Annotated in this window: 112 protein-coding genes; 58 read left to right on the forward strand and 54 right to left on the reverse strand. The window is 74.3% G+C overall.

The window, feature by feature from the left end; all coding sequences use genetic code 11:
- Positions 1–209 precede the first annotated feature (209 nt).
- Positions 210–4205, reverse strand: a complete 3996-nt coding sequence (gene hrpA, locus AB0D28_RS17825; RefSeq protein ID WP_357386954.1) for an ATP-dependent RNA helicase HrpA — start codon at positions 4203–4205, stop codon at positions 210–212.
- Positions 4206–4351: 146 nt separating this feature from the next.
- Between hrpA and AB0D28_RS17830 the strand changes: the two genes are divergently transcribed.
- Positions 4352–4819, forward strand: coding sequence for a cytidine deaminase (locus AB0D28_RS17830; RefSeq protein WP_357386956.1), 468 nt, complete (start codon positions 4352–4354; stop codon positions 4817–4819).
- A gap of 6 nt (positions 4820–4825) precedes the next feature.
- On the opposite strand, the gene AB0D28_RS17835 is transcribed toward AB0D28_RS17830, so the two are convergent.
- Positions 4826–5185: a YciI family protein gene (locus tag AB0D28_RS17835; protein WP_357386958.1), complete on the reverse strand. Its 360-nt coding sequence runs from the start codon at positions 5183–5185 to the stop codon at positions 4826–4828.
- A gap of 4 nt (positions 5186–5189) precedes the next feature.
- Positions 5190–6134 carry a MerR family transcriptional regulator gene (locus AB0D28_RS17840; protein ID WP_357386960.1) on the reverse strand — a complete coding sequence of 315 codons (945 nt, stop codon included), beginning with the start codon at positions 6132–6134 and terminating at the stop codon, positions 5190–5192.
- Between the two features lie 108 nt (positions 6135–6242).
- Here AB0D28_RS17840 and AB0D28_RS17845 point away from each other — a divergent pair, with 108 nt between their 5' ends.
- The 4 genes from AB0D28_RS17845 (at position 6243) to AB0D28_RS17860 (ending at position 10301) form a co-directional block, all read left to right on the forward strand.
- Positions 6243–7289: an iron ABC transporter permease gene (locus AB0D28_RS17845; RefSeq protein WP_357386962.1), complete on the forward strand. Its 1047-nt coding sequence runs from the start codon at positions 6243–6245 to the stop codon at positions 7287–7289.
- Positions 7290–7429: 140 nt separating this feature from the next.
- Positions 7430–8440: an iron ABC transporter permease gene (locus tag AB0D28_RS17850; RefSeq protein WP_357386964.1), complete on the forward strand. Its 1011-nt coding sequence runs from the start codon at positions 7430–7432 to the stop codon at positions 8438–8440.
- A complete protein-coding gene (locus AB0D28_RS17855) occupies positions 8437–9324 on the forward strand; it encodes an ABC transporter ATP-binding protein (RefSeq protein ID WP_357386966.1) in 888 nt (295 codons plus the stop codon). Before AB0D28_RS17850 ends, AB0D28_RS17855 begins: the two co-directional genes overlap by 4 nt.
- 32 nt (positions 9325–9356) lie before the next feature.
- Positions 9357–10301: an iron-siderophore ABC transporter substrate-binding protein gene (locus tag AB0D28_RS17860; protein ID WP_357386968.1), complete on the forward strand. Its 945-nt coding sequence runs from the start codon at positions 9357–9359 to the stop codon at positions 10299–10301.
- A 55-nt stretch (positions 10302–10356) separates the two neighbouring features.
- Here the strand turns inward: AB0D28_RS17860 and AB0D28_RS17865 are convergent, their stop codons facing one another.
- The 5 genes from AB0D28_RS17865 to trmB all read right to left on the reverse strand — a co-directional run bounded on the left by AB0D28_RS17865 (position 10357) and on the right by trmB (position 16012).
- On the reverse strand, positions 10357–11616 hold the full coding sequence (locus AB0D28_RS17865) for an Nramp family divalent metal transporter (RefSeq protein WP_357386969.1): 1260 nt from the start codon (positions 11614–11616) through the stop codon (positions 10357–10359).
- Between the two features lie 83 nt (positions 11617–11699).
- On the reverse strand, positions 11700–11936 hold the full coding sequence (locus AB0D28_RS17870) for a hypothetical protein (protein WP_357386971.1): 237 nt from the start codon (positions 11934–11936) through the stop codon (positions 11700–11702).
- Between the two features lie 130 nt (positions 11937–12066).
- Positions 12067–12714, reverse strand: coding sequence for a hypothetical protein (locus AB0D28_RS17875; RefSeq protein WP_357386973.1), 648 nt, complete (start codon positions 12712–12714; stop codon positions 12067–12069).
- A gap of 119 nt (positions 12715–12833) precedes the next feature.
- Positions 12834–15338 carry a DUF3516 domain-containing protein gene (locus AB0D28_RS17880; protein ID WP_357386975.1) on the reverse strand — a complete coding sequence of 835 codons (2505 nt, stop codon included), beginning with the start codon at positions 15336–15338 and terminating at the stop codon, positions 12834–12836.
- Between the two features lie 47 nt (positions 15339–15385).
- Positions 15386–16012 (reverse strand): tRNA (guanosine(46)-N7)-methyltransferase TrmB, encoded by a 627-nt coding sequence (gene trmB / locus AB0D28_RS17885; RefSeq protein ID WP_221489093.1) that lies wholly within the window; start codon positions 16010–16012, stop codon positions 15386–15388.
- Positions 16013–16155: 143 nt separating this feature from the next.
- Here trmB and AB0D28_RS17890 point away from each other — a divergent pair, with 143 nt between their 5' ends.
- Together AB0D28_RS17890 and AB0D28_RS17895 are read left to right on the forward strand one after the other, a co-directional pair.
- A complete protein-coding gene (locus tag AB0D28_RS17890) occupies positions 16156–16734 on the forward strand; it encodes a hypothetical protein (RefSeq protein WP_357386977.1) in 579 nt (192 codons plus the stop codon).
- 419 nt (positions 16735–17153) lie between these two features.
- Positions 17154–17852, forward strand: a complete 699-nt coding sequence (locus AB0D28_RS17895) for a class F sortase (RefSeq protein WP_357387138.1) — start codon at positions 17154–17156, stop codon at positions 17850–17852.
- A 195-nt stretch (positions 17853–18047) separates the two neighbouring features.
- Here the strand turns inward: AB0D28_RS17895 and AB0D28_RS17900 are convergent, their stop codons facing one another.
- From AB0D28_RS17900 to AB0D28_RS17910, 3 genes are all read right to left on the reverse strand, one after another.
- Positions 18048–18362 (reverse strand): antibiotic biosynthesis monooxygenase, encoded by a 315-nt coding sequence (locus AB0D28_RS17900; RefSeq protein WP_302906002.1) that lies wholly within the window; start codon positions 18360–18362, stop codon positions 18048–18050.
- Positions 18363–18387: 25 nt separating this feature from the next.
- Positions 18388–19185, reverse strand: coding sequence for an exodeoxyribonuclease III (locus tag AB0D28_RS17905; RefSeq protein WP_357386979.1), 798 nt, complete (start codon positions 19183–19185; stop codon positions 18388–18390).
- Positions 19186–19263: 78 nt separating this feature from the next.
- On the reverse strand, positions 19264–20184 hold the full coding sequence (locus AB0D28_RS17910) for a PAC2 family protein (RefSeq protein ID WP_357386981.1): 921 nt from the start codon (positions 20182–20184) through the stop codon (positions 19264–19266).
- Positions 20185–20576: 392 nt separating this feature from the next.
- Between AB0D28_RS17910 and AB0D28_RS17915 the strand changes: the two genes are divergently transcribed.
- The 3 genes from AB0D28_RS17915 to AB0D28_RS17925 all read left to right on the forward strand — a co-directional run bounded on the left by AB0D28_RS17915 (position 20577) and on the right by AB0D28_RS17925 (position 22448).
- Positions 20577–21422 (forward strand): peptidase M23, encoded by an 846-nt coding sequence (locus tag AB0D28_RS17915; RefSeq protein ID WP_357386983.1) that lies wholly within the window; start codon positions 20577–20579, stop codon positions 21420–21422.
- 94 nt (positions 21423–21516) lie between these two features.
- Complete coding sequence (locus AB0D28_RS17920) at positions 21517–21663, forward strand: hypothetical protein (protein ID WP_357386985.1); 147 nt, start codon at positions 21517–21519, stop codon at positions 21661–21663.
- A 41-nt stretch (positions 21664–21704) separates the two neighbouring features.
- On the forward strand, positions 21705–22448 hold the full coding sequence (locus AB0D28_RS17925; protein ID WP_357386987.1) for an EcsC family protein: 744 nt from the start codon (positions 21705–21707) through the stop codon (positions 22446–22448).
- 47 nt (positions 22449–22495) lie between these two features.
- Here AB0D28_RS17925 and AB0D28_RS17930 read toward each other — a convergent pair whose 3' ends face one another.
- Together AB0D28_RS17930 and AB0D28_RS17935 are read right to left on the reverse strand one after the other, a co-directional pair.
- Positions 22496–23335: a GDSL-type esterase/lipase family protein gene (locus AB0D28_RS17930; RefSeq protein ID WP_357386989.1), complete on the reverse strand. Its 840-nt coding sequence runs from the start codon at positions 23333–23335 to the stop codon at positions 22496–22498.
- Between the two features lie 99 nt (positions 23336–23434).
- A complete protein-coding gene (locus AB0D28_RS17935; protein ID WP_357386991.1) occupies positions 23435–24028 on the reverse strand; it encodes an antibiotic biosynthesis monooxygenase in 594 nt (197 codons plus the stop codon).
- Positions 24029–24191: 163 nt separating this feature from the next.
- On the opposite strand from AB0D28_RS17935, the gene AB0D28_RS17940 reads away from it, so the two are divergent.
- From AB0D28_RS17940 to AB0D28_RS17960, 5 genes are all read left to right on the forward strand, one after another.
- Positions 24192–24455, forward strand: coding sequence for a DUF6343 family protein (locus AB0D28_RS17940; protein ID WP_013285356.1), 264 nt, complete (start codon positions 24192–24194; stop codon positions 24453–24455).
- A gap of 12 nt (positions 24456–24467) precedes the next feature.
- Complete coding sequence (locus AB0D28_RS17945) at positions 24468–25880, forward strand: NADP-dependent succinic semialdehyde dehydrogenase (RefSeq protein WP_357386994.1); 1413 nt, start codon at positions 24468–24470, stop codon at positions 25878–25880.
- An 88-nt stretch (positions 25881–25968) separates the two neighbouring features.
- Positions 25969–26934 carry a TIGR03885 family FMN-dependent LLM class oxidoreductase gene (locus AB0D28_RS17950; RefSeq protein ID WP_357387140.1) on the forward strand — a complete coding sequence of 322 codons (966 nt, stop codon included), beginning with the start codon at positions 25969–25971 and terminating at the stop codon, positions 26932–26934.
- A gap of 37 nt (positions 26935–26971) precedes the next feature.
- Positions 26972–28552 (forward strand): Na+/H+ antiporter, encoded by a 1581-nt coding sequence (locus AB0D28_RS17955; RefSeq protein WP_357386995.1) that lies wholly within the window; start codon positions 26972–26974, stop codon positions 28550–28552.
- Complete coding sequence (locus tag AB0D28_RS17960; RefSeq protein WP_357386997.1) at positions 28549–28806, forward strand: UBP-type zinc finger domain-containing protein; 258 nt, start codon at positions 28549–28551, stop codon at positions 28804–28806. Before AB0D28_RS17955 ends, AB0D28_RS17960 begins: the two co-directional genes overlap by 4 nt.
- A 1-nt stretch (position 28807) precedes the next feature.
- Here AB0D28_RS17960 and AB0D28_RS17965 read toward each other — a convergent pair whose 3' ends face one another.
- Both AB0D28_RS17965 and AB0D28_RS17970 read right to left on the reverse strand, forming a co-directional pair.
- Entirely contained in the window at positions 28808–29341 is a 534-nt protein-coding gene (locus tag AB0D28_RS17965) for a GNAT family N-acetyltransferase (RefSeq protein ID WP_357386999.1), read from the reverse strand.
- A gap of 23 nt (positions 29342–29364) precedes the next feature.
- Positions 29365–30630 (reverse strand): MFS transporter, encoded by a 1266-nt coding sequence (locus tag AB0D28_RS17970; RefSeq protein WP_357387001.1) that lies wholly within the window; start codon positions 30628–30630, stop codon positions 29365–29367.
- Positions 30631–30823: 193 nt separating this feature from the next.
- On the opposite strand from AB0D28_RS17970, the gene AB0D28_RS17975 reads away from it, so the two are divergent.
- Entirely contained in the window at positions 30824–31927 is a 1104-nt protein-coding gene (locus AB0D28_RS17975) for a GNAT family N-acetyltransferase (RefSeq protein ID WP_357387003.1), read from the forward strand.
- A gap of 12 nt (positions 31928–31939) precedes the next feature.
- On the opposite strand, the gene AB0D28_RS17980 is transcribed toward AB0D28_RS17975, so the two are convergent.
- Positions 31940–32260 (reverse strand): multidrug efflux SMR transporter, encoded by a 321-nt coding sequence (locus AB0D28_RS17980; protein WP_069089914.1) that lies wholly within the window; start codon positions 32258–32260, stop codon positions 31940–31942.
- A 44-nt stretch (positions 32261–32304) separates the two neighbouring features.
- Entirely contained in the window at positions 32305–34911 is a 2607-nt protein-coding gene (locus AB0D28_RS17985) for a glycoside hydrolase family 9 protein (RefSeq protein WP_357387005.1), read from the reverse strand.
- A gap of 214 nt (positions 34912–35125) precedes the next feature.
- On the opposite strand from AB0D28_RS17985, the gene AB0D28_RS17990 reads away from it, so the two are divergent.
- On the forward strand, positions 35126–35851 hold the full coding sequence (locus tag AB0D28_RS17990) for a protein phosphatase 2C domain-containing protein (RefSeq protein WP_357387007.1): 726 nt from the start codon (positions 35126–35128) through the stop codon (positions 35849–35851).
- 6 nt (positions 35852–35857) lie between these two features.
- Here the strand turns inward: AB0D28_RS17990 and hrpB are convergent, their stop codons facing one another.
- The 3 genes from hrpB to AB0D28_RS18005 form a co-directional block, all read right to left on the reverse strand.
- Complete coding sequence (gene hrpB / locus AB0D28_RS17995) at positions 35858–38428, reverse strand: ATP-dependent helicase HrpB (RefSeq protein ID WP_357387009.1); 2571 nt, start codon at positions 38426–38428, stop codon at positions 35858–35860.
- Between the two features lie 133 nt (positions 38429–38561).
- Complete coding sequence (locus AB0D28_RS18000) at positions 38562–39383, reverse strand: SigB/SigF/SigG family RNA polymerase sigma factor (RefSeq protein WP_357387011.1); 822 nt, start codon at positions 39381–39383, stop codon at positions 38562–38564.
- 177 nt (positions 39384–39560) lie between these two features.
- A complete protein-coding gene (locus tag AB0D28_RS18005) occupies positions 39561–41150 on the reverse strand; it encodes a phospholipase D-like domain-containing protein (RefSeq protein WP_357387013.1) in 1590 nt (529 codons plus the stop codon).
- Between the two features lie 140 nt (positions 41151–41290).
- Between AB0D28_RS18005 and AB0D28_RS18010 the strand changes: the two genes are divergently transcribed.
- Positions 41291–41416 (forward strand): hypothetical protein, encoded by a 126-nt coding sequence (locus AB0D28_RS18010; RefSeq protein WP_013285371.1) that lies wholly within the window; start codon positions 41291–41293, stop codon positions 41414–41416.
- A 45-nt stretch (positions 41417–41461) separates the two neighbouring features.
- Here the strand turns inward: AB0D28_RS18010 and AB0D28_RS18015 are convergent, their stop codons facing one another.
- Both AB0D28_RS18015 and AB0D28_RS18020 read right to left on the reverse strand, forming a co-directional pair.
- Positions 41462–42448, reverse strand: coding sequence for a pirin family protein (locus tag AB0D28_RS18015; RefSeq protein WP_357387015.1), 987 nt, complete (start codon positions 42446–42448; stop codon positions 41462–41464).
- A gap of 11 nt (positions 42449–42459) precedes the next feature.
- Positions 42460–42942, reverse strand: a complete 483-nt coding sequence (locus AB0D28_RS18020; protein WP_357387017.1) for a MarR family transcriptional regulator — start codon at positions 42940–42942, stop codon at positions 42460–42462.
- A 103-nt stretch (positions 42943–43045) separates the two neighbouring features.
- On the opposite strand from AB0D28_RS18020, the gene AB0D28_RS18025 reads away from it, so the two are divergent.
- Positions 43046–43630, forward strand: a complete 585-nt coding sequence (locus AB0D28_RS18025) for a DUF1684 domain-containing protein (RefSeq protein WP_357387019.1) — start codon at positions 43046–43048, stop codon at positions 43628–43630.
- A gap of 52 nt (positions 43631–43682) precedes the next feature.
- Here AB0D28_RS18025 and AB0D28_RS18030 read toward each other — a convergent pair whose 3' ends face one another.
- The gene (locus tag AB0D28_RS18030) at positions 43683–44270 is read right to left on the reverse strand and encodes a general stress protein (RefSeq protein WP_184684403.1); all 588 of its coding nucleotides are present in this window, start codon (positions 44268–44270) and stop codon (positions 43683–43685) included.
- A 112-nt stretch (positions 44271–44382) separates the two neighbouring features.
- Between AB0D28_RS18030 and AB0D28_RS18035 the strand changes: the two genes are divergently transcribed.
- Both AB0D28_RS18035 and AB0D28_RS18040 read left to right on the forward strand, forming a co-directional pair.
- The gene (locus tag AB0D28_RS18035) at positions 44383–46200 is read left to right on the forward strand and encodes a glycoside hydrolase family 15 protein (RefSeq protein WP_357387142.1); all 1818 of its coding nucleotides are present in this window, start codon (positions 44383–44385) and stop codon (positions 46198–46200) included.
- 84 nt (positions 46201–46284) lie between these two features.
- Positions 46285–46785 carry a YfcE family phosphodiesterase gene (locus AB0D28_RS18040; protein ID WP_357387022.1) on the forward strand — a complete coding sequence of 167 codons (501 nt, stop codon included), beginning with the start codon at positions 46285–46287 and terminating at the stop codon, positions 46783–46785.
- A 2-nt stretch (positions 46786–46787) separates the two neighbouring features.
- Here AB0D28_RS18040 and AB0D28_RS18045 read toward each other — a convergent pair whose 3' ends face one another.
- Complete coding sequence (locus tag AB0D28_RS18045) at positions 46788–47012, reverse strand: DUF3072 domain-containing protein (protein ID WP_357387024.1); 225 nt, start codon at positions 47010–47012, stop codon at positions 46788–46790.
- A 100-nt stretch (positions 47013–47112) separates the two neighbouring features.
- On the opposite strand from AB0D28_RS18045, the gene AB0D28_RS18050 reads away from it, so the two are divergent.
- Positions 47113–48051 (forward strand): FAD-dependent oxidoreductase, encoded by a 939-nt coding sequence (locus tag AB0D28_RS18050; protein WP_357387144.1) that lies wholly within the window; start codon positions 47113–47115, stop codon positions 48049–48051.
- Between the two features lie 24 nt (positions 48052–48075).
- Here AB0D28_RS18050 and AB0D28_RS18055 read toward each other — a convergent pair whose 3' ends face one another.
- The 3 genes from AB0D28_RS18055 to AB0D28_RS18065 form a co-directional block, all read right to left on the reverse strand.
- A complete protein-coding gene (locus AB0D28_RS18055) occupies positions 48076–49365 on the reverse strand; it encodes a cation:proton antiporter (RefSeq protein WP_357387026.1) in 1290 nt (429 codons plus the stop codon).
- Positions 49366–49466: 101 nt separating this feature from the next.
- Positions 49467–50144, reverse strand: coding sequence for an HAD family hydrolase (locus AB0D28_RS18060; protein WP_357387028.1), 678 nt, complete (start codon positions 50142–50144; stop codon positions 49467–49469).
- A gap of 9 nt (positions 50145–50153) precedes the next feature.
- Positions 50154–52307 (reverse strand): SpoIIE family protein phosphatase, encoded by a 2154-nt coding sequence (locus tag AB0D28_RS18065; protein ID WP_357387030.1) that lies wholly within the window; start codon positions 52305–52307, stop codon positions 50154–50156.
- Between the two features lie 200 nt (positions 52308–52507).
- Here AB0D28_RS18065 and AB0D28_RS18070 point away from each other — a divergent pair, with 200 nt between their 5' ends.
- Positions 52508–53368: a hypothetical protein gene (locus AB0D28_RS18070; protein ID WP_013285384.1), complete on the forward strand. Its 861-nt coding sequence runs from the start codon at positions 52508–52510 to the stop codon at positions 53366–53368.
- A gap of 60 nt (positions 53369–53428) precedes the next feature.
- Here the strand turns inward: AB0D28_RS18070 and AB0D28_RS18075 are convergent, their stop codons facing one another.
- Positions 53429–53797, reverse strand: a complete 369-nt coding sequence (locus tag AB0D28_RS18075; RefSeq protein ID WP_357387032.1) for a DUF6401 family natural product biosynthesis protein — start codon at positions 53795–53797, stop codon at positions 53429–53431.
- Positions 53798–53959: 162 nt separating this feature from the next.
- Here AB0D28_RS18075 and AB0D28_RS18080 point away from each other — a divergent pair, with 162 nt between their 5' ends.
- Positions 53960–54406, forward strand: a complete 447-nt coding sequence (locus AB0D28_RS18080) for a hypothetical protein (protein ID WP_357387034.1) — start codon at positions 53960–53962, stop codon at positions 54404–54406.
- Between the two features lies 1 nt (position 54407).
- Here AB0D28_RS18080 and AB0D28_RS18085 read toward each other — a convergent pair whose 3' ends face one another.
- The 5 genes from AB0D28_RS18085 to AB0D28_RS18105 form a co-directional block, all read right to left on the reverse strand.
- Positions 54408–54620 carry a hypothetical protein gene (locus AB0D28_RS18085; protein ID WP_357387036.1) on the reverse strand — a complete coding sequence of 71 codons (213 nt, stop codon included), beginning with the start codon at positions 54618–54620 and terminating at the stop codon, positions 54408–54410.
- Positions 54621–54785: 165 nt separating this feature from the next.
- A complete protein-coding gene (locus AB0D28_RS18090) occupies positions 54786–55049 on the reverse strand; it encodes a hypothetical protein (RefSeq protein ID WP_030270328.1) in 264 nt (87 codons plus the stop codon).
- Positions 55050–55150: 101 nt separating this feature from the next.
- Positions 55151–55612: an SRPBCC family protein gene (locus AB0D28_RS18095; protein ID WP_357387038.1), complete on the reverse strand. Its 462-nt coding sequence runs from the start codon at positions 55610–55612 to the stop codon at positions 55151–55153.
- Positions 55613–55667: 55 nt separating this feature from the next.
- Positions 55668–56084 (reverse strand): DUF2795 domain-containing protein, encoded by a 417-nt coding sequence (locus tag AB0D28_RS18100; RefSeq protein ID WP_357387040.1) that lies wholly within the window; start codon positions 56082–56084, stop codon positions 55668–55670.
- A 57-nt stretch (positions 56085–56141) separates the two neighbouring features.
- A complete protein-coding gene (locus AB0D28_RS18105; protein ID WP_357387042.1) occupies positions 56142–57170 on the reverse strand; it encodes a YihY/virulence factor BrkB family protein in 1029 nt (342 codons plus the stop codon).
- A gap of 138 nt (positions 57171–57308) precedes the next feature.
- Between AB0D28_RS18105 and AB0D28_RS18110 the strand changes: the two genes are divergently transcribed.
- On the forward strand, positions 57309–57713 hold the full coding sequence (locus AB0D28_RS18110; RefSeq protein WP_357387044.1) for a ChaB family protein: 405 nt from the start codon (positions 57309–57311) through the stop codon (positions 57711–57713).
- A 59-nt stretch (positions 57714–57772) separates the two neighbouring features.
- On the opposite strand, the gene AB0D28_RS18115 is transcribed toward AB0D28_RS18110, so the two are convergent.
- Positions 57773–59206: an aldehyde dehydrogenase family protein gene (locus AB0D28_RS18115; protein ID WP_357387046.1), complete on the reverse strand. Its 1434-nt coding sequence runs from the start codon at positions 59204–59206 to the stop codon at positions 57773–57775.
- 72 nt (positions 59207–59278) lie between these two features.
- On the opposite strand from AB0D28_RS18115, the gene AB0D28_RS18120 reads away from it, so the two are divergent.
- Positions 59279–60871: an NAD(P)/FAD-dependent oxidoreductase gene (locus AB0D28_RS18120; protein ID WP_357387048.1), complete on the forward strand. Its 1593-nt coding sequence runs from the start codon at positions 59279–59281 to the stop codon at positions 60869–60871.
- A gap of 446 nt (positions 60872–61317) precedes the next feature.
- Here AB0D28_RS18120 and AB0D28_RS18125 read toward each other — a convergent pair whose 3' ends face one another.
- Positions 61318–62085, reverse strand: coding sequence for a polyprenol monophosphomannose synthase (locus AB0D28_RS18125; protein WP_013285395.1), 768 nt, complete (start codon positions 62083–62085; stop codon positions 61318–61320).
- Positions 62086–62176: 91 nt separating this feature from the next.
- Positions 62177–62623 carry an SRPBCC family protein gene (locus tag AB0D28_RS18130; RefSeq protein WP_357387146.1) on the reverse strand — a complete coding sequence of 149 codons (447 nt, stop codon included), beginning with the start codon at positions 62621–62623 and terminating at the stop codon, positions 62177–62179.
- A gap of 258 nt (positions 62624–62881) precedes the next feature.
- On the opposite strand from AB0D28_RS18130, the gene AB0D28_RS18135 reads away from it, so the two are divergent.
- Genes AB0D28_RS18135 through AB0D28_RS18170 form a run of 8 tightly spaced genes read left to right on the forward strand, consistent with a single transcriptional unit; the run spans position 62882 to position 71500 of the window.
- Positions 62882–64471: an HAD-IIIA family hydrolase gene (locus AB0D28_RS18135; RefSeq protein ID WP_357387148.1), complete on the forward strand. Its 1590-nt coding sequence runs from the start codon at positions 62882–62884 to the stop codon at positions 64469–64471.
- Positions 64468–65442 carry a glycosyltransferase gene (locus tag AB0D28_RS18140; protein ID WP_357387050.1) on the forward strand — a complete coding sequence of 325 codons (975 nt, stop codon included), beginning with the start codon at positions 64468–64470 and terminating at the stop codon, positions 65440–65442. The genes AB0D28_RS18135 and AB0D28_RS18140 overlap by 4 nt, the downstream gene beginning before the upstream one ends.
- Positions 65427–66644 carry a glycosyltransferase gene (locus AB0D28_RS18145; protein WP_357387052.1) on the forward strand — a complete coding sequence of 406 codons (1218 nt, stop codon included), beginning with the start codon at positions 65427–65429 and terminating at the stop codon, positions 66642–66644. The genes AB0D28_RS18140 and AB0D28_RS18145 overlap by 16 nt, the downstream gene beginning before the upstream one ends.
- Positions 66644–67336, forward strand: coding sequence for an SIS domain-containing protein (locus AB0D28_RS18150; RefSeq protein ID WP_357387054.1), 693 nt, complete (start codon positions 66644–66646; stop codon positions 67334–67336). The genes AB0D28_RS18145 and AB0D28_RS18150 overlap by 1 nt, the downstream gene beginning before the upstream one ends.
- Positions 67333–68814, forward strand: coding sequence for a PfkB family carbohydrate kinase (locus tag AB0D28_RS18155; protein ID WP_357387056.1), 1482 nt, complete (start codon positions 67333–67335; stop codon positions 68812–68814). Before AB0D28_RS18150 ends, AB0D28_RS18155 begins: the two co-directional genes overlap by 4 nt.
- A gap of 55 nt (positions 68815–68869) precedes the next feature.
- Complete coding sequence (locus AB0D28_RS18160; RefSeq protein ID WP_357387058.1) at positions 68870–69571, forward strand: SDR family oxidoreductase; 702 nt, start codon at positions 68870–68872, stop codon at positions 69569–69571.
- A complete protein-coding gene (locus AB0D28_RS18165) occupies positions 69568–70527 on the forward strand; it encodes a glycosyltransferase family 9 protein (protein WP_357387060.1) in 960 nt (319 codons plus the stop codon). Before AB0D28_RS18160 ends, AB0D28_RS18165 begins: the two co-directional genes overlap by 4 nt.
- Positions 70511–71500 carry a DNA topoisomerase IB gene (locus tag AB0D28_RS18170; RefSeq protein WP_357387062.1) on the forward strand — a complete coding sequence of 330 codons (990 nt, stop codon included), beginning with the start codon at positions 70511–70513 and terminating at the stop codon, positions 71498–71500. The genes AB0D28_RS18165 and AB0D28_RS18170 overlap by 17 nt, the downstream gene beginning before the upstream one ends.
- 173 nt (positions 71501–71673) lie before the next feature.
- On the opposite strand, the gene AB0D28_RS18175 is transcribed toward AB0D28_RS18170, so the two are convergent.
- From AB0D28_RS18175 to AB0D28_RS18190, 4 genes are all read right to left on the reverse strand, one after another.
- Positions 71674–72717, reverse strand: coding sequence for a helix-turn-helix domain-containing protein (locus AB0D28_RS18175; RefSeq protein WP_357387064.1), 1044 nt, complete (start codon positions 72715–72717; stop codon positions 71674–71676).
- 123 nt (positions 72718–72840) lie between these two features.
- Entirely contained in the window at positions 72841–73344 is a 504-nt protein-coding gene (locus AB0D28_RS18180) for a hypothetical protein (protein ID WP_357387066.1), read from the reverse strand.
- 63 nt (positions 73345–73407) lie between these two features.
- Positions 73408–75039 (reverse strand): RecQ family ATP-dependent DNA helicase, encoded by a 1632-nt coding sequence (locus AB0D28_RS18185; protein ID WP_357387067.1) that lies wholly within the window; start codon positions 75037–75039, stop codon positions 73408–73410.
- A gap of 68 nt (positions 75040–75107) precedes the next feature.
- Positions 75108–75230 carry a hypothetical protein gene (locus AB0D28_RS18190; protein ID WP_013285408.1) on the reverse strand — a complete coding sequence of 41 codons (123 nt, stop codon included), beginning with the start codon at positions 75228–75230 and terminating at the stop codon, positions 75108–75110.
- A gap of 139 nt (positions 75231–75369) precedes the next feature.
- Here AB0D28_RS18190 and AB0D28_RS18195 point away from each other — a divergent pair, with 139 nt between their 5' ends.
- Positions 75370–76869 (forward strand): glycoside hydrolase family 3 protein, encoded by a 1500-nt coding sequence (locus tag AB0D28_RS18195; protein ID WP_357387070.1) that lies wholly within the window; start codon positions 75370–75372, stop codon positions 76867–76869.
- A gap of 45 nt (positions 76870–76914) precedes the next feature.
- Here AB0D28_RS18195 and AB0D28_RS18200 read toward each other — a convergent pair whose 3' ends face one another.
- Positions 76915–77202: a GNAT family N-acetyltransferase gene (locus tag AB0D28_RS18200; RefSeq protein ID WP_357387072.1), complete on the reverse strand. Its 288-nt coding sequence runs from the start codon at positions 77200–77202 to the stop codon at positions 76915–76917.
- Entirely contained in the window at positions 77199–78425 is a 1227-nt protein-coding gene (locus AB0D28_RS18205; RefSeq protein WP_357387074.1) for a cysteine desulfurase-like protein, read from the reverse strand. Before AB0D28_RS18205 ends, AB0D28_RS18200 begins: the two co-directional genes overlap by 4 nt.
- 99 nt (positions 78426–78524) lie before the next feature.
- Here AB0D28_RS18205 and AB0D28_RS18210 point away from each other — a divergent pair, with 99 nt between their 5' ends.
- The 7 genes from AB0D28_RS18210 (at position 78525) to AB0D28_RS18240 (ending at position 82819) form a co-directional block, all read left to right on the forward strand.
- Positions 78525–78884, forward strand: a complete 360-nt coding sequence (locus AB0D28_RS18210) for a hypothetical protein (RefSeq protein ID WP_354867092.1) — start codon at positions 78525–78527, stop codon at positions 78882–78884.
- 65 nt (positions 78885–78949) lie between these two features.
- The gene (locus AB0D28_RS18215) at positions 78950–79771 is read left to right on the forward strand and encodes a DUF1206 domain-containing protein (protein WP_357387076.1); all 822 of its coding nucleotides are present in this window, start codon (positions 78950–78952) and stop codon (positions 79769–79771) included.
- A gap of 76 nt (positions 79772–79847) precedes the next feature.
- Positions 79848–81044, forward strand: coding sequence for a mechanosensitive ion channel family protein (locus AB0D28_RS18220; protein WP_357387078.1), 1197 nt, complete (start codon positions 79848–79850; stop codon positions 81042–81044).
- Positions 81045–81284: 240 nt separating this feature from the next.
- Positions 81285–81719 (forward strand): phage holin family protein, encoded by a 435-nt coding sequence (locus AB0D28_RS18225; RefSeq protein WP_357387080.1) that lies wholly within the window; start codon positions 81285–81287, stop codon positions 81717–81719.
- Positions 81716–82057 carry a DUF3618 domain-containing protein gene (locus AB0D28_RS18230; protein WP_357387082.1) on the forward strand — a complete coding sequence of 114 codons (342 nt, stop codon included), beginning with the start codon at positions 81716–81718 and terminating at the stop codon, positions 82055–82057. Before AB0D28_RS18225 ends, AB0D28_RS18230 begins: the two co-directional genes overlap by 4 nt.
- Positions 82054–82326, forward strand: a complete 273-nt coding sequence (locus tag AB0D28_RS18235) for a DUF4235 domain-containing protein (protein WP_357387084.1) — start codon at positions 82054–82056, stop codon at positions 82324–82326. Before AB0D28_RS18230 ends, AB0D28_RS18235 begins: the two co-directional genes overlap by 4 nt.
- 289 nt (positions 82327–82615) lie before the next feature.
- On the forward strand, positions 82616–82819 hold the full coding sequence (locus AB0D28_RS18240) for a cold-shock protein (RefSeq protein ID WP_007075740.1): 204 nt from the start codon (positions 82616–82618) through the stop codon (positions 82817–82819).
- A gap of 81 nt (positions 82820–82900) precedes the next feature.
- Here the strand turns inward: AB0D28_RS18240 and AB0D28_RS18245 are convergent, their stop codons facing one another.
- The gene (locus AB0D28_RS18245; RefSeq protein ID WP_357387086.1) at positions 82901–83092 is read right to left on the reverse strand and encodes a hypothetical protein; all 192 of its coding nucleotides are present in this window, start codon (positions 83090–83092) and stop codon (positions 82901–82903) included.
- An 82-nt stretch (positions 83093–83174) separates the two neighbouring features.
- Positions 83175–84158, reverse strand: coding sequence for an aldo/keto reductase (locus AB0D28_RS18250; protein ID WP_357387088.1), 984 nt, complete (start codon positions 84156–84158; stop codon positions 83175–83177).
- Positions 84159–84242: 84 nt separating this feature from the next.
- Between AB0D28_RS18250 and AB0D28_RS18255 the strand changes: the two genes are divergently transcribed.
- Together AB0D28_RS18255 and AB0D28_RS18260 are read left to right on the forward strand one after the other, a co-directional pair.
- Positions 84243–85034: a trans-aconitate 2-methyltransferase gene (locus AB0D28_RS18255; protein WP_357387090.1), complete on the forward strand. Its 792-nt coding sequence runs from the start codon at positions 84243–84245 to the stop codon at positions 85032–85034.
- Positions 85031–86056 (forward strand): adenosine deaminase, encoded by a 1026-nt coding sequence (locus tag AB0D28_RS18260; protein WP_357387092.1) that lies wholly within the window; start codon positions 85031–85033, stop codon positions 86054–86056. Before AB0D28_RS18255 ends, AB0D28_RS18260 begins: the two co-directional genes overlap by 4 nt.
- On the opposite strand, the gene AB0D28_RS18265 is transcribed toward AB0D28_RS18260, so the two are convergent.
- From AB0D28_RS18265 to AB0D28_RS18275, 3 genes are all read right to left on the reverse strand, one after another.
- Positions 86013–86288, reverse strand: coding sequence for a hypothetical protein (locus AB0D28_RS18265; RefSeq protein WP_357387094.1), 276 nt, complete (start codon positions 86286–86288; stop codon positions 86013–86015). The two genes, AB0D28_RS18260 and AB0D28_RS18265, sit on opposite strands and share 44 nt — an antisense overlap.
- A gap of 228 nt (positions 86289–86516) precedes the next feature.
- Positions 86517–87908 carry a HAMP domain-containing sensor histidine kinase gene (locus AB0D28_RS18270; protein WP_357387150.1) on the reverse strand — a complete coding sequence of 464 codons (1392 nt, stop codon included), beginning with the start codon at positions 87906–87908 and terminating at the stop codon, positions 86517–86519.
- Between the two features lie 29 nt (positions 87909–87937).
- Positions 87938–88627, reverse strand: a complete 690-nt coding sequence (locus tag AB0D28_RS18275; RefSeq protein ID WP_357387096.1) for a response regulator transcription factor — start codon at positions 88625–88627, stop codon at positions 87938–87940.
- Positions 88628–88700: 73 nt separating this feature from the next.
- Here AB0D28_RS18275 and AB0D28_RS18280 point away from each other — a divergent pair, with 73 nt between their 5' ends.
- Positions 88701–89630: an ADP-ribosylglycohydrolase family protein gene (locus AB0D28_RS18280; RefSeq protein ID WP_357387098.1), complete on the forward strand. Its 930-nt coding sequence runs from the start codon at positions 88701–88703 to the stop codon at positions 89628–89630.
- Between the two features lie 20 nt (positions 89631–89650).
- On the opposite strand, the gene AB0D28_RS18285 is transcribed toward AB0D28_RS18280, so the two are convergent.
- Positions 89651–90583, reverse strand: a complete 933-nt coding sequence (locus tag AB0D28_RS18285; protein WP_357387100.1) for a DUF1775 domain-containing protein — start codon at positions 90581–90583, stop codon at positions 89651–89653.
- Positions 90584–90787: 204 nt separating this feature from the next.
- Between AB0D28_RS18285 and thrS the strand changes: the two genes are divergently transcribed.
- The 4 genes from thrS (at position 90788) to AB0D28_RS18305 (ending at position 95288) form a co-directional block, all read left to right on the forward strand.
- Complete coding sequence (thrS, locus tag AB0D28_RS18290; protein WP_357387102.1) at positions 90788–92806, forward strand: threonine--tRNA ligase; 2019 nt, start codon at positions 90788–90790, stop codon at positions 92804–92806.
- Between the two features lie 109 nt (positions 92807–92915).
- Positions 92916–93431 (forward strand): HIT domain-containing protein, encoded by a 516-nt coding sequence (locus tag AB0D28_RS18295; RefSeq protein ID WP_357387152.1) that lies wholly within the window; start codon positions 92916–92918, stop codon positions 93429–93431.
- Between the two features lie 32 nt (positions 93432–93463).
- Positions 93464–94117: a hypothetical protein gene (locus AB0D28_RS18300; RefSeq protein ID WP_357387104.1), complete on the forward strand. Its 654-nt coding sequence runs from the start codon at positions 93464–93466 to the stop codon at positions 94115–94117.
- Positions 94118–94229: 112 nt separating this feature from the next.
- Positions 94230–95288 carry an aldo/keto reductase gene (locus tag AB0D28_RS18305; protein ID WP_357387106.1) on the forward strand — a complete coding sequence of 353 codons (1059 nt, stop codon included), beginning with the start codon at positions 94230–94232 and terminating at the stop codon, positions 95286–95288.
- A 370-nt stretch (positions 95289–95658) separates the two neighbouring features.
- On the opposite strand, the gene AB0D28_RS18310 is transcribed toward AB0D28_RS18305, so the two are convergent.
- Positions 95659–97815: an elongation factor G-like protein EF-G2 gene (locus AB0D28_RS18310; RefSeq protein WP_357387108.1), complete on the reverse strand. Its 2157-nt coding sequence runs from the start codon at positions 97813–97815 to the stop codon at positions 95659–95661.
- A gap of 251 nt (positions 97816–98066) precedes the next feature.
- Between AB0D28_RS18310 and pgsA the strand changes: the two genes are divergently transcribed.
- The 7 genes from pgsA (at position 98067) to AB0D28_RS18345 (ending at position 104072) form a co-directional block, all read left to right on the forward strand.
- Positions 98067–98687: a phosphatidylinositol phosphate synthase gene (gene pgsA / locus AB0D28_RS18315; RefSeq protein WP_357387110.1), complete on the forward strand. Its 621-nt coding sequence runs from the start codon at positions 98067–98069 to the stop codon at positions 98685–98687.
- The gene (locus tag AB0D28_RS18320) at positions 98684–99616 is read left to right on the forward strand and encodes a phosphatidylinositol mannoside acyltransferase (RefSeq protein ID WP_357387112.1); all 933 of its coding nucleotides are present in this window, start codon (positions 98684–98686) and stop codon (positions 99614–99616) included. The genes pgsA and AB0D28_RS18320 overlap by 4 nt, the downstream gene beginning before the upstream one ends.
- A gap of 9 nt (positions 99617–99625) precedes the next feature.
- Positions 99626–100786, forward strand: a complete 1161-nt coding sequence (locus AB0D28_RS18325; protein ID WP_357387114.1) for a glycosyltransferase family 4 protein — start codon at positions 99626–99628, stop codon at positions 100784–100786.
- An 82-nt stretch (positions 100787–100868) separates the two neighbouring features.
- A complete protein-coding gene (locus tag AB0D28_RS18330) occupies positions 100869–101372 on the forward strand; it encodes a hypothetical protein (RefSeq protein WP_357387116.1) in 504 nt (167 codons plus the stop codon).
- Positions 101373–101498: 126 nt separating this feature from the next.
- Positions 101499–102410 (forward strand): pyridoxal 5'-phosphate synthase lyase subunit PdxS, encoded by a 912-nt coding sequence (gene pdxS / locus AB0D28_RS18335; RefSeq protein WP_357387118.1) that lies wholly within the window; start codon positions 101499–101501, stop codon positions 102408–102410.
- 73 nt (positions 102411–102483) lie between these two features.
- Positions 102484–103089: a pyridoxal 5'-phosphate synthase glutaminase subunit PdxT gene (pdxT, locus tag AB0D28_RS18340; RefSeq protein ID WP_357387120.1), complete on the forward strand. Its 606-nt coding sequence runs from the start codon at positions 102484–102486 to the stop codon at positions 103087–103089.
- Between the two features lie 233 nt (positions 103090–103322).
- Positions 103323–104072 (forward strand): YebC/PmpR family DNA-binding transcriptional regulator, encoded by a 750-nt coding sequence (locus AB0D28_RS18345; protein WP_357387122.1) that lies wholly within the window; start codon positions 103323–103325, stop codon positions 104070–104072.
- Positions 104073–104160: 88 nt separating this feature from the next.
- Here AB0D28_RS18345 and AB0D28_RS18350 read toward each other — a convergent pair whose 3' ends face one another.
- The 4 genes from AB0D28_RS18350 to AB0D28_RS18365 form a co-directional block, all read right to left on the reverse strand.
- On the reverse strand, positions 104161–105222 hold the full coding sequence (locus AB0D28_RS18350; protein ID WP_357387124.1) for an ABC transporter permease: 1062 nt from the start codon (positions 105220–105222) through the stop codon (positions 104161–104163).
- Positions 105219–106112 (reverse strand): ATP-binding cassette domain-containing protein, encoded by an 894-nt coding sequence (locus AB0D28_RS18355; RefSeq protein ID WP_357387126.1) that lies wholly within the window; start codon positions 106110–106112, stop codon positions 105219–105221. Before AB0D28_RS18355 ends, AB0D28_RS18350 begins: the two co-directional genes overlap by 4 nt.
- A gap of 81 nt (positions 106113–106193) precedes the next feature.
- Positions 106194–106871, reverse strand: coding sequence for a response regulator transcription factor (locus AB0D28_RS18360; protein WP_357387128.1), 678 nt, complete (start codon positions 106869–106871; stop codon positions 106194–106196).
- Positions 106868–108148: a sensor histidine kinase gene (locus AB0D28_RS18365; RefSeq protein ID WP_357387130.1), complete on the reverse strand. Its 1281-nt coding sequence runs from the start codon at positions 108146–108148 to the stop codon at positions 106868–106870. Before AB0D28_RS18365 ends, AB0D28_RS18360 begins: the two co-directional genes overlap by 4 nt.
- A gap of 87 nt (positions 108149–108235) precedes the next feature.
- Between AB0D28_RS18365 and AB0D28_RS18370 the strand changes: the two genes are divergently transcribed.
- On the forward strand, positions 108236–108796 hold the full coding sequence (locus AB0D28_RS18370) for a GNAT family protein (RefSeq protein WP_357387132.1): 561 nt from the start codon (positions 108236–108238) through the stop codon (positions 108794–108796).
- Positions 108797–108842: 46 nt separating this feature from the next.
- On the opposite strand, the gene AB0D28_RS18375 is transcribed toward AB0D28_RS18370, so the two are convergent.
- Positions 108843–109439 (reverse strand): hypothetical protein, encoded by a 597-nt coding sequence (locus tag AB0D28_RS18375; protein ID WP_357387134.1) that lies wholly within the window; start codon positions 109437–109439, stop codon positions 108843–108845.
- 118 nt (positions 109440–109557) lie between these two features.
- Here AB0D28_RS18375 and AB0D28_RS18380 point away from each other — a divergent pair.
- Positions 109558–110411, forward strand: an 854-nt coding sequence (locus tag AB0D28_RS18380) for a serine/threonine-protein kinase (protein ID WP_357387136.1), incomplete at its 3' end; no start/stop codon positions are given.

Below are 110411 nucleotides of genomic sequence, written 5' to 3' on the forward strand. Positions count from 1 at the left end.
CACCCGCTTCGACAAACTCGCCGTGCGCTACGCGGCCACCGTGCACGTCGCCGCCATCAACGAATGGCTGTGACCGACTTCGACACAGGCCCTAGGGCCCCCTCTCCCGCGCGATCTTGCACTTTCGGCCCCGGCGAAAGGCGTGAATGCCCCAGCGCGGGGGCACCAAGTGCAAGATCGACGAGCGCGGCGGCGCGCGGCGGGTGGCGTCAGCGGGACTCGGCGTCGTCCATGGCTCGGTAGATGCGTTGCTCGGAGACCGGGTAGGGGGTGCCCAGGGCCTGGGCGAAGACGTTCACCCGCAGCTCCTCGATCATCCAGCGGATCTGGCGGACCGCCGCCTCCTGGCGCCGGGCCGGAGACAGCGCGGCCAGCATGTCCTGGTACTCCTTCTGCACCACGGCGACCCGGTCCTGCTGCTGCTTGTCGCGCTGCGGGTTGCCGGGAAGCCGGTCCAGCCGGCGCTCGATCGCGGTCAGGTAGCGCAGCAGGTCGGGCAGGCGCGCGTACCCCGTCTCGGTGATGAAACCCTTGTGCACCAGGCCGGTGAGCTGGTTGCGGATGTCCGCCAGCGCGGCCACCACCGTGAGGTTGCGGGTGGCGCCGAGCCGCTGCTCCACCGCGTACGCGGAAGCGAGCACCCGGCGTACCCGATCCATCACCTCGACCACGGTGTCCACCAGGTCCGCGCGCACCCTGTCGCGCAGCGCGGCGAAACCCTCGGCGTCCCAGGCCGGGCCGCCCGCGTCGCCGATCAGCTTGTCGATCGCCGCCCCGGCCGCGTCCTCGATCAGCTCCGGCACGCTGCCGTGCGGGTTGCGGGACAGCGCCAGCTTCGCCTCGTTGCTCAGCCGCCCCTGGAGGAACTTCGCCGGTGACGGCGTCGTCAGCCGCAGCAGCCGCCGGGTGCCCGCCCAGTGCGCCGCCTCCTGCTCGGCGGCCGAGTCGAACACCTTCACCCCGACCGTCGCGCCCTCGTCCACCAGCGCCGGGTACGCGGTCACAGCGAAACCGGCGCGTACCTGCTCGATGGTGCGCGGCAGGGTGCCGATCGACCACCCGGTCAGCCCGGAACGGGCCACGTCCGGCGCGGCGGCGGCCACCACCTGGCGTACCTCCTGGCGCAGCTCGCGTTGCAGCGCCGGCAGGTCCTTGCCCTCGGCGACCGGCTTGTCGTCGTCGCCGAGCACCCGGAACGTGACCCGCAGGTGCGGCGGCAGCCGGCCCAGGTCCCACGCGTCCGCCGGTACGGTCACGCCGGTCATCCGGCGCAACTGCCGGGTCAGCGCGGCGAGCAGCGGCTCCTCGCCCGGGGTGATCGCGGCGAGCGCGGCGCGGGCGTAGTCGGGCACCGGCACGAAGTTGCGCCGCACCGGCTTGGGCAGCGACCGGATCAGCGCGATCACCAGCTCCTCGCGCAGCCCCGGCACCTGCCAGTCGAAGCTCTCCGCCGGCACCTGGTTGAGCAGCGGCAGCGGGATGTCCACTGTGACGCCGTCGGTGGGCACTGTCGGGTCGAACGTGTACGTCAGCGGCAGCGTCACGCCGTCGGCCCGCCACTCGTCGGGGAAGTCCTCCTCGTCCACCCCGCCCCGGCCGTCGTTGACGAGCAGTTCACGGGTGAACGTGAGCAGGTCGGGCCGCTCCCGGCGGGTCTTCTTCCACCACGAGTCGAAGTGCCGGCCGGAGACCACGTCGGCGGGGATGCGCTGGTCGTAGAAGGCGAAGATGGTCTCGTCGTCGACCAGGATGTCGCGGCGCCGGGCCCGGTTCTCCAGCTCCTCGATCTCGGTCAGCAGCTTCTGGTTGTCCCGCCAGAACTGGTGGTGGGTCTGCCAGTCGCCCTCGACCAGGGCGTGCCTGATGAACAGCTCCCGGCTCAGACCTGCGTCGATCCGCCCGAAGTTCACCTTGCGGGAGGTGACGATCGGGATGCCGTACAGCGTGACCTTCTCGTAGGCCATCACCGCGGCCTGCTTCTTCTCCCAGTGCGGCTCGCTGTAGCTGCGCTTGACCAGGTGCTGCGCCAGCGGCTCGACCCATTCCGGCTCGACCCGGCCGGCCACCCGGCCCCAGAGCCGGGACGTCTCCACCAGCTCGGCGGCCATCACCCAGCGCGGCGGCTTCTTGAACAGCGCCGAGCCGGGGAAGATCACGAACTTCGCGCCGCGCGCGCCGAGGTACTCGTGCTTCTGCGCGTCCTTGAGCCCGAGGTGGGACAGCAGGCCGGGCAGCAGCGACTGGTGCACCTTCGGGGTGTCGATCTCCTCCGGCAGGTCCGCGCCGGCGCCGCGCCGGCCCTCACCCTTGTCGGCGGTACGCAACACCTGGCGCAACTGGCTGACGATGTCCTGCCACTCGCGTACCCGAAGGTAGTTGAGGTATTCGGCCTTGCACATCCGGCGGAACGCGCCCGACGACAGCTCCCGCTGCTTCTCCCGCAGGTAGCGCCACAGGTTCAGGTACGCGACGAAGTCGGACTCCTTGTCGGCGAACCGGGCGTGCGCCTGGTCGGCCTGGGCCTGCTTGTCGGCCGGGCGTTCGCGCGGATCCTGGATGGACAGCGCGGCGGCGATCACCACCACCTCGGTGGCGCAGCCGTTGCGCTCGCCTTCGAGGACCATCCGGGCCAGCCGGGGGTCGACCGGGAGCTGCGCCAGCCGCCGCCCCAGCGCGGTGAGCCGCTTCGCCGGGTCGGACTCGGCCGGGTCGAGCGCGCCCAGCTCGTGCAGCAGGTTGACGCCGTCGGTGACGTTGCGCCGGTCCGGCGGGTCGATGAACGGGAACGCCGCCACGTCGCCGAGCCCGATCGACGTCATCTGGAGGATGACCGAGGCCAGGTTGGTGCGCAGGATCTCCGGGTCGGTGAACTCGGGGCGGGAGGTGAAGTCCTGCTCGTCGTAGAGGCGGATGCAGATGCCGTCCGAGGTACGCCCGCAGCGGCCCTTGCGCTGGTTGGCGCTGGCCTGAGAGACCGGCTCGATCGGCAGCCGCTGCACCTTGAGCCGGCTGGAGTAGCGGGAGATCCGCGCGGTGCCCGGATCCACCACGTACTTGATGCCGGGCACCGTCAGCGAGGTCTCCGCGACGTTCGTGGCCAGCACCACCCGGCGGTTGGAGTGCGCGGCGAAGACCCGGTGCTGCTCGGCGGTGGAGAGCCGGGCGTACAGCGGCAGGATCTCGGTGCCGAGCAGCGACCGCTTGGACTGCACCAGCTTGCCCAGCGCGTCGGCGGTGTCCCGGATCTCCCGCTCGCCGCTGAGGAACACCAGGATGTCGCCCGGCCCCTCGGCGGCCAGCTCCTCGACCGCGTCGCCGATGGCCTGGATCTGGTCCCGGACGTTCTCCTCGTCGGCCTCGTCCTCCTCGTCGGCCTCGGTGACCTCGACCAGCGGCCGGTAGCGGACCTCCACCGGGTACGTACGCCCGGACACCTCGACCACCGGCGCCGGCTCGCCCGCGGCGTCGGCGAAGTGCTTCGCGAACCGGTCCGTCTCGATGGTCGCCGAGGTGATGACGACCTTGAGGTCGGGCCGGCGGGGCAGGAGCTGCCTGAGGTAGCCGAGGATGAAGTCGATGTTGAGGCTGCGTTCGTGCGCCTCGTCGATGATCAGCGTGTCGTACTGCCGCAGCATCCGGTCGGTCTGCAACTCGGCCAGCAGGATGCCGTCGGTCATCAGCTTGACCAGGCTGTTGTCGCCCACCTGGTCGGTGAAGCGCACCTTGTAGCCGACCACGTCGCCCAGCTCGGTGCCGAGCTCGTCGGCGATCCGGTCGGCGACGGTGCGGGCCGCCAGCCGGCGGGGCTGGGTGTGCCCGATCAGGCCGGTGATCCCGCGCCCCAGCTCCAGGCAGATCTTGGGCAGCTGGGTGGTCTTCCCGGAACCGGTCTCACCGGCCACGATCACCACCTGGTGGTCGCGGATCGCGGCGGCGATGTCGTCCTTGCGCTCGCTGACCGGCAACTGCGGCGGATAGGTGATCGCCGGCACTGCCGCGCGGCGGGCCTGGAGCCGCGCCTCGGCCCGGGCCACGTCGGCCGCGATCTCGGCCAGCGCCGCCTCCCGCCGCTGCGGGTCGCGCAGCTTGCGCACGCCGTCGAGCCGCCGCTGGAGCCGCCGCTGGTCGCGGAACATCAGGGGGGCGAGGCGGCGGTGCAGGTCGCGGGCGGTCTCAGGGGCGGCGGGTACGGCTGGATTCTGCATGTCGTCGCCAAGGATAGGCAGCCGCGCGGCGGACCGCTCCCGGGTTACCGGCGCTGGGCGTGCCCTCCCCGGCCGGGCCGTCCCCGCCGGATAAGGTTGCCGCCGACGAGGCCGACGGACGAGGCCGACGAGGGGCGGGGATGATCATGCGGGACACCGACCGGGCGCTCGTGCAGGCCGCCACCGCCGTCGCGAAGCTGCGCTGCCGCAGCGACAACCACACAGTCGCCGCCGCCGTACGCAGCACCGACGGCCGGGTGTTCAGCGGCGTGAACGTCTACCACTTCACCGGCGGCCCGTGCGCCGAGGTGGTGGCCCTCGGCGCCGCCGCGACCCAGGGCGCGGGCGAGCTGGAGGCGATCGTCGCGGTGGGGGACCGGGGGCGGGGCGTCATTCCGCCGTGCGGGCGCTGCCGTCAGGTGCTGCTCGACTACTTCCCGTCGATAAAGGTGATCCTCGGCCCGCCCGACGGGCTCCGCGCCATCCCGATCGCCGACCTGCTGCCCGAGACGTACGTCTGGTCCGACCACCAGGTCGAGGTGCCGGTGGCCGCCCGCGCCGGGGTGTGGCCGACGCCCGTGGTGCCGGGAAGCCGGCAGGCAACGGAGGACTGACCCGCCTCAGTCGCCGGCCGCGGCCTCCAGCATCGAGCGGGGGACCGGCACCTGCTCGAAGCGGACCTGACCCTCCGGCACCATCCAGCTGCTCACCCGCGCGACCAGCCGTCCCGCCCGGACGGCCGGGTCGTTCGCGTACAGCTCACGGGCCGTCTGCGGGTCGACGGACAGCACCGCGAAACCGCGGATCCGCCCGTCGTCGCCGTCCAGGAACGGTCCGGCCGCGAGCACCGCGCCCTGCTCCACCAGCCCGGCCTGGTGCGCCAGGTGGGCGTCCTGAATCCGGTCGAGGGCGTCCTGTGGCAGCTCGGGTGCGTCGTCCGGGCGGACCAGGAGCACCACAGTGTGCCTGTCGAATCGCATGCCCTCAGGCTAGGGGCTGCCGGGCGCGCAGTGCCCGGATCGACCAGTCCAGCACCGGCGCCAGGCTCTCGGGCGGTGGCCAGCCGTTGACCACGCAGAGCAGTTCCAGGTACCGCTCCTGGCGGGGATCGCGCGCGGTCCGCAACCGGTCCAGCATCCGGAGGCGCAGGTCGGCGTCGTCCGGCACGTCGCAGAGCCGTGCGTACCGGCTCGCCGCCCGGGCCAGGACCGGGCCGGCCCCGGGCGAGGCCGGTTCGACGCCGTCGGCGAGCGCCGGGGCCACCTCCTCCCGGATCACTGTGACCACGTCCCGGCGTACGCCCTCGACGCCGGCCCGATCTGCCGCGTGCTGCTCGGCCAGCCGGCGCAGCCCGGCCCGGAAGGACGGGTCCAGGGCCAGCTCGGCCAGCTCCGCCCACGCCTCGATCTGGCCGTCGTCCGGATCGTCCGGCAGCTCCGGCGTGAGCGACCGGCGGATGCCCCCGAACGCCGGCTCGCTCAGGCCCCCGAACGCCGCGTCGAGGAACTCGTCGACCAGCCGCCGTCGCTCCCGTGCGGCCAGGCCGGCCAGCCGGTGCAGCAGGTCCGCCTCGGACGGCGTGGCCCCGCGCCGGGCGATCACGGTCAGCACCGCGCGGCGCGTCCGCAGCAGGCGGATCTGCGCGGTCAGCGCGTCCGCGTGCGCCGAGGCGACCTCGGGCAGGGTGACCTCGCGCGTCACCACCCGGCGCACGGTGGGCAGGTCCACACCCAGTTCGCGCAACGTCCGCACCAGGTCGAGCCGGGCCACGGCCGCCGCGTCGTAGCGCCGGTGGCCGGCCGGTCCCCGGTCGGTGGGCGGCACGATGCCGCTGTCGGACCAGAACCGGATGGTCTTCACCGGCAGCCCGGTCCGCCGGGCCAGGTCACCGATCGAGTAGCGCTCCGCACCGTCCATGCCGACCACCATCGCGCCTCCCCCCGGTGGAGGCGCAACCCCATCGACAGCGCCCGCTTAGGTTCGCCTTACCTGGTCAGCTAAGGTAAGGCGCACCTAATCGGAAGGCGAATCTCTCTCGTGACCACCGTCGCCGTCCGGCCCGCGCGGGCCGGGACTCCCGTCCGCCGCGGCACCGTCCGCCGCGTCGCGGTCACCGTGGCGGCGGCGCTCCTGCTCCTGCTGGCGCTGCTCGCCAGCCTGGCGCTCGGCAGCCGGCACCTTCCCGTCGACCAGGTGTGGCACGCGCTGGTGGCCCCGGACGGCGGCGACGCCAGCGTCGTGGTCCGGGAACTGCGGCTGCCGCGTACCGCCCTCGGGCTCGTCGTCGGCCTGGCGCTGGCGCTGGCCGGCGTGCTGTTCCAGGCGGTCACCCGCAACCCGCTGGCCGAGCCGCGCATCCTCGGTATCAGCGCCGGGGCGTCGTTCGGGGTGGTGCTGGCCATCGCCGTGTTCGGTGTGGGCACGCTCGCCGGGTACGTCTGGTTCGGCATCGCCGGCGCGCTGCTCGCCGGGCTGCTCGTGTTCGCCATCGCCAACCGCACCCGCGAGGGCGCCAGCCCGGTCACCCTCGCGCTGGTCGGCGCCGCGCTCGACGCCGGTCTCGGCGCCATGGTGTACGCGCTGCTCACCATCGACGCCCGCACGTTCGAGGAGTACCGCTTCTGGGTGGTCGGCGGGCTGACCGGCCGGGGCGTCGCCGTCGCCGGGCAGGTGCTGCCGTTCGTGGTGGCCGGGGTGCTGCTGGCCGCGCTCGCCGCCCGCGGCCTGGACGCGCTCGCGCTCGGCGACGACGTGGCCCGGGGGCTCGGGCACCGGGTCGCCCTGGTCCGGCTCGCCGCCGGGGCCGGTGGCGTGCTGCTCACCGGCGCGGCGGTGGCCGCCGCCGGGCCGATCGCGTTCGTCGGGCTGGCGGTGCCGCACCTGGCCCGGGCACTGGTCGGCGCGGACCAGCGGTGGACGCTCCTGGTCGCCGCGCTGCTCGGTCCCGCGCTGCTGCTCGCTGCCGATGTGGCCGGCCGTCTCGTCTCCCCGCCCGGCGAGATCCCCGCCGGCATCATCACTGCCCTGCTCGGCGCCCCGCTCCTGGCCTTCCTGGTCCACCGAGCCAAGACGGTGACCACATGACCACCCACCACCCCGCCCCCTCCCCCGCTCCGGGCTCCGGCGATCTTGCACTTGCTGCCCCGGCGAAAAGGGTGATCCCGGCATCTCGGGGGCCCAAAGTGCAAGATCAGCGGAGTGGGCGTGGCGGCCCCGGGCGTGGGGTGTTGCGGGTCGGGGCGGTGGTGGTGCCGTTCCGGTGGCGGCCCCTTGTCGTGGCGCTTGTTCTGTTCGTGCTGCTCTGCGTCGCGGTGGTGGTCAGCCTGTCCCTGGGTACGCCGTACGTCGCCCCGGTCGACGTGGTGCGGTCGCTCTCCGGCGCCGGCACCCCGTACGACCTCGTGGTGCGCGACCTGCGACTGCCTCGCGCGGTCCTCGCGGCGGTGGCCGGGGCGGCCTTCGGCGTGGCCGGCACGCTCATCCAGAGCGTGGCCCGCAACCCGCTTGCGAGCCCCGACGTCATCGGTGTCACCCAGGGTGCCGGGCTGGCCGCGACGATCGCGCTGACCAGCGGCGCGGCGGCGGTGCTGGTGGCGCCGGCGGCGCTGCTCGGCGGCCTGGCCGCCGCGGTGGCCGTGTTCGCGCTCGGCGCCCGGCACGGCCTCGCGGCTCAGCGGTTCGTGCTGGCGGGTGTGGCTGTGGCGTTCGCGTTCCGGGCGCTGATCGAGGTGGTCATGCTCACCGCCGACCCGATCGACGGGCTGCGCGCGCAGATCTGGCTGATCGGCACGCTCGCCGGCAAGGGGTGGAGCGAGGCGGCCTGGATCGCCGGCACGCTCGCCGTGCTGCTGCCGGTGCTGCTCTGGGCCGGGTGGGCGCTGCGCAGCAGCGCGCTCGACGACGACACCGCGCGGGGGATCGGCCTGCGGCCGGTGGCCCGGCGCATGGGGCTGGCCGGCACCGGCGTACTGGCTGCCGCCATGGTGACCGCCCAGGTCGGCGCCGTCGACTTCGTCGCGCTGGTGGCCCCGCAGGTGGCCCGCCGGCTGGTCCGCGCCGAGCGCCCGCCGTTGCTCTGCGCCGCGCTGCTGGGCGCGTTGCTGCTGGTCCTCGCCGACCTGGGCGCCCGCCGGCTGCTGGCACCCACCCAACTGCCGGCCGGTGTGCTGACCGCCGCGATCGGCGGGCCGTACCTGATCTTCGTGCTGCTGCGCACCCGAGGGAGGCGGTCGTGACCGCGCTGCTGTCCACCCGCGACCTGGTCGTCGGCTACGAGGGCCGCACCGTGCTGGACGGACTTGACCTCGACCTGCCGGCCGACACGTTCACCGTGATCGTCGGCCCGAACGCCTGCGGCAAGTCGACGCTGCTGCGCACGATGGCCCGGCTGCTCACTCCCCGGCGCGGCGCGGTGCTGCTCGACGGCGCGGCGATCCGGGACCTGCCCACCCGCGACGTGGCCCGGCGGCTCGGTGTCCTGCCGCAGAGCCCGCTGGTCCCGGAGGGGATCACCGTGGCCGACCTGGTCGGCCGGGGCCGTCAGCCCTACCAGCGCTGGTGGCGTCAGTGGTCGGCCGAGGACGGGCTGGCGGTCGAGGAGGCCATGCGGCTGGCCGACGTCAGCGCGCTGGCCGACCGCGCGGTGGACACGCTCTCCGGCGGGCAGCGCCAGCGGGTGTGGATCGCCATGACGCTCGCCCAGGACACCGACGCGCTGCTGCTGGACGAGCCGACCACGTTCCTCGACCTGGCTCACCAGGTCGAGGTGCTGGACCTGCTGCACCGGCTGCGCGCCGAGCGGGGCCGGACCGTGGTGGCCGTGCTGCACGACCTCAACCAGGCGGCCCGCTACGCGGACCACCTGATCGCCATGCGTGACGGCGCGGTGGTGGCCGCCGGCGAGCCGCGCGAGATCCTCACCGCGGACCTGGTCCGCGACGTGTTCGGCCTGGACTGCGTGGTCGTGCCCTGCCCGGTCAGCGGCGCCCCGCTCGTGGTGCCGGCCCTCACCCAGACCGGGTCCACCCACGCCGCTCCGGCCCAGACCGCGCCCACCCAGACCTCGGCCGCTCCGGCCGGCACGCCGGCCACGGCCGGCGCCCCCGTCGGCGACGCCTGAGCGCGCCGACCCGCACCACCGAAAGGAACCTCATGCGTCGTCTCGCCGTCGCACTCACCGCCGCCCTCGCTCTCGGAGTCGGCCTCACCGCATGCGGGGAGAGCGACCCCGTCGCCGGCACCGGCACCGGGGAGACCCGGGAGATCACCCACGCCATGGGCACCACGAAGGTCCCCGCCGAGCCGAAGCGTGTGGTCGTGCTCGACACCGACAAGATCGATACCGCGCTGTCGCTGGGCGTGACCCCGGTCGGCGCGGCGACCGCCGGTGAGGCGAAGAGCTGGCCCACCTACTTCGGCGCGGACAAGCTCGCCGGCATCACCGAGGTCGGCGTGCTCACCGAGCCGGACCTGGAGGCGATCAACGCGCTCAACCCGGACCTGATCCTGGGCAGCAAGTTCCGCCAGGAGAAGTTCTACGACGAACTGGCCAAGATCGCCCCGACCGTGTTCACCGAGAAGGTCGGCGTCACCTGGAAGGAGAACTTCCTCCTCGACGGCGCGGCGCTGGGCAAGGAGCAGCAGGCCAAGGACCTGCTGGCCGAGTACGAGAAGCGGGCGAAGGACTTCGGCGCGAAGCTCGGCGACGCCTCCTCCCGCAAGGTCTCCATCGTGCGCTTCATGCCGACCGAGATCCGCCTGTACGGGCCGGACTCGTTCTCCGGCATCGTCGTCGGCGACACCGGCCTGGGCCGCCCCGAGCGGCAGATGCTCGCCGACAAGGAGGACAAGCGGATGGACCGGGTCAGCCCGGAGCGCATCGCCGAGGCCGACGGTGACGTGGTGTTCGTGACCGCGTACGGCGAGAAGGCCGCCGCCGAGCAGGCCAAGGTCACCGGCGGAACGCTGTGGAAGGGCCTGTCCGCGGTCAAGGCCGGCAAGGCGCACGTGGTCTCCGACGAGATCTGGATGACCGGCATCGGCGTGGGCGCCGCCAACAAGATCCTGGACGACCTGGAGAAGCACCTGGCCGCCTGAGCCCCGATACACCAGCGCCCGTCCCGCCGTCGCCGGCCGGACGGGCGCGGTGTGTTCAGGCCACCAGTTGCCAGAGCAGGAACCCGTTGAGCGCCACCACGAAAGCGGTGATCGCCACCGCGGTGGCGGTGGTGGCCCGCCGGTTGACCAGGGCGCCCATCATGTCCCGGCGGCGGGTGAACAGCACGACCGGGATCAGCGCGAACGGGATGCCGAAGCTCAGCACCACCTGGGACAGCACCAGCGCGCGGGTCGGGTCGACGCCGATCGCGAGCACCGCCAGCGCGGGCAGCAGTGTGATCATCCGGCGGACCAGCAGCGGGATCCGGCGGCGCAGGAAGCCCTGCATGATGATCTCACCGGCGTACGTGCCGACGCTTGTGGAGGCCAGGCCGGACAGGAGCAGCGCGACCGCGAAGCCGACCGCCGCTGCCGTGCCGAGCGCGGTGGCGAGCCCGGCGTGCACGCCTTCGAGGGTGTCGGTGCCGGGGATCGAGGTGCCGTGGAAGCTGCTCGCGGCCACCAGCAGCATGGCCAGGTTGACCGCGCCGGCGATGCCCAGCGCGATGAGCACGTCCATTCGCAGGCCCTTGGCGATCACCCGCCGCTGCGCCTCGCCCTCGGCCGGCAGGCGGTTCGGGGTCAGCGCCGAGTGCACGTAGATGACGTGCGGCATCACCGTCGCGCCCAGGATGCCGGCGGCGAGCAGCATGCTGTCGGTGCCCTGCATCCGGGGCAGCAGCCCGGCCGCGGCGGCGGAGGCGTCCGGCTGCGCGCTGACCAGGTTGACCGCGAACGCCAGCACGATCACGCCGAGCAGCACGGCGATGGCGATCTCGAACGTCCGGAAGCCCCTGGCCCGCAGCGCCAGGATGGCGAACGAGGCGGTGCCGATGATCAGGCCGCCGGGCAGCAGCGGTACGCCGAACAGCAGGTAGAGCGCGACCGCCCCGCCGATCACCTCGGCCAGGTCGGTGGCCATGGCGACCAGCTCGGCCTGCGCCCACATGAAGCGGTTGAGCGGCCGGGGCAGGTGCTCCCGGCACAGCTCGGGCAGGCTGCGCCCGGTGGCCAGGCCGAGCTTGGCGGTGAGCGTCTGCACCAGCATGGCGGCCAGGTTCGCCGCGACCACCACCCAGACCAGCAAGTATCCGTACCGGGCCCCGGCCGTGGAGTTGGTGGCGAAGTTGCCAGGATCGACGTACGCGACCGCCGCCACGAAGGCGGGCCCGAGCAGGATGAGCCGGCCACGTACCGGGCGCGGGGCGCGGGCGGTCCGTAGCGGAGACGCGACAGGTGAGTCGTTCGTGACCACTGCTGCTCCTTGACGAGCGACGGAACGAGACGGATCAGGCGGGTTCGTGCCGCGCGGCCGCCGCGCGGGGCGGCGCGGCGAGGTCAGGCGAGCTTGCTCTGGACCGTGTCGGCGGCCTTGTCGGCCGTTTCCGGGTCGGTGCCGTAGGGACGCGGGGCGGCCGGCGCCGCGCCGACCGACGCGGCCAGGCGGCGGCGACGCGGTGGGGCGAGCGTCAGCATCGGCGCGCGCAGCTCGTGGCAGGACGCCCGGAGTGAGAGGGGTTCGCCCCGATCGGTCCGGTCGCGGTGGCGACGGACGTTCGTGGAGTCGACAGCCATGCCGGGCTGTTCCCAATGATTGCCCACATATGCCACCTGTTCCGGCCAGGTGGAGGAAAAGCGTCCTCACCGGACTCCGGCCACGACGAACGGCCGCCCTCGGGCGAGGGCGGCCGTTCGCTGCGCCAGGTCAGGCGGCGGTGGACCAGATGGCGCGGAAGGCGGCGGCCTCACCGGCCAGCCACTGCTCGATCGGCTCCGGCTTGACGTCGGCGGGCATCCGGTGCGCCTCGCCGCGCCGCACGTCGACGAGGACCGGCTCGGCGTGCGGCAGCACCGCGTCCATGTGCCGGGCCATCAGGTGCAGCGTGGCCAGGGTCGCCTCCTCGCTCGGCGGCGCCTCGTCGAAGTGCAGCCGGATCGCCTCGGCCCGGCCGTCGGCGAAGCGCACACCGAACTGCGGGTTGATCTTCACGGGCAGGTCGCCCAGCATGGCCAGCGCGTCACGGGTCTGCGCCAGGTCGACGCCGGCCGGCTCGCCGAGCGAGTGCAACCAGCGGGTCGCGCCCGGCACCAGCGCCTCGTAGAGCGGGCGCCAGCGCGGCTTGACCAGGTCGGCGACCTGCGCGAGATGCGTGCCGCCGGTGTGGAACGCGACGTCGGCCTTGAGTGCCTTGACGAACTGGCCGTGCGGGTTGAAGCCGTGCCGGCTGGCCCGCTGGCGGCGCAGCCCGCCGACGAAGGTGGCCTTCGTGGGGCCGGTGCGGTCGACGTACCGGGTGAAGCCGAGGAGGGTGGCATAGGGGGTGACAGGGGCGGCGGAGGTGGGCGCGGTCACGGGCGTCCTCCCAGGTCAACGACTGGATTAGTACATACATTCTAATCGACGGGTCTGACATCGCCCAGGGAACGAAAAGGGCCGCCCGGACATCCCGGGCGGCCCTTTTTCGCGTAGTCCTAGAGCTGGCCGACGTCTGTCACCCGGACCACCGCCGCGCCGGTCTCGTCCGAGGCGGCGAGGTCGATCTCGGCGCTGATGCCCCAGTCGTGGTCGCCGTCCGGGTCGTCCAGGATCTGCCGTACGGTCCACCTCTCGCGGCCCTGCTCGATCATCAGCAGCGCCGGCCCGCGCGCGTCCGGCCCCACCCCGATCGAGTCGTACGTCTCGAAGTACGGCTCCAGCGCGTCGGCCCAGGCGTCGGCGTTCCAGCCGTCCCCGGCGTCCAGCTCGCCGAGCAGGTCCCAGCGGCGCAGCGCGGCCAGCTCGACGCGGCGGAACATCGCGTTGCGCACCAGCACCCGGAACGCCCGCGCGTTGCGCGTCACCGCCGGCGGCCGGTCGTCCAGCGAGGCGGCCACCTCGGCCACGTCCGACGGGTTGCGCAGCCGCTCCCACTCGTCGATCAGGCTGGAGTCGACCTGGCGGACCAGCTCGCCCAGCCACTCGATGAGGTCGACCAGCTCCTCGGTCTTGGCGTCCTCGGGGACGGTCTGCCGCAGCGTCTTGTACGCGTCGGCGAGGTAGCGCAGCACCAGCCCCTCGGAGCGGGACAGGCCGTAGAACTGGACGTACTCGGGGAACGTCATGGCCCGCTCGTACATGTCCCGGACCACGGACTTGGGGGAGAGCTGGTGGTCTGCGACCCACGGGTGGCCCTGCCGGTACATCTCGTACGCGGACTCCAGCAGCTCGGCGAGCGGCTTGGGCCAGGTCACCTCGTCGAGCAGTTCCAGGCGGGCCTCGTACTCGATGCCCTCGGCCTTCATCGCGGCGACCGCCTCGCCGCGGGCCTTGAACTGCTGCGCGGAGAGCACCTGGCGGGGGTTGTCCAGGATCGACTCGATCACGCTGAGCACGTCGAGCGCGTACGACGGGGACTCGCGGTCGAGCAGCTCGATGGTGGCCAGCGCCAGCGGTGACAGCGGCTGGTTGAGCGCGAAGTCGAGCTGGAGGTCGACGGTGAGCCGCACCCGGCGGCCGGTCTCGTCCGGCTCGGGCAGCTCCTCGACCACGCCGCCGGCCCGCAGCGCCCGGTAGATGGCGATGGCCCGGCGGATGTGCCGGCGCTGGGCGGCCGGGTCCTCGTGGTTGTCGGTGAGCAGGTGCCGCATCGAGGCGAAGGCGTCGCCGGGGCGGCCGATCACGTTCAGCAGCATCGAGTGGCTGACCTGGAAGCTGGAGGTGAGCGGTTCCGGCTCGGCCTCGACGAGGCGCTGGAACGTCGGCTCGCCCCAGCCGATCGAACCCTCCGGCGGCTTCTTCTTCACCACCTTGCGGCGCTTCTTCGGGTCGTCGCCGGCCTTCGCGAGGGCCTTCTCGTTCTCGATCACGTGCTCGGGGGCCTGCACCACGACCCGGCCCAGCGTGTCGAATCCGGCCCGACCGGCCCGGCCGGCGATCTGGTGGAACTCGCGCGCCTTGAGCAGCCGGGTGCGCACCCCGTCGTACTTTGAGAGGCCGGTGAACAGCACGGTACGGATCGGCACGTTGATGCCGACGCCGAGCGTGTCGGTACCGCAGATGACCTTGAGCAGGCCGGCCTGGGCGAGCGTCTCCACCAGGCGGCGGTACTTCGGGAGCATGCCGGCGTGGTGCACGCCGATGCCGTGCCGGACCAGCCGGGACAGCGTCTTGCCGAAGCCGGAGGTGAACCGGAAGTTGCCGATCGCACTCGCGATCATGTCCTTCTCGGCGCGGGTGCAGACGTTCACGCTCATCAGCGCCTGGGCGCGTTCCAGCGCGGCGGCCTGGGTGAAGTGCACGACGTACACCGGGGCCTGCCTGGTTTCCAGCAGCTCCTCCAGCGTCTCGTGCAGCGGCGTGGTCGCGTACGAGAAGAGGAGCGGGACCGGCCGCTCGGCCGAGCGGACGACGGCGGTCGGCCGCCCGGTGCGCCGGGTCAGGTCGTCGACGAAGCGGGTGGTGTCGCCGAGCGTGGCCGACATCAGCACGAACTGGGCCTGCGGCAGCTCGATCAGCGGCACCTGCCACGCCCAGCCCCGGTCCGGTTCGGCGTAGAAGTGGAACTCGTCCATGATCACCTGGCCGACGTCGGCGCGGCGGCCCTCGCGCAGCGCCAGGTTGGCCAGGATCTCCGCGGTGCAGCAGATGATCGGCGCGTCCGCGTTGACGCTGGCGTCGCCGGTGAGCATGCCGACGTTCTCCGCGCCGAAGACCTCGCAGAGCGCGAAGAACTTCTCCGAGACCAGCGCCTTGATCGGCGCGGTGTAGAAGGTCGTCCGGTCGTCGGCCAGCGCCGCGAAGTGCGCCGCGATCGCCACCAGGCTCTTGCCCGAGCCGGTCGGCGTATTCATGATCACGTTCGCGCCGGAGACGATCTCGATGACCGCCTCCTCCTGATGGGGATAGAGGTCCAGGCCGCGCTCGGACGCCCAGGAGGCGAACGCGTCGTAGAGGGTGTCGGGGTCGGCGGTCTTCGGCAGCGCGGCGGTGAGAGTCATGGCGGCTCCCATCGTGCCTGGATCCCGCCCCGCCGCGCCAACCGGGTTCAGCGCCGCCGGTGGATCAGGTCGAAGACCTCCCGGCCGGCGGTCAGCGCGCGCCGTTCGAACTTCGTCACCGGCCGGTGCGCCGGGCGCGGCGCGTAGCCGCCGTACACGTCGACCAGCTCCGGGTCGGCGGTGAGCGTCTCGCGCATCGACTCGGCGTACTCGGCCCAGTCCGTCGCGCAGTGCAGCGTGCCGCCCGGCGCCAGCCGGGACCGCAGCAGCGCCACGTGCGCGGGCGCGATGATCCGCCGCTTGTGGTGGCGGGTCTTCGGCCACGGGTCGGGGAAGAAGACGTGCACCGCGTCCAGGCAGCCCTCCGGCATGGCCCGGACCAGGTCCAGCGCGTCCCCCTCGGCCACCCGCACGTTGTCCAGACCGTGGCGTTCGACCAGGTCGAGCAGGTTGGCGATTCCCGGCGTGTGGACCTCGACCGCCAGATAGTGTCGGTCCCGGTCGGCCGCCGCCATGGCGGCGGTGGCGTCGCCCATGCCGGAGCCGATCTCCAGCACCAGCGGCGCCCGTCGTCCGAACAGCGCCGTCGGATCGCACGGCCCGTCGAGGGCGGCGATCTCCAGGCCGTACGCGGGCCAGAGCCGGGTGAGCGCGTCGCGCTGCCGCTCGCTCATCCGTCCGCGACGCGGATGGAAGGTACGGATGCGGCCGGCGGCGATGTCGGTGAGGGTCACAGCGATCCGAGCCTACGCGACCCGGATCGGATGTGATGTGCGGCCGGGGGTGAGAGGATTCATCCCGTACGCCGGGAGGGGTCATGGGGTCGTTCAGGGTACGTGAGGCGCTGCTGGTCGCCCTCGCCGCGTGCGCCGCCCCGCTGGCCGGCGCCGGGCCCGCCCAGGCCGCGCCGCGCGCCGCCGAGCCGGTGCCGGAACAGCCCCCGGCCGATGTGATCTTCGTGGAGGTCACCCCGGGCACCGTCTCGCCCGGCTACCTGGTCGGCATCCGGGCGAGCTGCCGGGACAACTCCGTACCGGCGATCGTCACCTCGGACGCGTTCGGCAAGATCCAGGTGCAGCCGCAGCGCGGCCTGCTCACCGCCACGCCGATGGTGCACGAGCGCACCCGGCCCGGCAACTACCGGGTCAAGCTGGAATGCCCGGGCGGGGAGACCGCCTCCACCATGCTCCAGGTGGTGAAGCAGGGGCAGCCCACCCGGCAGCCGCCCCAGCCGAGTCACCTGCCCAGCCGTGGTCCGGCGACCGGTTTCGGCGGCACCGCCGGCCCCGGACTCGGCGGCCTGCTGGTGCCCGTCGGGCTGGCGGTGACTGTGGTCGGCGCCGGGCTCGGCGTGGCCGCGTCCCGCCGGCAGGCCCGCGGCGCCGCCGGACGCTGAGGCCGGTCATGGCCGAGCACTTCGTCCCGCCGCCGCCCGCCGGATCCCGGCGCTCCGGCTGGCCGTTCCTCGCCCTGCCCCCGCCCGCCGCGCCACCCACGGACGCGGCCCGCCCGTCCCGGAATGGCCCGCCCGCCGCACCGCCCACCGAGGCGGCCCGGTTCTCCAGGGCCGACCCGGCCGCCGCGCCCTCGGCCGTCGCGCCTTCGGCCGCCGCGCCCTCGGCTGCCGCGCGCCGGGCCGGCTCGCCGCACCAAGACGGAGCGGACACCTTCACGGGCTCGTCTCGCCCGGCCGGCCGGAGCGGACCGACCGCCGGCACCGGATCGCCGGCCGTGCCGGTCTCCGGGGCGCGGGCGTGGATGCCGCCGCCCGCCGCGTCGCGACCGTGGAGCCCGCCACCGGCTGGGCCGCCGGCCCTGCGCCCACGCCCCGCCGGGCCGCCGCCTGTCGAACCGCCACCGGCGTCGCCAGGCGGACGGGACCGAGGCCGGGGCTCCTGGTCGAAGCCCCTCGCGGTGGTGCTGGTGCTGGTCGGCGTGTTCGCCACCGGGGCCGGCCTGGGCCGCACGGCCGGGCCGTTCGACTTCGCCGACGCGTCCACCGAGTCAGGAGAATCGAGCGTCGCCGCGCCCGCGGTGAGTGCCGCCGCCCCGGTCCGCAAGCCGGCGAGCCGGCCGGTACGCCTGGCGGTGCCGGCCATCAAGGTCAACGCGCCGGTCACCCCGGTCGGGCAGGCGAAGGACGGCTCGGTGGCGGTGCCGCCGCTGACCGAGCACGACCAGACCGGCTGGTACGACAGGGGAGCGGTGCCCGGCGACCCGGGCCGGGCGATCATCGTGGGCCACGTCGACACCAAGAGCGGCCCGGCCGTCTTCTACCGGCTGCGCTCGCTCAAGCCGGGCGCCCGGATCCAGGTGACCCGCGCGGACCGCAGCGTGGTGACCTTCACGGTGGACAGCGTCGAGTACTTCGACAAGGCCAACCTGCCCGCCGCCCGGGTCTACGGCGACTCGGGCCCGGCCGAGCTGCGCCTGATCACGTGCGGCGGCGAGTGGGTCGGCGGCCGGACCGGCTACCAGGACAACGTGATCGTCTTCGCGTCCCTCACCCGCTGACCGCTCCCGCCCGGCACGTCCCGGCCGTGTCGATCATGAGGTTGGCGGCGCAGGTTGCCCGTTCGCCAACCTCATGATCGCCGAGCGGAGATCCGGAGCGCCAGGGCCGTGGGAGATCTTGGAAGGAAACGGCCCCTGTGAGGGCCCAAATCTTCCAAGATCTCCAACGGGGCGGGGAAGGTGGGAGGGGGTGGGTCAGGGTTTGGCGGGGACCTGCTGGACCACCTCGAACTCCAGCAGGGTGGCGCCGGTGGCGACGGGCTTGCGGGGTTCGCCGCCCTCGGCGTGCGCGGCCCGGGAAGGGCCCTGCGCCCACGCCTGGTACGCCTCCTCGCTCTCCCAGCGGGTGTAGACGAAGTAGCGGGTGTCACCGGCGACCGGGCGCAGCAGCTCGAAGCCGAGGAAGCCGGGGGAGTTCTCCACCGCGCCGGCCCGGGCCGCGAACCGCTTCTCCAGCTCCTCGCCGGCACCGGGCGGGACGTCGATCGCGTTGATCTTCACGACAGCCATGTGTCCACCCTAACCAGCGTCGGGCTCAGAACGTCTCGACGGCCGGTGCCAGGTCGGCGTCGACCACGACCGGGGCGTGGTCGGAGGGGCCCTTGCCCTTGCGGGCCTCCCGGTCCACGTACGCGGAGCGGACCGCGCGGGCGAACGGCGCGCTGGCGTACACCAGGTCGATCCGCATGCCCTTGTTCTGGTGGAACATCCCGGCCCGGTAGTCCCAGTAGGTGAACGGGTGCGGCCCCTTCATCGGTGTCGGCACCACGTCCTGAAGCCCCAGGTCGCGCAGCGCGGCCAGGGCGGCCCGCTCGGCCGGGGTGACGTGGGTGGAGGTGACGAACAGCGCCGGGTCCCAGACGTCGGCGTCGGTGGGCGCGACGTTGAAGTCACCGCAGACGGCCACCGGCAGTGGTCCGGCCACCTCCGGTTCGAGCGCGTCGCGCAGCGCCGCGAACCAGGCCAGCTTGTACGCGTAGTGCGGGTCGTCCGGCGCGCGGCCGTTCGGCACGTACACCGACCAGACCCGCAGCCCGTCGCAGGTGGCCGAGATGGCGCGGGCCTCGGGCTCGGGGAACCCGGGTTCGCCCGGGAAGCCGACTGTCACGTCGGCCAGCCCGACCCGGGACAGCACGGCGACGCCGTTCCACCGCCCGTCGCTGTGGCTGGCCACCTCGTAGCCCAGCTCGCCCACCTCGGCGACCGGAAACGCCCCGTCGGGGCACTTGGTCTCCTGCAGGCACACGACGTCGGGTTTCGTGGTGGCCAGCCAGTCGAGCAGCCGGGGCAGGCGGGCCTTCACCGAGTTGACGTTCCAGGTCGCCAGGCGCATGTCTCCACCCTGCCGCATCCCCGGGGACGCCGCCGCCCGGCCCGCCGAGCGGCCCGCCCCGGGACGGGCGGCGGTCCGCTAGCGCTCCGGGGTGTCGCCCGGGCGGGTCTGCTCGGCCAGGAACCGTTCCAGCTCGGCACCGAGCTCGTCGGCGGTGGGCAGCGGCCCGGTCTCGCCGGCCAGCAGGTTCTTCTCGCCCCGGCCGCGCGCGAACGCGTCGTACTGCTCCTCCAGCGCCTGGACCAGCGTCGCCGCCTCCTCGGTCTGGGTGACCTGACGGTCGATCTCGACCCGGACCGCCTCGGCGGCGGTCCGCAGATCCTCGACGGGCAGGAGCAGTCCGGTGCTGCGGGACACGGCGGACAGCAGCGCCTCGGCGGCGGCCGGATACTCGGCCTGGGCCACGTAGTGCGGCACGTGGGCGGCGAAGCCGAGGGCGTCGCGACCCCGCTCGCCGAGGCGGTACTCCAGCAGGTGACCGACGCTGGCCGGTACCTGCACCTTCTGCAGCCACGGCTCGTGCCCGGCGATCAGCTCCTTGCGGGTGGCGTGCGCGGTGACGCCGCTGGGCCGGGTGTGCGGCACCGCCATCGGGATCGAGTTGAGCCCGACGGTGAGCCGGACGTCGAGGCGGGCGCTGAGCCCGGCGACGGAGGCGACGAAACGCTCCCACTGCAGATCCGGCTCGGGGCCGGTGAGCAGCAGGAACGGGGTCTCGTCGTCGTCGTGCAGCAGGTGCAGCTCCAGCGCCGGGGCGTCGTAGGACTCCCAGTGGTCCTCGACGAACGTCATCACCGGGCGGCGGGAGCGGTAGTCGAAGACCTGGTCGACGTCGAAACGGGCGATCACCCGGGCGTCGAGCGAGGTGAGCAGCTGTTCCCGGGCGAGCCGGGTGGCGTTGCCGGCGTCGACGAAGCCGGTGAGCGCCTGGATCAGCACCGGCTGGCCGAGCTCGGGCAGCTCGTCGGTGAGTTCGTAGAGCTCGTGTGGATCGAGCACCGGTGGGTCCTCCCTGTCGACGCGTACGGGGGAGTGCCGACCGTGCGGCCTCCCCGGTTCGGCCAACGTACCGGGGTGCGTGGTCCATTCCGTTACGGCCACGTCCGATGCCCGGATGATGATCACGATTCGGCTACGCCCCGGTCCGGCGACCGATATCCGGATCGTCCGAACGGACGAGTTAGTCGATCATCAGCCGGGACCGGGAGGTCTGCGACGTTAGTGCCCGGCCCGGTATGCCCACTGTCGCCCGGGTGATTGGCCCGGTTGCCGAGGTCCGTCACCGGCCGACCGACGCCGGGGCGACATGTCCGCTTTATGCTGGCCAAAGTGTGGCGAGGGCCACTCAATCGGCCTGGGTGATCCCGGTTTGCCCTGCCTAGCCTCGTCGGATGCGTAACGACGGCAACCTCGACGACCCGTTCGGCTCCGGCCGCCCGGCTGACCGTTCGGACGATACCTCCTCCACCAACCGGTCGGCGACGCTCCGACGGCTCTTCCCACGTACCCGCTTCTGGGCACCGACGAACCCCCGGCCCGGCCGGACGAAGCTCGCGGTCGCCACTGGCGCGGCCTGCTGCCTCGGCCTGGTCGGCGTCAGCCAGGCCGGCTTCGGCGCCCCGGAGCGCGCCGCGAGCCCGGCGCCCTCGGCGGAGGTCGCCGAGCGCGCGGCGGTCGACCCGGCCTCCCGGGCCATGGCCCGCCCGAGCACCGCCCCGGCCACCCCCAGCGCCTCCCCGTCCGCTACGGCGAGCCCGAAGGCGACCGCCAAGCCCAAGCCGAAGAAGACGGTCCGGCAGATCGTCCCGGTTGCCGGCCTCGACCGCACCCAGATGAACAACGCCAAGAAGATCGTGCAGGCCGGCCAGAAGATGGGCATGCCGCGCCGGGCCCTGGTCATCGCGGTGGCGACCGCCATGCAGGAGAGCACCCTGCTCAACTACGCCAGCGGCGTGCTGCCCGAGTCGCAGAGCTACCCGCACCAGGCGATCGGCTGGGACCACGACTCGGTCGGGCTGTTCCAGCAGCGCCCGAGCAGCGGCTGGGGCACCGTCGAGCAGCTGATGGACCCCGAGTACGCGACGAAGGCGTTCCTGTCCGCGCTGGCGGAGATCCCCGGCTGGCAGAACCTGCCGCTCTCGGTGGCCGCGCAGGCGGTGCAGATCTCGGCGTTCCCGGACGCGTACGCCCAGCACGAGTGGCGGGCCGGCGAGGTGGTGGCCGAGATCCTGGGCTGACCCGGACGGGGGTTGCCGAAGGGGCGATTCGGGTATCAGAGGGCTTGCCGGTCCCAGGTACACATGAAGGGGACCGCGGGACGGGAGGACCCTCATGTCACTGATGCAACGGATCACCGCCTTCCTGCGGTCGCCGCGGGGCCAGCAGCTGGTCGAGCGCGGCCGGCGTGAGATGTCCAAGCCGGAGAACCAGGCCCGGCTTCGGCAGATCGCGACCCGGCTCCAGTCGCGCCGGCGCTGACCCGCGTCGCCCCCCGCCGCACGAGCCCTCCGGAGCCCTTCGTGACCGACCCCGCCCCCGTCGACGGGGAGCCCAACGCCGTCCCCACCGCCCCCGTCCCGCCGGTGGAGGCGCCCGAGGCGCCACCGGCCAAGCTGTGGGACCGGATGCGGGCGGACCCGCAGTACGCGCCGGAGCACCTGGCCCTGGAAGCGGTACGCCGGCTCGGCCCGGAGGCCGCGCAGTGGGCCGCCCGGGAGCGGGCGCTTCGGCCCGACACGCCACCGGAGCAGCTCGCCGACCAGGCGGTACGCAAGTTCGTCAACCACGCCCGGCTCTCCGGCGCGGTGTCCGGCGCGGCCGGGCTGCCCGGCGCGGTGATCGACGTGGGCGTGCTGGCCTGGACCCAGGCCCGGCTGGTGCTGCACGTCGCGGCCGCCTACGGCGCCGACCCGACGGACCCCGAGCGGGCCACCGACCTGCTGGTGCTCCAGCGGGTGCACAAGGCCGCCCAGGCCGCCCGCCTGGCGCTCGGCGTGGCCGCCGGCCGGGAACGGGCCGGCGCGCTGTTCGGCGCCGCCGGTGACCGGGCGCTGGGCCGGGTGATGCTCCAGCTCGGCGTCCGGCTGGCCCGGATGGCCGGGGTACGCGCCGCCAAGCGGATGTTCGCCAAGATCGTGCCCGGCGCCGCCATCGTGCTCGGCACCTGGGCCAACTCGTCGGCGACGAAGGAGCTGGCCGACCGCACGCGCGCCCTCTACCGCGCCGCCGGCCACCAGCAGCTACCCGGCCCGCGCCGGCCCTGACCCGCCGCGCGCCGGCCGACCCGCCCCGGGCGGCCGGTGCCGGCCGGTCAGCTCGCCCAGCCGGAGGCGTTCCAGGCCACCTCCGCCAGCCGGTCCTGCCCGGCCGCGTTCGGGTGGAACCAGTCCAGCACGTTCACCTGCTCCAGCGTGAAGCGGTGGCGGTGCACCGCGCCGCCGTCGAAGCGGCAGCGCGAACCGTACGCCCGGCAGGCGGCACGGAGTTGCCCGTCGTACGCCTCGATCCGGTCCCTGACGCGGGCCCGGCGGGCCGCCGCGGCGGGCGCGCTCGACGTGGCGTCGGCCAGCAGCGCCGGGCAGACGCCCCGCGACCAGGCCCGCACCGCGCGGGGCTCGGTGTGCCCGATCTGCCAGAGCCGGTACAGGTCCGGGATGCTCGTCACCAGCACCCGGGCCTTCGGCCGGCCCTCGCGCAGCACCGCCAGCGCCGCGTCCACCTGGTCGCGGAAGGTCGCCACCGCAGTCATGTCGTCGACGTCGCCCCGGCAGGCGTCGTTCGCCCCGATCAGCACGGTGACCAGGTCGGCCTTGTCGCGTACCGCCGACCGGGCCTGGCCGCTCAGCGCCGTCGCGCGAGCCCCGGGCGCCGCCCGGTTGTACGCCCGCAGCCCCGGCACGTCGGCGCGCAGCCGCCGGTAGACGCTCTCCACCCGCAGGCCGTCCCCGGTCGACCAGGAGTTGCGTTCGCAGCTCACCAGCACCAGGCAGGAGCCGTAGCCGGTGGTCACCGAGTCGCCGAGCGCGGTCAGCACCCGGGGCTCGCCGGGGCGGGGCGTGCCGGAGGGCCGGGGCGACGCCTCGCCGGCGCCGTCACAGGCGAGCGCGACGAGCGCCGCCAGGCAGGCCAGCGCGGCGATCCAGCGTCTCATCGGTCCCCCGTCCGGCGGCGGCAACGGGCGCGTCGACCCTATGCCCCGGCGGGGTCCCGGCGGCGGTTCTGTCGACTATCGGGCATCGACGACTGTCGTTCACATCTGCCGTGTGGGCGCCGACCGGCCGTGCAGCCACCGGTGCAGCACCCGGGTGATCCGGGGCAGCACCAGGTAGGTCATCAGCGGCGTGAGCACGAGCGTCATGAGCAGCGTCCGGCCGGCCAGCGGCACGCCGGACAGGAACCTCGTGGTCAGCAGCGTGGCGGCCAGGCTGAGCGGGAAGAACGCCAGCCAGATCGTGACGGCCTGCTTCCAGCGCGGCGGCGCGGCCGGCTCCGGCCCGCCGAACGTCTCGACCACGTGGTCCACCGGCGGGGCGAACCACCCCTCGATGCCGGTCCGCCGCTCCACCCGCGTGTGCTCGACGATGCCCTGCGCGGAGCTGAGCCACCAGCGCCGCTGCGGCGACTCCTCCCAGTCGCGCAGCGTGTCCGCGTCGGCGAACCGGTACATCACGTGCCACTCGCCCGAGCCGGGGGCGCTGCGGACGAAACCGGCGCCGAGGAAGCCCGGGAAGCCCTCCGCCAGCGCCGTCCCGGCCCGCATCCACGCCACCACCTCGTGGGTACGCGCCGGGTCAGCGCGCCGGGACACGGCGACGGTCACGGGTACGGCCTGAGTCGTGGTCATGCCATCCTCTCCACCGGCCCGCGGGATCTCCGCCGGAACCGGCAGACCGATGTAACGCACCCGTCCACCGGGCGCATCCGGCGGCCACCCGCCGGGTGTCCCGGATCACCGGCGTTCCCCCGCCCGCCGGTTATCCCCGCCCGAGCCGGGGTAGGCGACAGGAATGACCCGATCACAGCCCCGTCGCGCCCGTGGCACGGTCGGCCACGCGAACAGCGCTCTGAACCTGCGGCTCGCGCTCGCCACGTTCGGTCTGGTCGTGATGACCGTCTTCGCGGTGCTCGCGTTCGCCGCCGACATCGCCTGGCTGGGTGTCGTCTGCGCGCTGCTCGCCGTGGTGGCGGTGGTCGACCTGGTCGTGATCCAGCGCCGCCGCGCCGCGCGCCGCCGGGAGGAGCCGGGCGTGCGGCACTCGCTGTTCGAGTGACAGGAGTACGAGATGCCCATCGCCACCACCAATCCCGCCACCGGACAGGTGCTCAAGACGTACGAGGCGATGTCGGACGAGCAGATCGACGCCGCGATCGAGCGGGCTGACCTCGCCTTCCGGCAGTTGCGGGACACCACAATCGCGCAGCGGGCCCGCTGGCTCCTCGCCGCCGCCGACCTGCTCGACGCCGAGCGCGACGAGACGGCCCGGTTGATGACCACCGAGATGGGCAAGACGTACGCGGCGGCGAAGGCCGAGGTCACGAAGTGCGCCACCGCCTGCCGCTTCTACGCCGGCAACGCGCCGCGGATGCTCGCCGACGAGCCCGCCGACGCCGCCGCGGTCAAGGCCAAGCGGGCGTACGTGCGCTACCAGCCGATCGGCCCGGTGCTGGCGGTGATGCCGTGGAACTTCCCGCTGTGGCAGGTGATGCGGTTCGCCGCCCCGGCCCTGATGGCGGGCAACACCGGCCTGCTCAAGCACGCCTCGAACGTGCCGCAGACCGCGCTCTACCTGGAGGATCTGTTCCGCCGGGCCGGGTTCCCCGAGGGCGCGTTCACCACGCTGCTGGTCGGCTCCGACGCGGTCGACCGGATCCTGCGCGACCCCCGCGTGCGCGCCGCCACGCTCACCGGCAGCGAGCCGGCGGGCCGGTCCATCGCCCAGATCGCCGGCCGGGAGATCAAGAAGACGGTGCTGGAGCTGGGCGGCAGCGACCCGTTCGTGGTGATGCCCTCGGCCGACCTGGACACCGCCGCCGAGGTCGCCACCACCGCCCGCTGCCAGAACAACGGGCAGTCCTGCATCGCCGCGAAGCGGTTCATCGTGCACACCGACGTCTTCGACGCGTTCGCCGAGAAGTTCGCCGCCCGGATGGCGGCGCTGCGCGTCGGCGACCCGATGGACGACGGCACCGACGTCGGCCCGCTCGCCAGTGAGCGCGGTCGCGACGAGGTGCACGCCCAGGTCACCGACGCGGTGGACCAGGGCGCGACGGTGCTCTGCGGCGGCGAGAAGCCGGCCGGGGACGGCTGGTACTACCCGCCGACTGTGGTCACCGACCTGCGCCCGGAGATGCGGATGTGGAGCGAGGAGGTGTTCGGGCCGGTCGCCGGGCTCTACCGGGTCGGCTCGTACGACGAGGCGATCGAGGTCGCCAACGGCACCAGCTTCGGCCTCGGCTCCAACGCCTGGACCAACGACCCGGCCGAGCAGGAGCGCTTCGCCGTCGACCTGGACGCCGGGAACGTGTTCATCAACGGCATGACCACGTCCTACCCGGAGTTGCCGTTCGGCGGCGTGAAGAACTCCGGGTACGGCCGCGAGCTGTCCGCCGCCGGCATGCGCGAGTTCTGCAACACCAAGACCGTGTGGATCGGCGAGGGCCAGGCCGGCGCGGGGGCCGGCGCGCACTCCGAGTGAGGTGTTAACAGGGGCCCCTTCCTCTACCGGAGGCGTTAAGAAGGGGCCCCTGCTTACATCCGGACCGGGGTGGGTAGGAGTGGCGACCATGACGGCGTTCGGCTTCCACGCATCCCACGAGCAGATCCACCCCGCCCGGCTGCTGGAGGCGGTGATCCACGCCGAGCGCGCCGGCTTCGACGCGGCCATGTGCTCCGACCACTTCTCGCCGTGGAGCGAACGGCAGGGGCAGTCCGGGTTCGCCTGGTCGTGGCTCGGGTCCGCGCTCCAGGCCACGAACCTGTCCTTCGGCGTGGTGAACGCGCCCGGCCAGCGCTACCACCCGGCGATCATCGCGCAGGCCATCGGCACGCTCGGCGCCATGTACCCGGGCCGGTTCTGGGCCGCCCTGGGCACCGGCGAGGCGGCAAACGAGCACATCACCGGCGAGGTCTGGCCGCGCAAGGACGTGCGCTCCGCACGGCTGCGCGAGTGCGTCGACGTGATCCGGGCGCTGCTGGCCGGCGAGGAGGTCAGCCACGACGGGCTCGTCACCGTGGACCGGGCGAGGCTCTGGACCCGGCCGGAGGAGCCGCCCGCGCTGGTCGGCGCCGCCGTCAGCGTCGCCACCGCGCGCTGGTGCGCCGAGTGGGCGGACGGGCTGATCACCGTCAACGCGCCGGTCGAGCACCTGCGGCAGATGATCGACGCCTACCGGGACGCGGGCGGGCGCGGCCCGCTGCACCTCCAGGTGCACGTGAGCTGGGCGCCCGAGCAGGCCGAGGCCGAGGCGATCGCGTACGAGCAGTGGCGCAGCAACGTGTTCGCCCCGCCGGTCTGCTGGGACCTGGAGACCCCCGAGCACTTCGACGTGGCGAGCGCCGACGTGCCGATGTCAAAGGTCGCCGAGACCGTGAACGTCTCCGCCGACCTGGGCCGGCACATCGGCTGGCTGGAGGAGTACGTGGCGCTGGGCTTCGACCAGATCGCGCTGCACCACGTCGGGCAGGAGCAGCGCGCGTTCATCGACACGTTCGGCGCCGAGGTGCTGCCGAAGCTGCGCTCCGCCGCCTGATCCCACAACGGCCCGCCGCCGCATAGGCTCGACGGTCGTGGATGCTCTGTTCGAGGTCGTGGTCTTCCTGGCCATCGCGACCTTCGGCGCGGCGCTGGCCCGCCGGCTCGGCCTGCTGGCGCCGATCCTGCTGGTGGTGCTCGGCCTCGCGTTGTCCTTCCTGCCGTTCTTCCCGCACGTGCGGCTGGACCCGGACCTGGTGCTGGTGGGCATCCTGCCGCCGCTGCTCTACGTGGCTGCGCTGGAGACGTCGGTGCCGGCGTTCCGGCTCAACCTGCGGCCGATCCTGCTGCTCGCCGTCGGGCTGGTCGTCTTCACCGCCTTCGTGGTGGGCACCGTCGTGCACTGGTTCCTGCCCCACCTGCCGTACGCGATCTGCCTGGCGCTCGGCGCGGTGGTGGCGCCGCCGGACGCGGTCGCCGCCACCGCGGTGGCCCGCCGGGTCGGCCTGCCCCGCCGGGTCGTCACCATCCTGGAGGGCGAGAGCCTGGTGAACGACGCCACCGCGCTGGTGCTGCTGCGGGTGGCGATCGTCGCCGCGACCGCCACCACCGGCGGGGTCGGCGTCGGCGACGTGGCCCGGGAGGTGGTCGTCGCGGCGGGCGGCGGCATCCTGGTCGGCCTGCTCGGCGTGGTGGTCTTCGGCTACCTGCACAGGCGCATCACCGACCCGGTGCTGGACAACGCGCTGTCGCTGATCGTGCCGTTCGCCGTGGTCTTCGCCGCCGAGGAGATCCACGCCTCCGGGGTGGTCGCGGTGGTGGTGACCGGCCTCGGCATCGGGCACAAGCTGCCCACGCTGCTGTCGGCCGCCTCCCGGCTCCAGGTGACCGCGTTCTGGCGGCTGATCCGGTTCCTCCTCGAAGGACTGGTGTTCCTGCTGGTCGGCCTGCAACTGCCGGAGGTGGTCCGTGACCTCGACGAGCCGTTCGGCTCGCTGGTGGCGATCACCGCGGCGGTGCTGGCCGCCGTCTTCCTGGCCCGGTTCGTCTGGGTGTTCCCGGCCACCTACCTGGCCCGGCTCGTGCCCCGGATCCGCAGGCGTGACCCGGCGCCGCCGGTGCGGTTCCCGGTCGTCATCGGCTGGGCCGGCATGCGGGGCGTGGTGACGCTGGCAGCCGCGCTGGGCCTGCCGCTCACGCTCGCCGGCGACACGCCGTACCCGCGCGGACTGCTCATCTGGCTGGCCTTCGCGGTGATCGTCGCGACGCTGGTCGGCCAGGGCGCCACGCTGCCCTGGCTGGCGCGGCGGCTGCGGCTGCCCCCGGACGACCCGGTGCAGGACGCGCTGTCCGCCGCCGGGGTGCAGCAACGGGCCAGCCGGGCCGCCCGGGAACGCCTCGACGAGCTGGCCGCCGGCGCACCGGAGGCGGTGGTGGAACGCCTGCGCGGGCTGACCACCTCCCGCGCCAACCTGGCCTGGGAACGGCTCGGCGGCACGGAACGGGAAACCCCCTCCCAGGCGTACGCGCGGCTGCGGCAGGAGATGATCGACGCCGAGCGGGAGGTGTTCCGGGCTGCCCGCGACTCCGGCCGGATCCCGGAGGAGGTGCTCACCCGCGCCTATCGTGACCTGGATCTGGAGGAGTCCCTGCTGCGACAGGAGGTCGTCGAATGAGTTGCGAACACCTGGCCGAGGCCGGTACGGCCGAACCCGGCACCACCACCGAGTGCCCCGACTGCGTGGCGATCGGCAACCCGGACTGGGTGCACCTGCGCGCCTGCCTGACCTGCGGGCACGTGGGCTGCTGCGACTCGTCGCCGTACCAGCACGCCACGAAGCACTTCGAGTCGAGCGGGCACCCGGTGATGCGGTCGGTCCAGCCAGGGGAGTCGTGGCGTTGGTGCTTCGTGGACGAGGAGATCGGCTGACTCAGCCGACCCGGCGCTCCAGCACCTGCCCGGTCCACGTCGGGCGGCCCGGCCGCTCCACGGTGAACGGTTCGGTGGCGGTGAACCCGCAGCTCTCGTAGAACCGCACGAGCGCCCGGTCGGGGCTGCGGAAGCAGTCCACCCGCAGCAGGCCGACACCGCGCTCGCGGGCCAGCTCCGCCGCGTACTCCAGCAACCGCGCCCCGACCCCGCGCCCCGCGTACGCCCGGTCGGTGACCAGCAGGTTCACGTACAGCTCAGGCCCGGTGGCCGGCGGCACATACTCGGTGGCCGCACCCACCACGAGCGCGCCCACCACAGTCGCGTCGATCTCGGCGAGGTACAGCCCGTCCCCGGCGGCCCACGCGTCGGCCTGGGCGATGCGACGCGGGTCGATCGACGCCGGCTCGCTGCCCCACTGGTCGGTACGCCCGAGTTCCGTCAGCCAGGCGGTGGCGCTGTCGAGCAGCCGCAGCAGCGTGGGGGCGTCGCCGGGTCCACCCGGGCGGATCGTGATGCTCTGCCGGTCGGTCATCCCGCCATGCTGCTACACCGCGCTCAGCCGGGCACGCCGGCGGGTCGCCTCGCGGGCGCGGCCCGGCTCGCCACCGCGCGGCGGGTCAGCGCCGGGGCGGTCAGCCCGGCGGCGGCGAAGATCCCGCCGAGCACCAGCCAGCCGACCGGACCGCCGCCGAGCACCAGCAGCGTGAGCAGGCCCCGGCCGAGCGCCTGGGCCAGCCCGGCGACCAGGCCGTCCGCGCCCTGGTAGGCGCCGATCGCACCCGGTGGGGCCAGGTCGTAGGCGAGGCCCGCGCCGGCCGCGCCGTGCCACAGGTCGCCCACCGTCCACACCGCGGTCGCGACGAGCAGCAGGACGACCGCCGGGAGCACCGGCAGGACGCCCGTCACGGCGTAGAGCGGTGTCGCCGCGGCGAGCACCAGCCCGGCCCGGCGCAGCTTCCGGGCGGCCGGGGCGGCACGCTCCGCGCCCCGGCTCAGCCGTACCGCGAGCAGCACGGTGAGGACCGTGTTGACGAGCAGCACCGCCGACACCACAGGCGGTGGCGCGCCGGCCCGGTCCACCGTCCACAGTGGCACGACGAGCACGAGCACCGTCACGTGCGTGCTCAGCACCGCCGACGCGCCGCTGACCGCGAGGAACCGTCCGTCCCGTAGCGGCCCGCCGCGTCGCAGCCGATTGCCGCGCTTCAGGGTGCCGGGCGTGCGTCGCGCGCCGTCGGCGGCCGGCTGCGGCGGCAGGCGCAGCAGCAGCGCCGCCGAGAGCAGGTAGGTGGCCGCGTTGCCGACGATCAGCACCTGGTACGCCCGGTGCGTGTCCACGGCGAGGGCGATCCCGGCCAGCGCGGTACCGACGGTGATGCCGAGGTTCGCCACCGCGCGCAGCGTGGCGAAGGCGTGCACCCGGCCGTCCGGGCCGCCCACCGCGGCGACGAGCGCCGCCCGTACCGCCAGGTTGCCGGCCGCGAGCAGCGCCTCCGGCACCGCCACCGCCAGGAACACCGGGAACGAGCCGACCATCAGGTACGCCAGCGCGACGACCGCCTGGCCCACCTGGAGGGCGGCCCGGAGCGTACGCGGATCCCACCTGTCGGCCAGCCCGCCCAGCGGCACGCTCGCGCTCAGCCCGATCAGCCCGGCGACGGTGAGCCCGGCACCCACCGAGGTCGCGGAGAGCCCCACGTCCCGGGTCAGGTAGAGCGCCCCGCCCGCCAGCCACAGCCCTGCGCCGACGGTGTTGGCCAGCGTGGCGTACGCGAGCGTGCGCAGCGGCCCGGGCGGCGGGAGCGGCGAGACGCGCCCCATCAGCGGGGTCCGGCGAGGGCCATGGGGTCGACGCTAGGACTGTTCCGGTCGGCCCGGAGCCCCGCTCGGGGCGACGCCTGTCACACCGCGAGCCCAGCGGGGCGTCGCCGGCGCTGGTCGCCGCCGGAACACCCGGAGCACGACACGGGAAATCCGCTCGCCCGCCGGTCCCCGCTCTGCCAGGGTCGGCGCCGTGGAGCGCAGCAGGATCGCCCGGGCCGACGAGTTGACCGAGGTGCAGCGGATCGAGGTGGCCTCCGGTGCCCCGTTCCGGGAGATCGGCATGACCCTGGTGGCCGACATGCCGCCGCTGCCGGTGGAGGCGCTGGCCGCCGGGCAGCGCGCCGGCCGGCTGTGGGTGGCGACCGACCCGGCCGACCGGCCGATCGCGTTCGTGCTGGCCGACGTGGTCGACGGCGCGGCGCACGTGCAGCAGCTCAGCGTCGACCCGGCGTACGCGCGGCGTGGCATCGGGCGGCGTCTGCTCGACCGGGTGGCGGGGTGGGCGTCGTCGCAGGGGTTGCCGGCGTTGACGCTGACCACGTTCCGCTCGGTGCCGTGGAACGGGCCCTACTACGTGCGGTGCGGATTCCGCGAGCTGCGCGGGACGGAGCTGACCGCGGGCCTGATCGAGCTGCTGGCCGCCGAGGCGGCACTGGGCCTCGACCCGGCCGAGCGGATCGCGATGCGCCGCCCCGTCCCCCGCACGGGGGCCGGGAGCGGTCAACCGGTCGACCGGGACCGCGTCCCGTGCCACGATCGCGCGGTGTCCGCCCCCGTGAACACCCTGCTGCGCCGGCAATTCGACCTGACCTGGGCGCTCGCCGAGTACCACCTCGACCGGCTGGAGCCGGCGGACTTCCTCTGGGAGCCGGGCGGACTCTGCTGGACCATGCGTCCCGGCCCGGACGGCGGGTGGCGTCCCGACTGGGCCGACACCGAGCCGGACCCGGTCCCGGTGCCCACGATCGCGTGGCTGAGCTGGCACATCGGCTGGTGGTGGTCGGTCGCCGCCGACCACGTGCGGCAGCGACCGGCGCGGGAACGCGACGGCATCCGCTGGCCCGGGCCGGGCGCGGAGACGGTCGCCTGGCTGCGGGAGCTGCGGACGGAGTGGACTGAAGCGCTGGACGGGCTGGCCGAGGCCGACCTGGACCGGCCGTCCGCGTACCCCTGGCCCGCCGACGCGGGGCTCACCGTCGCGCACCTCGCCGGCTGGGTGAACGCCGAGCTGATGAAGAACGTGGCCGAGATCGGGCAGCTCCGGCTGCTGCGGGCGGCGGGGCGGCCGGCCTGAGCCGGGCCGTGCTCAGTGCGCGCCGCCGAGGTTGAGCACCACCACCCCGGCGATGACCAGCCCCGCCCCGACCACCTTCGCCACGCTCAGCGGCTCACCCAGGAACGCCGCGCCGATCGCCATGATGGCGGCGGTGCCGAGGCCGGACCAGACCGCGTACGCGACGCCGACCGGGATGTCCTTCACGGCCAGCGAGAGCAGCCCGAACGCGGACAGGTACGCCACGGCGAGGCCGAGCGTCGGCCAGAGGCGGGTGAAGCCGTCGGTGGCCTTGAGCAGACTGGTGCCGATCACCTCGGCGGTGATCGCGCCGAGCAGGAACAGGTACGCCATCGCAGGACCGTACCCGGTCCTGCGATGGCGCCCGATCCGCCCGGTCAGGAGACCGTGCAGGCCTTTCCGTTCAGCGTGACCAGCCCGGGGTCGGGATTGGGGCCGGGGGAGGAGACGCCGTTGAAGCCGAACGTGGTGCTGGCGCCGGGCGCCAGTTTCGCGTTCCAGGACAGGTTCTTCGCGGTGACGGTGGCGCCGCTCTGGCCGACCTGCGCCGACCACGACTGGCTCACCTTCTGGCCGCTGAGGAAGGCCCAGCGCAGGGTCCAGCCGTTCACCGCCTTCGTGCCGGTGTTGCGCACCGTCACCTGGGTGGTGAAGCCGGACGGCCAGCTCCCGTGGGTGGTGTAGGTGACCGCGCAGGACGGCGCCGGCACCGCGCCGGCGTCACCCTGGTCGGCCAGGAACGACGCCAGCCAGGCCAGCGCCGAGTTCCAGTTGATCGCCACCTCGTTCGTCGCGTACGAGTTGATGTCGTCGACGTAGCAGAACATCGGCGCGCATCCGGCGAGCAGGTTCGCCGCGAACGGGTCCTGGAGCGCGGCGTTCGGGCCACCGGCGAGCGAACCGGCCGGCGGGCGCGGCAGGTCCGGGTTCAACTGGTGGGCGAAGATGCGGCTGTGCTGGTTGCGGGCGTGCTGCTCGCCCCAGCCGGTCACGTACGACATGTTCAGCGCGTTGCGGCCGAACAGGTAGTCGGCGGCCTGCACCGCGCCGTCGCGGTACTTCGCGTCCCGGCTCAGGTCGAACGCGGTGGCCAGCACGATCGCGTTGTTCACCAGGTTGCTGTTGCTGCCCCAGACGTACGCGTCGGCGCTGCCCGGGAACGGCAGCCCGTACGCCTGGCCGGCGATGGTGGCCAGGTAGCTGTCGGCGGCGGCGGTGATGGACTCGCGGATGCGGGTCTTCTCGGCGGCGGGCAGCGTGTTCGGCACGGTGGCCAGGTCCAGGCGGCCCAGCGCGGCGACGCTCTGCCAGCCGAACGCGCCGTTCGCGGCGAACACGTCGGCGGTGTGCAGCGGCGAGCCGGTGACGTCGGCCAGGTATGCCTTGTCGCCGGTGGTCAGCCACAGCTCGACCGCGGCCCAGTAGAACTCGTCGCTGACGTTCGTGTCGTCGTACGCGCCGCCGCCGGTGCCGTCGGTGGCCGAGGCGTAGATCGCCGGGTGCTCCTTGGCTGCCGCGTACGCGGTCTTCGCAGCGGTGCCGCAGCGCGCGGCGAAGGCGGCGTCGTACGGGGCGTACAGGCGCTGGCACTGCGCCGCGACGGCGGCGAGGTTCAGCGTGGCGGCGGTGGACGGCGCGTGCAGCTCGCGCGGCTGCGGGTCGTCCTGGGGCTGCAGCGGCAGGCCGGTCCAGTTCCGGTCGTGGATCTTGTGGTGGACCATCCCGGCCAGTGGCTTGCCGGTCGGGACCTGCATGCGGAGCAGGAACTCCAGCTCCCAGCGCGCCTCGTCGAGCACGTCCGGCACGTCGTTGCCGCGCTCGGGCACCCGCAGCGTGGCGTCGCCCAGGGCGGCGCCGCCGTCGGCGGTCTCGGCGGTCTTGGTCCGCTCGAAGGTGCTCAGCAGCTGGTAGGCGGCGATGCCGCCGTTGACGACGTACTTGCCGTGGTCACCCGCGTCGTACCAGCCGCCGCGCACGTCCAGCGAGTAGTCGCAGACGCCGGCCTGGCACGGCACGTTCGTGTCGCCCTGGTTCGGCGCGACGTCCAGGTGGCCGGCGGGGCGGGCGTACTCCTCGCCGATCAGGTCGCCGTCGATCTCGATGCCGCTGCGCTGGGCGTAGAAGAACTGCAGCGAGTCGGCGCGCAGCCGGTCGTAGAGCGCGCCGGAGATGTCGAACGGGTGGCTGGTCTCGCCGTCCACTGTGAGCGTGTAGCCGGTGCCCGGCGTGCGGTACGCGGAGAAGTCGACAGTCTGCACGTTCTGCGCCGAGGCGGCGTCGGTGCCGCGCGGAGCGGTCTGCCCGCTGGCGACCACCGAGCCGGCGGCCGACTTGAGCTGCCAGGGCAGCGCCTCGGTGGCCTCGGTGACCACAGTGGCGTGCTTCGGGCCGCCGGGCAGGTAGCCGACCTGGTTGACCCGGACCCGCGGACCGGTGTCCGGCTCGTACGGCGGCGCCGGCTCCCCGCCGCGCAGCGACACGTTGTCCAGGCAGAACGTCTGCGCCTGGGCGCTGCCGCCGACCTGGAAGATCAGCTGGGCGGTGGGGTTGTCGGCCGGCGAGGTGAAGGTGGTGGTGACGTGCTTCGCGGTGCCGGTGGCGGTCGCGTCGACGCTCGCGTACGTGGTGTAGGGGGCGCTGCCGAGCTGGAGCACCGCCTTGACGGCCGCGCCCGGGGTGGCGGAGACGTCGAAGGAGAGTTCGTACTCGGCGCCCTGGGTCAGCGGCACCGCGTCCTGGCCGATGCCGGCGTCCCACGGGTTGGCGGTGCCGGCGGCGACTGAGGTGCAGAGCCGGCCGTCGACGACAGCGAGGTCGCCGGTGCCGTACGAGAACCAGGGTGAGACACCGGCGCTGAAGTCGCCGTTGCGTAGTTGTTCGGGGGCGTCCGGCGGCACCTCGGCGCTCGCCGGGCCGGCGGTGAGGCCGGTGAGCGCCAGCGTGGTAGCCGCGATCGCGGCGAGCCGACGACGGGATCGGGTCACGGAGGTTCCTTCCGTGCTCGGGGGTGGTGGGGGAGACCGGGAACTGGGAGCGCTCCCAATATCAGCCCGATGTTTCCACCGCGTTCCGTCGCTGTCAATCGATCCGGCCCGATGAGCTGCCGCGCGCCCGCGCGCGGCGGGATTCCGCGCGCCACGTACGATGTCAGTGATCTCCTAGAGACATCCGAGCCCTAGACCTGGCAGGCTGCGACCCATGACCCTGAAGCTTCGTTCCGTCGGAGCGAGCGACCGTGGGCTGATCCGCAGCGGCAACCAGGACGCGCAGCACGCCGGCGCCTGGCTGGTGGCGGTCGCCGACGGCATGGGCGGCATGGCGGCGGGCGACCTGGCCAGCCGCATCGCCATCGACGCGATCGCCCCGCTGGACGTGGAGACGCCGGAGGACGCGCTCGTCGCCGCGCTCCAGGGCGGGATCGAGGTGGCCACCGCGCGGATCCGCCAGGCCGTCGAGGAGGATCCGGAACGCCAGGGCATGGGCACCACGCTCACCGCGTTGCTGTTCGCCCGCACCGGCAGCTGCCTGGCGGTGGCGCACGTCGGCGACTCCCGGGCCTACCTGTACCGCGAGGGCGTGCTCAAGCAGGTCACCCGCGACGACACGTTCGTGCAGATGCTCGTCGACCAGGGCGTCATCACCGCCGAGCAGGCCAGCAGCCACCCCCGGCGGGCAGTGGTGACCCAGGCGTTGCAGGGCGACGAGGTCTCCCCGTCGTACGCCACGATGGTGCCCCGGGCCGGTGACCGCTGGCTGCTGTGCAGCGACGGCCTCTCCAACGTGGTCCGCGCGGACACGCTCACCGAGGTGCTCAGCGAGCAGCCGGAACGCGACGCCTGCGCGGCCCGGCTGATCGACCTGGCGCTGCGGGCCGGCGGCCCGGACAACATCACCGTCGTGATCGCCGACGTGGTCGAGGAGTAGCAGCCCTCACCGCCGGCGCGGGCTGGCCCGGCGGGTCGGCTCGGCGGTGGTCGGGTCCTCCGGCCACGGATGGCGCGGGTAGCGTCCGCGCAGCTCCGCCCGTACCTGCGGGTATCCGGTGCGCCAGAACGACGCCAGGTCGGCGGTGACCGCCACCGGCCGTCCGGCGGGGGAGAGCAGGTGCAGCAGCACCGGCACCCGCCCGTCGGCGACGCGTGGCACGTCCCGGCAGCCGAACGTCTCCTGGAGCTTCACCGCCAACACCGGGGCGGCCGGATCGGCGTAGTCGACCCGGATCCGCGAGCCGCTGGGCACCGCGAGCCGCTCCGGGGCCAGCTCGTCCAGCCGCGCCGCCTGCCGCCAGTCCAGCAGCCGCCGCAGCGCCGTCGCCACGTCCGCCCGGCCGAGGTCGGCCCGGCGGTGGGCGCGGGCCAGCTCCGGGCCGAGCCAGACGGGCGCGCCGGCGAGCAGCGCCGCGTCGGTGACGTCCGGCCAGTCGTCGCCGAGCGCCTGGCGGCAGAACGCCAGCCGCTGGCGCAGCCCGGTTGCCTCCGGCGTCCAGCGCAGCAGGCCCGTCCCCTCCTGCCGCAGCCCGTCCAGCAGCGCCGCCGCGACCAGCTCCGGCTCCGGCGCGGTCAGCGGCCGGTCGACCAGTTCGACGGCACCGAGCCGCACCACCTCCCGGGCCACCACGTCCCCGCCGGACCAGGTCACCTCCCGTCCGGAGCGCAGCAGCGCCGTACCGGCCTCCCGGGCGGTCGCCTCGTCGATCGGCGCGGCCAGCCGCACCCGGGCGGACGGCGCGCCGGGGGAACGGTCGGCCACCGCGACGGCCAGCCACGCCGCTCCGGCCAGCCCCGACCCGGGCGCCAGCTCCGCGGCGGTCCCGCCGGCCATCAGGTACGCGGACCCGCCCGGCCGCCGTGCCCGGGCCAGCCGTTCCGGGTACGCCAGCCCGGCGAGCAGCCCCGCGGCCAGATCGTCGGGCAGGCGCTCCCGCTCGTCGCCGGCCGACGGTTCGCCGCTCCCGCTGCGGTGCGGCGTCGATCCGGCCGGGGTGCCGGCGGGGTTCCGGTCGGCGGGCAGGGCGGCGCGCAGGCGGCGTACCTCGGTGCGCCAGCGCGCGGTGGCGCCCGGATCGGTGCCGTCGCGCAGCCGGCGCCAGCGTGCGGGCAGGTCGTCTCCCGTCCCGCCCAGCGTGTCCTCGCCGAGGATCGCCACCACCTGGGCGGCCCGGTCGGCACCGACCCGGGGCGCGCCGTCCAGCAGCGCCCGCGCCAGCCGGGGATGCGTGCCCGCCGCCGCGACCGCCCGTCCCCGCGCGGTGATCCGGCCGTCGTGGTCCACCGCGCCGAGCGTGGTCAGCGTCTCCCGCGCCACCGTGAGCGCGGCCGGCGGCGGTGGGTCGGGCAGCGCCAGCCCGGTGCCGTCCGGTGTGCCCCAGGCCGCCAGCTCCAGCGCGAACCCGGTCAGGTCGGCGGTGGCGATCTCCGGTTCGGGCTGCGGGGCGAGCCGCTCGTGCGCCGCCTCCGACCAGCAGCGGTAGACAGCGCCGGGCGCCTCCCGTCCGGCCCGGCCGGCGCGCTGGGTGGCCCCGGCCCGCGACACCGGCACCGTCACCAGCGCGCCCAGCCCTCGGGCCAGGTCGGTGCGGGGCACCCGGCTCAGTCCGGCGTCCACCACCACCCGGACGCCGGGGACGGTCAGGCTGCTCTCCGCCACCGCCGTCGCGAGCACCACGCGCCGTCCGGCAGCAGGGGTGAGCGCCGCGTCCTGGGCGGGCCCGGGCAGCCGTCCGTGCAACGGCAGCACCGCGATGTCGCGGAGATCGGCCAGGCGGCGCGCGACGGCGCCGATCTCACCGGCGCCGGGCAGGAAGACGAGCACGTCACCGTCGCGTTCACGTAGCGCCCGGCGGACCGTGGCGGCCACGTGGTCGAGCAGTGCCGGGTCGACCCGGCCGGCGCCGGGCGGCGTCACCGGGCGCGGTGGCGGCGCCCACACCCGCTCGACCGGGTGCAGCGCCGCCTCGGCGCGTACCACGGGAGCGGGGTCGCCGGCGCCGAGCAGCGCGGCGAACCGGTCGGTCTGCGGGGTGGCCGACATCGCCAGCAGCCACAGGTCGGGGCGCAGCGTCGCCCGGGCCTCGACGCTGAACGCCAGCGCCAGGTCGGCGTCGAGGTGCCGTTCGTGGCACTCGTCGAGCAGCACCGCGGCCACGCCCGGCAGCTCCGGGTCGTGGTGCAGGCGGCGGACCAGCAGGCCGGTGGTGACCACCTCCACCCGGGTACGCGGCCCGGTCCGGCGCTCACCGCGCACCGCGTACCCGATCCGGTCGCCGACCCGCTCGCCGAGCAGGGCGGCCATCCGGTGCGCGGCGGCGCGGGCGGCCACCCGCCGGGGCTGGGCGATCACCACGCGGCCGGTGACCGCGTCGGCGACCGCGAGCGGCGCGGTGGTGGTCTTGCCGGTGCCCGGCGGCGCCACCAGGACTGCGGCGCCCCGCTCGCGCAGCGCGTCGACGAGCGCCGGCAGGACCGGGCGGACCGGCAGGTCGAGCGGGATGTCGGCGAGCACTGACCCACTCTCGCACCGCACCGCTGGACGGTCCGCGCTGCCCCCGGGAACGCGGAACGGCCCGGCCGGCGCACCGCCGACCGGGCCGGGTGGCCGCGACGCCGGGTCCGCCGACCCGGCCGCCGCCCCCTTGCTAGTACGTTCCGTCGAGCTGACCGCGCAGCTTGGTCAGCGCCCGGGCCAGCAGGCGGGACACGTGCATCTGCGAGACGCCGATCTGCTCGGCGATCTGCGACTGGGTCAGGTTGCCGTAGAAGCGCAGCGTGAGGATCTTCTGCTCGCGCTGGTCGAGCGTGGCGAGCGCCGGGCCGAGGGCGACCCGCATCTCGGCCAGCTCGAACTCGCCGTCCTCGCCGCCGAGCAGGTCGCCCAGCTCGGTGGCCCGCTCGCCGTCGCCGGTCGGGGTGGACAGCGACACCGCGTTGTAGGCACGAGCGCCCTCCAGGCCCTCCAGGACCTCTTCCTCGGTGAGCTTGAGGTGGGCGGCGATGTCGGCGACAGTCGGCGAGCGGCCGAGCGTCTGGAGCAGCGTGCTGTTGGCGTCGGAGATCGCCAGCCGCAGCTCCTGGAGCCGGCGGGGCACCCGGATGTCCCAGGTGCGGTCGCGGAAGTGGCGCTTCAGCTCCCCGATGATGGTCGGGATGGCGTAGCCGGCGAAGTCGACGCCGCGCGACGGGTCGAACTTGTCGATCGCCTTGATCAGGCCGATGGCGGCGGTCTGCGCCAGGTCGTCGTTGGGTTCGCCCCGGCCGCTGTAGCGGTGGGCCAGGTGGTTCGCCAGCGGCAGCCACGCCTCGATGGCGCGGTCGCGCAGCGCGGGCCGGGACGGGTGGTCGGCGGGCAGCGCGGCCATCGCGGCGAGCAGGTCGGCGGCGCTGTCGGTGAGCGAGCGGGGGTCGAGCTTCGCGGAGCCGGCCGGCGTGGTCGCCGGGGCGCTCGTCGTGGGAGCGGTCATGGGTGGTCCTCCCTGCACCTCGTCCACGGAAGAAAAAAGACGTGACGCTTAGGTTTAGGTGTTGGTCCTACGTTTGGAAGCCACCATAGCCCGATCGTCCTGCGGAAATCTAGCCGAAAGTACGATGTACTTAAGGTGTAGGCGGGTGTGAACGGTGTGAAGCGGTTGATTCGGGTCTCACCAGGTACCGGCTCGCCGGGCCCGCAGCGGCCTGCCGTCCGGGTCGTAGACCAGCCGGTACGCGGGCAGCGCCCAGAGCCGCGTACGCCAGGGCAACCGCTCCGGGTGGTGCGGCCGCAACCGGCCCGGCGGGCGGGGACCGACGCGCCCGCCGGCGTGCCAGCGCTCCAGTTCCTCCGCCGTCGTGGTGATCGCCGCCACCGCGTCCGCCGGGTCCAGCAGGTCGTCGTCCTGCCCGCCGCCGGGATCGCGGTCCAGGTGCTCGCGCCACAGCCACAGCCGCAGGTCGCGGGCGAACACCCGGGCACCGTCGCCCAGCCCGGCCGGGTCGGCCGGCGTGCGGGTGTCGCGGGTGTCGTCGAGGACGGCGCAGGACAGCTCGCTGTCGTGCGTCCAGGACCGGCGGTTGAAGTTGTCGCTGCCCACGCTGGCCCAGACGTCGTCCACCACGCAGACCTTGGCGTGCACGTAGACCGGCGTGCCCTCGCGGTTCTCCACGTCGAAGACGTGCACCCGTTCCGGCGCGGCCCGGTGGCACAGCGACAGCGCCTGTTCCCGGCCCACCATGTTCGGCGGCAGCGCGAGCCGGCCGTCCACGTCCGGGTGCCGGGGCACGACCGCCACCAGGTGCAGGTCCGGGTGCTCCCGTAGCGCCTGCGCGAACAGCTCGGCCACCTCGGTCGACCAGAGGTACTGGTCCTCCAGGTAGATCAGTCGCCGGGCCCGGCGTACCGCCTTTGTGTAGCCGCGGGCCACCGTGCGCTCACCGTCCGGGGCGAATGAGTAGCGGGGCCGCACCGCCGGGTAGGTGCGCAGCACCTGCACGTGGTGCGGCCCGCACGGCGGCGGGTCGGCGGGCTGCGCGGGCAGCGGGTCCGGGCGCAGGTCGGAGCCGCGCAGCCGGTCCCGCAGGTACGCCGTCGGGTTCTCCGAGTCCAGCGGCATCGGGTCGGTCCACCGTTCCCGGAACGTGGTGTCCAGCGCGCCGACCACCGGCCCGCGCACCGCGAGCTGCACGTCGTGCCAGGGCGGCGTGGGGCCGTACCGGGGGGACATGCCGACAGGTTGCGGGTCGCCCGCGTGGTCGGCGTCGTCGCGGCGGCTGTGGCACAGGTCGATGCCGCCGGCGAAGGCGACGTCGCGACTCGGGTCGCCGGGGCGGCGCAGCACCACCAGCTTCTGGTGGTGCGAGCCGCCGCGCCGGACCCGCTGGTCGAGCAACACCTCGCCGCCGGCCGCGCGGATCGCCTCGCTGAGGTCGCGGTTCTCCGCCTCGCTGTAGGAGAGCGTGTCGAGGTGGGAGCGCCAGATCAGGCCCTTGACGATCACCCCGCGCTGGGCGGCCTGGGCGAACAGCTGCGCCACAGTCGGGCCGTCCGGGCGCATCCGCTCGTCCGGGTCGCCCCGCCAGTCGGTGAAGAACAGGTGGTCGCCCGCCGACAACGACTCCACCTCGCTGACCAGGCGGTCAAAGTACGCGGCACCGTGAATCAGTGGCTCGGCGAGGTTTCCATCGGTCCAGGCGGGTAACTCAGACCTCGGGTTGGCGCGTTCCTGTGCGGTGAGGAACCAGTCCCGCAGAGTCACGTTCCACCCCCGAGGTCGACGACGTCCTCACACGGTAGGACCCCCGGTAGGACCCCGCACGGCGAGCAGCAGGTCGCGTGGGTGCCGTGCGCCAGGGGGTGCGCCGGACCCCTGGATCGCGACACCGAGGAGGCACCGACATGCCCGCCGAGACGACGAACACCGTGACCGACCGCGACCAGGCGGTGGAGGGGGAGCGGGGTGCGCTGGTGGCGGTCCTGTTGATGGTGATCCTCGGAGTGGCCGGGATCTTCGCCGTCTCCTGAGGCCGCCGCCGGGGCGCCCCGGCGAACCGGGGCGCCCGGAGCGGGTCAGGGCCGGTCGCCCTGGCCGTCGCTGTGCGGCACCCGCCCGGTCGGGATCACCCCGAGCCGGCCGGCCTGGAAGTCCTCGACCGCCTGGATCAGCTCGGCCCGGGTGTTCATCACGAACGGGCCGTAGTGCGCCACCGGCTCGCGGATCGGCTGGCCGCCCATCAGATAGAGCTCCAGCGCCGGGGTGTTGGAGTCCTGCGTCGGGTCGGCGGTGATCCGCAGCGCCTCGCCCGGCCCGTGCACGGCGAGCTGGCCGAGGTGGATCGGCCGCCGGTCGGTGCCGACAGTGCCACGGCCGGCAAGCACGTACACCAGCGCGTTGAAGTCAGACCGCCACGGCAGGCTCAGCTCGGCGCCGGGCTGCAACGTGACGTGCGCGATGGTGATCGGCGTGTGCGTCGAGCCCGGGCCCCGGTGCCCGGCGACCTCCCCGGCGATGACCCGGATCAGGCCACCGCCGTCGGGCGTGGTCAGCAACGCCGACTCCCGGCCGCGGATGTCCTGGTAGCGGGGCGCGCTCATCTTGGCCACCCGGGGCAGGTTGACCCAGAGCTGGAGGCCGTGGAACAGCCCGCCGCTCATCACCAGGTGCTCCGGCGGCGCCTCGATGTGCAAAAGACCACTACCTGCCGTCATCCACTGGGTGTCGCCGTCGGTGATGGTGCCGCCGCCACCTGTCGAGTCCTGGTGGTCCATGATCCCGTCGATCATGTAGGTCACCGTCTCGAAGCCGCGGTGCGGGTGCCAGGAGGTGCCCTTCGGCTCGCCCGGCGCGTAGTCGACCTCGCCCATCTGGTCGAGGTGGATGAACGGGTCCAGCTCGGTCATCGGCACGCCGGCGAAGGCCCGGCGGACCGGGAAACCCTCGCCCTCGTACCCGCTGGGGGCGGTGGTGACCCGGCGGACCGAGCGGTATTCGGTGGCCTCGCCGAGCTTCGGCAGGCGGGGCAGGACGAGGACGTCGTCGACGGTGATCGCGGGCATCGCGGGGCTCCTTACTTGTCGGCCGGGGTGGACGACGCGGTGCGGTCGGCGCGCAGGCGCCGGCCGAGCCGCTCGAAGACCCGGGTGAGGCAGGCGACCTCGGCGTCGTCGAGGTCGTCGATCAGGTGGGCGCGCACGGAGCGCAGGTGGTGCGGCGCGGCCTCGCGCAGGGCGAGCAGGCCGGCGGCGGTGAGGACGGCCTCGCTGCCGCGCCGGTCCGCCGGGCACGCCTCCTTCGCCACCAGGCCGCGCTTCTGCATCGTGGTGATCTGGTAGGTCAGCCGGCTCGGTGAGAACACCAGCCGGTCGGCCAGCTCACCCATGCGCAGCCGCTGGCCGGGCACCTCGGAGAGCAGCACCAGCACGTGGTAGTCGGCGAAGCTCAGGTCGCTGTCGGCGCGCAGGTCGTCCTCGAGCCGCGTGAACAGCCGCTGGCTCGACTCGATGTACGCACGCCAGCAGGCGATCCGCTCCGCGTCCAGGCTCTCCGTCATGGCTCCGAGAGTAGCACTATTTAAAATTTAAACAAGCGCCTCTGCCGCATGCGGCATCGTGCCTGATGCCGCCCTTCTTGAAAACTGAAGATAGGGTCGGGGGATGGACGATCTCGACCTGCTCGACTGGCGGGAGCGGGTGGCCCGGCTCTATCTGTCCGGCCTCGACCTGGCTGGGTTCCGGGCCGCGCGCGACGAGCTGTTCCGCACCCACCCCAGCAGCCCGGTGCCGCCCGCCGACCGGCCCGGCTTCACCGGGCTGCGCTGGTACCCGCCCGACCCGTCGGCAGTGGTCGAGGCGCCGCTGCGCGCCGCCTCCGGCGAGCTGCGCATCGACACCGGCGGCCCGGACGGGGTGGTCGCGTACCGGCGGGTCGCGGTCGCCGAGACGCCCTGGGGACCGCTGACGCTCTGGTGGATCGAGGCGTACGGGGGCGGGCTGTTCCTGCCGCTGCGCGACGGCACCTGCGGCGACGGCTCGTACGGCGGTGGCCGGTACCTCACCGACACGGTGAAGGGCACGTTCGGGCGGGGCCTGACCGTGCTGCCCGGCGGCCGGGTCCGGCTGGACGCCAACTATCTCTACAACCCGAGCTGCGCCTACGACGACAGGTGGGCGTGCCCGCTGGCCCCGCCGGAGAACCGGGTGGACGTGTCGCTGCGGGCGGGCGAGCGGGCGTACCACTGACGCGACGAGGGAGGACCCCGGCGGGGCCCTCCCTCGATGTCGCGTACCCGCGTCAGCGGGCGGTCGCGCCGGTCGGTGTCAGGTGCATCCGGCTGAGCAGCTGCTGGGCCTGACCGGCCAGATCCGCGTCCACAGTGACCGCGTACTGGGCGGCCCGCAGCGAACTGGCCGACGTGAAGTCACGCTGCCCACCGCTCATGGCGTGCGCGACGGCGCCGAACACGGCACCCCAGATCGCGCCGATCACCAGCCCGACCAGGATCACCGCCAGCCAGTTGCCGGCGGTGAAGATGCCGAACAGCAACCCGATGAACAAACCGAACCAGGCGCCGGTGCCGGCGCCCAACAGGGCTGCCCGGCCCGTGGTGAGCCGTCCCATCACGGTCTCCACGAGCGTGAGGTCCGTCCCGACGATCGAGGTACGTTCCACCGGGAACCGGTTGTCGGCGAGATAGTCCACCACGCGCTGGGCGGACGGATAGTCCGGGTACGAGCCGATCGTGACGGTCGCCGAACCGGCCTGTGGGCCGTGCCCGTCCCCGCTCGGCGGCGTCGGGCGACCGCCCGGGCCGGACGGGAGGTTGTCGCTGCCCGGCATTCCGGGTTGCCAGGCCGCGGTCGGAGTCGAGGGTCTGGTCATGAGCATCCTCCTTCGTCAACCCACCGCGTTCCCGCCGCCGGGCAGCGGTAACGCGCCGGACCGGACCGATGTGGCGAGGCATGCCGGTGCCCCGGGCCGGGTAGCCACACCCGTGCCGACCCGACACATCAGCGAGCACGGCTTCCTCGCCGACGGGCGCAGCGCGGCGCTTGTCGACAGCGACGGCTCGGTCAACTGGTGGTGCCCGCCCCGGTTCGACGCGCCGTCGGTGTTCGGGCGGCTGCTCGACGCCGACGCCGGGCACTGGAGCATCCGCCCGGAGGGCGCGGCCACCAGCAGCCGGTCGTACCTGGACGACACGCTGGTGCTGCGTACCGTCTTCACCACGGCGACCGGCACTGTCGCCGTCACCGACGCGCTGGCGCTGGAGCACGGCGCGCGGGGTCACGACATCGGGATGCGCTCGCCGCGGGTGCTCGTCCGGCTGGTCGAAGGGCTCACCGGCGAGGTGCCGATGCGTGTGGAATACGCGCCGCGATTCGAGTACGGCCGGGTCGGCGCCTACCTCACCGAGCACGACGGGGTGGTGGCCGCCACCGCCGGGGCCTGCCGCCTGGAGCTGCGCGCCGACGTCCCGCTGACCATCGCCGAGGGGGCCGCCGCCGGACGGTTCACCGCCCGCGCCGGCAGCGCTCACCGCTTCACCCTCGGGTACGCCCCGACGTACGCCGGGGGGCGACCGGCGCTGCCCGACGCCGCCGAGGTGGTGGCCGAGACGGTCGCCGGCTGGCGGTCCTGGTCGGCGCTGCACGACTACCAGGGCGAGTACCGCGACGAGGTGCGGCGCAGCGCGCTCGCCGTGCAGGGCATGACGTACGCGCCGAGCGGCGCCGTCGTCGCGGCGGCCACCACCTCGCTGCCGGAGAGGCTCGGCGGCGACCGCAACTACGACTACCGCTACGTGTGGCTGCGCGACTTCAGCCTCACGCTCCAGGCCCTCTGGCGGGCCGCCTGCCCGGACGAGGCGGACCGGCAGTTCACCTGGGTGGCGCGGGCGATGGGCCGGATCGGCGACGAACCGGTGCCGATCATGTACGGCGTCGAGGGGGAGCGGGACCTGACCGAGCACGACCTCGACCACCTGGCCGGGTACGAGCACAGCCGCCCGGTGCTGGTCGGCAACGACGCCTGGCGGCAGCGGCAGAACGACGTGCTGGGCGAGGTGCTCGACGCCGCCTGGCTGATGCGGTATTACCTCGATCCGATGTCACCAGAGGTCCGTGACCTGCTGCGGACGCTCGCCGACCAGGCCGAGCGCGGCTGGCACCGGCCCGACGCGGGGATGTGGGAGGGGCGTGGTCCGCAGCGGCACTACGTGTCGTCGAAGGTGGAGTGCTGGACCGCGCTGGACCGGGCGGTCCGGTTCGGCTCCCGCATCGGCGAGCCCGCCGACGTGGCGCGCTGGGCCGCCGCGCGCGACGAGATCCGGGCGGCCGTGCTCACCCACGGCTGGAACGAGCGCGTCGGTGCGTACACCGGGGCGTTCGGTGCCGACGACCTGGACGCCTCGGTGCTGGTCATGCCGCTGGTCGGTTTCCTGCCGGCGGACGATCCGCGGATGCGCGCCACGATGGACGTGCTGGAGCGGCGGCTGTCCCGCGACGGGCTGCTGCGCCGCTGGGACGGCGACCCGGCCGGGTTCGTGATCTGCTCGTTCTGGCTGGCCGCCTGCCTGGCCGAGGCGGGGGAGCTGGACCGGGCCCGGCGGCTGTTCGAGCGCCTCGCCGCCCGCACCAACGACCTCGGCCTCTACGCCGAGCAGATCGACCAGGACACCGGCGAGCAGGTGGGCAACTTCCCGCAGGCGTACTCGCACATCGGCCTGATCATCGCCGCCGGCCGCATCACCGACGCCGCCGCCCGCGCCCCCTCCGCCCGCCACCCCGCTACCGCTTCGCGTCGATCATGAGGTTGACGGCGAAGTCGATCTCCCTGAGTGCCGCCAAGTTCATGATCGACGCGGCGAAGAGGGCGGGTGGGGGAGGATGAGGGGGTGGATCTGGTCTTGATGGCGGACACGCATGTGCCGAAGCGGGCGCGGGACCTTCCGGCGGCGCTGTGGGCGGCCGTCGAGGCCGCGGACGTGGTGGTGCACGCCGGGGACTGGGTTGACGTGGCGCTGCTGGACGCACTGGAGGAGCGGTCGCGCCGCCTGATCGCCGTGTACGGCAACAACGACGGACCGGAGCTGCGCGCCCGGCTGCCCGAGGTGGCCCGGGTCGAGCTGGACGGCCTGCGGGTCGCCGTGGTGCACGAGACCGGCCCGAAGACTCGCCGCGAGGAGCGCTGCGCCGCCGCGTACGGCGACCGCGACCTGCTCGTCTTCGGACACTCGCACATCCCGTGGGACAGCGTCGCCCCTGGTGGCCTGCGCCTGCTCAACCCCGGCTCGCCCACCGACCGGCGGGCACAGCCGTACGCCACCTTCCTGACCGCCCGGGTGGCGGCGGGGCGGCTCGACCGGGTCGAGCTGCACCGCCTGCCCCCACGTTGACCTCAGCGGCCCCGGCCGGTCTCCGCCTGGAGCTCGTCGATCCGCCGGGACGCCTCGGCCTTGGTCAGGCCCTCCGGCACCGGCTCGCCCGCCTCCTGGGCCAGGGTGTGCAGATACGACTCCTGGGCGGCGGTGGGCGGCTCGTCGCCGGTGACCCAGTCGTCCGGGTCCTTGACGGCGGCGTCCGGGTTCACGTTCCTGCCGCTGGCGTTGTCGCGGTCGGCCATGCTGATCACCTCTCCTCGAACAGGTGTACCACTACCCCGGTCGGGCGGGTTCATGCCGCCAACCGCCTACGATCACCTGGTGACGGCGGACCGGGCGGGCGTGGTGGTGGTCGGTGCGGGCATCGCCGGGGTGGCCTGCGCGGCCGAGCTGGCGCGGGCCGGTGTCCCGGTGCGGGTGCGCGAACGCGCCCGGGTCAGCGGCGGGCGGCTGGCCAGCAAGCGCTTCGACGGCCGTCCCGCCGACCTGGGCGCCGCGTACTTCACAGTGGACGATCCGGACTTCGCCGCCGTGGCGGACCGGTGGCGGGCCGCCGGGCTGGCCCGGGAGTGGACCGACACGCTCGTCGCGTACGGGCCGGGCGGCCGCGAGCGGGTCAGCGGCCCGATGCGCTGGGCCGCCCCGCGCGGGCTGCGCTCGCTCGTCGAGCACCTCGCCGCCGATCTTCCGGTGACGCACGAACGGCTGGTGACGCGCGTCGAGCCGGGCCCCCGGGTGGACGGCGTCGAGGCGGAGGCGGTCGTGCTGGCCATGCCCGGTCCGCAGGCCGCGCCGCTGCTGGACCCGGCCCTGGCCGACGCCACCCGGGCGGTGGCCGCGCAGCGCTGGTCGTCGGCGCTGACCGGGGTGCTGCGGTACCCGGCCCGCCGCTGGGCGGACTTCCACGGCGCGTTCGTCAACGACCACCCCGTGCTCAGCCTGGTCTGTGACGACGGCGACCGGCGTGGCGACGCCGCCCCGGTGCTCGTCGCGCACACCACCGCCGGGTTCGCCGCCGGGCACCTGCGCCAGCCCGCCGCCGCCGGCCCGGCGATCGAGCAGGCGGTCCGCGACCTGCTCGGACTGCCCGAGCCGGCCGCGTGGACACACGTGCACCGCTGGACGTACGCGACCCCTGCCGCGCAGTCCGGGGGCGCCACGTACCACCTGGACGACGACGGGATCGGGCTGGCCGGCGACGCGTTCGGCCGGCCGCGCGCGCAGACCGCCTGGCGTTCCGGCCGGGACCTGGGCCGCGCGCTCGCCGCCCGGCTGGGCTGATCCAGGCCACAACTCGACGCGTGCTCAGCCGGTGGCGGCCACCGGTTGCGCCGCCGAGCCGGCCCGCGCGCCCTCGCCGGTGCGTTCGCCCGCCCGGTCCAGCAGCTGCATGACCGGTGTCGCGGCGACGCCGTGCACCACCACCGACACCACCACCACGAGACCGACTGTGGCCCAGACCAGATCCGCCTGCGGGAAGTCGGTCTTGCTGGTGGCGTACGCCAGGTAGTAGAACGAGCCGACGCCGCGGATGCCGAACAGCGAGATCACCCAGTGCTCGGCCGGCTTGCCCGGCGCCCCGCGCAGTGACAGCCACCCGGCCAGCGGCCGGATCACCAGCACCAGGGCCAGCCCGGCCAGCGCCGCCGGCCAGGTCAGCGGCGCGAGCAGCCCGCCGATCACCGCCCCGCCGAACAGCAGCAACAGCAGCACCGTGAGCAGCCGCTCCACCTGCTCGGCGAAGTCGTGCAGCACGGAGTGGAACTCGTGCGTGCGCTCGGCGGCCCGGATCGCCCGGGCGGCCACGAACACGGCCAGGAAGCCGTACCCGCCGATCACCTCGACCAGCCCGTACGCCAGGAACGTCGCGGCCAGCGCGAGGAACCCCTCGGAGTGCCGGGCCAGCCGCAGCTTGCTCGGGGCGCGGAAGAACAGCTTGCCGAGCAGCCAGCCGACGAGCAGCCCGCCACCCACCCCGGCGGCGAGCTTGTAGAGCACGTCCACCGCGAACCACTCGGCCAGCCAGCCGGACGGCGCGAGCCCGGTGGTGGCGATCGCGATGGCCGCGTACACGAACGGGAAGGCGAGCCCGTCGTTCAGGCCCGCCTCCGAGGTGAGCGCGAAGCGCACCTCGTCCTCCGAGTCCTCCACATCGGTCGGTTCGCCCACCTGCACGTCCGAGGCGAGCACCGGGTCGGTGGGGGCGAGCGCCGCGCCGAGCAGCAGCGCCGCGGCCGGCACCAGGCCGGCCCACCACCACCCGAGCAGCGCCACCGCGGCGATGCACAGCGGCATGGCGATCGCCAGCAGCCGCCAGGTCGACGACCAGCGGGACCAGCTCAACGGACGGTCGATCTTCAGGCCGGCGCCCATCAGCGCGACGATCACACCGACCTCGGTGAGGTGGGTGGTCAGTTCCGGCCAGCGCAGCGGGTCCGGTGTGGGCAGACCGGTGGGCAGCACGAACACGAGCATGCCGAGCCCGAGGAACGCGATCGGCATCGACAGTGGCCGTCGCTCCAGCACGCGGGGCAGCACCCCGGCCAGCAGCGCACCGACGCCCAGCAGAGCGAACGCGACATCGACCGGTTCCACGACACCACCCTTCCGTCGCCCGGCGGCCGGGCGGTGGAGTCCAGCAGTGCCCCGAAGCGGGTCCGGCTAAGCCTGCGCGCGCCGGCCGGTTGAGCCGCCCGTCAGCCGAGCGACGCGATGGCGCTGTCACCCAGCGCGCCCAGCAGCGCGGCCGGGTCCTCGTACACGGCCACCGCGCCCGCGCCGGCCAGTTCGGCGCGGCCGGTGCCGCCGCAGGTCAGCCCGATGCAGGGGATGTCGAGCTTGCCGGCGGCGGCCACGTCCCAGACCGAGTCGCCGACGAACACCACCCGCTCGGCGGCCAGCCCGGACTGCTCCAGCGCGGCGACCAGGATGTCCGGTGCCGGCTTGCTCTCCCGCGCGTCGGCCGACGAGGTGACCGAGTCGATCACGTCGTCCGCGTCCAGCGCCGCCCGCAGCGCTGTCACCTCGTGCTCGGCGGCCGAGGTGGCGAGCACCACCCGCAGCCCGCGCTCCGCACAGGCGCGCAGCAGCTCACGGGCGCCCGGCAGCGGCGCCAGCCGCTCCCAGTACTCGGCGTAGAGCGCGTCGTGCGCGTCGCGCAGCCTGCCGTCGGCGCTCCGGTCCCGCTCGGCGCCGAGCAGGTGGTCGAGGAGCTTGTCCGAGCCCATGCCGATGGACCTGTGGATCCGCGCCATCGGCACCCGGTGGTCGCCCTGGCGCAGCGCCTCCCACCAGCTCACCGTGTGCAGGTACGTCGTATCGACCAGGGTGCCGTCCACGTCGAAGAGGACACCGCGTCGCTTGTCGTCGGCCATGTCCGGCTCCTACCCGGCCGCAGCGTCGCCGACGCGCGACTCACCCGGCGGAATGAGGATCTCGAACCAGACCGTCGAGCCGCGTACGGCCGGGTCGGTGCCCCAGGCGTCGCTCAGCTCCTCGATCAGGCCGAGCCCGCGGCCCCGGCTGCTGAGCGTGTCGGTCTGCGCCCGGGTGACCTGACCCCGGGTGCCGGAGTCGGCCACCGACACCAGCAGCCGCTCGGCGGACAGGTCGACCTCGACCCGGGCGGCCGTGCCGGCGTGCAGCAGCGCGTTCGTGGTCAGCTCGCTGGTGCACAGCACCGCGGCCCCGATCACCGCCTCGGGCACCCGCCACTCGCCGAGCTGCGCGGTCATCCAGTGCCGGACCCGGCTCGGCGCGGTCGGCTCGGCCGGCACCTCCATGCTCGCCGACCGGCTGGGGCGCACCGCGTACTCCACCGCGAGCACCGCCACGTCGTCCTCGGTGGCGCCCGGCACCGACGCGGTCGCCACCGCGCACAGCGCGCGCGGGTCACCGCCTGCCGCCCCGGTCACCGCCGCGCCCAGCCCGGCCATCCCGGCCGCCAGGTCCTGCCAGCGCCGCTCCACCACGCCGTCGCTGTAGAGCAGCAGGGTGTCGCCGGGACGGAACGGCACGGTGGCGGTACGCGCACGCCCGCCCAGGCCCAGCGGAGGGGCCGGCGGCACGTCGACGAACTCGGCCACCGCCGCGTCCGGTCCGGCGCGGCGGATCAACGGCGCGGGATGACCGGCGCTGGCGAGCGTGATCAGCTCCCGGTCCGCCTCGACCACGCCGAAGATCACCGTCACGAACAGCTCCTGGGTGCCGCCCTCGACGCCGAGGCTGCTGACCAGCCGGTCCAGTCCGTCGAGCACCGCGTCCGGGCGGGAGTCGACGAGGGCGAGCGCGCGCAGCGCGGCGCGTACCTGGCCCATCCGGGCGGCGGCCTGCACGTCGTGTCCGGCCACGTCGCCCAGCACCACGCCCAGCGCGCCGGTGGGCAGCAGGAACGCGTCGTAGAAGTCGCCGCCCGCGGCGTTGCCGTCCACGCCCGGGTCGTACCGCGCGGCGATGCGCAGCCGGGGCAGGTCCGGCAGCCGTTCCGGGAGCATGCTGCGTTGCAGCATCTGGGCGGTGCCGTGCTGGGTCTCGAACCGGCGGGCCCGCTCGGCGGCCTGGCCGACCAGCTCCGCCGACGCGGTGAGCAGCGCCCGTTCCGCTGGGGACCAGGGGCGCGGCGCCCGGTAGCCGACGGTCAGCGAACCCCGGACCACAGTCGTCCGCAGCGGCAGCGCCGCGAGCGCGCGGATCTTCTCGTCGTGCCGGTCCGCCGCGACACCGCGCAGCGGCTGCCCGTCGGCGGTGAACGAGGCCACGCCACTGCGCGCGGACACCACCGCCGGCAGCGCCGACTCGGCGGACATCCGCCGCCACAGCGGGGGCAGCCGCTCGTCGGCCTCGTCGAGCAGCTCGCCGCGGATGCGGCGGACCAGCCGCCACGCGCTGCCCTCGTCCACCGCGAACGACACCCGGTCGGCGTCGAAGGTGTGCAGGCAGTAGCGCAGCGTCACCCGCGCCACGTCGTCGAGTGTGAGCGTGCCGGCCAGCGCCGCCGCGAAGTCGCTCAGGCTCTGCAACTGCTGGGTCAGCTGGGTGGTCTGCGCCGAGACGGTGAGCACGCCGACGATGCGGCCGCCGGAGTCGCGGACCGGGCAGTGGCCCCTGGTGAACACGGCCGGCTCGGCCGGGCCCTGCCGGTCGGCCGGCAGCACCGCCTCCCGTTGCAGGAACGGCTCGCCGTGCCGGTAGACCCGTTCCAGCGCCTCGCCCGCGCCCGGGTCGCGCCACACCTCGGCGAACGCCTCGGCCGCCGGCCGGCCCAGCGCGTCCGGGTGCCGGTCGCCGATCAGCTCGGCGTACCCGTCGTTGTAGAAGACCACCAGGTCGTCGCCGAGGAGCAGGGCCATCGGCACCGGGGAGGCGAGCACCACGTCGGCCACCGCGCGGACCGCGGGATCCCAGGTGTCCGGGGGCCCCAGCGACGTGCCGGCCCAGGGGTGAACGGCACCGGCCGCCGGCCCGCCGACGACGGGATCGGTGGGCGCTCCCGGTGCGGGGGCGGACGGAGTGGGAACCCGACCGACGGTGCCTGGCATGACCGCAGCCTAACCGGCGCGTGGCCGGCTGGTTCCGATCATGTGTCCGTGGCGGACGCGGGCACCCGACGACGCGGATGTTCGAGCAGGTCAGGGCCGGTTAGGCAGGCCATGTCGGGAAATTGCCCCGGTCCGGCCCGGCGTGCTGCCCAGGCCATCGGGTATGCGGGCGGCGCAGTTCACGCGACAGGAGGGACATCATGCCGAAAACCCTCGCGGTCGGACAGGTCGACATCAGTGCGGCCTGGACCGACTTCTGGAGGTCGGTGCTGCTCTTCGTACCGCGGGCGATCGCGTTCATCGCGATCCTCGTCGTGGGTTGGCTCATCGCCCGAGCCGTCCTCAAAATCGTGGACGCGGCACTGGAACGGGTCGGGTTCGACCGCGCCGTGGAACGCGGCGGTGTCAAACGGGCCCTGGAACGCACCAAGTACGACGCCAGCGACATCCTGGCCAAACTGGCCTACTACGCGGTCCTGTTGTTCACCCTGCAGTTCGCCTTCGGGGTGTGGGGACCAAACGCGATCAGCGACCTGATTCGCGGGGTGGTGTCCTGGCTGCCGCGGGCCTTCGTGGCGATCGTGATCGTGGTGATCGCCGCCGCCATCGCCAACGCCGTCCGGGACCTGGTCTCCGGCGCGCTCGGCGGGCTCTCGTACGGCCGGGTGCTGGCCGACGTGACGGCGATCTTCATCCTGGCGCTCGGCATCATCGCCGCGCTGAACCAGGTGGGCATCGCCACCACGGTGACCACACCGGTGCTTGTGGCGTTCCTCGCCACAGTGGCCGGCATCCTGATCGTGGGTGTCGGTGGTGGTCTGGTCAAGCCGATGCAGGACCGCTGGGACGGCTGGCTGCACCGGGCCGCCGAGGAGTCCCGGGCGATCCGGCAGCAGCGGCAGGCGCAGCAGGCCGGCCGCGGCGACTACGAGCGGCGGATGGCCGACCGGGGCGGGCAACCGGCACCGGCGGCGCCGCAGTCGTCCATGTCGGGGGCGGGCACGTACCGCTCCGGCGAGGCAGGGGACGAGACGCAGCAGTTCCGCCGGCCGAACGGCTGACGGCAACGGGTTACGGGGTGTCCGCGGGGCGATCGCGGGCGCCCCGTAGCCGTGCCCGGGTCAGGCCAGGTGGCGCGGGTCCAGCCCGCGGGCCAGCAGGCAGACCGCGAGCAGGCGGGTGAGCATCCAGTCCGGCTCGGACCAGTCCACCTCCGCCCCGGCCGGCGGCGTCCAGCCGTGCTCGGCCGCCGCCTCGCGCAGCCCGTCGACGTACCCGGCCAGCGCCGCGACGGTGAGCGGCCGGCGGTCGCCGTCGAGGCTGTCGCGTACCCCGGCGGCGTGCTGGTCGACCTCGGCGAGCAGCCCCGGGTTCGCGTGGGCCGCGGCGAGGCCGGCGGTGCCGACGGCGGCGGTGAGCGTGGTGAGGGTCGTCCGCGCGGCCACGGCCGCAGAGCGGCGGGTCGCGACCCGGTCCTTCGGCGCGCGCATGGTGTCCGAGGCTAACGCCGCCCACCGGGGGCCGGCCTCGGCCGAGCGGCGGATGCCCGGATCGTCCGGGGGAGCGGCCGCCTCCTCCGCCAGGGTTGAGTCGCCCGTGCGGGGGCAGAAGTCCGGTACGCAGACCACGCGATCGGGTCACGGAGGGACAGGATGGGACAACGGGCCGACGGACCGGACCGGGCGCACCGGCGCCCGGAGGGAGTGAGTGACGCCACCGTCGAGGCGCTGGGCAAGCTCAGCGAGGCCCTGGAGTGCGTCGAGCGGGCCCGGGGCCACCTGTACGAGCTGCACCAGCTCATCGGCCACGCCGACCTGATGCTCGACGACGCGGTGGAGATGTTCCGCTCCGCCGGCCACCCGGCGCTCGCCGAGCGGATCGACAGGGAACTGCTCGGCCGCAACGTCATCGCCGGACGGTGGACGTTCCAGATCGTCGAGGACTTCGACGACGGGTACTACGCGCTCTTCCGGGAGCTGGACCGGCGGGCCCGCGACGAGCTGGTCGAGGGCCGGCGGCACCTCTACGAGGCGGAGATGAAGGAGCGCCGCCGCAGCCGGGGGGTGCCGGGGCACGAGGCGCGCCCCGGCGGAAGCTGACTCAGTCGGAGGCGCGGGCGTCGGCCGGGCGGCGGCGGGCGCCGTCGTCGGCGATGATCACGGTCGCTACCATCAGCGCCACCACCAGGCTGAACAGCCAGGAGCTGTCGTCGGTGAACCGGGCCGAGACCGGAGCCTGGATCGCGGCGAGCAGGAAGCCCAGCCAGGCGAGCTTGCGCTGACGGTTGGAGAGAAAACCGGAGCCCTGTTGCATCCCGAAAGTCTTGCGCGCATCGAGGTGAGTGCCGTCAGCCGTTCGGCCGATTCTGGATGGGCTGTCCGTTTTCCCGACCGTCCGTACCGCACTTTATGTCGCTTCGGCCGAGCATGAATCCGGCGGCTGCGGGCACCGGCACGGGTGCCCGCAGTCACCCGGGGATCACATGCTGTCGGGGCCGGTCCGCCCGATCGTCGACGGCCGGTAGGCCCGGTCCGCATCGGTCATCTCACGCCGCTCGGCCTCCGGGCCGGCACCCCGGTCCACCGCCTCCGGGCCGTGGCCGAACGCGGCCTCCTCGCCGGCGTCGTTGGCGGTGACGTCGTCGCCCTGGCCGTCCGTGGCCGACCGGGCGATGGCCTGGTCCAGCTCGTGCAGGGGAGTGCGGTCCTCGTCGCGCCACACGTGGCGGTCGTTGTCGGTCATTACCCTGCGGTACCCGGACCGGATGATCGCAAACGGCCGGGCACGGCGATGGCCGCCGGCGGTGCCGGCGGCCATCGGAGACTCGGTACGGGGAAGGGTGCTCAGGGGGTGGGGCGGTCGACGGCGCCGCGCCAGGCGCCCGTCTCCTGACCGCGCCGCTCGATGAACTGCTTGAACCGCTCCAGGTCGCCCTTGGCGCGCCGGTCGACCACGCCCAGCTTGTCGCCGGCCTGCTCGACCACGCCGTGCGGCTCGAACTCCATCTGGAGCGTGACCCGGGTGTGCCCCTCGTCGAGGCGGTGGAAGGTCACCACGCCCGCCTGCTGGGTGCCCCCGGTGGAGCGCCAGGCCACCCGCTCGTCCGGCAACTGCTCGGTGATCTCGGCGTCGAACTCGCGCTTCACGCCCGCGATCTCGACCGTCCAGTGGGTCATCCTGTCCGAGAGCTGCCGGACCTCCTGCACACCCTCCATGAAGTGCGGGAACTCCTCGAACTGGGTCCACTGGTCGTACGCGGTCCGGATCGGGACCTTCACGTCCACATGCTCGGTAACGCCACTCATGTCGGGGTTCCTCCTGTTCCGCCGGTGTCTCGTCGCGGGCCGTGGGCCGGCCCGCTCACCAGCGCGTCGTCTCGTTCCGGTGCCCGAGTGCGGCCCACACCTCGGAGATCGTCTGGTAGGTGGTGCCCTCGGGCAGGGTCTCCAGGGCGGCGACGATGTCCGTCGGCGCCTCGTTCTCCAGCGCGTTGGCAAGCAGCGCCTCCCGGTCGCCGGGCAGGGCGGTCATCGTGATGAACCGCCCCAGGCGGCTGCGCGCCTCGACGTCCTCGGAGTTCATGCCCTGCGGCGCGCCGCTGCGCAGCTCCCCGGCCGGCGCCGTGGTGGCCTCCGGCTGGTCCTCGCCGGCCGGCTCGGGGATCCGGAACTCCTCGGCCCGGGAACCGCCGGTGCCGGCGCTCTGGACGAGACCGCTGACCTCACTGCTCATCTGGTCGTCGACCCTGGGCGAGTGCTTGCTGCTGCCACGTTCCATGCCTTGGGAGATGCCCCCGAGGGCCGCCGGTAAACCGGCGCCGGCCGGGGGAGCCGGTCATCCGGGCGGCAACCGGTCGGCGGTCTTCTCGCTGTCCGCGTTCTCCTTGTCCTCGTCGGCCGGGGCGCGCGGCGGCAGCACCGGGTCGTCCGGCTCCTCGATCCCGGCCTGCATCGCCCGCCCGCGCTGCAGCTCCGCGTTCACCTGCACGCCGAGCATCAACGCGCAGTTGGACAGGTAGAGCCACACCAGGAACGCGATGACCGCGCCGAGACTGCCGTACGTGACGTCGTACGAGCCGAAGTTGGCCACGTACAGGCCGAAGCCGAAGGAGGCGAGCACCCAGGCCACGAGCGCCAGCGCGCCACCCGGGGTGAGCCAGCGGAACCGCGGCTGGCGGACGTTCGGCGCGATCCAGAACAGCAGCGACAGCAAGGTCATCGCGACCACCGCGAGCAGCGGCCACTTCGCCACCGACCACGTGGTCCGGGCCACCGCCCCGGCGTGCAGCAGGTCACCCACCGCGTCGGTGACCGGGCCGCTGACGATCAGCCCGGTGGCCACCACCGCCAGCAGCACGATCGTCACCGCGGCCATGCCGATCTGCAACGGGCGCAGCCGGTAGAACGGCCGCCCCTCCCGCACCCCGTAGATCGCGTTCGAGGCCCGGGTGAACGCGCCGATGAACCCGGACGCGGACCAGAGCGCGCCGAGCAGGCCGAAGCTCAGCAGCACCTTCGCCGAGCCCTGCTGTTCGACCACGTTGCGCACCACACCGACGAACGCGTCGTTGCCGACCACCGAGCCGGCGCCGATCTCCCGGGCCAGGTCGATCACGGTGTCGACGGTGCGGGGCCCGTCGGAGACCAGTCCGACCAGCGCCACCACCACGATCGTGGACGGGAACAGCGCCAGCACCCCGTAGTAGGTGAGCGCCGCCGCCCAGTCCGCGCAGTTGTCAGTGACGAAACCCTTGCCGCTGCGCATCAGCACGCCGCGCCAGGTGCGCCAGTTGAGCTGGCGGATCCGCCGGGGGAAGCGGGATCGCGTCCGGCCGCCGACCGTCTGTGGTGTGGTCACGGTCATGTCCGCCTCCTCCAGGCCCCGCCACCGGGCGTGGGCGGGCGGTACCCGCCGGTGGAAATCGACAAACCGGGTGCCGGTTTGCCCGCCGGGCGGGAGGGAACCACACCAGACAGCCGATCGATACTCCAGGAGGACGAGATGCCCGGGCGCGAGGTACTGCCCAGCACGCTGCGGCGCTCGCCGGCGAAGGCGCAGCGGACCTGGGAGAAGACGCACGACTCGGCGGTCGAGACCTACGGCGAGGGGGAGCGGGCGCACCGCACCGCCTTCGCCGCGGTCAAGCACGAGTTCGAGAAGGTGGGCGACCACTGGGAGCCCAAGGGCCGCAAGGGCCCCAGCGACAAGCAGGCCGAGGGCGGCGGCCCGGCCCGGCGCGCGCCGACGGCCGGCGGGGTGGACGCCAACGCCACCAAGGACCACCTCATGGAGGTGGCGAAGAAACTGGACGTGCGCGGCCGGTCCCGGATGACGAAGCCGGAACTGGTCAACGCCATCGAGAAGGCCAACAACAACGCGACCCGCAAGGCCCGCGGGGGTCGCTGACCCCTTCGGGTACGCGTCGAGCCCGGGACCGCCTCGGTCCCGGGCTCATTCGTGCCGTCTCACCAGTGGCCGCCGCCCGGCGCCTCCAGGTGCACCGCCTTGACGGTGCTGAACTCGTCCAGCAGCTCCGGGCCGTACCCGAAGCCCTGGCCGCTGCCCCGGCGCGGCTGGGCCGCGCCGCCCGGCGCCCCGCCGAACACCGAATTGATCTTCACGGTGCCGACCGGCAGCTCCCGCCAGGCGCGCTGGGCGTGGCTCATGGAACCGGTCAGGACGGTGGCGGCCAGGCCGTACGGCGAGTCGGCCGCGCAGCGCAGGCCCTCGCTGAACGAGTCGACCACCACCACGGGGGCGACCGGCCCGAACGTCTCCTCCCGGACCAGCGCCATGTCGTGGCGGCAGCCCTCGACCACGGTGGCCGGATAGAACGCGCCGGGGCCGTCGGGCAGCACGCCGCCGGCGCGTACCCGGGCCCCGTCCGCCAGCGCCGCGGTGACCTGCCCGTGCACGTGGTCCCGGTGCCGCCTGTCGACAAGCGGCGCGAGCTGCGTGCCCGGATCGCGGCCGGGGCCCACGGTCAGGGCCTCGGCGCGTGCCACGAGCGCGTCGGTGAAGCCCTCGGCGACGTCGCGGTGCACGTAGATCCGCTCCACCGCCACGCAGATCTGCCCGGCGTTGGCGAAACAACCGAGCGCCGCCTGCTCGGCCGCCCAGACCGGGTCGACGTCCGCGTCCACCACCAGCGGATCGCTCCCGCCGTTCTCCAGCAGCACCTTCGCGCCGGTCCGCGCGCCCGCGACGGCGATCGCCCGGCCGGTGGCGGTGGAGCCCACGTGGGCGATCACGTCCAGTTCCTGCCCGGCCAGCGCGGCGCCGACCTCGCCGCCGCCGGTGAGCAGCGACAGCACCCCGGCCGGCAACGCCGAGTCCAGCGCGCGGGCCAGCAGCCACCCGGTGGCGGGGGTCCGCTCGCTCGGCTTGTAGACCACCACGTTGCCGGTGACCAGGGCCGCGCCGAGCAGGCCGCAGGACACCGCCACCGGGTCGTTCCACGGGGTGATCGCGGCGACCACGCCGCGCGGCTCGGGAGCCATGAAGTCCAGTGCGTCGTGCGCGCCGTGCAGGGTCCGGCCGCCGCGTACCGGGGCGAGTTCGGCGTACTGTCGCAGCGTGCCGATGCCCGCCGCCACCCCGCCCCGCGCGTCATCGAGGGGCTTGCCCATCTCCGCCGTGGTCGCGTCGGCCAGTTCCCCGGCCGCCGCCTCGACCGCGTCCGCCGCCCGGTGCAGCGCCGCGGCCCGTTCCGCGGGGGCGGTCGCCGCCCACTCCGCCGCCACGCCCCGGGCCGCCTCCACCGCCTTGGCCACCTCGTCGGCGGTGGCGACCGGCGCCCGGGTCACCGGCGACCCGTCCGCCGGATCGTGGACGACCAGCTCACCGCCCTCGCCGCCGGCGCCCCACACTCCACCAATGAGCTGCGCAACCGTGTACATGCGGCCGTGCTTGCCCCGGCATGGGCAGGGCAAACGCGTTTCGCCCGGTGACCGGCCGGGTAGGCGGATCCGATGACCTCCACCGCGGACGCCGTCGTCATCGGAGCCGGGCACAACGGACTGGTGGCCGCGAACCTGCTGGTGGACGCCGGATGGGACGTCGAGGTCCTGGAGGCCACCGAGGCGCCCGGCGGGGCCGTCCGCTCCGCGTACGTGACAGCGCCCGGTTATCTCAGCGACCTCTACAGCTCGTTCTATCCGCTCGGCTACGCCTCCCCGGTGCTCGACGGGCTGGGCCTGGAACAGCACGGCCTGTCCTGGACGCACGCGCCGGACGTGCTGGCGCACCTGCTCCCGGACGGCCGGGCCGCCGTGGTCAACCGCGACCTGGACACCACCGCCGCGTCGCTGGAGGCGTTCGCCCCCGGCGACGGGGAGCGCTGGCGACACGCGTACGCCGACTGGCGTCGGGTGGCCGAGCCGATGCTGCAGGCCATCACCACCCCGTTCCCCCCGGTGCGCGGTGGTCTGGGCCTGCTGCGGCAGCTCCGCGTCGGCGGCGCGCTGCGGCTGGCCCGACGCCTCGTGCTCCCGGTCCGCAAGCTGGGTGCCGAGCTGTTCGAGGGCGAGGGCGGTCCGGTCCTGCTGGCCGGCTGCGCCCTGCACACCGACCTGTCCCCGGAGGATGCCGGCTCCGGGGTGTACGGCTGGCTGCTCGCCATGCTCGGCCAGCAGGTGGGCTGGCCGGTGCCGGTCGGCGGCGCCCAGCGGATCACCGACGCGCTGGTGGCGCGGCTGGTCGAGCGGGGCGGCCGGATCACGTACGGCGCCCGGGTCGAGCGGGTGCTCACCGCCCGGGGCCGGGCGATGGGCGTGCGCACCGCCGGCGGCGCCAACTGGCGGGCCCGGCGCGCGGTGCTCGCCGACGTGCCGGCCCCGGCGCTCTTCCTCGACCTGGTCGGCGCGGCGGCGCTGCCGCCCCGGATGGTCGAGGATCTGGCGCACTTCAAGTGGGACGGCTCCACGCTCAAGGTCGACTGGGCGTTGTCCGCGCCGGTGCCGTGGAAGAACCGCGACCTGGCCGGTGCCGGCACCGTGCACCTGGGCGCCGACATGGACGGCCTGACCACGTACGCGGCCGAGCTGGCCCGCGGCGAGATGCCCCGGGATCCGTTCCTGCTGGTGGGGCAGATGTCGGTGGCCGACCCGAGCCACTCACCGCCCGGCACCGAGTCGCTCTGGTCCTACACCCACCTGCCGTTCCGCCGGGACTGGCGCGCCGAGGAGGTGGCCGGGCACGTGGAGCGGATGGAAGAGACGCTGGAGGCGGCGGCACCCGGGTTCCGGGCGTCCGTCGTCGGGCGGCACGTGGCCGGCCCGGCCGACCTGGAGGCCGCCGAACCGAGCCTGGTCGGGGGCGCGCTGGGCGGCGGCACGGCCGCGGCGTACCAGCAGTTGTTCCTGCGGCCGATCCCCGGCCTGGGCCGGGCCGACACCCCGGTGGACCGGCTCTACCTGGCCAGTGCCTCCGCCCACCCCGGCGGCGGCGTGCACGGCGCGCCGGGCGCGAACGCGGCGCGGGCCGCGCTGGCCCGCGACCGGGCAGTCACCGGAGCGGTGTACGCCCGGACGATCGCCGCCGCCCACCGCACCGTCTACCGCTGACCCGGCCGCACCTTCACCGCTGCCGCTGCCGCTGCCGCTGCCGTTGACCGCTTCCCGCGCCACCGGGGGAACACCTGGCAACCTCGTCGACGGAACCGCAGACCGGCGCAGTCTCCCGGCAAACGAGATCGGCAGCCGGGGCCGAGGCGCTCAGCGGCAGCGACCGACCACCACTACGTCGAGTGCGTCACGCTGAGTGGTCGGCAGTGCCTCGACGGGATAACCGCGCCGCCGCCTTTGCTCTGCAGCCTTATATGCATCGGTTACGCATCGTGACCAACGTGCGCTGTGAACGGAACGGCCGCCCGGAAAGCCTCCCTGCTCAGGGCGGTGCTGCGCCGGTGGCGGCAGAGCAAAGGGCGCGGCGGGAGATGTGGCTGAGCGGGCGCGCCCTCACGCGCGGTGACAGTTACGCGGCGTGAGGGCGCGGTGGAACGCGGAAGCGCTCAGGAGTCGAGGTTGCGGTGCCGGCTGCGCAGCTTGAACGGCATCAGCGCGCTCTCGATCTTCGTGGCGGTGGTCATCTTCGAGTCGCCGTCGCGGCGTTCCTCGAAGCGGATCGGCACCTCAAGGATCGTGTGGCCGAGCTTGGTGGCGAGGTAGTGCATCTCCACCTGGAAGCTGTAGCCGTTCGACTGCACCCGGTCCAGCCCGATCGCGCGCAGCGCGTCGGCCCGCCAGATCTTGAAGCCGGCGGTCAGGTCGCGGATGCGTACCCGCAGCAGCGTGTGCACGTACAGGTTGGCCCAGCCGCTGAGCGCGCGCCGGTACAGCGGCCAGTTCTCGTCCAGCTCGCCGCCGGGCACGTAACGCGAGCCGATGACCACCGAGGCCTGGGTGGACAGCAGCGCGCCGAGCATGCCGGGCAGCGCCTCCGGCGGGTGCGACAGGTCGGCGTCCATCTGGGCGACGAAGTCCGCGCCGTCGTCGAGCGCGCGGCCGATGCCGTCCACGTACGCCCGGCCGAGGCCCTCCTTGCCCGGGCGGTGCAGCACCGTCACCCGGTCCGGGTGCTCGATGGCCAGCTTGTCGGCGACCTCACCGGTGCCGTCCGGGGAGTTGTCGTCCGCGACCAGCACCTTCAGCCCCGGCAGCGGCAGCGCGAGCAGGCGCTCGACCAGCACCGGAAGGTTGCCCGCCTCGTTGTAGGTCGGAACGACGACGGTCAGGCGCGCATCCCCCCACGGGGAGGGTAACTGCACGGGTTCGATCATCACGGACATCCTCGGTCAGCCGACAGGTTCACCTGAGAGGGTAGCCAGTCCCTCGTACGGCAGCCGCACAGACGCCCCGCCGGGCGATCGATCACGGCTCCGGCTTCTGCCGCGTCGCGATGTCGGAGAGCCGGGCCAGCGTCTCCCGGTTGCGCAGGTGCAGCACCAGGTCGTTGAGCTTGGTACGGACCCACCGCAGCGGCCCGGCGGCGAAGTCCTCGCCGATCGTCACCCGGGTCCGGCCGCCCTCCAGCGGCTCCAGGGCGAACGCCACGATCGCCTCCCCGGCCGGCCACAGCCCGGCGCGCAGCACCAGCCGGTGCGGCGCCTCGCATTCCAGCACCGTCGACTTGTCCTGGAGGGAGAACGGCCAGGGCCCGGCCCGGTGGTGCAGGTTGGTGCCGACGCGGGGCCACGCGTCGTCCACGTCCCGCACGTGTGCGGTGCCGACCACCCAGTCGCTGTACGTCCACCCGTCCGCGAGCACCTCGAAGACCTGCTCCGGGGGCGCGTCGATCACCTTCTCCACAACCGCCATCACCGAGCGGTACCCCGCCATGGGCCGTCGCTAACGGCGACAGGGGTTAGCTTCTCCGGGGCGGCGGGTATCGCCGCACCGGGCCGGTCGTGGCAGTCGTGCGCCCCGGCCGTGCGGCACCGGCGGGGCGGCCTGGCGCCGACGTTGACGTTTACTCCTCGGGGCGTCGGGAACCCGCCGCCCGTGCGACGGGACCAGGAGCGGGATCAGTGCAGGTCAGCCCGGGTTGACCCGGGTGCTGACCGGTTCCCGTCCGGCCTGTACGACGCGGTGCTGCTGGACCGCGACGGCACGCTGGTGGAGGACGTGCCGTACAACGGCGATCCGGAGAAGGTACGGCCGGTGCCGGGTGCCCGGGAGGCGCTGGACCGGTTGCGGGCGGCCGGGTTGCGGCTGGCCGTGGTGACCAACCAGTCCGGGCTGGCCCGGGGTCTGTTCACCGAGGCGCAGATGCGTGCCGTGCACGCCCGGATCGAGGAGTTGCTGGGTCCGTTCGACCACTGGGCGATCTGCCCGCACGCGGAAGCCGACGGTTGCGCCTGCCGCAAGCCCGCGCCCGGCCTGGTGCACGAGGCCGCCCGCGCGCTCGGGACGACGCCGACCCGGTGCGTGCTGATCGGTGACATCGGCGCGGACACGGGCGCCGCCGCCGCGGCGGGCGCCGCCGCGATCATGGTCCCCACGCCCGCCACGAGGACCGCCGAGGTGGCCGCCGCGCCGACAGTCGCCGCCGACCTGCCGGACGCGGTGGGCATCGTGCTGGCCCGGATGCGCCTGACGGCCGCGCCGCGGCCCGCGCGCCGGTCGCGCCGGGGCACGGTGCTGGTGGTGCGCAGCGACGCGGCCGGGGACGTGCTCGTGACCGGGCCGGGCATCCGGGCGGTAGCGGCGGGCGCGGAGCGGGTGGTGCTGCTGTGCGGGCCACGCGGCCGTGCCGCCGCCGAACTGCTCCCCGGCGTGGACGAGATCGTCGAGGCGTCGCTGCCGTGGATCGACGCGCCCGCCCCGCCCGTCGACCCCCACGCCGTCCGCGCGCTGACCGACAGGCTGTCGGGGGTACGCGCCGACGAGGCGGTCGTGTTCACCTCCTTCCACCAGTCCGCCCTGCCCCTGGCCCTGCTGCTGCGCCTGGCCGGGATACCCCGCATCAGCGCGATCAGCGACGACTACCCGGGCAGCCTGCTCGACGTGCGCCACCGCGTCCCGCCCGGCGTACCCGAACCCGAACGCGCCCTGTCCCTCGCCGCCGCCGCCGGCTACGCGCTGCCCGACCACGACGAACCGGCACTGCGCATCCGCACCGACCGGCTGCCGCCGCCCGCGGAGGCCGCCGGGCCGCCCGGCTACGTGGTCCTGCACCCGGGATCGTCGGTGGAGACCCGCGCCTGCCCGGAGGAACTGGCCACCCGCGTGGTCCGGGTGCTCGCCGCCGCCGGTCACCGGGTCGTGGTCACCGGAGGGCCGGACGAGCGGGAGCTGACCGCGCGGGTCGCCGCGGCGGGCGGCGTCGACCTGGGCGGGCGGACCGGGCTGGACGAGCTGGCGGCGGTGATCGCCGGGGCCACCGCGCTGGTGGTCGGAAACACCGGCCCGGCGCACCTGGCCGCCGCACTCGGCGTGCCGGTGGTGAGCCTGTTCGCGCCCACCGTCCCGTTCGGGCAGTGGGGGCCGTACCGGGTGCCGACGGTGCGGCTGGGTGACGCGGGCGCGGCGTGCCGGGACACCCGCGCCACCGTCTGCCCGGTCCCCGGGCACCCCTGCCTGTCGGCGGTCGAGCCGGGACGGGTGCTGGAGGCGCTGCGGCTGCTCGGCGTGCCGGCGCCGGTGGCGGGCGGGGTGGCCGGATGAACATCCTGCTGTGGCACGTCCACGGGTCGTGGACGACCTCCTTCGTGCACGGCAAGCACCGCTACCTGGTGCCCGTCACCCCTGACCGGGGCCCGTACGGGCTGGGCCGGGCGCGCACCTACCAGTGGCCGGACAACGCCGTCGAGATCGCCCCGGAAGACCTGCGCGACGCCGACGTGGACCTGGTGATCCTGCAACGCCCGGAGGAACTCGACCTGGCCACCGAGTGGCTCGGCCGCCGGCCCGGCCGCGACCTGCCCGCGATCTACGTCGAGCACAACACCCCGAAAGGCGACGTGCCGAACACCCGGCACCCGATGGCCGACCGGGACGACCTGCTGCTCACCCACGTCACCGCGTTCAACGAGCTGTTCTGGGACAACGGCGCCACCCGCACCACAGTGGTCGACCACGGCGTCGTAACACCGGCCGTCGAGTGGACCGGCGAACTCGACCGCCTCGCCGTGGTCATCAACGAGCCGGTACGCCGCTGGCGGGTGACCGGCACGGACCTGCTCGCCCGCTTCGCCGCGCTGGCGCCACTCGACGTCTACGGGATGAAGGTGGACGGTCTCGCCGCCCACCTCGGCCTGCCGGCGGACCGGCTGACCAGCCACGACGACGTACCTCAGCACGCGATGCACGCCGAACTCGCCAAACGGCGCGCGTACCTGCACCTGTGCCGCTGGACCTCACTCGGCCTCAGCCTCATCGAGGCCATGACCATGGGCATGCCCGTGGTGGCACTGGCCACCACCGAGGCGGTGGAGGCGGTGCCACCCGCCGCGGGCGCGCTGTCCACCCGCGTCGACACGCTCGTCGACGCCGCCCGTGGCCTGCTGGACGACCCGGAGTCCGCCCGCCGGGCGGGCGCCGTGGCCCGGGCCGCCGCCCGGGACCGCTACGGCCTGGAGCGATTCCTCGCCGACTGGGACCGGCTGCTGGAGGAGGAAGTATGCGCATCGCGATGATCTCGGAGCATGCCAGCCCGCTCGCCGTCCTCGGCGGGGAGGACGCCGGTGGCCAGAACACGCATGTCGCGGAGCTCTCCGCCGCGCTCACGGCGGCCGGTCACGACGTACGCGTCTACACCCGGCTCGACGCGGTGGACCTCCCGGTGAGCGTCCGCACCCCGGACGGGTACGAGGTGGTGCACGTACCGGCCGGGCCGGCCGAGCCGGTGGCCAAGGACGACCTGCTGCCGTACATGCCGGCGTTCGGGCAGTGGCTGGCCGACCGGTGGCGCACCGGCGACTGGCAGCCCGAGGTGGTGCACGCGCACTTCTGGATGAGCGGGCTGGCCGGTCTCGCCGCGGCCCGCCGGGCGGGCGTGCCGGTGGTGCAGACGTTCCACGCGCTCGGCACCGTCAAGCGCCGCCACCAGGGCGTGCAGGACACCAGCCCGCCGGGCCGGGTCGAGCACGAGCGGAGGCTGGGCCGCTCGGTGGACCGGGTGGTCGCCCAGTGCCAGGACGAGGTCGCCGAACTGGTCCGGATGGGCGTGCCCCGGACGCGGATGACAGTTGTGCCGTCGGGGGTGAACCTGACGACGTTCTCCCCGCTCGGCCCGGTCGCCGACCGCGGCGGCGACCGGGCCCGCATCCTCACCGTCGGCCGGCTGGTCGAGCGCAAGGGCTTCCAGGACGTCATCCGGGCCGTCGCCGAGGTGCCCGACGCCGAGTGCGTGGTGGTCGGCGGGCCGCCGGCCGGACTGCTGGAGACCGACCCGTACGCGTTGCGCCTGCGCGCGCTGGCCCGCTCCCTGGGCGTCGCCGACCGGGTACGCCTGGTCGGCGCGGTGCCCCGGGAGGAGATGGGCCGCTGGTACCGGTCGGCCGACGTGCTCGTCGCCGCACCCTGGTACGAACCGTTCGGGCTCACCCCACTGGAGGCGATGGCCTGCGGCGTACCGGTGGTCGCGACGGCTGTCGGCGGGCTGATCGACACGGTGGTGGCCGGACGCACCGGCGACCTGGTGCCGCCCCGGGAGCCGGCGGCCCTCGGCGCGGCCCTGCGCGGCCTGCTCGGCGACCGGATCCGCCGCTTCGCCTACGCCACCGCCGCGCTGGAGCGGGCCCGCACCCGCTACTCCTGGGCCACCACCGCGGACCGCCTCACCGAGCTGTACGGCGAGGTGGCCACCGTGCGCCGCCCGACCCGGGTGGTCGCCTGATGACGCCCGCCACGCCGGCCGCCGGCGCGACGGTGCTCGAGGACCACCTGAGCCGGCTGGCCGCCGCGCTGCTGCCCCTGCGGGAGGCCGAACACATGCTGGCCCGCTGGGGTGCGGAGCTGGCGCGGGGGCTCGCCGCCGGTGGCCGGCTGCTGGTGGCCGGCAACGGGGGCAGCGCCGCCGAAGCCCAGCACCTCACCGCCGAACTCGTCGGCAAACTCCACCACGACCGCCAACCCCTCTCCGCCATCGCCCTGCACGCCGAAACCAGTGCCCTCACCGCCATCGCCAACGACTACGGATACGACGAAACCTTCGCCCGGCAGGTCCGCGCCCACGGCCGACCCCACGACCACCTCCTCCTCATGACCACCAGCGGCACCAGCGCCAACCTCCTCACCGCCGCCCACGCCGCCCACCAGACCGGCCTACGCACCTGGGCCTTCACCGGACCCGCACCCAACCCCCTCGCCGACCTCTGCCACGAGCACCTGGCGATCGACTCGGCGGACGGGCAGGTGGTGCAGGAACTGCACCTGGTGGCCTCGCACGTGCTCTGCGAGTACGTCGAACTGGCGCTGCCCGCCGCGCTCGCCCCGCAGACTCCGGCCGGGCCGGTACGCGCCGGTGTCGAGGTCGTCGTCGGCGAGCCGGATCCGACGGCGCCGGTCGGCCGGGGAGGTACGGCATGAGGGGACCGGTGGTGGTACTCGGTGACACGCTGCTGGACCGCGACGTCGAAGGTCTGGTGAACCGGCTCTGCCCGGACTCCCCGGTGCCGGTGCTGGACGAGACCGTGTCCCTCGACCGGCCCGGTGGCGCCGGGCTGGCCGCCGTCTTCGCCGCCGCGCAGGGCGCCGAGGTCGCGCTGGTCACCGCCGTCGCCGACGACGCGGGCGGCGCCCGGCTGGGCACGTTGCTCGCCGCCGCCGGGGTGCGGTTGTACGCGCTTCCGCTGGCCGGCGCCACCCCGGAGAAGATCCGGTTGCGGGCGCGCGGCCGGGTGCTGCTGCGCCACGACCGGGGCGGGACCGCCGGTGCGCCGGGCCAGCCGAGCGACGCCGTGCTGCGGCTGCTCGCCGACGCGTCCGCCGTGCTGGTGAGCGACTACGGCCGGGGCGTGGCGGGGCATCCGGCGCTGCGCGCCGCGCTGACCGCGACCCGGGCGCCGGTGGTCTGGGATCCGCACCCGCGAGGGCCGGCTGCCGTACCGGGGGTGCACCTGGCCACCCCGAACGAGCCGGAGGCCCGCGACCTGGCCAAGACGCCGCCGGGCGGCTCCCGCCTGGCCGTCGCGTCCCGCAGCGCCCACACGCTGCGCCGCCGCTGGCAGGCGCGCGCGGTGGCGGTGACGCTCGGCGGGGACGGCGCGCTGCTCAGCCACGCCGGCGCCACGCCCCTCGTGGTGCCGGCGCCGCCCGCCGAGGGGGACACCTGCGGGGCCGGCGACCGGTTCGCGTCCACCGCGACGCTGGCCCTGGCCCGGGGCGCGCTGGTGTCCGAGGCGGTGCAGGAGGCGGTCGCCGAGGCGTCCGCGTACGTGGCCGCGGGTGGGGTGGCCACCGCGCTGCCCGCACCGGTGCGGGCGGTGGCCCCCGCCGTGGTCACCGGCGGCGGGGACCGCATCGGCGCTGGCGCGGCCGGCGAGGTGGTGGCCCGGGTACGCGCGGCCGGCGGCACCGTGGTGGCCACCGGCGGCTGCTTCGACCTGCTGCACGCCGGGCACGTAGCGACGCTCCAGGCGGCCCGGCAGCTCGGCGACTGCCTGGTGGTCTGCCTCAACTCCGACGCCAGCGTGGCCGGGCTCAAGGGGCCGGAACGTCCGGTCGTGCCGCAGGGCGACCGGGGGCGGCTGCTCGCCGCGCTCGGCTGCGTCGACGCGGTGCTGATCTTCGACGAGCCGACTCCGGAGGCGACGCTGTCCTGGTTGCGCCCGGACATCTGGGTCAAGGGCGGCGACTACGCCAGCGGCGGCGGGCCGGAGACGCTGCCCGAGACGGAGATCCTGGCCCGCTGGGGCGGCCACACGGTGGTCGTGCCGTACCTGGACGGGCGCTCCACCACCGACATGATCGCGGCGGCGCGGGCCGGGCGCGGCAGCGGCGGCTGGCCGGTCGACGCGGCCGAGGCCGTCACGCGGGTCCGGTCCACGGCGAAGGGAGCACGATGAACGAGCGACGCATCCGACCCGGCACGGCCGCTCCCGCCGGCCCGACGGTGGCGGCGTGAGCACCGGCGCGCCCGGCGCCGGGCCGACCGTCCTGGTCACCGGCGGTTCCAGTGGGCTCGGGGCGGCGGTGGTCGCCGCGGTGGCCCGCGCCGGTGGTCGCCCGCTGGTGCTGGACCGGCAGCGGCCCGCCGACGGGGTGCCCTGGGCCGAGTGCGACCTGGCCGACACCCGGGCCGCCGAGGCCGCCACCCGCGACCTCGCGGAACGCTCCGGCGGGCTGGACGCCGTGGTCACCGCCGCCGGGATGGACGTGCCCGGGAAGCTCGCCGACATCCCGGCCGAGACCTGGGAACGGATCGTCACCGTCGACCTGCTCGCCACCGCCGCGGTGATCCGGGCCGCCCTGCCCTGGCTGGAGGCCTCCCGGGGCAGCATCGTCACCGTCGCCTCCACGCTCGGCGTGAAGGCGGTCAGCGACGCGACGGCGTACTGCGCGGCGAAGTTCGGGGTGGTCGGGTTCACCCGGGCGCTCGCCGCCGAACTCGCCGGAGCGGTCGGCGTGACGCTGCTGATCCCGGGCGGGATGCGGACCGCGTTCTTCGACGAGCGGGACGCGCAGTACCGCCCCGGCCCGGACGCGGTGCTCAACGAGCCGGCCGACACCGCCGCCGCGGTCATGTTCGCGCTGTCCCAGCCGGCCGGCTGCGCGGTACGCGAGATGGTCGTCTGCGCCGCGCGGGAGTCCTCGTACCCGTGATCCTGGTGCTGCGGGCGCTCGGGGTCGGCGACCTGGCCACCGCCGTGCCGGCGCTGCGCGGTCTGCGCGCCGGCCTGCCGGGCCGGGAGCTGGTGCTCGCCGGGCCGGCCTGGCTGGCGCCGCTGGCGGAGCTGACCGGGGCGGTCGACCGGGTGCTGCCCACCACCGGGCCGGACCGGATCGGGTGGACCGGACCGCCGCCGGAGGTGGCTGTCAACCTGCACGGCCGGGGACCGCAGTCGCACCGGGCGCTGGCCGCCGTCCGCCCCGGCCGCGTGCTGGCCTACCGCAACCCGGGCGCCGGGCACCCGGACGGCCCGGCCTGGGACGACGACGAGCACGAGGTCCGCCGCTGGTGCCGGCTGCTGCACGCGTACGGGCTGCCGGCCGACCCGGGGGACCTGGCGCTGCGGCGTCCGGCGGCGGCCGGCGTGCCGGCCGGGGTGACGCTGCTGCACCCGGGCGGCAAGATCCCGGCGAAGCGCTGGCCGGCGGACCGGTTCGCCGGGCTGGCCCGGGAACTGGCCGCGCGCGGGCACCGGGTGGCGGTGACCGGCTCGCCGGACGAGCGGGCGCTGGCCGAGCGGGTCGCCCGCGACGCCGGGCTGCCGCCGCAGGCGGTGCTGGCCGGGCGGACCGGACTGGCCGAGATGGCCGCGCTCGTCGCGGGCGCGCGGCTGGTGGTCAGCGGGGACACCGGCGTGGCGCACCTCGCCACCGGCTACGGCACCGCCTCGGTGGTGCTGTTCGGCCCGGTGCCGGCGGCACACTGGGGTCCACCGCCGGACCGCCCCCGCCACCGGGCGCTGGGTGCGATCGAGCCTGCGCCCGTCAACCGGGATTCGACCGGGTCGGGCGGGGTAGGAACCCACCCGACATTGGATGCCATCGGGATCGACGAGGTGGTGGCCGCGGTGGCCGACGTGGAACGGGTATCCGGTGCGGTTGCGGCGTAGCGATCCGGGCCGGCCGGGGTACGCCCGTCGGCGGCGTGGCAAGGGCTGGCTGTTCCTCGACCCGGCCGGCGAGCCGGTGCGCGACGCCGAGGAACTGGTACGGCTGCGCGAGCTGGTGATCCCGCCCGCCTGGCGGAACGTGTGGATCTCGCCGTACCCGAACGGCCACATCCAGGCCACCGGGATCGACGCGGCGGGCCGCAAGCAGTACCTCTACCACCCGGGCTGGCGGCGCAAGCGCGACGAGGCCAAGTTCGACCACGTGCTGGAGGTCGCGCACCGGCTGCCGGCGCTGCGCGACCGGGTGACGCAGGACCTGGCGCTGCGCGGCCTGCGCCGGGAACGGGTGCTGGCGACTGTCGCCCGGCTGCTGGACATGGGCGCGTTCCGGGTCGGCAGCGACCAGTACGCCACCGGTGACGACCCCACGTTCGGGGTGGCCACGCTGCGGCCCGAGCACGCCCGTTCCCGGGGCGGCTGCGTGGTGTTCGAGTTCCCGGCCAAGGGCGGGATCGAGCAGGTCCGCCGGATCGAGGACGCGGAACTGTGCCAGGTGCTGCTCAACCTGCGCCGGCGGCGGCGGGCGCAGGAGCGGCTGTTCGGGTACTGGGACGGCCGGGCCTGGCGCGACGTGCGCAGCGACGAGGTGAACGACTACCTGCGCGACGCCAGCGGCGGCGAGATGACCGCGAAGGACTTCCGCACCTGGCACGCGACGGTGCTGGCCGCCGCCGAACTGGCCACCGTGGGCCCGCAGCGCTCCGCCACCGCCCGCAAGCGCGCCGTGGCGGCGGTGATGCGTTCGGTGGCCGAACTGCTCGGCAACACCCCGACGGTGGCCCGGACCTCATACGTGGACCCGCGCGTGGTCGACCTCTACCACGACGGGGTGCTGGCGCCGGTACGGCCGGAGATGCCGCGCGAGGCGGTGGAGAAGTCGGTGCTGGCGCTGCTGGAGGAGGAGGCCGGCTGAGTGCCGACCGGCCCCGCCGGTCCTGGGGGGATGCGCGACGGGGCCGGAAACCGTGGCCGCGGGTGCGGTGCCGGGGCTTTACCGGGCGGGGCCGCCCACGGCTGAACCGCCGCGGGCGCCACGCCGCGGCCCCCCGATATCCGTGGGCCACCGCGAGCGGTATCGGCCCGAGATCAGTATGTACGGGCCGAGTTGACGGCGGATGCCGTGGTGTTGACGATCCGTGCCGATTCCAGGTGACGGGCCCGGTACGCCTGCGGCGTCTCCCCGTGCGCGGCCCGGAAGACCCGGCTGAAGTGCGCCTTGTCCCGAAAACCCCAGCGGGCGGCGATGACCTGGATCGAGCGGTCGCCGAGTGCCGGGTCGGTGAGATCGCGACGGCACCGGGCCAGTCGCTCGTCCCGGATGTACGCGGCCACGGTTGTCTCCTCGTCCTCGAAGAGCCGGTGCAGCGAGCGCAGCGAGATGTGATGCGCGTCGGCGATCCGGCCCGGGTCCAGCGTGGCGTCGCCGAGATGCTGGCGCACGTACCCGTGCACCTGTTCCCGCAGCGCACGCCGCCGGATCTCGGTGGGCACCGCGTCCTCGGAGACGAGGTTGCGCCCGAGCAGCGTGGCGACCAGGTCCAGCCCGACGGCGCCCAGCCGCTCCGCGTCCGCCGCGTGGTACTGCTCGGGGTGCGCGGTGATCCGGGTGAGGAAGTCGGCGACCAGCGCGCCGACGCCCTCGGAGCCGGACATCCGGCCGGCGAACAGGCGGGCTAGCCGGCGGTGCGGCAGTGGCAGCGCGTCGTACGGCATGAGGGCCACGATGGAGCGGGCGTACGCGGGACCGGCGGCGTCGGCGTGGTGGCTGACCTCGTGCGGGCGGGAGCAGTCGTAGAAGGTGAGGTCACCGGGGCGGCACCGGGCCCGCCGCCCCTCCTGGTCGGCCTGGCTGGTCCCGGTGAGCGTCAGCGCGAGCAGGTAGTAGTCCGGGTCGGAGCGCTGGATCAGCTTCGAGGTGCGCACGCAGTCCACCGACGGGTAGCGGTAGCGGATGAGCCGCATCGGGCCCAGTTCGATGAACTCCGCGCGGGCGACGAAGTCGTCGGCGTGCGCGGTGTGCACCCGCAGCGGCGTCGGGATGCCCGCCAGCATGTCCAGCCACATGCCGAAGCGTTCCCGTGGCGGCAGCGCCGCCGTGTCGAGGACCTGGCGTTGCAGCTTTCCGTCCATCAACGACCCCCGTGGCTCGTCACTCCTGCTCTAAGCAGGACGCCCCACGGGGTCGAAAAGCGACACCCGTGGGGCGTGACGTCCGTCATTGACGGATCGACGAGCCTTCTGTTAGGAGTCCGTTCAGTCGTTCAGCACGTGGGCCAGCCGGTCCCGGAACCGGCGCTCGGAATCGGTCACCGTGTCACCGCCCAGACCCAGGATGCCGCCGGTGGAGGCGGCACCCACCACCTGCTCGGCGATCTCCACCAGCCAGTGCCGGTACGCCCCGGCCTGCCCCTCGTCCACCCGCGCGCCGAGCAGTGCGGACGCCTGCCCGGCCCGGGCCAGCACGTCCTCGATCATCGCCTTCGGGTCGTCCGGCGTGATCACCGGCAGCTCCGCCCCGGTCTCCGGGTCGCCCACCCGGTCGACGACCTCACCTGCCACCGCCGCGACCAGCGGGCTCGCCGACTCCCGGCCGGCGGCGATGGTCTCCAGCCCGGCGGCGTTCTCGGCCATGGTCCGGCGGGTGCCGTCGGACTCGGCGGCGGCCGCGGCGGTGATCACCGACTGCGGCAGCCCCACAAGCAGTCCCCACTCCTCGTCGGAGACGCCGAACCGGGTGTACGCCGGCTGCTCGATCACGATCAGGCCCCTTTCGCCGTGGTCGTCGTTGTCGACGGGCGCCCCCGTGGCGCCCGGGTCAGGCTAGTCCAGCGTCAGCAGGCCCTGTTCGGACACCACGCGCACGGACAGCGTCTTGTAGCCCACCTCGTCGAAGAGCACGGTCATCCGGTCCTCCTCGTAGCTGAGCACCAGGCCGGAGCCCCACTCCGGGTGGCGGACCTGACTGTGCACCGGGAACGGCCCGACCGCGCCGTCACCGGCCACACTGGTGCCCGCGTGGCAGTTGTCGCAGTGCGCGCAGACCTCGTTCATCTGCTCGCCGAAGTACGCCAGCAGAGCCTGGCCGCGGCAGCCGGTGGTCTCGGCGAAGGCGCGCATCATGTCGGTACGCGACCGGGTGACCGTCTGCTGCCGTTCCGCCTCGGCCAGCGCGGCGCGGCCGGCCTCGACCGCCGCCGGGGCGTACCGGGGCGCGCCGATGCGCTGCTTGGCCCGTGGCTCGGCGGCGCCGACCTGCTCCAGCAGGGACAGGTACTGCCCCAGCTTGCGTGGGCCGAGACCGGTCAGCTCACGCAGTTCCTTGCGGTTGCGGGCCTTGCCGCGCAGCACCGCCGCCAGTTCGGTCAGTTCCTTCTCGTCGGGCAGCCCGCCGCTGAAGTAGCGCTGGAGCCCGACGTCCTCGGAGCGCCACAGCAGCAGCACCCGGGCCGGCGAGCCGTCCCGCCCGGCCCGGCCGATCTCCTGGAAGTAGCTGTCCGGCGAGTCGGGCAGCGCCATGTGCACCACCCAGGCGATGTTCGGCTTGTCGATGCCCATGCCGAACGCCGACGTGGCCACCATGATCGGCACCCGGTCGGCCAGGAACGCCTCGTGCAGCTCGTGCCGGGCCGCAGTGGGCATGCCGCCGTGGTAGAACTCGGCCGGGAAACCGGCGCCGGTGAGCCGCTCGGCCAGTTCCTCGGCCGCCCGGCGGGTCGGCACGTAGATGATGCCGGGCCGCTCGTCGTCGCGCAGCAGGGCGATGAGCCGCCGCCACCGGTAGTCGTCGGTCGGGCAGTAGGCCACCTCCAGGAAGAGGTTGGGCCGGTCCAGCCCGGAGACCACCACCTCCGGCTCGCGCAGCCGCAGCCGGGCGATGATGTCGTCGCGTACCGGCGGGGAGGCGGTCGCGGTGAGCGCCACCACCGGCGGCCGTCCCAGGCCGTCGATCAGGTGGCCGAGCGCCAGGTAGTCCGGGCGGAAGTCGTGGCCCCACGCGGAGATGCAGTGCGCCTCGTCGATCGCCACCAGCGCCGGCTTCAGCTCGCGCACCTCGGCCAGGCGGTCCGGATTGCTCAGCGCCTCCGGCGTGATGAACAGGAACTCCGCGCGCCCGGCCCGGATGTCCTCGATCGCCTCGGCCTGCTGCGCGGCGCTCTCGTCCGAGCTGATCCGCACCGCGCGCAGCTCCGGGCGCTGCCGTTCGTTGAGCGCGGCGATCTGGTCCTGCTGCAACGCCAGCAGCGGGGAGATCACCACCGTCGGGCCGGGGATCAGGCTGGCCGGGATCTGGTAGATCGCCGACTTGCCGGCGCCGGTGGGCAGCACCACCAGGGCGTCGCGGCGCTTCATCACGGCGCGCATGGCGGCGAGCTGGTTGGGCCGCAGCGCGGTCCAGCCGAACAGGTTCCGCGCCGCCCGGCGCAGGCTGGTGGAGTGCGTGGTCAGTTTCATCAAGCGCCTCAGCTACCCCCGGCGATCCCGCCCGAAACCGGCGCCGCCGCTCACCGCCCGGCGCGGGATCAGCGGCGGAACATGGCCCGGATCGCGATCAGCAGGAACAGGCCGCCGACCACCAGGCCGAGCAGGCGTACGCCGGGGATGTCGGCGGCGCTGGTGGCGTCGGCGAGCGGCAGGGCGGACATGTGGGAACTCTCCCACGGGTGGTCCCGGGACGCCAGCGGCTAACAGTAAGGATTGTTGACTATTTAGCTGCGCGGTGTGACCATGGCAGCACCCGCCGGTCCTGGCGGGTCCGTGGGGGAGACGGGGGTACGACAGCACATGAGCGAGCGGACCGTGGGATCGACCGGAGACCTGGCGGCGCTCGCCGCCGCCGTCCTGCAACCCGGGTTCGTCGGCACCACGCCGCCGCCGTGGGTGTGCCGCTGGCTCGGCGAAGGGCTCGGCTCGGTCGTCCTGTTCGCCCGCAACGTCGTCGACAACGAGCAGGTCGCCACGCTCACCGCGAACCTGCGCGCCGAGCGGCCGGACGTCATCGTCGCGATCGACGAGGAGGCCGGCGACGTCACCCGGATCGAGTCGGCCCGGGGCAGCTCCCGGCCCGGCAACTACGCGCTCGGCGCGGTCGACGACCCGGCGCTGACCGAGGAGGTCGCCCGCGACCTCGGCGCCGAACTCGCCGCCGTCGGCGTGACGCTCGACTACGCCCCGGACGCCGACGTCAACTCCAACCCGGCCAACCCGGTCATCGGGGTGCGCTCCTTCGGCGCCGACCCGGAACTCGTCGCCCGGCACACCGCCGCCTGGGTACGCGGCCTGCAGGCCGGCGGCGTGGCCGCCTGCGCCAAGCACTTCCCCGGCCACGGCGACACCCGGGTCGACTCGCACCACGACCTGCCGCGCATCGGCGGCGACCGGGCCCGCCTCGACGCTGTCGAACTCGCCCCGTTCCGTGCCGCCGTCGCGGCCGGGGCGCAGGCGGTGATGACCGGTCACCTGCTGGTGCCGGCGCTGGACCCGGAGTTGCCCGCCACCCTCAGCCCGCGCGTGCTCGGCGGCCTGCTGCGTGAGGAGATGGGCTTCGGCGGCGTGGTGGTCACCGACGCGGTGGAGATGCGCGCGGTGGCCGACCGGTACGGCTTCACCGGCGCCGCCGTGCGCGCGCTCGTGGCCGGGGCCGACGCGATCTGTGTGGGCGGGGAACGGGCCACCGAGGCGGACGCCCGCGAGCTGCGCGACGCGATCGTCGCGGCGGTGATCAGCGGGGAACTGCCCGAGGAACGGCTCGCCGAGGCGGCCAAGCGCGTCGGTCAGCTCGCCGCGTGGAGCGTCGCCGCCCGCGCCCGCCGGACCGCCGGCCCGCCCTCGGCCGGGAACCCACCGATCGGGCTCGCCGCCGCCCGCCGGGCGGTACGGGTCACCGGCGACGCCGGGCTGCTGCCGCTGGCCGGTCCGGCGCACGTGGTGGAGTTCGCGCCCGCACGCAACATCGCCATCGGCGAGGAGACGCCGTGGGGCATCGCCGCGCCGCTGGCCCACCTGGCGCCGGGCACCACCACCGCCCGCTACGCCGCCGACGCCGTACCGGCCGATCCAGGAGCGGCGCCGGCCGGCCGGCCGCTGGTGCTCGTGGTGCGCGACCTGCACCGCCACGACTGGATGCGGGACGCGGTACGCCGGGCGCTCGCCGCCCGCCCGGACGCGGTGGTGGTCGAGCTGGGCGTGCCCGAGCTGGTCACCGGCGCGGTGCACCTGGCCACCCACGGCGCGACCGCCGCAGCGGCGCGGGCCGCCGCCGAGGTGCTGACCGGGGCACGCTGACTCCCGGCCCGGCCGGGTGGGGAGGTCCCCCGGCCGGGCCGGGCCTCACGGCTTGTCGGCCAGCAGGTCGGCGTACTCGGGGTGGCGTTCGATGAACGAGGCCACGAACGGGCACTGCGCCACCACCCGGCCGCCCCGGGCACGGACCTGCTCCAGCGCGCCCCGGACCAGCGCCGCGCCGACGCCCTTGCCCTGGAACCGGTCGTCGACCTCAGTGTGGGTGAAGACGAGCGTCTCGCCCCGGGGCGTGTACGCGGCGAACCCGCCCAGCGCGTCGTCCACCAGGATCTCGAAGCGGCGCTCGGCGGTGTTCTCCTCGACCAGAAAACTCACCGGATCATTCTCCCTCCGGGCCCGGCCAGCCGGTCCAGTTCGACCAGCAGCCGGTCCACCTCGTCGACAGTGTTGTAGTGGTAGACGCTGGCCCGCACCGCGCCGCCGTCGGCGCGCAGGCCCATGCCCTCGAAGTACTCGTAGGCGTAGTAGTCGCCGTGCGACAGGCACAGGCCCGCCTCGCCGAGCGCCGCCGCCGTCCGTGCCGGGGCCAGACCGGCCACCCGGAACGACACCGTGGGGCAGCGCCGGGCCGGTGCGGCGTACACGGTCACGAACGGGCGGTCGGCGAGCCCGGCGAGCAGCCGGTCGAAGACCGCCTCCTCGTGCGCCCGCGCGGCGGCCAGCCCGGCGCGCAGGCGTTCCCGGCGATCGCCGGTCGCCTCCGGGTCCAGGCCGGCCAGGTGGTCCACCGCGGCGGTCACCCCGGCCAGCAGCGGGAAGCTCGGCGTGCCGTACTCGAACCGGTCCGGCACCGCGTCGGCGGAGGGGAGCAGCTTCGCCGGGCGAAGCTCCGCCCACCGCCGCGGATCGGCAACCATCGCCGCCAGGTGCGGACCGGACCACTTGTACGCGCTGGTCACCAGGAAGTCGGCGCCGAGCGAGGCCAGGTCGGTCGGGCCGTGCGGCACGGAGTGCACGCCGTCCACGCAGAGCAGCGCCCCGGCCGCGTGCGCGGTCTTGGCGATCGCCGCCACGTCCGGCACGGTGCCGATCGCGTTGCTGCCGGCGGTCACCGCCACCAGCCGGGTGCGGTCGGTGACCAGGTCGGCGTACTGCCCGGCGGGTAGCTCGCCGGTCGCCGGGTCGAACTCGGCCCAGCGCACCGTGGCGCCGGACGCCTGCGCGGCCTGCACCCACGGGCGGACGTTGGCGTCGTGATCCAGCCGGGACACCACCACCTCGTCGCCCGGACGCCAGCCCGCGCCGAGCGTGCGGGCCAGCGTGTACGTCAGCGCTGTCGCGCTCGGCCCGAGCACCACGCCCGACGGCTGCGCGCCGAGCAGGTCGGCGACCGCGGCCCGCGCCCCGGCGACCAGGTCGAGCGCCCGGCGGCCGGGCGGGAACGCGGTGCTGCGGTTACCGGTGGCGGCACGCATCGCCCCGGCCACGGCCTCGACGACGCCGGCGGCGGTCTGGGTGCCCCCGGCGCCGTCGAAGTGGGCGAATCCCTCGCCCAGGGCAGGGTAGGCGGCCCGGACCCGGGCGACGTCGAAAGCCATTCCGGCACCCTAGCGCGCACCCCGGACACGCCGCCCGGCGTGGCCTCCCGGCACCGGTGGGCGAAGGCGCCGTGGCGCGGGCCGCCTATCCTTGGGCCGGTGACGATCCGACGCGCCACCTCCGCCCCCGCCCGCCGCGCCGCCGGTCTGCTCGCCGGCCTGGCCCTCGGCGCCGCACTGCTCGCCGGATGCAGCTCCGAGGGCGCCGAGACCGACTGCGGTCTGGACGCCTGCACGATCACCTTCGACCGCGGCGTCGAGGCCAGCGCGCGGATCCTCGGCGTCGAGGCCAAGCTGGTCGGCGCCCAGGGCGACCAGGTGACGGTCGAGGTGGCCGGGGAACAGCTCTCGCTCACCGTCGGCCAGCAGGCCACCGAGGTCGCCGGCTTCCAGGTCAGCCTGGACAGCGTCACCGACCAGCAGGTGGTGCTGCGGGTCGCCCGCGACCTCAACGGCTGATCCGTTTCGGCCGTCCCGGCGGGCGCGGACGTTTGGAAAATCGCCCGCCGGGAGATTGAGGGCTCATGTCTCTCACCCGGAATGCCGGAGCCACCGCCGCCCAGGCTCGAAACAGCCGGTGGCTCGAACTGTTGACCCGTGCCGGATTCATCGGTTACGGAGTTGTGCACCTGCTCCTCGCCTGGCTGGCGCTGCAGATCGCCTTCGGGAACTCGGGCGAGGAGGGTAACCAGAACGGCGCGCTGCGCACCCTCGGTGAGCAGCCGCTCGGGAAGTTCCTCCTGATCGCGATGGCGGTCGGCCTGTTCGCCATGGCGATCTGGCAGGCCTTCGAGGCGATCTCCGGCCACGTGTCCCGCACCGGCAAGGAACGGCTGTTCGAGCGGATCGCCTCGGCGGTCCGGGTCGTCGTGTTCGTCTGGCTGGGCTGGACCGCGATCAAGGTCTTCCAGGACGCCAGCGAGAACGCCTCCGACCAGCAGCAGCAGTTCTCCGAGAAGCTGATGGCCTCCGACGGCGGCCGGTGGCTGGTCGGGCTGGCCGGCCTGGCGCTCGCCGCGCTCGGCGTCGGCATGGTGATCTACGGCCTGAAGAAGAAGTTCGAGCGCAACCTCAAGACCGGCGAGATGAGCCCGAAGACCCGCCAGCTCACCCGTCGGCTCGGCATGGCCGGGTACGCCTCCCGGGGCGCGGTGTTCGCCATCGCCGGCGGGCTGGTCGTGGTCGCCGCGGTGAACTACGACCCGGAGAAGGCGCGTGGCCTCGACGCCGCCCTGCGTACGCTGCGCGACCAGTCGTACGGGCCGTGGCTGCTGGCGCTCATGGCGCTCGGCATCGCGGCGTTCGGTGTCTACTGCTTCTTCCAGTCCCGGTACCGCAAGGTCTGATCCTGGTCGATACCCGGGCCGCCGGGCACCATTGGGCCCTTGCCCGATTCCGCCCGGTCGGAGGGAGAGAGAGTTCGTGCAGAGTTACGTCGTGACCGTCGCCGCCGCGCTCGCCGCGGCGGCGATCGCGTTGGTGCTGGCCCAGGTGGTGCACCGGGTCATCCGCCGCCTCGGCCGCCGCTCGCTGCTGATGACCGAGCTGACCGAGCACGCGCACCGCGCGTTCCAGGTCGCGCTCACGGTGGCCGCGGTGCAGTTCGCGGTCCGGTTCACCACCGGGTACGCGGTCGGCAGCCCGTGGCGGCAGTTCGTCCTGCACACGCTGGTGCTGGCGACGATCGCGGCCACCGCCTGGCTGGTGGCCTCGCTGCTGGTGGTGGCGGAGGACACCGCGCTGGCCCGGTTCCGGGTCGACGTGCCGAACAACAGGCACGCCCGCCGGGTGCGTACCCAGGTGGTGCTGCTGCGCCGGCTGACCATCGCGGTGATCGTGATCCTCACGGTCGGCGTGATGCTGATGACCTTCCCGGCCGTCCGCGGGGTGGGCGCCGGTGTGCTGACCTCGGCCGGTGTGATCGCCGCGGTCGCCGCGCTGGCCGCGCAGAGCCTGCTCGCCAACGTCTTCGCCGGTCTCCAGCTCGCGTTCAGCGACGCGGTGCGCCTGGACGACGTGGTGGTGGTCGAGGGGGAGTGGGGCCGGATCGAGGAGCTGACGCTCAGCTACGTGGTGGTGCAGGTCTGGGACGACCGACGGCTGATCCTGCCCACCTCGTACTTCACCAGCCGGCCGTTCCAGAACTGGACCCGTACCGAGGCGGCGGTGCTCGGCACCGCCGAGTTCGAGCTGGACTGGGCCATCCCGGTGCAGGCGATGCGGGAGGAGCTGCGCCGCCTGTGCGAGGGCACCGAGCTGTGGGACGGACGGGTCTGCGTGCTCCAGGTGACCGACGCGACGGGTGGCCTGGTCAAGGTCCGCGCGCTGGTCAGCGCCGCCGACGCGGGCAGCCTGTGGGACCTGCGGTGCCTGGTCCGCGAGCACCTGGTGGCCTGGGTACGCGACCAGCGCCCGACCGCCCTGCCCCGGCTGCGCGCCGAGATCGGCGAGGCCACCGGGCCGCTGCCCTGGCAGGCGGCGCAGCCGCGCCGCCCGGTACGCCGCCCGGCCGGCACCGAGGCGCCCGACGACGCGCGGGTCTTCGGCGGCAGCGACGACGGCGACGCCCGCAGCGAGGTGTTCGTGGGCCGGGAGGAGCACGCCGAGGCGCGCGGCTGACCCCGTACCCCGATCGGAGCCCCCGGCCGCCCACGGCGCCGGGGGTTCGGCGCGTACGGGCGGCTTTCCGGCCGCACGGGTTTGGCCGGGCCGTGGCGGGGGACGTGGTGCGCACGCCCCGGATCCGGTGCCCGGCACCGGCTTGCGGCGGCGCGCGGCCGGACGTACCGGCCGCGCCGCGCAGGATTGACGAGCGGCGACTCCGGGCATACAGCGCGGTGATGACGAAAGGAGGACAGCATGGCTGACGTCGCGAGTCGCAGCACGTCGCGGACCGGGAGCGAGCCGTCCACCGCCGAACTGGTACAGCGCGCCACCGAGCAGGTCACCCGCCTGGTGCGGGACGAGCTGGCCCTGGCCCGTGCGGAGCTGACCGAGAAGGGCAAGCACGCCGGGATCGGGATCGGTCTGTTCGGCGGCGGCGGGGTGATGGCGCTCTACGGCGCCGGGGCCCTGGTCGCCACCGTGATCCTGCTGCTGGCGCTGGTCATGCCGGCGTGGCTCGCCGCCCTGATCGTGGCGGTGGCGTTGTTCCTGCTCGCCGGGATCCTGGCGCTCGTGGGCAAGAAGCAGGTCAGCCGTGCCGTCCCGCCGGTGCCCCAGGCGACGGTCCGCAGCGTTCGGGCGGACGTCGAGACGGTCACCGCCGCGGTGAAGGACGGGAGGCGGGCATGACCGGTAACGGGACCGGGGACGTGGCGGCGCTCCGGGAGGAGATCCGCCGGACCCGGGTGGAGCTCGGTGAGACGGTGGAGTTGCTCGCGGCCAGGGCCGATCCGAAGGCGCTGGTGCGGCACTCGGCCGAGCAGGCGAAGGCGCGGATGCGTGAGCAGGCGTCGCTGACCGCGGCCCGGGTGCGCGGGCGGGCGGCCCAGCGGGCCCGGCTGGTCCGGGCGCAGGCGTACGAGAAGGGCGAGGCGGTCGGGCGCAACCCGTTGCCGTGGGCGGCCATCGCGGCCGGCGCGCTGGTGACGGCGGTGGTGCTGGTGATCGTCCGAGGGAGGCACAGGTGAGCGGCAGGGTCGGCAAGGCGGCGTACAAGCCGGTGGGGGTGCTGCTCGGCCTGGCCGCCGGCGCCGTCGCGGGGGCGGTCTTCCGCCAGGTCTGGAAGGTGACGGCGGGCGACGGCGAGGCGCCGAGCGCCACCGACGAGGACCGCCGCTGGGGCGAGGTGCTGGCCGCCGCGGCCCTGCAGGGCGCCATCTTCGCGGTGGTGCGGGCCGCCGTCGACAGGGGCGGAGCGGTGGGCGTACGCCGGTTGACCGGTCGCTGGCCGGACTGACGAGAAGGCCGGAAAAGGCCCCTTTCCCGAGCGCGGGGAAGGGGCCTTTCGCATGGCTCCGTCCGGTCCGCGCGGCGGCGCTCGCGCGACCTTCAGGTCACATGTCGGAGAAATTTCCTCCGCTAGGCTGTGCGAAGTTTTTGCGTACGTGGTTTGCTTTCTCACGCTGTTGAGAGACGCGTGGGTTGAGAGAAGTCTCCCGCATGGGGGCCGCCTCAGGCGCCGCTGCTCGAAAACGGCCAATCGGCCGCACGGCGTGCTCGGCCGCCAGTTTTAGAAGGAGATACACATGGCGCAGGGAACCGTGAAGTGGTTCAACGCTGACAAGGGCTTCGGCTTCATCACCGTCGACGGCGGGGGTGCTGACGTGTTCGTCCACTTCTCGGCCATCCAGACCAGCGGCTACCGCACGCTGGAGGAGAACCAGCGGGTGGAGTTCGAGATCGCCCAGGGTCAGAAGGGTCCGCAGGCCGAGCAGGTCCGCCCCATCTGAGCTGACCGCACCGGCCGCGCCGGCCGGTGCCGGAAGCCCCGCATCCCGTACGGGAGGCGGGGCTTCGCCTTGCCCGGTGGCTCAGCGGCGCCGCGCCCGCATCCCCCACCAGAGCCCGGCCAGTCCGAACAGGATCAGCACCGGGCCGACCACCGCCCAGATCCGCCTGTCGCTCATCGCGCTGCCCTCGACGTACCCGAGACCCAGCACCGTCCACAGCGCACCGATCACCACGGCGAGCAGCCCCAGGGTGAGCCGGAACCAACCCCTCATCGTTCCCCCTCCGACGACGACAGTCCCGCTCCAGCATGCCCGCCGCCGCGTACACCCGGCGACGCCGCGCCGGCCGGTCGGTTCACCACCGGTCGTGCACCTGCGGGCGGATCAGCTCGTCGTAGGTGGCCCGCACCGCGGCCAGCTCCACCTCGGTCAGCGCCGGCTGCCCGGCCGCCTCGGCGTTGCGCCGCGCCTGCTCGGGGGAGCGGGCGCCGGGGATCACCACAGTCACGCCGGGCTGGTCGAGGATCCACCGCAGCGCGAACTGCGCCATCGTCCGGTCGTCGCCGACCAGCGGCGCGAGCCGGCGTACCGCGGCGAGGCCGCTGTCGTAGTCGACGCCGGAGAAGGTCTCGCCCACGTCGAACGACTCGCCGTGCCGGTTGAACGTGCGGTGGTCGTTCGCCGGGAACGTGGTGTGCTCGTCGTACCGGCCGGAGAGCAGGCCGCTCGCCAGCGGCACCCGGGCGATGATTCCCACCCCGGCGGCAGCGGCGGCGGGCAGCACCCGCTCCAGCGGCTTGTGCCGGACCGCGTTGAGGATGATCTGCACGCTCGCCACGCCGGGCCGGGCGATGGCGGTGAGCGCCTGGTCGCAGGTCTCCACGCTGACGCCGTACCCGGCCACGCGACCCTCGGCGACAAGCGTGTCGAGCGCGTCGAAGACCCGGTCGTCGGCGAAGACGGCGGTCGGCGGGCAGTGCAGTTGCACCAGGTCGAGCGTGTCGACGCCGAGGTTGGCCCGGGACCTGTCGGTCCAGGCCCGGAAGTTGTCGAGCGTGTACGCCTCCGGCGTCTGCTCCACCCGGCGGCCCATCTTGGTCGCCACGGTCAGCCCGTGCCCGGGACGGGAGCGCAGGAACCGGCCGATCAGCGCCTCGCTGCGGCCGTCGCCGTACACGTCGGCGGTGTCCAGGAAGGTGACGCCCGAGTCGACGGCGGCGGCCAGGACGGCGAGCGCCGCGTCCTCGCTGACCTCGCCCCAGTCCGCGCCGAGCTGCCACGCGCCGAGTCCGATGATGCCGACGTGCCGGCCGAGCCGGTCGAAGCTGCGCTGTTCCACCCGGCCGAGCCTAGTGAGCGGCTTGCCGTCGCGCTCGGCGGGCCGTACGGTCTAACAAGACGTACGTACGGTTTGGAGGCTGTCATGTGGGATCCGCGCACCTACCTGCGCTACGGCGACGAGCGCTCCCGGCCGTTCCACGACCTGCTGGCCCGCGTCGGGGCCGAGCAGCCGCGCGCCGTTGTCGACCTCGGCTGCGGCCCCGGCACGCTCACCGCCACGCTCGCCGCCCGCTGGCCTGGCGCCCGGGTCACCGGCCTGGACTCCTCTCCGGAGATGATCGCCCGGGCGACCGCCGAGGGCGGACCGGTCACGTACGCCGTCGCCGACGTCCGCGACTGGCGGCCGGAGCCCGACGTGGACGTGCTGGTCGGCAACGCCGTGCTCCAGTGGGTGCCGGAACACCGCGATCTGCTCCGCCGCTGGGCGCACGCGCTGCCGGCCGGCGCCTGGATGGCGTTCCAGGTCCCCGGCAACTTCGACGCGCCGTCGCACCGGCTGCTGCGCTCCGTCGCCCGGCAGGACCGGTGGCGCGACGCGCTCGCCGGTGAGCTGCGCGAGGCGCCAGTCGACGAGCCGGTCGGCTACGCCACGCTGCTGACCGGGGCGGGCTGCGCGGTGGACGCCTGGGAGACTACGTACGTGCATCTGCTGCCCGCCACCGGCGCCGACCACCCGGTGCTGACCTGGATGGAGGGCACCGCGCTGCGCCCGGTCCGCGCCGCGCTGGACGCCGCCGGCTGGGCCGCCTTCCGCGCCGAGCTGGGGGTACGGCTCGCGCAGGCGTACCCGGTGCGGCAGGGTCAGGTGTACTTCCCGTTCCGCCGGATCTTCATGGTGGCCCGCACCGGCGCCCGCGCAGAGGAGAACTCGTGACCGACCTGCCCACCTTCATCGCCGGACTGCCCAAGGTGGAGCTGCACGTGCACCACGTCGGCTCGGCCTCACCCCGGATCGTCGCCGAGCTGGCCGCCCGGCACGAGGGGCGCAGCCCCGTCCCGGCCGACCCGGAGGCGCTCGCCGACTACTTCGCGTTCCGCGACTTCGCCCACTTCATCGAGGTCTACCTGAGCGTGGTCGACCTGATCCGCGACGCCGACGACGTCTGGCTGCTCACCCACGAGGTCGCCCGGGAACTGGCCCGCCAGCAGGTCCGCTACGCCGAGTTGACGGTCACGCCCTACTCGCACGTCAACCGCGGCATCCCGGCGCCGGCGTTCTGCGAGGCGATCGAGGACGCCCGCAAGCGCGCCGAGGCCGACTTCGGCATCGCGCTGCGCTGGTGCTTCGACATCCCCGGCGAGGCCGGCCTGCCCGCCGCCGAGCAGACGCTGCGGATCGCGCTCGACGAACGACCGGACGGGCTGGTCAGCTTCGGCCTCGGCGGCCCCGAGATCGGGGTGCCCCGGCCGCAGTTCAAGCCCTGGTTCGACCAGGCCCGGGCGGCCGGGCTGCGCTCGGTGCCGCACGCCGGTGAGACCACCGGCCCGGAGACGATCTGGGACGCGCTGCGCGAGCTGGGCGCCGAGCGGATCGGCCACGGCATCTCCGCCGCGCAGGACCCGGCGCTGCTGGCCCACCTCGCCGAGCGGCGGATCCCGCTGGAGATCGCACCGACCTCCAACGTGCGCACCCGGGCCGTGCCGAGCCTGGACGCCCACCCGCTGCCCCGGATCGTCGAGGCCGGTGTGCCGGTCAGCATCAACTCCGACGACCCGCCGATGTTCGGCACCACGCTCGACGACGAGTACGCGGTGGCCGCCCGGCTGCTGCGGCTCGGCCCGGACGGGGTGGCGGCACTGGCGCGCGACGCCGTCTCGGCCGCGTTCCTGACGCCGGCCGAGCAGGCCCGGATCACCGCCGAGATCGACGCGTACCTGGCGAACGCGGCCCGCTGAGCGGCCGTACGGGCGCCGGCCGCCGGGACATCCGGGGCGGCCGGCGTCGCGCGGTCAGCAGCATCCCGGCCACCGCCAGCGCGGTGAGCGCGACGTTCGGACCGGCCGCGGCCGGCGCGGGCCGGACGGGACCGTGCGCGAGCACCGGGTCCTGCCAGACCGCCAGCGTGAGCGCGATGCCCAGGCCGATGACGGCGGCCCAGCGGAGCAGACGGCTGACAGCCGGTGGCATGACGGTCACCTCGCGCCCGGGCTCGACGGGAGAGCGCGCGCGACGGGAGCGAGGTGTGGGGGGACCGGACTCCCGCCGCGCGCATGATCCGCCGGCCGGAAGGTGTTACGGGGCGTCCCGGCCGACGGAACTGATGGGTTCTGTCAGCGATCCTGCCAGTTCACGCCGGTTTCGCGGCCGTCGTTAAACCACCTTTAAGGAGAACTTGCGCCGGTACACAGTCACCGGTCAGCGCGGACGCGGCCAGCGCCGCCCGGCGCGCGGCTCGCGTGCCTCCCGGGCCATCCGGCCGACCAGCCCGAACCGGTTCACCGGCCGGGGCGCCGCGTCCGGATCGGCCAGCAGCATCACCACGCTCGCCCCGCCGAGCCGGGCCCGGTCGATGCTCACCGAACCGTTCGCCTGCAACGCGACCCGCTTGGCGATGTCCAGCCCGAGCCCGGTGGAGCCCCTGTCGCTCTCGCCCCGGCGCAGTGCCCGGTCCGGGTCGGCGATGCCCGGCCCGGCGTCGTCGACGCGGATCGCCACCCAGCCGTCCCGGCGGCTCACCGCCACCTCGAACGCCGTGCCCTGCGGCGTGTACCGGAACACGTTGCCGATCACCGCGTCCAGCGCGGCGGCCAGCTCGGCGCGGGGCACCGGCGCCGGGATGCGCAACTGCGCACCGACCACCCGGTGCGGGCGGTTCTGGTCCCCGGCCAGCGCCGACCAGAAGACCATCCGGTCCCGGACCACCTCGCTCACGTCGCACGACGCCGGCGCCGTCTCCTGGCTGACCGCCTTGCGGGTCGTCTTGATGAGCTGGTCGACCTCGCCCTCCAGCGTGACGATCGCCTGCCGGATGCGCCGGATGCCGCGCCGCCGGTCCAGCTCCGCCTCGCTGAACGTGCCGATGCTGGTGTCGTCGGACTCCAGCGCCTCGGCGTCCAGCCGCAGCGCGGTCAGCGGCGTACGCAGCCGGTGCGACAGGTCGGCGACCAGTTCGTGCTCGTCGGCGCGCAGCGCCACCAGCCGTTCCGTCATCCGGTTGAACGCGTGCCCGGCCTCGGCCAGCTCGCGCGGGCCGGTCGGCTCGACGCGTACCCCAAGCTCGCCGTCGCCCACCGCGAGCGCCGCCTTGACCAGGTCGCCGGTGGCGTCCACGGCCCGCGCGGCCACCCGGTCGACCACTGCCACGGCCGCGCCGACCAGCGCCAGGCCGATCGCGAGCAGCAGCAGCCACCGCCCGCCGTCGCCGGAGTCGAGCACCTCGTCGGGGACGAAGACCTCCACCACGGCGACCCGGTCACCGAGCACCACCGGGTCCAGCCGCAGCACCCCGCCGTCCACGTCGGTCACCACCGACCGGCGCTGCGTGGCGGCGTCGGCGAGCACCCGCGGGTTGGCGCGGCCGGCGGACTCGTCCGCCCCGATGCCGTGCACGACCGGACGCAGGGCCGGATCGTCGCCGGCCGCGGCGGCCACCGCCCGTTCGATCGTCGCGGTGTCCGTGCTGGCCGCCAGCGCGCCGGTCACCAGCGCGGCGCGGCGCTCGGCGTCCGCCAGCTCCGCCTCCCGGGTCCGGTCGGCGAGGGTGAGCCCGAGCGGGACGAGGAACGCGAGCGCGATCAGCCCGCACAGGCCGGCGGTGAGCCCGGCCAGCGTGAGCCTCAGTCCGGCGCCACCAGCCGGAAGCCGACCCCCCGCACGGTGCGCAGGTAGCGCGGCTTCGCCGCGGACTCGCCCATTTTGCGGCGGAGCCAGTACAGGTGAACGTCGATGGTCTGGTCCTCGCCGACCGATGGCTGCCGCCATACCTCCTCCAAGAGTTCCCGCCGGGACACTACCCGGCCGGGACGCGCGGCGAGATACGCCAGCAGGTCGAATTCCTTACGGGTCAGCGCCAGCGCCTCCCCGTCCAGCACCGCGCTGCGCTCACCCACGTCGACCCGCAGGCCGCCGACCGTGTGCGCGGCCGGCGCGACGGTACGGCTGGCCCGCCCGGCCCGGCGCAGCACCGTGGTGATCCGGGCGTCCAGGTGCGCCCCGGTGAACGGCTTGACCATGTAGTCGTCCGCGCCGGCGCGGAGCAGCCGTACCACCGACTGCTCGTCGTCGCGGGCGGTGGCGATGATGATCGGCACGTCGGTGATGCCGCGCAGCATACGCAGCGCGTCCGAGCCGTCCAGGTCGGGCAGTCCGAGGTCGAGCACCACCAGATCCGGTGTCTCCGCGGCGACCCGGCGCAACGCGTCCAGCGCGGTGCCGACGGCGTGCACCGCGTGCCCCCGGTCGGTCAGCGACCGCAGCATGGCGCCGCGCACGACGTGGTCGTCTTCGACCAGCAGGACGGTTGCCACGTCAGCACCGTACTCGGCGTGGCAAGCCGGCAGCGTTGCGGAGCTCCGGCGAAGCGGGCAAGCTGGGGCGGCGATGACGTTCACGCTCTTTCCCGACGCCCGCCTCACGCTCGCCCGCGACGCGCTGGCCGGCCTGTCGGTGGGCGACGCCCTCGGCTCCCAGTTCTTCGTCCCCGGACGGCACCCGGACGACCTCGCCGCCGGGCGGCTGCCCGAGCCGCCGTGGGAGTGGACCGACGACACCGAGATGGCCTGCTCCGTGGTGGCCGAGCTGGCCGCCGACGGGCACATCGACCGGGACCGGCTGGCGCTGGCGTTCGCGCACCGCTGCGAGCCGTACCGGGGGTACGGGCCGGGTGCGGTGACCGTGCTGCGGCTGATCCGCACCGGCACGCCCTGGCCGGTGGCCGCCGCGTCCGCGTTCGACGGGCAGGGCTCCTGCGGCAACGGCGCCGCGATGCGCGTCGCGCCGCTCGGCGCCTGGCACGCCGACTCCACCCGGCGCGCCGCCGAACAGGCCCGCGCCTCCGCCGAGGTGACGCACGCCCACCCGGAGGGCGTCGCCGGTGCGGTGGCGGTCGCGGTGGCCGCCTCGCTCGCCGCCCGCGCCCGCCTCGACGGTGACCGGCCCGACCCGGCCCGGCTGCTCATCGCCGTCGCGGGGGCGCTCGACCCGGCCGGTGAGGTGCACCGGGGGGTACGCCGGGCTGCCGCGCTGCTCGGTCACTCCGCGGCCGGGGCGGCCGACGCGCTCGGCAACGGCTCCCGGGTCACCGCGCAGGACACCGTGCCGTTCACGCTCTGGGTCGCCGCCACGCTGCTGCACGACTATCCCGCCGCGATCCGCGCCTGCGTCCAGGCGGGCGGCGACGTGGACACCACGGCCGCCATCGTGGGCGGGATCGTGGCCGCGTACACCGGAGCCGGCACCCCGGGCGGCGTGCCGGCGGACTGGCTGGCCGCCCGCGAGCCGCTGCCCCACTGGCTTCCCACCCCCGCCTGACGGGTCCGTCCCCGCCCCGTTCAGGAGTGTGTGGGGGCGCCGACGGTCACCGGCTCGCCGGCTTCCGGGGTCGCGCTGGCGGGGGCACCGTCGGTGTCGGAGGGCGTGCCGCTGTCGGCGGTCGCGGTCGCGGTGGTGTCGGAGGTGCCATTGCTGCCCTGCGGGAGGGCCATGGTGTCGCGCCGGCGGCGGCTGAGCAGCCAGCCGATCGCGGCGCCGCCGGCCAGCCCGGCGAGCAGGCCGCCACCGAGCAGCAGGTCCGCGCTCGGCCCGTCGTCCGCCGTACCGGCCGCCGTGCCGCCCGGAGCGCCGTCCTGCGCCCCATCGGCAGCGCCGGGTCCGCCCGCCGCGCCGTGACCGCCGTGCGCACCGCCGTTCGCCCCCGCGCCGGGGCCGCCGTCGTGCGTCACGGTGCCCGGCAGCGGCGGCAGCAGATCGAGCGTCGGCGCGGGGTGCGCGCCACCCGCCGGGTCCGCCCACCGGACCACGGTGCCGTCGTCGTACGTCTGCACGACTGTGAACGTGAGCCGGTCGGTGGCGGGCATCGGTCCCATGCCCAGCGGCAGCCGGCCCGGCCCGGTGCCGGTGCCGGGCATCCGCAGCCAGCTCACCGAGTGGGTCACCTGGTTCAGCTCGGCCGCGTGCATGCCGGGGACCGGCTGGTCGAGCGTGCGGGTGGTGATGGTCGGCGCCCAGTCCGGCACCGACAGCGGGTACACCTCCCCGATCGGGGCGTCCGCGGGCATGGTCAGCTCGATCCGGGTGGTCCGGGTGCCGGGCTTGTCCGCCGGCACCAGCACCGACAGTTCGATCGCGTCGCCCTGGCGTACCTGGGCGGGCGAGGTCGTCACCGTCACCCCGGCCGCGTTCGCCGCGCCCGGCCAGCCCACCGCCCCGGCGAGTACGGCCGCCAGCAACGCCGCCGCCCACCGGCCCCGACGGGTCATCCTCATGGTCGTCCCCATCCCTGTCGACTGGGGCCGGCACCGGCTCCGGCCCCACCTGGTAGTTCGGGCTGCGGGGCGAAAAGGTTCAACACGGCACGGAACTCGCCGGGAACGGGCACCGGCGTCGGCGGCGGCGCGGATCCGGGCGACCGATAGCATCGCAGAGGCCGGTCACCGGCCGATCCGTACCGTCGACGACTAGGAGTCACCGTGTCCGCACCCCGTACCCCCGTCGTGGCCGACCCCGTCGTCGTCGCCGCCGGGACGACGGCGGCCGACGCGGTGGCCGCGGCCGGCCTGCCGACGAGCGGGCCGAAGGCGATCGTGGTGGTCCGCGACCCGCAGGGCCAGCTCCGCGACCTGGACTGGCGCCCGGCCGAGGAGGTCGCGGTCGAGCCGGTGCCGCTGGACAGCCCGGACGGGCTGAACGTGCTGCGCCACTCCACCGCGCACGTGCTGGCCCAGGCGGTGCAGGACATCTTCCCGGAGGCGAAGCTCGGCATCGGCCCGCCGATCGAGAACGGCTTCTACTACGACTTCGGCGTCGACAAGCCGTTCCAGCCGGACGACCTCGCCAAGCTCGAGAAGCGCATGCAGGAGATCGTCAAGTCCGGCCAGCGGTTCCGCCGCCGCCGCTTCGCCGACCTGGACGAGGCCCGGACCGAGCTGGCGGCCGAGCCGTTCAAGCTGGAACTGATCGAGGTCAAGGGGGAGGGGCTGGACTCCTCCGAGGTGATGGAGGTGGGCGGCGGCGAGCTGACCATCTACGACAACCTGGCCGCCAACGAGGACAAGGTCTGCTGGTCGGACCTGTGCCGCGGCCCGCACCTGCCGAACACCCGCCTGATCGGCGCGTTCAAGCTGATGCGCTCGGCCGCCGCGTACTGGCGCGGGTCGGAGCGCAACCCGCAGCTCCAGCGCGTCTACGGCACCGCGTGGCCGAGCCGGGACGAGCTCAAGGCGTACCTGAAGCTGCTCGAGGAGGCCGCCCGCCGCGACCACCGCAAGCTCGGCGCGGACCTCGACCTGTTCAGCTTCCCCGACGAGATCGGCTCCGGTCTGCCGGTCTTCCACCCCAAGGGCGGCGTGCTCAAGCGGGTGATGGAGGACTATGTCCGGGCCCGCCACATCGAGGAGGGCTTCGACTACGTCGGCACGCCGCACATCTCCAAGGAAGGTCTCTTCCACACGTCGGGACACCTGCCGTACTACAAGGACACGATGTTCCCGCCGATGGAGATGGAGGGCAGCGACTACTACCTCAAGGCCATGAACTGCCCGATGCACAACCTGATCTACCGTTCGCGCGGTCGGTCCTACCGGCAGTTGCCGATCCGGCTGTTCGAGTTCGGGACGCTCTACCGGTACGAGAAGTCGGGCGTGATCCACGGCCTGACCCGGGTGCGCGGCTTCACCCAGGACGACTCGCACTCCTACTGCACTCAGGAGCAGGCGCCGTCCGAGATCAAGCACCTGCTCGGCTTCGTGCTCAGCCTGCTGCGCGACTTCGGCATCGACGACTTCTACCTGGAGCTGTCGACCCGCGACGAGTCGAAGCCGGACAAGTTCGTCGGCTCCGACTCCGACTGGGCGACCGCCACCGCCGTGCTGGAGCAGTGCGCGCTGGAGACGGGCCTGGAACTGGTGCCGGACCCGGGTGGCGCGGCCTTCTACGGCCCGAAGATCTCCGTGCAGGCCAAGGACGCGATCGGCCGTACCTGGCAGATGTCGACCATCCAGTACGACTTCAACCAGCCCAAGGGCTTCGGGCTGGAGTACCAGGCCGCCGACGGCACCCGGCAGCAGCCGGTGATGATCCACTGCGCCAAGTTCGGCTCCATCGAGCGGTTCATCGGCGTGCTCACCGAGCACTACGCGGGCGCGTTCCCGGCCTGGCTGGCACCGGTGCAGGTGGTCGGCATCCCGATCCGCGAAGAGCACGGCGACTACCTGGTCGACTTCGCCGCGACGCTGCGGCGGCACGGCGTCCGGGCCGAGGTCGACCTGGGCGACGACCGGATGCAGAAGAAGATCCGCAACGCGCAGCAGCAGAAGATCCCGTTCATGGTGATCGCCGGGGACGACGACGTGGCCGCCGGCACCGTCTCGTTCCGCTACCGCGACGGCTCGCAGCGCAACGGTGTGCCGATCGACGAGGCGGTGGCGCACGTCCGCGAGGTGGTGGATTCGCGCACCAACGCCGGTCCCACCGCCACCGCCGCCGAGTAGGCGGCCCGGCGACCGCGCCGCCCGGGCGGCGGCGCGGTTCGCCCCGGATCGTAGGATCGCCTGTGTGACAGGGGCGGAGCGGGACACCGGGTACGGCGGCGACAACGGTCTGGCGGACGGACTCGACCGGCTCTGGACGCCGCACCGGATGACCTACATCTCCGGCGAGGACCGGCCCGAGGGCGGGTACGAGAAGCCGGCCGGCTGCCCGTTCTGCCTCGCGCCCGGGCTGCCGCCGGAGAAGTCCCTGGTGGTGGCCCGGGGCGAGCACGTCTTCGCGGTGCTCAACCTCTACCCGTACAACCCCGGCCACCTGCTGGTCTGCCCCTACCGGCACGTGGCCGACTACACCGAGCTGGACGAGCCGGAGACGGTCGAGCTGGCCGCGTTCACCAAGGCCGCCATGCGGGTGATCCGGCACGTGTCCAGCGCGCACGGCTTCAACCTGGGCATGAACCAGGGGGGCGTCGCGGGCGCGGGCATCGCCGCGCACCTGCACCAGCACGTGGTGCCGCGCTGGGGCGGCGACGCCAACTTCATGCCGGTGATCGGCCGGACGAAGGTGCTGCCGCAGCTGCTCGCCGACACCCGGGACCTGCTCGCCGGGGCGTGGGCGGCGGCCTGACGGCGGCGGGCCCCGACAGTACGATCTCGCGCATGGCTCTCCTGCACCGCGCGGAGCTGCGCCCCTCGAAACTGGAGCTGCTCGCCTCCTGGCTGCCCGGCCGACAGTGGTTCGCCGGCGAGGCCGGCGCGCCGGTCAGCCGCGTGGCGGCGTACCGCTTCGACGACCCGGCCGGCGAGGTCGGCGTCGAGACGCTGCTCGTGCGCGCCGGCGACGGCCCGGTGCTCCAGGCGCCGCTCACCTACCGGGCCGCGCCGCTTGCCGGAGCTGACGAGCACCTGGTGGGCGTCATCGAGCACTCGGTGCTCGGCCGCCGCTGGGCGTACGACGCCTGCGGCGATTCGGTGTACCCGCCGCTGCTGGCCGCCGCGGTGCTCGCCGACGCCGGTCAGGCCGAGGAGTACTTCGAGGTCGACGGAAAGCGCGAGGTGCGACCGGCGAGCATGACGCTGACGGGCAGCCGTACCGGCCGTCCGTTGCCGGTCGGTCCGGTGTCCGCCGGTCCGGTTCTGCCTGGTCCGGGTTCGGCCGGTCCGGTCGGCGGCGGCGTGACGGTGGTCCGGGTCGGGGAGGTTGAGCTGGCGGTGGTCCGGCGTCCCGTACCGGCCGACGTCCCGGCGGCGGGCGGTCTCGCCGGCACCTGGCCCGGTCAGGACGCGCCGGTGCTGCTGGCCTACGCGCGCTGACGGCTTGCCGGGCGGCGGCGTCCCACCGTCTGACGTCACGGGGCGTGACCGTGGCCGGACTCCTCGGCTACGAACCGGCCCGCGGTCGCCGGGAAGGTGACAGGATGCGGCGGTGGCAGTCGACACACGACAGTTGGGGCGCAGCGGCATCGAGGTGAGCGCCCTCGGCATGGGGTGCTGGGCGATCGGCGGCCCGTGGGCCGAGGGCGCCCGCCCGCTGGGCTGGGGCCGGGTCGACGACGACGAGTCGGTACGCGCCGTCCGCCGTGCGCTCGACCTCGGTGTCACCCTGTTCGACACCGCCGACACGTACGGCGCCGGGCACGGCGAGCGGGTGCTCGGGCGGGCGCTGGCCGGCCGGCGCGACGAGGCGGTGATCGCCACGAAGTTCGGCTACACGTTCGACGAGCACGCCCGGCAGGCCACCGGCGAGAACGCCTCGCCGCACTACCTGCGCCGGGCGGTGACCGACTCGCTGCGCCGGCTCGGCACCGACCGCATCGACCTCTACCAGCTGCACCTGGGTGACCTGCCGCTGCCCCGGGCCGAGGCGCTCGTCGGCACGCTCGACGAGCTGGTCGACGCGGGCCTGATCCGGGCGTACGGGTGGAGCACCGACCGGGCCGACCGGGCCGCCGCCTTCGCCCAGGTCGCCCGTGGCGCCGCCGCCGTGCAGCACGCGCTGTCGGTGCTGCGCGACGCCCCGGCCATGCTCGACGTCTGCGACAAGCACGACCTGGCCAGCCTGGCCCGGGGGCCGCTCGGGATGGGCCTGCTCACCGGCAAGTACACGCCGGAGTCCACGCTGCCCCGCGACGACGTACGCGGGCTCGGGCCGACCTGGCTGGAGTGGTTCCGCAGCGGCCGGCCCGCCCCGGAGTGGCTGCGCCGGGTCGCCGCCGTCCACGACGCGCTGACCGCCGACGGCCGCACCCTCGCGCAGGGAGCGATCGGGTGGATCTGGGCGCGCAGCGACAGGGCGGTGCCGATCCCCGGCGCCCGTACCGTCGCCCAGGTCGAGGAGAACGCCGCCGCGCTGGCCCGGGGTCCGCTCGCCCCGGACCACTTCGCCGAGGTGGAGCGGCAACTGGCGGCGGTACGGCGGGCCGCCCTGCGGGACGCCGACCGCCCCCACTGGCCGATGCCCCCGGTCCCCGCCGTCCGCCCCTGACCGCACTTCCACCCACCAGCCGACCCCGTCGAGCCGACCCCTGCCCCGGCCGACCCGTCCGCCGAGCCGACCGCTCCCACGCGACGAGATCGGTGTCCCAAATCCTGAGGGCACCGCAGATCTTGGTACGAAAGGTCCCCTATGGGGGCCCCTATGAGGGCCACTTCCTACCAAGATCTGCGCAGTCCTGACCCAACCCCGCCCTCGGCGGCGTCGATCTTGCACTCGGTGCCCTTTCGTTGCCGGAAATGCACCGCTTGCCGGGGCCGCAAGTGCAAGATCGCGGGGCCGAGGCGGGGGAGGGGAGAGGGAGAGGGAGAGGGAGAGGGAGAGGGAGAGGGAGAGGGAGAGGGAGAGGGAGAGGGTGGGGTCAGCGGGTGGTGGATTCCTTGCGGGCCTGGTCGGCCAGGTGGGCGGGCATGGGTTCGTGGCGGGCGAACTCGCGGCGGAACGTACCGGTGCCGGCGGTCATCGAGCGCAGCTCGACGGCGTACCGCAGCAGTTCCGTCGCGGGCACCTCGGCGCGGACGAGCGTGCGGCCCTCGGCATCCGGGTCCGGCTCGGTGCCGAGCACCCGGCCGCGCCGCCCGGACAGGTCGCCCATCACCGCGCCGACCGACGTGTCGGGCACCCGTACGGTGATCTCGTCCACCGGCTCCAGCAGCGTCGGCTGGCCCTTCTCGGCGGCGTCGCGCAGCGCCAGCGCGCCGGCGGTCTGGAACGCCGCGTCGGAGGAGTCGACGCTGTGCGCCTTGCCGTCGACGAGCGTGACCCGCAGGTCCACCACCGGGTAGCCGGCGACCAGACCGCGTTCCATCTGGGCCCGGACGCCCTTCTCCACCGACGGGATGTAGTTGTGCGGGACCGCGCCGCCGACCACCCGGTCGACGAACTCGAAGCCGGCGCCCCGGGGCAGCGGCTCCACCTCGATGTCGCAGACCGCGTACTGGCCGTGGCCGCCGGACTGCTTGACGTGCCGGCCGTGCCCCCGCGCGGCGGCGCCGAACGTCTCGCGCAGCGGCACCCGGACCGGCTCGGTGTCCAGCTCGACCCCGCCGCCGCGCAGCCGGTCGAGCACCACGTCGGCGTGCGCCTCGCCCATGCACCAGAGCACGAGCTGGTGGGTCTCCGGGTTGCGTTCCAGTCGCAGCGTCGGGTCGCCGGCGACCAGCCGGGACAGGTTGCGGGCCAGCGCGTCCTCGTCGGCCCGGCTGCGCGCCGTGATCGCCACCGGCAGCAGCGGTTCCGGCATCTCCCAGGGGGCGATCAGCAGCGGGTCGTCCTTGGCGGAGATGGTGTCGCCGGTCTCGGCGCTGCCCGACTTGGTGATCGCGCACAGGTCACCGGCGACGCAGGCGGGCACCTCGCGCAGCGTCGCGCCCAGCGGGCTGTAGACGTGGCCGACCCGCTCGTCGGCGTCGTGGTCGGGGTGGCCGCGCTCGGCCATGCCGTGCCCCGACACGTGGATCACCTGGTCGGGGCGGAGCGTGCCGGAGAAGACCCGCACCAGCGAGACCCGCCCGACGTGCCTGTCGACTGTCGTCTTGACCACCTCGGCGACCAGCGGGCCGTCCGGGTCGCAGGTCAGCGGCGGGCGGGGCGAGCCGTCCACACCGGTGACCGCCGGCAGGTCGTGCTCCAGCGGGGACGGGAACGCCGCGACCAGGCCGTCGAGCAGCGCGTCCAGGCCGACTCCGGTCTCCGCGCAGACGGGCACCACTGGATAGAAGTGGCCCCGGGCGACGGCGGTCTCCAGGTCGGTGATCAGCACCTCGGGGTCGATCTCCTCGCCGCCGAGGTAGCGGTCCATCAGGGTCTCGTCCTCGCTCTCCGCGATGATCCCCTCGATCAGCTCGTTGCGGGACTCCTGGATGGCCGGCAGGTGCTCCGGGTCCGGCTCGCGCACCGCCGCCGGCAGCCCGGCGGAGTAGTCGAACACCCGGCGGGTGATCAGCCCCATCAGGCCGGCCACCGACTCGCCGTCGTCGCCGAGCATCGGCAGGTAGAGCGGGAGCACGTTGTCGCCGAAGACCCGCTGGCACAGCGCCACCGCCTCGTCGAAGTCGGCCCGCGGGTGGTCCAGCCGGGAGACCGCCACCGCCCGGGGCATGTCGACGGCGGCGCACTCCTCCCAGAGGGCGGCGGTGGCGGCGTCCATGCCGTCCACGGCGGAGACCACGAACAGGGCCGCGTCGGCGGCGCGCAGCCCGGCGCGCAGCTCGCCGACGAAGTCGCCGTAGCCCGGCGTGTCCAGCAGGTTGACCTTGACGTCGCGGTGCACCAGCGGGGCGCAGGCGAGGCTCACCGAGCGCTGCTGGCGTACGGCGGCGGGGTCGTGGTCACAGACTGTGGTGCCCTCGGTGACGGCGCCGGCGCGACTGATCGTGCCGCTGGCGGCCAGCAGCGCCTCGACCAGCGTGGTCTTGCCGGCGCCGGAGTGCCCGACGAGCACCACGTTGCGGACCCTGCCGGGCTCGGTCACCACCGGCGCGCCGCCGGTGACACCCTTCTCGTTCTTCTGCGCCATCGCGGCGCACCTCCCTCAACCGGTGGTGGTGGCGACCGCCGCGGGCGACGGGGAGCGGACCCGGGACGGGCGCCGCGGCGATATCTTCCGGTGATCTGCTGCCGGATGCGAACGCGGACCGGTGATCCGGTGAACTGGCTCACCTCCTGGCTCGATCTCACACCCGCGCGGGTGCCGGCACAAGGGCCGTCGGGCGGGTCGCACGCCCGGCTGTGTCCCCGGCCGTTGCGGGCCGTTATCGTGGGACCGCCATGGCGAAGATCTTCCAAGTGACGGCCCGCGCGGGCATGACCCGCGTCGTGGAGCCGATCGCCCGTACGCTGCTGCGTGCGGGCGTGTCCCCCAATGCGGTCACCGTGACCGGCACCCTCGGCGTGCTCGCCGGCGCGCTCGGCTTCGGCGCGCGCGGCCACCTGGTCGCCGGCGCGCTGATCGTCACGGTCTTCGCTCTCACCGACCTGCTCGACGGCACGATGGCGCGGATGAGCGGCGGGTCCACCCGGTTCGGGGCGTTCCTCGACTCGAGCATGGACCGGATCGCCGACAGCGCGGTGTTCGGCGCCGTCGCGTACTGGCTGGCCACCGAGCACGACTACTCGGGCGTGGCGGCGGCGCTGATCTGCCTGGCCGCGGGTGGGCTCGTCTCCTACGTCAAGGCCCGCGCCGAAGGGCTCGGGATGACCTGCAACGTGGGCATCGCCGAGCGCACCGAGCGGCTGCTCATCGTCGGCGTCGGCGGCCTGCTCACCGGCGTCGGCGTCCGGCACGCGCTGGAGATCGCGCTCTGGCTGCTCGCCGCCGTCTCGATCTTCACCGTGGGGCAGCGGATGGCGCACGTCTACCGCCAGGCCCAGCGGGTCGGCGCCGAGTGAACCTCACCGAGGCGGGCTTCGTCGCGGGCTGGCGCCTGGTCCGGGCGCTGCCCCGGCCCGTCGCGGCGGCGGCCTTCCGGATGGGCGCCGACCGCGCCCACCGCACGGACGGCGGGGGTACGCGCCGGCTGCGCGCCAACCTGCGCCGGGTGGTCGGACCGGAGATGCCCGACGCGGAACTGGACGCGCTGGTGCGCGAGGGCTTGCGCTCGTACGCCCGGTACTGGATGGAGGCGTTCCGGCTGCCCGGCCTGAGCCGGGCGGACATCCTCGCCGGGTTCCGCCTGGACGGGCAGGAACTGCTCGCCGCCGACGTGGCGGCCGGGCGGGGGGCGGTGGTGGCGCTGCCGCACGCCGGCAACTGGGACGCGGCCGGTGCCTGGGTGGCGGCCACCGGCTGGCCGATGACGACTGTGGCGGAACGGCTTCCGGACGGCGTCTACGAGCGGTTCGTCGGGTTCCGGGAAGGGCTGGGCATGGAGATCCTGCCCAACCAGGGCGGCCCGCGTCCCGCGTTCGACGTGCTGGTGGACCGGCTGCGCGCCGGTTACGTGGTGCCCCTGCTCGCCGACCGGGACCTGTCGGCCCGGGGCGTCGAGGTGGACTTCTTCGGCGGCCGGACCCGGATGCCGGCCGGGCCGGCGCTGCTGGCCATCCGCACCGGCGCACCGCTCTACGTGGCCTCGATGTGGTACGAACCGGACACCGCGTGCGCGTCGCTCGAGGGTCCGCTGCCGCTGCCGGACCCGGACAGCGCCCCGCTCGACGCGCGGGTGCGCGCGGTGACGCAGCGGATTGCCGACGGTCTGGCGGCGGGCATCGCCCGGCATCCGCAAGACTGGCACATGTTGCAACGGATGTGGCTGGACCAGGGCCGGGACGGCACGCCCGCGTCGGCGCAGCCGCCGGCCACCACCGGGACGGTCTAGGGGGACGCCATGCGGATCGGCATCGTGTGCCCGTACTCCTTCGACGTGCCGGGCGGCGTGCAGAACCACGTCATGGACCTGGCCGAGGCGCTGCTCGGGCTCGGTCACGAGGTGAGCGTGCTGGCACCCGCCGACGAGGACTCGGCGCTGCCCCCGTACGTGGTGTCGGCCGGCCGGGCGGTGCCGCTGCCGTACAACGGTTCGGTGGCCCGGATCGCGTTCGGCCCGGTCTCCACCGCCCGGGTGCGGCGCTGGATCACCCGGGGCGACTTCGACGTGCTGCACGTGCACGAGCCGCTCACCCCGAGCCTGTCGATGCTGGCGGTGCTCTGCGCGCGCGGGCCGGTGGTGGCCACCTTCCACACCGCGATGACCCGCTCCCGGGTGCTGTCGGCCGCGCAGGGCGCGCTCCAGATCGTGCTGGAACGGATCACCGCCCGGATCGCGGTCAGCGCGCTGGCCCGCAAGGTGCAGGTCGAGCACATGGACGGCGGCGCGGTGGAGATCCCGAACGGGGTGGCGGTGGCGAAGTTCGCCGGGGTGCCGCCGCTGCCGGGCTGGCCGGGGGAGTGCGCCCCGGGCACCGGCGGCACGCTGGGGTTCCTGGGCCGGTTCACCGAGCCGCGCAAGGGCTTCCCGATCCTGCGGGACGCGTTCGTCGCGCTCGCGCCGCACCGCCCCGGGCTGCGCCTGCTGGTCGCCGGCCCGGGTGACGCCGACGAGCTGTACGGGCGGTTCCCGGCCGGCCTGCGCGACCGGGTCACGTTCCTCGGCCTGGTCTCCGAGGCGGACAAGGCACGCATGCTGCGCAGCGTGCACCTCTACGTGGCACCGAACACCGGAGGGGAGTCCTTCGGGATGATCCTCACCGAGGCGCTGGCCGCCGGCACCACGGTGGTCGCCAGCGACCTCGACGCGTTCCGCCGGGTGCTCGACGGCGGGCGGGCCGGGTGGCTGTTCCCGACCGGCGACGCGACCGGGCTGGCCGCCGCGCTGTCCGAGCTGCTCGACGACGACGGCCGCCGCGCCGGGCTGACCGCCTGCGGCGACCAGGTGGTGGCGAACTTCGACTGGCCCGTGGTTGCCCGCCGCGTTCTGGAGGTATACGCAGCCGCGATCGAGGCCACCGACGGCCGGGTCATGGACCAGGAGTGGGCGGGACTGGGCTGACCGCTGTGGCCGCCGCGGCCGCTGTGACGAGCGCGTCGACCGGTGCGAGCGCCGGCCGGCCGGGATGAGGAGCAGCACTACGATGCCGGGCATGTGGTGGGTGGTGGGCGCGGTCGTGGTGCTCGGGCTGCTCTCGGCGTACCTGATCTGGACCTCCGGGCGGGTGCAGCGGTTGCAGGTCCGCGCGGACTCGGCGGCCCGCGCGCTGGACGCGCACCTGCTGCGCCGCGCGGCCGCCGCCGCGGTCCTGGCCGAGCAGCGGTACGGCGTGGAGCTGTACGCCGCCGCCCGGATCGCGCTGGACGCCGTGCCGGAGGAACGCGAGGCGGCGGAGAACGACCTGACCCGGCAGCTGCGCGCGGTGCGGCTGGACCCGGACGACCCGGCCTGCGCGGCGGTGATCGCGGCGAGCCGGCGGCTGGCGCTGGCCCGGCAGGTGCACACCGATCTGGTCCGCGACGCCCGCTCGGCGCGCGGACGTCCGGTGGTGCGCCTGTTCCGGATGGGACGCGGGCGGGAGTGGCCGCGCTACTTCGACATCGACGACCCGACGCTGGCGTCGCACGCGGACGTGACCACCGGCTGATCCACCGGCCGTGACCGGGGCCACACGGCAGGCCACCGGGGGTTCGATTGGCGCTCGGACCGGCGCCGCGCCGGTCGTAGCATTCCTGCGCAGTCACCTCCCGAGTGCGCCGAGGAGCGATGTCCCGTGTCTGAATCCGCAGCCCCGACCGCCGCCACCGCCGTCGGCACCGCCCGCGTCAAGCGCGGCATGGCCGAGATGCTCAAGGGCGGTGTGATCATGGACGTGGTCACCCCCGAGCAGGCGAAGATCGCCGAGGACGCCGGCGCGGTGGCCGTGATGGCCCTGGAACGCGTGCCTGCCGACATCCGCGCGCAGGGCGGCGTGTCCCGGATGAGCGACCCGGACATGATCGACGGCATCATCCAGGCCGTCTCGATCCCGGTGATGGCAAAGGCCCGTATCGGCCACTTCGTCGAGGCGCGGATCCTCCAGGCGCTCGGCGTCGACTACGTCGACGAGTCCGAGGTGCTGACCCCGGCCGACTACGCCAACCACATCGACAAGTGGGCGTTCACCGTCCCGTTCGTGTGCGGGGCGACGAACCTGGGTGAGGCGCTGCGCCGGATCACCGAGGGCGCCGCGATGATCCGCTCGAAGGGCGAGGCGGGCACCGGCGACGTCTCCAACGCCACCACCCACATGCGGAGGATCCGGCAGGAGATCCGCCGGCTCCAGACGCTGCCCGACGACGAGCTGTACGTCGCGGCCAAGGAGCTGCAGGCCCCGTACGAGCTGGTCAAGGAGGTCGCCGAGCTGGGCAAGCTGCCGGTCGTGCTGTTCACCGCCGGTGGCATCGCGACCCCCGCCGACGCGGCCATGATGATGCAGCTCGGCGCGGAGGGCGTGTTCGTCGGCTCGGGCATCTTCAAGTCCGGCAACCCGGCCCAACGGGCCGCGGCGATCGTCAAGGCGACCACGTTCCACGACGACCCGGACGTGCTCGCCAAGGTGTCGCGCGGGCTGGGCGAGGCGATGGTCGGCATCAACGTCGACGAGATCCCCCAGCCGCACCGCCTCGCCGAGCGCGGCTGGTGAGCGCAAGGAAGGGCCCCCTGTTAACGCCTGCGGTAGATGCGGGGCCCCCTCTTAACACCCCGGAGGGAGCATCGTGGCCGTACCGGTGATCGGCGTGCTCGCGCTTCAGGGCGACGTACGCGAGCACGTCGCGGCGCTGACCGGCGCGGGCGCCGACGCCCGGCCGGTGCGGCGGCCGGGCGAGCTGGACGCGGTCGACGGCCTGGTGGTGCCCGGCGGCGAGTCGACCACGATCAGCAAGCTGGTGGACATCTTCGAGATGCGCGAGCCGATCGACAAGCGGATCGCCGCCGGCATGCCGGTCTACGGCTCCTGCGCCGGCATGATCATGCTGGCCGCGCGGGTGCTGGACGGCCGACCCGACCAGCGTGGCTTCGCGGGCGTCGACATGACGGTGCGGCGCAACGCGTTCGGCCGTCAGGTCGACTCGTTCGAGGCGCCGGTGGCGCTCACCGGCGTCGACGGCGGCCCGTTCCACGCCGTGTTCATCCGCGCGCCCTGGGTCGAGCGCGTCGGCCCGGACGTCGAGGTGCTCGGCCGGGTGACCGACGGCCCGGCCGCGGACCGGATCGTCGCGGTACGGCAGGGCAACCTGCTGGCCACCTCGTTCCATCCGGAACTGACCGGTGACCTGCGCCTGCACCGCCACTTCGTGGAGCTGGTCCGGGCCGCGTCCTGACCACCCGATCTGCCGTGCTTGTGCCGGTTCGGGCGACCTGGGGCGGGCCGGTGCCGTGCGGCGCGTGACAGCCACCCGCCGCGCGCCGGTAGGATTGCCGAGATTCGGCAGGGCCATCAGCCCGCCGCGGCTCCCAGCAGAGATCACGGCACCTCGGCGTCGGCGTGAGCCGGCGGGGGAGCGGGGCGTGTGGTGCGGTCGATGCAGACGGCGGGTAGCAACGGAGGTAACAGATGTCCGGCCACTCAAAGTGGGCGACGACCAAGCACAAGAAGGCGGTCATCGACGCCAAGCGCGGCAAGATGTTCGCCAAGCTGATCAAGAACGTCGAGGTGGCCGCCCGTACCGGCGGTGGTGACCCGGCCGGCAACCCGACTCTCTACGACGCCATCCAGAAGGCGAAGAAGAACTCGGTCCCGAACGACAACATCGACCGCGCGGTCAAGCGCGGCTCCGGCCTGGAGGCCGGCGGCGCCGACTGGCAGACCATCATGTACGAGGGCTACGGCCCGAACGGCGTGGCGATGCTGATCGAGTGCCTCACCGACAACCGCAACCGGGCGGCGACCGAGGTGCGCACCGCGCTGACCCGCAACGGCGGCTCGCTGGCCGACGCGGGCTCGGTGTCGTACATGTTCTCCCGCAAGGGCGTCGTGATCGTCCCCAAGACCGGCACCAGCGAGGACGACGTGATGATGGCCGTCCTCGACGCGGGCGCGGAGGAGGTCAACGACCTCGGCGAGGCGTACGAGGTGGTCTCCGAGCCGGGTGACCTGGTCGCGGTCCGCACCGCTCTGCAGGACGCCGGCATCGAGTACGAGTCGGCCGAGTCCTCCCTCATCCCCAGCGTGAACGTGCCGCTGGACGAGGAGGGCGCACGCAAGATCTTCAAGCTGATCGACGTGCTGGAGGACTGCGACGACGTGCAGAACGTCTTCGCCAACTTCGACGTCTCCGACGAGGTCATGGCCGCCGTCGGCTGACCCCGCCCGACGTGCCGAGCGCCGGCCACCCCGTGATCGGGTGGCCGGCGCTCCGCGTCTCGCGTGGTCAACTCCGCGTCTCGCGTGGTCAGCCGATCGGCTCGCGCTGCCGCCACGCCGTCCGTACCGAGGTCCGCCCGTTGGTGCGCAGCAGCGAACCCTCGTAGATCCGGGCCCCGGCGAGCAGGAACCCGGCCGCCGCGAGCAGCAGCAGCGCCAGCGACACGAACGGCTCCCACGTGGCCGCGTCGCCGGTGAACAGCCGTACCGGCATCGCGGTCGGCGCGGAGATCGGCAGGTAGGACAGGATCCGCATCGCGGCGGCGTTGTCGTTGAGGAACACCACCGCGAAGAACGGCGCCATCACGGCGAGCTGCACCGGGGTGGACGCCCCGGCGATGTCCTCCTGGCGGTTCACCAGCGCCCCGGCGGCCGCCCACATCGCCGCCAGCAGCAGGAAACCGCACAGGAAGAACGGCACGAACCAGCCGATCGCGGGTGCGATCAGGCCGAGCAGGTCGCCGCCGTCGGTCAGGCGCATGCCGATCAGCGCGACGGCCGCGATCAGGGTGATCTGTCCCAGCGCCAGCGCGCCCGCCGCGAGGATCTTGCCGGCCAGCAGCGCCCGGGCCGGCACGGCGGCGACCAGGATCTCCACGATCCGGGTCTGCTTCTCCTCGGTGACGCTCTGCGCGATCTGCAACCCGAACGTCTGGGACATGAAGAAGAAGACGAACGCGAAGGCGAACGGCACCAGGTAGCCGACGAGCGGATCCACCGCGTCCGGGTCCAGCAGCTTCACCTGCGGGGCCGCGCTGAGCGCGGAGACCACGTCGTCCGGGGCCCGCTCGTCGGCGACCACGACCGGACCGGCGACCACCGCGGCGTCCGCGTCGCCGTCGCGTACCGCCTGTTCGGCGGCGCCGTCGTCGGCGACGAGCATGACGTCCAGCCCGGCCGCGCGCAGCGGATCGGCGCCGGCCGCGGTCACCGCGACCGTGGACGGACCGCTGCTCATCAGCGCCGGCACCACAGTGGCGACGACGGCGAGCAGCAGGAAGATAAGCGTGCTGTAGAGGAACGTCTTGTCGCGGATCTTGACCTTGATCTCGCGGGCCGCGACCAGCCGGGTGGCCTGGAACGTGTTCACTGGTTGACCTCTCGGAAGATCTCGGCGAGGGACGGGGTGACCGGGCCGAACGCGCGGACCGGGCCGCGCTCCAGCGCCGCGCGCAGCACCGCCTGGTCGTCGGCGGGCGGGTCCACCTCGAACACGGCGCGCGCGCCGTCGAGGTCGACAAGCCGCACGCCGGGCTGGTCGCGCAGCCAGCCGGCGTCGCCGTCGACCACGAGCGAGAACCGGGGCAGGGTGTACGCGGCGCGCAGCTCCTCGCGGGCGCCGGCGGCCCGGATCGTGCCGCCCGCGATGAGCACCAGGTCGTCGCAGAGCCGCTCCACCACGTCGAGCTGGTGGCTGGAGAACAGCACCGGCGCTCCGGCGGCGGCGCGCTCCCGCAGCACCGCCACCACCATGTCGACGGCGAGCGGGTCGAGCCCGGAGAACGGCTCGTCCAGGATCAGCACCTCCGGGTCGTGCACCAGCGCGGCGGCGATCTGCGCGCGCTGCTGGTTGCCGAGCGACAGCGTCTCCAGCAGGTCGTCGGCCCGCTCGCCCAGACCGACCCGCTCCAGCAGCGCGTCGGTACGCCGGCGCGCACCTGCGGCGTCCAGCCCGTACAGGCGGCCGAGGTGGACCACCTGCTCGCGGGGCGTCATCTTGGGATAGAGGCCGCGTTCCTCCGGCATGTAGCCGAACCGGGCCCGGGCCTCGCGGGTGAGCGGCCGCCCCCGCCATGTCACCTGCCCGGCGTCCGGGGCGAGCACGCCGAGAACGATCCGCATGGTGGTGGTCTTGCCGGCGCCGTTGCCGCCGACGAATCCGGTCATGCGCCCGGCGGTCACGTCGAAGGAGACGTCCTTGAGCACCTGACGGCCGCCGAAGCTGCGGTCGACGCCGTCGAGGCGGAGCACGCTGGTCATGATCCCGACGCTACGGCCGGCCGTCGCTCCCGTCGTCCCACCGTGGGGCGATCACGAGGTCCGTCGCGTGGGGGACGGGCGTCATCCCCCGGGCCGCACCACGCCGTGCTCGTACGCGAACACCACCGCCTGCACCCGGTCGCGCAGCCCCAGCTTCGCCAGGACGCGGCTGACGTGGGTCTTCACCGTCGCCTCGCCGACGCGCAGGACGTCCGCGATCTCGGCGTTGCTGGCCCCGCTCGCGACCAGCTCCAGCACCTCCCGCTCGCGCGGGGTCAGGTCCGCCGTCGCCGCGTCGTGCCGGGGGTCCGGCGGCGCCGCGCCGGGCCGGGCGAACGTGGAGATCACCCGCCGGGTGAGCGACGGCGCGATCAGCCCTTCGCCGCGCGCCACCACCCGCACCGCCTCGACCAGGTCCTCCGGGGTGCCGTTCTTGAGCAGGAAGCCGCTCGCCCCGGCCCGCAGCGCGGCGAACAGGTAGTCGTCGTGGTCGAACGTGGTGAGGATCAGCACCGCCGGGCCGCCCGGCGTCGCGTCGGCGGTGATCCGGCGGGTGGCCTCCAGCCCGTCGAGGACGGGCATCTCCACGTCCATCAGCACCACGTCCGGCCGCAGCGCGGTCGCCATCGACACGGCACGCTGCCCGTCGGCGGCCTCGCCGACCACCTCGATGTCGTCCTCCACCTCCAGGATGACCCGGAAACCGGTCCGGACCAGGTGCTGGTCGTCGACGAGCAGCACCCGTACCGGCGCGGTCACGCCGCCCGCCCGGTGGCCTCGACCGGCAGCGGCATGCGGGCCCGGACCCGGAACCCGCCGCCGGGGCGTGGCCCGGCCTCCACCTCACCGCCGTGGGCGGCGACCCGTTCCCGCATGCCGATCAGGCCGAGCCCGGCCCCGGCGGCCGGCGCGCCGCCGTGCCCGTCGTCGCTCACGTCGATCTCCAGTTCCCTCGCCAGATAGCGGATGCGCACGTCGAGCGTGGTCGCGTGGGCGTGCTTGACCACGTTCGTCACCGCCTCCTGCACGATCCGGTACGCCGCCTGCGACACCGAGCGCGGCAGCGGCACCGGCTCGCCGTACACCCCGAGTTCGGCCCGCAGCCCGGTCTCCCGGGCCCGGTCCACGAGCGCGCGGACGTCCTCGATGCCGGCGGTGTCCTCCGGCGCGGCGGCCGCGCCGGCCGGGTCGCGCAGCACACCGAGCATCCGGCGCAGCTCGTCGACCGAGGTGCGGGCCGTCTCCTCGATCGCGGCCAGCGCGGTACGCGCCTTGTCCCGGTCGCGGTCGAAGACACGCCGGCACGCGGCGGCCTGCACGCCCATCACCGAGACGTGGTGGGCCACCACGTCGTGAAGCTCCCGGGCGATGCGGACCCGCTCGCCCATCACCGCGCGCTCGCGCGCCTCGGCCTGTGACCGGCGCAGCTGCTCGGCCTGCTCCCGCAGTTCGTGCCGGCGGCGGGCGGCCACCCAGGCGGTCTGCCCGGAATAGTAGGCGAACCCGAAGAACAGCACGTTGTAGAACACCCCGTTGACCACCGCCGCGAGTACCGGCGGCACCGGGCCGGCGGCGTCGGCGAAGGAGGCCGCCGAGATCTGGTCGGCCCGCAGCGCGAGCGACAGCGCGAGCCAGCCGAACATCGCCACGATGATGCCGGCGCGCAGCCGCCCGGCCAGCCGCCGGTCGGCGCCCCACGCGCCGAGCGTGAACAGGGCGGCGAACAACGCGCCCGAGGGGAGCTGGGCGAGCGGCACCGCCCGTGCCTGCCCGGCGATGAACGCGATCGAGACGAGCACCGCGACGGTGGCGGGCCACCGCCGCCGTACGGCGAGCGGGGCGGTCACCGCCACCGTCCACCAGACCTGCTCGCCGAGGCTCGGCGGCGGCCCGAGCAGGAAGGCCCCGGTGCTGTGCGCCAGCGTCAGCTCGAACAGGGCCAGCACGGTGACCGCGAGCCCGACCCAGAGGTCGGCGCGCAACTGCGCGGCGGTGGGAACCGGCCGGCGCCAGGCGGTGGTGGTTGCGGTGCTCACCGTACGACCATGCCACCGCCGCGCCCGGTGCGGTGCCCGGGGCGTAATCGGGTGGGCCGGACGACAGCCGGGACGTAGCCTGCCGGGGTGTTCGTGCCCGATCTGCCGTTGCGCACCGAGCGCCTGGTGCTGCGCGCCTTCACCGCCGACGACCTCGCGGTGGTCCGGGACTACCGGGGCCGCCCGGAGGTGACCCGCTACCTCTACCACCAGCCGTACGACGACGCCGCCGCCCGCGCCGCCATCGAGCGGCTGGTCCGGCGGACCGCGCTGCGTGCCCCCGGCGACGTGCTCAATCTCGCCGTGACGCTGGCGGGCACCGGCGAGTTCGCCGGGGACGTGCTGCTGAGCTGGACCAGCGGGGAGCACCGGCAGGGCGAGATCGGGTACGTGGCGCATCCCGCGCACACCGGCCGGGGGTACGTCACCGAGGCGGCCCGGGAACTGCTGCGGATCGGCTTCGACGGGCTGGGGCTGCACCGGATCGTCGGCCGGCTGGACGCCCGCAACACCGCGTCGGCCCGGGTGCTGGAGCGGCTGGGCATGCGCCGGGAGGCGCACCTGCGGGAGAACGAGTTCGTCAAGGGGGAGTGGACCGACGAGGTGGTCTATGCGGTGCTGGCCCGCGAGTGGCGGGCGGCGACCTGAGCGGCCGCCGGACGCGGGCCCGGCACGACGGCCGGGCCCGCCGCCCTCAGCAGCAGCAGCCCTGCCGGAACCCCCGCTCGACGTACGACGCCAGACCGGCCTCGTAGTAGCCGGCCCCGGGCCGGATCGGGTGGTCGCTGAACAGCTCGACCCGCGACCCGAACCGGACCAGGTACGCCTCGGCGTCACCCGCGTCGTTGCGGATCATGCTGCCGCGCGGTCCGTAGACGTGCTCCAGCTCGGCGAAGGACATCCCGACCGACCCGCCGGCCGGGGAGCGCGGCGGCGCGGTGGCCGTGCCCACCGACACGAGCCGGCCGTCCCGGAAGGCCAGCAGGATCGCGCCGGCCCAGGAGCCGGTGACACCGGCGTGCACGACTCCGGGGCAGCCGGGCGCCGTCCAGTCGATCAGGCCGGCCGCGACGAGCCGGTCCAGCCGGGCGCCGATCCGGAACGGGCCGGCGCCCCGGACACTGAGCACCGCGTTCTCCGGGACCGCCGACCGGGCGCGCACCGGCGTGCCGGCATCGCCACCGGTGGCCGCCGTGCGCACCGGTGCGGCGGAGGCGGCCGGTGCGGCGACCGGCACGGCGGCGGCCAGCGCCAGTAGAGCGGCGAGGACGGTGGACGCGAGACGGTTCATGGTGGATCTCCTTCCGTCGGGTTCTCCTGTCCTGTTGGTCTCCGGCCGCGGCGGTTCGGTTCGGTGGATCGTCTACCGTCGACGTGGTGGCCCGGGTGGCGGTCCCGGAGGTGGTGCGGTGATCACGCCGACGTGGATCGGGGCGTACCGGGTGGAGCGCCTGCTCGGCACGGGGTCCTTCGCCACGGTCTGGCTCGCGTACGACCCCGCCCTCGCCGGCCGGGTGGCGGTCAAGGTGCTGGCCGAGAACTGGAGCCACGACCTGCGGGTGCGGGAACGGTTCCTCGACGAGGCCCGGCTGCTGCGGCGGCTGGACCACGACCGCCTGGTCCGGGTGCACGCCGTGGGGGAGCTGCCCGACGGCCGCCCGTACGCCGTGCTGGCCTGGGCCGACGGCGGCAGCCTGCGGGACCGGCTGGCCCGGGGCCCGCTGCCGGTGACGGAGGCCCTGTCGGTGCTGGACGAGATCGCGGCCGGGGTGGCGGTGCTGCACCGGCACCGGGTGGTGCACCGGGACCTGACACCGAGCAACGTCCTGTTCCACTCCGGCCCGGACGGTGAGCGGGTGCTCATCGCCGACCTGGGGCTGGCCAAGGCGCTCGCCTCCGCCTCCGGGCTGACCGCCCGGGCCGGCACGCCCGGCTACATGGCGCCGGAGCAGGACGACCCGCTGGCGGTGGTCGACACCCGCGCCGACGTGTTCGGACTGGGCCGCCTGGGACTGCGGCTGCTCGGCCGGGCGGGCCCACCGGGCGGGCCGGTCGAGCAACGGCCGGCCGGTTCACGCCTGCGTCCCGGGGTGCCGGCCGCCGTGGACGCCGTGCTGCGGACCGCCACCGCCGTACGCCCGGCCGACCGCCACCCGGACGCGGACGCGTTCCGGCGGGCGCTGCGGCGCGCGGTGGCGGGTGGGCCCGCCCCGCCCCCGCCCCGGCGGGCACCGCGCCCGGCGACGGCGAGCGTCACCGCGAC

Source organism: Micromonospora sp. NPDC048169 (assembly GCF_040652815.1).
Taxonomy (GTDB): Bacteria; Actinomycetota; Actinomycetes; order Mycobacteriales; family Micromonosporaceae; genus Micromonospora.

What these genes read in the sequence shown, in the direction of transcription:
- AB0D28_RS17960 (WP_357386997.1), top strand. Translation starts at nt 28,549, where the DNA reads ATGAGTTGCGAACACCTGGCCGAGGCCGGTACGGCCGAACCCGGCACC.
- AB0D28_RS17970 (WP_357387001.1), bottom strand. Translation starts at nt 30,630, where the DNA reads ATGGGGCGCGTCTCGCCGCTCCCGCCGCCCGGGCCGCTGCGCACGCTC.
- AB0D28_RS18110 (WP_357387044.1), top strand. Translation starts at nt 57,309, where the DNA reads ATGCCCGGGCGCGAGGTACTGCCCAGCACGCTGCGGCGCTCGCCGGCG.
- AB0D28_RS18140 (WP_357387050.1), top strand. Translation starts at nt 64,468, where the DNA reads ATGAACATCCTGCTGTGGCACGTCCACGGGTCGTGGACGACCTCCTTC.
- AB0D28_RS17830 (WP_357386956.1), top strand. Translation starts at nt 4,352, where the DNA reads ATGCGGGACACCGACCGGGCGCTCGTGCAGGCCGCCACCGCCGTCGCG.
- AB0D28_RS17900 (WP_302906002.1), bottom strand. Translation starts at nt 18,362, where the DNA reads ATGGCTGTCGTGAAGATCAACGCGATCGACGTCCCGCCCGGTGCCGGC.
- AB0D28_RS18085 (WP_357387036.1), bottom strand. Translation starts at nt 54,620, where the DNA reads ATGCAACAGGGCTCCGGTTTTCTCTCCAACCGTCAGCGCAAGCTCGCC.
- AB0D28_RS17870 (WP_357386971.1), bottom strand. Translation starts at nt 11,936, where the DNA reads ATGGCTGTCGACTCCACGAACGTCCGTCGCCACCGCGACCGGACCGAT.
- AB0D28_RS18375 (WP_357387134.1), bottom strand. Translation starts at nt 109,439, where the DNA reads ATGAACCGTCTCGCGTCCACCGTCCTCGCCGCTCTACTGGCGCTGGCC.
- AB0D28_RS18195 (WP_357387070.1), top strand. Translation starts at nt 75,370, where the DNA reads ATGAGCGAGCGGACCGTGGGATCGACCGGAGACCTGGCGGCGCTCGCC.
- AB0D28_RS17890 (WP_357386977.1), top strand. Translation starts at nt 16,156, where the DNA reads ATGGGGTCGTTCAGGGTACGTGAGGCGCTGCTGGTCGCCCTCGCCGCG.
- AB0D28_RS18310 (WP_357387108.1), bottom strand. Translation starts at nt 97,815, where the DNA reads ATGGCGCAGAAGAACGAGAAGGGTGTCACCGGCGGCGCGCCGGTGGTG.
- AB0D28_RS18190 (WP_013285408.1), bottom strand. Translation starts at nt 75,230, where the DNA reads ATGTCCGCCCTGCCGCTCGCCGACGCCACCAGCGCCGCCGACATCCCC.
- AB0D28_RS18015 (WP_357387015.1), bottom strand. Translation starts at nt 42,448, where the DNA reads ATGCCCGCGATCACCGTCGACGACGTCCTCGTCCTGCCCCGCCTGCCG.
- AB0D28_RS18095 (WP_357387038.1), bottom strand. Translation starts at nt 55,612, where the DNA reads ATGAGTGGCGTTACCGAGCATGTGGACGTGAAGGTCCCGATCCGGACC.
- AB0D28_RS17880 (WP_357386975.1), bottom strand. Translation starts at nt 15,338, where the DNA reads ATGACTCTCACCGCCGCGCTGCCGAAGACCGCCGACCCCGACACCCTC.
- AB0D28_RS17940 (WP_013285356.1), top strand. Translation starts at nt 24,192, where the DNA reads ATGACCCGATCACAGCCCCGTCGCGCCCGTGGCACGGTCGGCCACGCG.
- AB0D28_RS17930 (WP_357386989.1), bottom strand. Translation starts at nt 23,335, where the DNA reads ATGAGACGCTGGATCGCCGCGCTGGCCTGCCTGGCGGCGCTCGTCGCG.
- AB0D28_RS17980 (WP_069089914.1), bottom strand. Translation starts at nt 32,260, where the DNA reads ATGGCGTACCTGTTCCTGCTCGGCGCGATCACCGCCGAGGTGATCGGC.
- AB0D28_RS18230 (WP_357387082.1), top strand. Translation starts at nt 81,716, where the DNA reads ATGACCGGTAACGGGACCGGGGACGTGGCGGCGCTCCGGGAGGAGATC.
- AB0D28_RS17915 (WP_357386983.1), top strand. Translation starts at nt 20,577, where the DNA reads ATGCGTAACGACGGCAACCTCGACGACCCGTTCGGCTCCGGCCGCCCG.
- AB0D28_RS17935 (WP_357386991.1), bottom strand. Translation starts at nt 24,028, where the DNA reads ATGACCACGACTCAGGCCGTACCCGTGACCGTCGCCGTGTCCCGGCGC.
- AB0D28_RS17920 (WP_357386985.1), top strand. Translation starts at nt 21,517, where the DNA reads ATGTCACTGATGCAACGGATCACCGCCTTCCTGCGGTCGCCGCGGGGC.
- AB0D28_RS18225 (WP_357387080.1), top strand. Translation starts at nt 81,285, where the DNA reads ATGGCTGACGTCGCGAGTCGCAGCACGTCGCGGACCGGGAGCGAGCCG.
- AB0D28_RS18010 (WP_013285371.1), top strand. Translation starts at nt 41,291, where the DNA reads ATGCCCGCCGAGACGACGAACACCGTGACCGACCGCGACCAGGCGGTG.
- AB0D28_RS18185 (WP_357387067.1), bottom strand. Translation starts at nt 75,039, where the DNA reads ATGAAACTGACCACGCACTCCACCAGCCTGCGCCGGGCGGCGCGGAAC.
- AB0D28_RS18345 (WP_357387122.1), top strand. Translation starts at nt 103,323, where the DNA reads ATGTCCGGCCACTCAAAGTGGGCGACGACCAAGCACAAGAAGGCGGTC.
- AB0D28_RS17840 (WP_357386960.1), bottom strand. Translation starts at nt 6,134, where the DNA reads ATGGTGGTCGGCATGGACGGTGCGGAGCGCTACTCGATCGGTGACCTG.
- AB0D28_RS18175 (WP_357387064.1), bottom strand. Translation starts at nt 72,717, where the DNA reads ATGGACGGAAAGCTGCAACGCCAGGTCCTCGACACGGCGGCGCTGCCG.
- AB0D28_RS18025 (WP_357387019.1), top strand. Translation starts at nt 43,046, where the DNA reads ATGGACGATCTCGACCTGCTCGACTGGCGGGAGCGGGTGGCCCGGCTC.
- AB0D28_RS18145 (WP_357387052.1), top strand. Translation starts at nt 65,427, where the DNA reads ATGCGCATCGCGATGATCTCGGAGCATGCCAGCCCGCTCGCCGTCCTC.
- AB0D28_RS18280 (WP_357387098.1), top strand. Translation starts at nt 88,701, where the DNA reads ATGACGTTCACGCTCTTTCCCGACGCCCGCCTCACGCTCGCCCGCGAC.
- hrpA (WP_357386954.1), bottom strand. Translation starts at nt 4,205, where the DNA reads ATGCAGAATCCAGCCGTACCCGCCGCCCCTGAGACCGCCCGCGACCTG.
- AB0D28_RS18355 (WP_357387126.1), bottom strand. Translation starts at nt 106,112, where the DNA reads ATGACCAGCGTGCTCCGCCTCGACGGCGTCGACCGCAGCTTCGGCGGC.
- AB0D28_RS18120 (WP_357387048.1), top strand. Translation starts at nt 59,279, where the DNA reads ATGACCTCCACCGCGGACGCCGTCGTCATCGGAGCCGGGCACAACGGA.
- AB0D28_RS18245 (WP_357387086.1), bottom strand. Translation starts at nt 83,092, where the DNA reads ATGAGGGGTTGGTTCCGGCTCACCCTGGGGCTGCTCGCCGTGGTGATC.
- pgsA (WP_357387110.1), top strand. Translation starts at nt 98,067, where the DNA reads ATGGCGAAGATCTTCCAAGTGACGGCCCGCGCGGGCATGACCCGCGTC.
- AB0D28_RS17905 (WP_357386979.1), bottom strand. Translation starts at nt 19,185, where the DNA reads ATGCGCCTGGCGACCTGGAACGTCAACTCGGTGAAGGCCCGCCTGCCC.
- AB0D28_RS17965 (WP_357386999.1), bottom strand. Translation starts at nt 29,341, where the DNA reads ATGACCGACCGGCAGAGCATCACGATCCGCCCGGGTGGACCCGGCGAC.
- AB0D28_RS18325 (WP_357387114.1), top strand. Translation starts at nt 99,626, where the DNA reads ATGCGGATCGGCATCGTGTGCCCGTACTCCTTCGACGTGCCGGGCGGC.
- AB0D28_RS18065 (WP_357387030.1), bottom strand. Translation starts at nt 52,307, where the DNA reads ATGCCAGGCACCGTCGGTCGGGTTCCCACTCCGTCCGCCCCCGCACCG.
- AB0D28_RS18020 (WP_357387017.1), bottom strand. Translation starts at nt 42,942, where the DNA reads ATGACGGAGAGCCTGGACGCGGAGCGGATCGCCTGCTGGCGTGCGTAC.
- AB0D28_RS18125 (WP_013285395.1), bottom strand. Translation starts at nt 62,085, where the DNA reads ATGATCGAACCCGTGCAGTTACCCTCCCCGTGGGGGGATGCGCGCCTG.
- AB0D28_RS18285 (WP_357387100.1), bottom strand. Translation starts at nt 90,583, where the DNA reads ATGAGGATGACCCGTCGGGGCCGGTGGGCGGCGGCGTTGCTGGCGGCC.
- AB0D28_RS17860 (WP_357386968.1), top strand. Translation starts at nt 9,357, where the DNA reads ATGCGTCGTCTCGCCGTCGCACTCACCGCCGCCCTCGCTCTCGGAGTC.
- AB0D28_RS18060 (WP_357387028.1), bottom strand. Translation starts at nt 50,144, where the DNA reads ATGGCCGACGACAAGCGACGCGGTGTCCTCTTCGACGTGGACGGCACC.
- AB0D28_RS18070 (WP_013285384.1), top strand. Translation starts at nt 52,508, where the DNA reads ATGCCGAAAACCCTCGCGGTCGGACAGGTCGACATCAGTGCGGCCTGG.
- AB0D28_RS18030 (WP_184684403.1), bottom strand. Translation starts at nt 44,270, where the DNA reads ATGACCAGACCCTCGACTCCGACCGCGGCCTGGCAACCCGGAATGCCG.
- AB0D28_RS17835 (WP_357386958.1), bottom strand. Translation starts at nt 5,185, where the DNA reads ATGCGATTCGACAGGCACACTGTGGTGCTCCTGGTCCGCCCGGACGAC.
- AB0D28_RS18090 (WP_030270328.1), bottom strand. Translation starts at nt 55,049, where the DNA reads ATGACCGACAACGACCGCCACGTGTGGCGCGACGAGGACCGCACTCCC.
- AB0D28_RS18300 (WP_357387104.1), top strand. Translation starts at nt 93,464, where the DNA reads ATGGCTCTCCTGCACCGCGCGGAGCTGCGCCCCTCGAAACTGGAGCTG.
- AB0D28_RS18100 (WP_357387040.1), bottom strand. Translation starts at nt 56,084, where the DNA reads ATGGAACGTGGCAGCAGCAAGCACTCGCCCAGGGTCGACGACCAGATG.
- trmB (WP_221489093.1), bottom strand. Translation starts at nt 16,012, where the DNA reads ATGAGCGAGCGGCAGCGCGACGCGCTCACCCGGCTCTGGCCCGCGTAC.
- AB0D28_RS18080 (WP_357387034.1), top strand. Translation starts at nt 53,960, where the DNA reads ATGGGACAACGGGCCGACGGACCGGACCGGGCGCACCGGCGCCCGGAG.
- AB0D28_RS18155 (WP_357387056.1), top strand. Translation starts at nt 67,333, where the DNA reads ATGAGGGGACCGGTGGTGGTACTCGGTGACACGCTGCTGGACCGCGAC.
- AB0D28_RS18115 (WP_357387046.1), bottom strand. Translation starts at nt 59,206, where the DNA reads ATGTACACGGTTGCGCAGCTCATTGGTGGAGTGTGGGGCGCCGGCGGC.
- AB0D28_RS18105 (WP_357387042.1), bottom strand. Translation starts at nt 57,170, where the DNA reads ATGACCGTGACCACACCACAGACGGTCGGCGGCCGGACGCGATCCCGC.
- AB0D28_RS17950 (WP_357387140.1), top strand. Translation starts at nt 25,969, where the DNA reads ATGACGGCGTTCGGCTTCCACGCATCCCACGAGCAGATCCACCCCGCC.
- AB0D28_RS18150 (WP_357387054.1), top strand. Translation starts at nt 66,644, where the DNA reads ATGACGCCCGCCACGCCGGCCGCCGGCGCGACGGTGCTCGAGGACCAC.
- AB0D28_RS18215 (WP_357387076.1), top strand. Translation starts at nt 78,950, where the DNA reads ATGTCTCTCACCCGGAATGCCGGAGCCACCGCCGCCCAGGCTCGAAAC.
- AB0D28_RS18130 (WP_357387146.1), bottom strand. Translation starts at nt 62,623, where the DNA reads ATGGCGGTTGTGGAGAAGGTGATCGACGCGCCCCCGGAGCAGGTCTTC.
- AB0D28_RS18205 (WP_357387074.1), bottom strand. Translation starts at nt 78,425, where the DNA reads ATGGCTTTCGACGTCGCCCGGGTCCGGGCCGCCTACCCTGCCCTGGGC.
- AB0D28_RS17945 (WP_357386994.1), top strand. Translation starts at nt 24,468, where the DNA reads ATGCCCATCGCCACCACCAATCCCGCCACCGGACAGGTGCTCAAGACG.
- AB0D28_RS18330 (WP_357387116.1), top strand. Translation starts at nt 100,869, where the DNA reads ATGCCGGGCATGTGGTGGGTGGTGGGCGCGGTCGTGGTGCTCGGGCTG.
- AB0D28_RS18255 (WP_357387090.1), top strand. Translation starts at nt 84,243, where the DNA reads ATGTGGGATCCGCGCACCTACCTGCGCTACGGCGACGAGCGCTCCCGG.
- AB0D28_RS18265 (WP_357387094.1), bottom strand. Translation starts at nt 86,288, where the DNA reads ATGCCACCGGCTGTCAGCCGTCTGCTCCGCTGGGCCGCCGTCATCGGC.
- AB0D28_RS18045 (WP_357387024.1), bottom strand. Translation starts at nt 47,012, where the DNA reads ATGGCCGACCGCGACAACGCCAGCGGCAGGAACGTGAACCCGGACGCC.
- AB0D28_RS18000 (WP_357387011.1), bottom strand. Translation starts at nt 39,383, where the DNA reads ATGACCGCTCCCACGACGAGCGCCCCGGCGACCACGCCGGCCGGCTCC.
- AB0D28_RS18075 (WP_357387032.1), bottom strand. Translation starts at nt 53,797, where the DNA reads ATGCGCGCGCCGAAGGACCGGGTCGCGACCCGCCGCTCTGCGGCCGTG.
- AB0D28_RS17990 (WP_357387007.1), top strand. Translation starts at nt 35,126, where the DNA reads ATGACCCTGAAGCTTCGTTCCGTCGGAGCGAGCGACCGTGGGCTGATC.
- AB0D28_RS18240 (WP_007075740.1), top strand. Translation starts at nt 82,616, where the DNA reads ATGGCGCAGGGAACCGTGAAGTGGTTCAACGCTGACAAGGGCTTCGGC.